The following is a 115,343-nucleotide window of genomic DNA, read 5'->3' as shown; positions in this document are numbered from 1 at the left end:
TTGGCGACAGCCGTCTGTCGTATCAGTTCTTTGTTAATCCACGCGGCATACAGTCTGATGCCATCGAAAACCAAATGACGTTGAGTGAAAGCGATAGTTGGAATGCAATTTGGGACGCACAAGCACAAATAACACAAGACGGCTATACCGTTGAGATTGCGTTGCCTTTTCGCATCATGAACTTTCTCGACAGTGATGGTCCAAAAAGATGGCGAGCTGAGTTTGTACGTTTCTACCCACGAGAAAATAACCTTCGAATTTCTAATAGGCCCGTTGATAGGAATAACGCATGCGGGTTATGCCAAATGGGAGATATGGAGGGCTTCGCCACGGCAAAGCAAGGTCAAAACCTATCCATTACGCCCTATGCGGTAGCGGGTTATGCTCGTAACCGTGAAGCTGTACCTTCGCAAAATGCGACAGACTGGCAGTATCAAGATAACCAAGAAATAGGTGTCGATATAAACTGGGGTATATCATCTGACATGCTACTACAAGCCACAGTTAACCCTGACTTTTCTCAAGTTGAAGCCGACGCTGGACAACTCGGCATCAACAACCCGTTTGCACTATTTTTCCCTGAACAGCGCCCCTTCTTTCTTGAAAACGCTGATTTTTTCAGTACCCAATACGATCTTGTGTATACCCGCAATATCGGCGCACCTGACATTGGCACAAAACTAACTGGGCGAGTGAATAACCATACATTTGGTATTTTGGCTGCTAACGACGAAAGCACCACGTTTTTAGTGCCTGGAAATCTGGGCTCTAGTGTAGCAAGGCTTAACGAAGAAAGTACGAATATAGCCGCCCGATACCGATATGATATTTCAGAGGACCTTTCCGTAGGCGCAATAATTACTGGTCGTCACTCAGAGGATTACCACAACATTGTTACCGGCCTAGATAGCCGTTATCAAATAACGCCAAGCGATACGTTACGTGTGCAAGTACTTCGCTCACAAACGCAATACCCAGAAACATTGTTCTCTGACTTTTGCAGTAATGACTGTAGTGCCGATGATGATATTAACGAGATCACGCTACGAACGCGCAAAAACGATGCTTTCTCGGGCAGTACCTACAAGGTTGACTACCGTCACGAGGTTCGTGACTGGTATGTTTATGCCAATCGCACAAGTACTCAAGCTGATTTTCGTGCTGACTTGGGCTTTGAAAGCACCGTAGATAGACATAAAAGTGTGCTGGGCGGCGGCTATATCTGGTGGAATGAAGATGCATGGTGGAATCGCTTTGAGTTCGGCGGTGATTGGGATATCACCCACAACGATGACGGTGAACTTATTGAACGCGAAATGCAGGCACAAGTGGAGTTAAGTGCTGCTTATCAGTCTTATTTCAATTTTCAGTGGATTAAAAGAGATACTGTTGGTTTACGCCACAATGGCGCTAGTTTAGCCATAGATGGCAATGCCACGCGCTTTACCGAAGAACAATATTCCTTCTATTTTGAAGTCCAGCCAAGCCGTACCCTCTACTTTGAAAATTTTGCCCGTATTGGTGACAGAATCGACTTAAGAAACGACCGGTTGGGCGATCAGGTGTTACTAGAGCCTTCAATTACCCTTAATTTGGGGCAGCATTTGGAAGCGTCGCTGAGTCACGAATACAATCGTATAGATGTAAACGATGAAATGCTCTTTACAGCCAATCTATCGGATTTGCGACTAAGTTATCAGTTTAGTGCAAAACAGTTTATCCGCGTTGCACTGGTTTACGCCGATATCAAGCGCAATACCGATAATTACTTAATGCGCGTAGATGCACGAGATAGAAGTCTAGGCACGCAAGTGGTGTATTCTTACATGATAAACCCACTTTCGCGCCTATTCATTGGCTATGGCGATTCAGCGTTTGCCGATGATGAAAACCCAGGCCTATTGCGCACCGAGCAAGCCGTCTTTATGAAGTTCAGCTATGCGTGGCTTTACTAAAACATCTATTTTTAATCAGTGAACCCTAATTTTGCGAGCGTAGCCTCTACTTTATCTTGATGCTGCGCTTGCCATTCACTGAGTGACATTGCCGCATCTTTATCACCTCTTGCCTTGGCGATCTCAAATGCACGCTGCGCTTGTTCTCGAGGAATAACCGCTATACCCTCTTCATCAGCCACAATAATATCCCCTGCACTAACGGTGACACCGCCACAACGCACTGGCTGATTGAGTGGAGAAATACATTTTTTTGCGCCGGGTTTTGGCACGACACCACGTGCAAACACAGGAAATTGATTTTCTCTAGTTTCTGCAATATCGCGAATAACGCCGTCAATCACGAACCCCTTAATACCGCGTGATTGAGCAATTGCACATACATTGCCTCCAGCAACGGCATACTTATCATCGGCTTCAACCACGATTATGTCGCCAGCATTCGCTCGATAAATAGCTGCATGTAGCATGAGATGGTCGCCTGGGTCGCACTTAACGGTAAAGGCTGGCCCGGCAATCCGCGGAATACCTGGCCACAGAGGCTTTATGGCATAATCAATAAACTGCTCTTTGGGCAACGCATCGGCATACTCGCACGGGGAAACACTATCAAACGGAATTTCATTGGTTTTCATACACCACTCCTTTTAACTGAATAACCTGCATCCAAACTGCTTCCACTATAGCCAATTGTGTATTACAAGTTGTTACAAGCTGTGTATTTTCACTATAAACGCTTTTTCTATCACTGCGCACATGCTAAAAAAGTGACCATGCCTGCTTGATGCACGCGCCCCCTCTTAAAATAATAAACCTTGGTTATATCCAAGGTCGCCGAATATTGAGAAAAAGGAAAACACCATGTTACGAAGCGTTTTAAGTTTGAGTGTTGCGCTGGCCCTTACTGCCTGTAGCCCGCAAAACTCAGCCCCAGAACAACAAACACAAGCCCCAGTAGAGTCAGCACAAACACAAACGCTAAGCTCGGGTATTATGAAAGACAATATGGATTTGTCTGTTTCTCCGGGTGACGACTTTTTCCGTTACGTAAATGGTAAATGGTTCGACAACTTTGAAATTCCGGCTGACAAGTCAAGCTATGGCGCTTTCGTGATTCTGCGAGATGAAGCGCAAGATCACGTGATGGACATTATTAAATCGTCTGCAGAAGGTGATTTTAAAGCCGGTAGTGACGAGCAGAAAGTGGGTGATTTTTACCGCGCTTACATGGACATGGAAACGCGTAATACCTTAGGTGTAGCGCCACTAAAACCTGAGATTGCAAAAATTGATAGTATAGAAAATTACTCAGATCTTGCTGCCTACTTTGCTTATGCAGCGCGCTATGGATACGGTACACCATTCAGTCTTACTCAGTACCCAGATTTAAAATCGCCCAAAGAGTATTTGATGTACACATGGCAAGCTGGCCTTGGTCTTCCAGAGCGCGAGTACTATTTCAAAGACGACGAAGCCTCTCAGACTATTCGCGACGCGTACGTAAAGCATATCCAAACTATGTTTGAACTCGCCAACTTTGAAGCGCCAGCAGAAAGCGCCAAAATGCTATTCGACCTTGAAACTAAAATTGCAGAGCTGCATATGAAGAAAGAGCAGGCTCGTAATTTTGCAGCAAACTACAACAAGCTAACCATTGAAGAGTTAAAAGCATTAATGCCCAACTTCGACTGGGATGCCTACCTAGATAAAGCAGAAATCAGTGATATCGCTGCCCTAGGTATTCTGCAAAAAGACTTTATGCAGAACATTGATGGCGTTATTAGTGAAACATCGCTGGACAACTGGAAGACATTCTTAAAGTGGGGCTTGTTAAACGCCTCTGCTAGCCGCCTGTCTGCACAATTAGACGAAGCAAACTTCAATTTCTACAGCAAGGTATTGCGTGGCGTTGAAGAGCAAGAGCCACAATGGCGTCGTGCGGTTAGTCTATCGAATGCGCACGTTGGCGAACTTATTGGTAAGGTTTATGTAAAACAACATTTCCCACCAGAAGCCAAAGAACGCATGATGGAAATGGTGAATAACCTACTACTTGCCTATAAAGAGAGTATTGAAAACCTTGAGTGGATGACCGATGAAACACGCGCTCAAGCCCTCGACAAGTTATCGAAGTTTACCGTTAAAATTGGTTACCCTGACGAGTGGCGTGACTACACTGCACTCACGGTTGATGCAGGTGATTTGTTTGGTAACTTAAAGCGTTCATCAGACGTTGTTTATGAAGAGATGCTGAAAAAGCAAGGCGGCCCGGTATGGACACATGAGTGGGGTATGACACCACAAACGGTTAATGCCTACTACAATCCACCGCTAAATGAGATTGTATTCCCTGCCGCTATTCTGCAACCGCCATTTTTCGACATGAACGCAGAAGACGCCGTTAACTATGGTGGAATTGGCGCCGTTATCGGGCACGAAATTGGCCACGGTTTCGATGATTCAGGTTCGACATTCGACGGCGACGGTGTGCTGCGCAACTGGTGGACCGATACCGACCGCGGTGAATTTGAAGCACGGACGGCGAATCTGATTGAGCAGTACAACCAGTTTGAAGTATTACCAGACCTTCATGTCAACGGCGAATACACGCTAGGTGAAAATATTGGTGATTTAGGTGGTATTAGCATTGCGCTGAAAGCCTATCATCTATCATTAGACGGTGAAGAAGCACCAGTACTTGATGGCTTTACAGGTGATCAACGTGTATTTATAGGTTACGGACAGGTTTGGGCCAGTAAATACCGTGAAGAAGCGCTTCGTAGCCAAGTACAAACTGATACGCACTCGCCTACTAAGTTCCGTACTAATGGCGCAGTGCGCAACGTACCAGAGTTTTACGAAGCATTTGACGTAACACCTGAAGATGCACTTTATCTTCCTCCAGAAGAGCGCGTAAAAATCTGGTAACTCGCTAGCGCTTTGTGAAAACACGTTAGCGCGAATCTAGCGCTAAATAGAGGGCGGCAAAATGGATGACATTTCGCTGCCCTTTTTTATAAACCTAGTCGCTATTTTTACTGGGAGGGTTAATGCCAAATTACATGTCGTTGATTTATGCAGCATTTGCATTTCTCTATTTAGGCAGTTTGAGCTACACGCCTTACAATGGGCAATTTATTGTAAAAGCCTTGCCCATAGGACTACTGGTGCTTTTCACCTTTCTGCGCCTCAAAGGCAACGCTAGGTTGATTGTTTGCTTTGCCCTTATCGCGAGTTTAGCGGGTGATGTGTTCTTGGCCCTACCTGTTTCGAAAAGCTTTATTTATGGGCTAGCCTGCTTTTTCATAGCGCACTTAGCTTACATTGTGAGCTTTATTCATTTGCGTGCGAGTAAAGTTTCAAACGCGCCGCAGAAAAAACGCGTCACCTCAATACAGCTCTTTCTAAGCTTTGTAGTCATTTGTTTCGCTGTATTAATGGCAGGGCATATCTTACCTGTGGCGCAACAACTTTATTATCCCGTTCTCGCATACTTGTGTGTAATAACCATAATGGGAGTAACCGCTGTGCTACTCACGCGTTCGTGGTGGATAGCGGCAGGCGCGCTTATTTTTGTCATTTCAGACGCCATTTTAGCGCAATCCGTGTTTAGAGAGCCTATCACGCTATCTGGATTTGCCGTTATGCTAACGTACTACGTTGCGCAATACTTGCTTACAAGAGGACTTATTGGGGCGAATCGGCGAGAGACTTCAACACGTTGAGCGCTGCTGACACCTTATCTGACTGAATAAATATATGGTCGTGATAATAGGCTGCCACGACATTCGCACTCATGCCCGCATTGGCAAGCGCTGTAGACATGGCAGCAGTCATGCCAACGGCATCTAGGCTAGAATGCACCTCACAAGTAATACAGCGGTATTCGCCACTAAAGGTCAACCCCATATCTCGCGCTAAGTGCGCTTTTAAAATAAAGGTGACACCTTCTCGCTCTTTGAACATTCCTTTAGCACGCTGTAACAAGGCAGCCGTTACCTTTTCAGGGGCGACAGAAACAAACGCATAGGTATCTTCGCTTGCCACTGGTGACAAGTTACGCAGCAATGTACTCAGTTCTGTTTCGCCAACCATTGTTCTCTTTCAACCTCGTTAGAGTTTTCGTGCTCTTATGCGTTTACCCTTGATTTTGCCCTCGCGAAATTGCGTCATCGCGCGTTTTACACTGCGGGCCTTTACCGCAACAAAACTCATGCTATTTTGTACTGCAATTTTACCTACATCATCTCCAGGTATACCGGCATCTTTCGTTAATGCACCAACAAGATCACCCGGGCGCAACTTCTGCTTCTTGCCAGCACTTAATGAAATACAGGTAAATTCAGGTTGGGTAATTTTGTTTTTATGAAAGCGTAAACTCTGCGCGCCTTTAAGGGGTATATCGCTTTCTTGCAGCACTTCTATCTTGCGTAAGAAGTGCTCTTCCTCATCACTCACTAAGGTAATTGCCATACCCTGAGCACCTGCCCTTGCAGTTCTACCAATGCGGTGAACATGGGTTTCAGGCTCTTCACTAACCGTGTAATTAATAACGCAGGCTACATCATCGATATCGAGTCCTCGCGCTGCCACATCGGTTGCCACTAATACTTGCAGCGCATCACTGGCAAACTGCATGAGTACCGCAGTGCGGGCGTGTTGTTCCATATCTCCTTGAAGGCCAGCGGCGCTAAAGCCTTCTTCCACTAATTCTTCAACCACTTCTGTCACCTGTACCTTGCGATTGCAAAACACGATAGCGTTTTTCGGCTGATAGTGCGTTAACACAGCTTTTAAAGCCTGAGTACGCGTGTGTGCTAACACGTTGTAACCCAATTGCGTAATAGCAGGCTTGCTGTCCTGAGACTCTACTTTACACGTCACTGGATCACTGAGGTATTGCGTGGCAACGCGTTCAATTTGCTCTGTATAAGTTGCTGAGAAAAGTAGCGTTTGTACTTGAGGTGGCACTTGCCCAAAAATCACACGCAAGTCATCTTCAAACCCCATATCTAGCATACGATCGGCTTCATCCAATACTCGAAGCTTCACGTTGCTTAAGTCTACTCTGCGCTTTTCAACGTGGTCCATAACACGCCCTGGCGTGCCGACTATGATATGAGGGCTGTGTTTAAGCGATTGGATTTGTGGCCCCATCGGTTGGCCGCCGCACAAGGTCGTCACTTTTACATTACCAATGTTCTTCGCTGCCATTCTGAACTGATCGGCAACTTGGTCGGCAAGCTCTCGAGTAGGGCAAAGCACTACTACTTGCGTCGTGAACTCATTTACTTCAATGCTTTGTAATGCGGGAATAACAAAACATAAGGTTTTGCCACTACCAGTTTGTGCTTGACCGATTATATCTTTACCTTGCAAAGCATCTGGCAGCGATTGTGCTTGTATAGGGGATAACTGATAAATACCCTGTGCATCTAGCGCTTTCACAATGGCGGGATTAATGTCTAAATGCTTTACTGTTTCAACTGTCATTAATTTTTGTTCCAAAGGTGTATGACACCGTTTTTGGTGTGATGAGCAATGCCGTAATCGCTGGAGACCATATGGCTCCAAGAAGATAACTGCTCATTAAATGTGTTACTTTTTCTTACTCTTGCTGCTGCTAATTTGAGTTTTTCGAGTACCAAAATGCAGATATTTTTTCGAGAAAGGGCAACGTATGCTGTGGTAACTTCGTATTCACTTACCAATTTGATTTTATTACAAATATCTTTTTTTGCGGTGCATCCAAAGTCTACAGCTCCCTGAGAACCAAACACCACATCTATTTCATCATTTAGCAGCGCTTCAACGAGTTCCTGCCAAGAACCAAATCCCCGCACTTCGAATCCGTTATCAATTGCCACATTATACCGATAATCTTCTAGTAATGTCCCAATTCTATACGTTTTTGGCACGTCTTTAAGCGATGCAAAGTAGGGCTTATTTAATCCAAATAACCCGTGAAGATTGCGGGAGACAGGTGTTACCCAATGAAATACATTATCGCGCTCTTGTGTTCTCACTACAGAAAACACCATGACGTTAGACTTACTCATTGCCTCTTTTGCAATGCGCTTCCAAGGCGCAGACAAAATAGCAGGTGGCATTTCCATTTGTTCAAGAATGTCTCTCACAAAATCAGCCACAATGCCTTTCAATTCACCACGCTCGCCCAGTTCTGAGAACAAAGGCACTAAATCAGCGATTACCCACAGGTTCGAAGTATTCGCGTGAAGTTCGCCTGGTAAACTGATTGTGCCATAGGTTAATAGCGCATTGGGATAATGAGTGCTAAGCGATGTAACCAGCGGGTTCGCTAATTCAGCAAAAGCCTCTGATGTTTTAAAGTCACTAATGGTTTCTGAAAGTTTTTCAGCCAGTAATGAATTAGCATGGCGCTTTTCTAATGCAATATAAGTAACGCCCACTTTAATCGCCTGACTGCCCGCATTTGGTGTGCAGACCACACCTGATTCAGAACATTCAAGTGCTATCAGGGGTGAAATCCAGTAGAAGTCCTGCTCATTATCGGGCGTTCTTAATATGCCGAGCCGTATATGGGAAGTGCTAGTAGGGCGTGAATCACTCTCGGTGGCCATCAAAGCAATACCGCTTTCTTTCAAGCTTTCAGCAAGTAGTACTTTTGAGTATCCTTGGATTTTTGCTTTATCGCGCGAATTTAGCGGCAATGAGTGCATCGTATCTATTGAATACGATAACGACTCAGCGCTTGCTTGTAGAGCAAAGCCCCACAAGCAGCTTACTGCGAAAAGCGCGAAAATTATGCGCCTTGAAATGCCTTGTGCAATTTCCATCTTAAGGTTTGCCCCGCATAAAATGGTACCATGTCAGTGCCATCTGCTAGGGTTACTTCTTCAGGCACTGTCCATTCTTCTTTTACTAACGTCATTGTAGTCGTATTTCTTGGTAACCCATAAAAATCAGCGCCATAATGGCTCGCGAAGCCTTCTAACTTTTCAATAACGCCCAATTGCTCAAATACTTCAGCATAGAGCTCGATAGCTGACCATGCACTGTAACAGCCTGCACAGCCACAAGCGTTTTCTTTCTTATGTTTCGCGTGAGGTGCAGAGTCTGTACCCAAGAAAAACTTCTTGTTTCCACTTGCTACCATCTCACGAAGTGCCTGTTGATGGGTATTACGCTTTAGTACAGGTAGGCAATAATTATGAGGGCGTACACCGCCTACGAGAAGGTCGTTGCGGTTTAATAGTAGATGTTGAGGCGTAATAGTAGCGCCAACAAAATCACTCGCCTGTGCGACAAAACTCGCAGCATCGGCGGTAGTGATATGCTCAAAGACCACTTTAAGCTGGGGGAATGCTTCAACGATTGGGCCTAAGTGCGTATCGATAAACACTTTCTCGCGGTCAAAGATATCAATGTGATGCTCAGTGACTTCACCATGAATAAGTAGCAATAAGCCTTGCTCTTGCATGGCCTGAAACACAGGATAAAGCGCTTGAATGCCTTTAACTGCTGCGTCTGAGTTAGTGGTTGCGCCAGCCGGATAAAGCTTACAGGCTGTCACACCTGCATTTTTGGCATCAACGATATCTTGCGCCGTTGTTTGGTTGGTCAAGAATAAGGTCATCAAAGGCTCAAAGCTGCTACCCGCCGGACGCGCCGCTTCAATTCGTGCTTTATAGGCCATTGCCATCTCAGCATTCACCACTGGTGGAACCAAATTTGGCATTACGATAGCTCGTTGGAAACAGCGTGCAGTAGCGGGTACTGTTTCCGCTAGCATTTCGTTATCGCGAAAATGTAGATGCCAATCGTCAGGGGTGGTAATGGTAAGCGTTTGCATGCTTTAACTCTCTCAATACGTGTTTAAACGGCGGGTTCGCGCAATAATAGCACAAGCCATCCGTTAACGTTACTTTGAAGAATGTTCGACCCAGATGAGTTTATCAGTGTTGTAGCCCGCTTGCTGCGCACTATTGAGTAATTGGTCGAGTGTATCTTGTGGCAGTGTCGGCGTTCTTGCCAGTATCCAAAGAAAATCCCTATCAGGCCCAGTAACAAGCGCATATTGATAGTTGTCTTTATCTAATTCCATGATCACGTAACTCGCATAGAAAGGACCAAAAAAAGAAACCTTCAAATGCCCTGTATTCGCACTCCCCACAAAAAAGGCTTTCCCTTGCGCTTCATCCCATTTTCCTTCCTCTTTGGAAAACCCTTTATTGATTACATTAACACCGCCATCTTCTCGCATACTGTAGGTAGCGGTAACCTCACTTAGCCCTTCCTCAAAACTATGATCAAAACGCGCCACTTCATACCACGTCCCTAAGTATCGCGAGAGCTCAAAGTCATCGACCGGCTTCACGTTGTCCGGTACACCCGTGCAGCCTGACACAGCAAATAACAATGCCACAATACTTGATAACCATACAGTGCTTCTGATCATGTAATTAATCCTTATCTTCATACGTATTCAGGACGTAAACTGTCGCCCATTGGGTTAAATTCATCTATACGCGGTTTTCATTGAGTCGCCGTCGCGCTCTAATGTGAGCCGTTCATGTCGCACTTATTCACGAGGGAGAATACACATGCAAGCATACTTTCCACACGCAAGCCGACTGATTTACGGCTGTATGGGCCTTGGAGGAGGCTGGAATGATAGCCCCGCCACCCAAAACGATGTGGACCAAGCCCGCGCCATCGTAGACAAGGTTCTTGAGCTTAACATCAATGTATTTGACCATGCCGATATCTACACGTTTGGCAAAGCAGAATACGTGTTTGGGCAAGTGCTGAAACAAGCGCCCAGCTTAAGAGAAAACATGCTTATTCAATCTAAGTGTGCAATACGTTTTGAGGACTCGTTAGGACCAAAACGCTACGATTTTTCTGCCCAGTATATTCAATCTTCCGTAGAGGGCATTTTATCGCGCCTTAATATCGAGCAATTAGACATTCTTTTGTTACATCGCCCGGACCCACTTATGGAGTTGGAAGAAGTAGCAGGCGTTTTACAGCAATTGCAGACGCAAGGAAAAATAAAGCATGTGGGTGTATCTAACATGCATGGTCACCAGATTGCGTACCTTCAATCTGCCCTCGATACTCCTATAGTGGCGAATCAATTAGAAATGAGCTTGGCATTCAGGGATTGGTTAGAAGACGGCATTACTACTAATAGTGCAGCTAATAGGCAAATGGGTTACGCACCAGGAACGTTGGAATACTGCATGTCACATAAAGTCCAACTCCAAGCATGGGGCAGTTTGGCGCAGGGGCGCTATACTGGAGCTAAGAGTGAAAGTGCACATGATAAAGCAACGGCTAAGCTTGTGGCGTCGCTAGCAGCACAGTATGAAACAACACCTGAAGCTATTGTATTGGCGTGGTTAATGAAACACCCCGCGAAGATACAGCCAGTTTTGGGAAGCACAAATCTATCGCGTATTGAGGCGAGTCAACGCGCAATGGATGTAACGCTAACCCGCGAACATTGGTATCTGCTTTTTGAAACTGCCCGTGGTCAAGAAATGCCATAAAAAAGGAGCGCATATGCTAAAAGGTTTCCATCACGTCGCTATTATTTGTAGCGACTACCCGACGTCGAAAACGTTTTATACCGATGTGTTGGGTTTTAGCGTGATTGATGAGAATTATCGCGAAGCAAGAGACTCGTACAAATGCGACCTTGGGCTACCTGACGGAAGCCAAATAGAGCTATTCTCCTTTCCTGGAGCACCTGAGCGGCCAACCAGACCTGAAGCACAGGGACTTCGCCATCTCGCATTTAAGGTAGATAACCTTGATGAAGTGGTTAGTCACCTGAGTGACAAAGGTGTTGAAAGCGAGCCCGTGCGTGTTGATGAATACACAGGCAAACGCTTCACATTTTTCCAAGACCCAGATGGACTGCCATTAGAGCTGTACGAACTTTAAAGCATTCGCACTTCGCGCTGTGGAAAAGGAATTTCCACATGTGCGTTTTGCAGTGCGCTGAATATAGCCTGATTTAACGCATAGCGTGTTTCAAAATGTCGTGTGGTGGGTGCCCACACACGCACACCGAAATTAATACTACTATCCCCAAAATTGTCGATACCTATTGCAGGTGACTTTTCTTTAGACACACCTTCTACACTAGCTACCGCCTCGGTAATTACTTGGGTCACTTGTTCAACATCACTGGAATAGGCAACGCCAATCTCAAGCTCGATAAGCATTTGTTCTGCGGAATTTTGAAGAATTTCACCCACAATGAGCTTGTTAGGGATTTGAATATGGACATCGTCTTCATCAATAAGGATAGTGTAAGGCAGCATAACCTGGTCGACCACACCCGCAACACCTTGAACCCGAATAGTGTCGCCCACGACAAATGGTCGCGTGATAATAATAGTGAACCCTGCAGCGTAATTAGCAAGCATGCCCTGTATTGCTAGGCCAGCACCCAAACCCACTGCGCCGACTGCAGCAATAAGCGGCGTAACACTGATGCCCACATTGCCCAGTGCTATAATGATAACAATACCTAAAATAACGAGTTTACTTGCCCCGCCAGTAAAGCGACTTAGCGTAATATCAATATCACGCTTTACCATTAGACGCTCTACTGCTCCCCCTATTTTCGAAGCTAGCCACCAGCCCACAAGAAATATGACAATTGCGCCAAAGATTTGGAAGCTATAGGTAACAGCGAATTCAACGAGTGTGTCGTAAAGGACTTGAGCTTGTTTGAGTTCTTCCATAATAAGAAAGGCTTGTTGTAACAAATATGCTTTGAGCATAAACAACAATAGTTGGTAGCACAATCTTTTGCTGTGGCGCAAAACTCGTTGTTTTGCACCACAACAAAATTGATTTAATGGTACTCTGAGGCTTCTATCTCAGCCAGTTTCCTTTGTGTAGGATTATAAAGGTAGTTGAATACCAGACCCACGAACAAGATTGTTGCAAATACGGTGGCCACCATAAATCCGTATTTTGCATCGCCGCCATTCGCATCACTTACTAGCCCCATAACAAATGGGCCAGTCGCCGCCCCAGCCGCCGTAAAGAAGAGTATCACGCCGGCGACAGTGCCATGCTGATGCTTAGGGAAACAACTAATGCCTTTTGAGTTAAATGTGGGATAAATCACCGACATAAATATGCCGGTCAGTGGAAATAGAAACAAAGCTACATTTTTTCCACCCCAAAGCCCTGCACTAAAGCACAACACAATGGCGCCACTGAACAACATTAACACCAACGCCCAATTGAAATGGGACATCATCCAAATACCCACAAAACGCCCAGCGGCACGTAGAATGAAAAATGCAGTAACAGAGTAGATAGCTAACGTTTGCGCAAAGCCTTCTGTATAGCACTCGTAAGTCGCCTTTAGCGATGTTGCATCACACACTAAATAGCTAGGCATCCACACATAAATGGCGCTTTCTGCCGCGACGTATAAAAATGCCCCGATAGAAAAGCCAAGGGCATAGGGGTTTTTCAACAGTGCCAAGCTCTGGGTTACTGATACTTTTTTAACCTGCTCGCTGTTGCCACGCATATAGCTGGGATACTTTACCAACAACGCTCCAACGATAAGGACTGTGCACACGCCACCAGCAATTACGTAAAGCCATTGCCACGCCACACCTTGATGAATTAAATAAGCAACAATAAGCGGGCCGATAATAGCCCCCACCCCAAAAAATGCTTCTGCACCGTTCATGGTCGCGGTATGTTGTTTAGTCGAAGTGGAAATATCACCAATAAGCGCCAGTGCGCCGGTTTTAAAAACACCGACAGCAACACCAGATAAGGTCATCAAACTCACGATGAGTACGAAATCGTTAGCAATAAGAAAGCTGTAACATGCCACACCGAACAGGGCGAGACCTATAATAATTGTAGGCTTACGCCCTAACTTGTCAGCTAGAAAGCCAAGAAACAGACCTGAAAGCGCGATACCTAGCATAGGTAGAGAGTGCATTAAGCTGGCCTGTGCATTGGACACAGAAAACGCCACTTTTACTTCTTTAATTATCTCGCCAACAGAGTCTGATGTCATCGCGAACATCATAAACATCAAGTAGGTCAACCATCGGATAATTTTGCTGTTAGGATCTTGATTGGTCATAGAGCATCTCATAAAAGTTTGTACGAAAGCGGTCCGCTTCATCAGTAACACACTTCGCTTTTCGCCACTTAATTGCAAACAATAAATACTTGCGCAAATTTATTTGCTAAAATCACTTAATCGTTTAAGATAAAAGTTAACAGAATTTAAACAGGCTGTAAACTTGTTAATTAGGCTAAGCCAATTCAACAAGTGGTCGCGCCTAAATGTGTAATGTGTTGGAGTCATTTATGAATTATGCAGCTGACAGTGGTTTATGTTTAGACCGAATCTTGGCATCGACTGATTTGTCAGGCCTGACAAAGAAAGATGCAGCTATGTTCACTCGACGATTAAAGGCGCATTTCCCTACGCTATTTGAAAAATACACGCATGTGTATGGGCACCAGTACGATTGCTATTTTCATTTACAAAAATTAGTCGAAACGTTAAGAGACGGTGTTAAGAACCGAAAAGCAGCGCTAAAAAAACTCGATGAAAATCGCTTAAAAAACCCGTTGTGGTATCGAGACCAAAATCAGGTTGGCATGGCCGCTTATGTTGACTTAATGGGCCCCACACTGAATGACTTACACGACCGCATTCCTTACTACAAAGCGCTTGGTATTACCTACCTTCATCTAATGCCACTTTACGATGCGCCAAAAGGTGACAGCGACGGTGGCTATGCAGTCAGCGATTACCGAAAAGTAAACCCGTCTTTAGGGACAATGGCTGATTTAGAGAAGCTCGCAGCGGCACTGCAAAAAGAAGGCATAAACCTAGTACTAGATTTTGTTTTCAACCATACGTCTGACGAACATCAGTGGGCAAAGGCTGCACTAGCAGGCGATAAGCAATACCAAAACTATTATTACCTTTTTGACGACCGAACAATTCCCAATCAGTTTGAAACCACATTACGAGAAATATTTCCGCAAGTGCGCCGCGGCAGTTTTACGTACAACGAAACGATGGAAAAGTGGGTGTGGACAACGTTCAACAGCTTTCAATGGGACCTAAATTACAGCAACCCAGAAGTATTCAATGCCATAACATCAGAAATGCTGTTTTTGGCCAATATTGGTTGTGCCGCATTACGCTTAGATGCATTGGCATTTATATGGAAGGAAATGGGAACGAACTGTGAGAACCAAGATAAAGCACATGTTCTCATACAGGCGTTCAACAGTTGCTTACAAATAGCAGCACCGGCAGTAGTGTTTAAATCGGAAGCCATAGTGCACCCAGATGAAGTGGTTAAGTATATCGACAAAGATGAATGTCAATTGTCGTACAACCCATTATTGATGGCGTTGTTGTGGAATTCATTAGCAACACGCAAAACACGCTTGCTAACGCGATCTATGCAAAAAAGTTTTCCAATATCAAGCGAATGTACATGGGTGAACTACGTAAGGTGTCACGATGACATTGGGTGGACCTTTGATGACGCGGTCGCACAGGAACTAGGAATTAATCCGTTTGATCATCGCTACTTCTTAAACCAATTTTACACCGGTCGTTTTGATGGCAGTTTTGCCAATGGTGTGCCTTTTGCTGAAAATCCGTCTAATGGTGATTGTCGGGTATGTGGTTCATTGGCATCGTTGTGTGGGCTAGAGGGTGCGTTAGAACACGGCGATCAAAAAGCAATAGATGATGCAGTGAAACGTATGCTTCTGCTTTACGGTATTACCTTTAGTATTGGTGGTATTCCACTACTTTACTCTAGTGATGAAATAGCCAAGCTAAATGACTATAGCTATCGTAATGACGACAGTAAAAAGCATGATGATCGTTGGGTAAATCGCATTGCAGTTACCGAGCAAGATACCGCTTTAGCCCTTTCCCCTTCTAAAGCACTAAGCCCGCAGCAATCTGCGAGTAAAGCCGTTTTTGAAGGGCTTCAAAAAATGCTGCAAATCAGAAAGGCGAATGCGGTATTTGGCGACGCGACAACACACATTCTTGAGTCTGACAATCAGCATTGTTTCGCGTTCTTACGAGAAGGCCATGACAACCAAAAGTTATTAGTCATTTGTAACTTTAGTGAACATGTTCAGCAGGTAAGCGGGGATATTTTGAATACCATTGAACGCAAGCGCTGCAGTGATTTACTGACAGGAAGTACCATTGATGGAAATGAGGCACTTATTACGCTTCGCCCATTTCAGCAAGTATGGCTGAGTGCCGACTAGCGGCTTAGCAAATCCTTAAGATTTTCTCGACCAAGGCAGTCACAACCGCCGTTGTGGCTGCACTACACTTCCCCCAAAAAGTTTAATTCCTATATACGCCAGACACTTAACATTTTTGTGTAAAATCACCCTGTGATTTTGCCGATGTGTTCTATACTTTCCGTTAAGCAAATCGAATTGCTTTCGCTTTACGTATAATGGTTGTGAACGTTGCTCTTGCGGCAATGCATCATCACTTATGTGGTGCCACTATACGGGGTAGACCTTACTTCATACGGATATGTGAAAATGGTGACGGAAAAAGCTATGCAAAGTGATAGTGCTTTGGAATACATGTGCCCGCATTGCGGCACAATTAATGAGTTAAGACGCGAAGCGCTGCGTGATATGTATCACGAACAGCACGAAACCTGTGACTGTTGTAAAAAAATGTTAAGTCTAACCCCAGCCGATGGTATAGGCGGACGTGTTAATCTAGTTATCGATGCTATCGAATCTGATAAGGCAATGAAATAATTTTAATTGACGTTAAGTAAAAAGCCGCTCAATTGAGCGGCTTTTTTTATGTTCGTGGTTAGCGGAAAAATTCCCGTCTAAGTTCGTTATCAGTTAAAAAACGCCCACCGAGGGCCGATGTTTTGGTATAAGAACTGGTGTCTCGAATACCCCTTGCTTTCACGCAATAATGTGTTGCATTAATGCTTACCGCAACATCATCTGTGTTCGCTAGGGTTTGAACCGCAACCAATACTTGTTGCGTTAATCGCTCTTGCACTTGAGGGCGCTGGGCAAAAAAGCCAACCAAGCGGTTCAATTTTGACAAACCAATAACGGTGTCTTTCGGTATATAAGAAACCGTCGCCGTACCATCAATGGTCACAAAGTGATGCTCACATGTACTTGTCAAACTAATGTCTGACACTTGTACAGGTTGATCAATCTTCATTTTGTTTTCAATAGCAGTGATTTTCGGAAACTTGCGGTAATCCAGCCCACTGAACACTTCATTTACGTACATTTTAGCAATGCGATTAGGAGTATCGCACAAGCTATCGTCGGTTAAATCCAAGCCAAGCGTTTCCATTACATCACGCATTGCACTTTCGATGCGTTTACGCTTTTGTTCATCCGATAGGCCATTTTCAACCATAGGGGTTTCTAGCCCTTTGGCTTGTAAGGCTTCTCGCACGCGCTGCGCAGGTTCTGAAATGGAGGGGTCCAGTGCATCACGCACAATTACCGCTTCTTTTGCTAACATTACTTTATCCGTTATTACTTCTTTTTTGATCTTGTACGTTAATCAAATCGTTACAGATCCATTACAAGGAAACATGACTTTTATTTAATGCCAATGCATCCTATTGGGTGTGTGGCACACTTTTGGTAAACCGTTACCCAACTAATAAGGCATTCCCGTTGAGTTCACCCATTTTAATTACAGGGGCCAGCCAAAGACTCGGGCTGGCCATGGCAGAAAGTTTGTTAGAGACAGGTTACTCAGTAGTCATCACCTATCGAACATTTAAACCAACAATAACCACACTCAAAGAGATGGGCGCCACCGTTTTACAGGCGGATTTTAGCACTGAGGCGGCTATTGATCGAGCAATTGATGAGATTAAAGCAATCAGTAAAAGCTATCGAGCCATTATTCACAATGCCTCAGATTGGGCACAAGAAAAAGGCAGTGACGATAAACATGCGCTAATCCAGCACATGATGATGGTGCACGCCGTTGCGCCCTATCGTATTAATTTGGCGCTTGAATCACACCTAACTAGCGATAAGGGACAAACCGACATCATCCATATGACTGATTATGTGCAAGAAACAGGTAGCGAAAAACATATGGCGTATGCCGCTAGCAAAGCCGCCTTGCACAACCTTACGCTGTCTTTTGCTAAAAAGCTCGCACCTCGCGTGAAGGTAAACAGTATTGCGCCAGCACTTTTGATGTTCAATGAAGGAGATGACGACACCTACAAGCAAAAGGCGATAAAAAAATCCTTGCTTGAAATTGTTCCCGGCGCAAAAGAAGCGGTAAAAGCCATGCACTATCTCATGCAAAGCGATTACATCACAGGGCAAACTGTTCACCTAAACGGTGGGCGGCACCTAAAGTAATTCATTTCAATCAACGTATTTACGAATCGTCACCGCCAATTTATTTCATCACCCCTCACCTTGGTCATAGGCCTTGGTGGGGCTATAATCTCGGCTTTATTGTTTAATTGGAATTTACTATGCAAGGCAATCGCACCATGGCGCCCGAATGGCATGATATTGATGCCGTTATGTTGGCGTGGCCACATGCGCAAACCGACTGGGCACCTTGGCTTGAAGAAGCAAGAAGCACTTATCTTAATGTCATTGCTGCGGTAAACCGTTTTAATGCGGGCGTTATCCTGCTCTGTGCTGCTGACGATGTGGATAGTCTCAAGAGTCAGTTGCCTGACGATGCTCGTGTACTTATCGTACCCGCCGTTTTTAATGATACTTGGATGCGCGATTACGGCTTTATTACCTGTAAAGATGCAGAGGGCATTGGTTATCCAGTGGAGTTTCGTTTCAATGGCTGGGGGAATAAATTCAACGCAAGCGAAGACAACCTAGCAAACCAGCGTTATTTAGCGTCTATGTGTAATGCGGCACTGCGCAGCAGCCCAATCGTTGCCGAAGGCGGTGCACTTGAAATTGATGAAGACGGTCATTTACTTAGCACCGCTCAGTGTTTGTTAAACCCTGAGCGCAATGGCGATATGTCGCTAACGGCCTACGAAGACGCCTTTAAAGATATGCTAGGCTGTAGCAAGGTTACCGTTTTGCAACACGGTCATCTTGAGGGGGATGATACTGACGGTCACATAGATACCCTTGTGCGTTTTACTCCGGATAAAGGCTTGGTCATTCAGGCGAGTAACAACCGACCGCAAGACAGTCACTATGAGGGGCTAAAAGCATTGTGTGACGAATGCGCGTTAGAATTGCCAGAACATGAGCAATTCCACCTGCCGCTACCTTATATCGAGAATGAAGAGGGTGACAGGTTACCTGCGTCTTATGCCAACTACCTTATTTGTAACAAGGCTATCTTGTTGCCCGTGTACGGACAGCCAGAAGACGATGAAGCAATAGCCGTGGTACAAAAAGCGTATCCTGGGCACATTGTTGAACCTATTGATTGCAGTGTACTCGTAAAGCAGTACGGTAGTTTGCATTGTATTTCTATGCAAGTACCCACACATACATTAAAAGATTCGATTATTGCCACCTTAAAGAAAGGAGTGTCACTACATGCGCCCAACTAAGCTAAAAGTTGGTCTGGTACAGCAGGCCGTTGCCGATAACAACAAAGCAACGAACTGGAATAAAAGTGCCGAGCAAATAGCCAAGTTAGCCGCTGAAGGCTGTGAATGTATATTGCTTCAGGAACTGCACAGCACCATGTACTTCTGTCAGCAAGAAGATACTGACGCTTTTGATTTGGCAGAGCCAATTCCAGGTCCGGCAACGGAATTTTTCGGCGAGCTTGCGGAAAAACACAACATTGTGTTGGTCACCTCACTATTTGAAAAACGTGGTTCTGGGCTTTATCACAATACCGCCGTTGTGTTCGACAGAAGTAAAGAGATTGCCGGTAAATACCGCAAAATGCATATTCCTGACGACCCTGGCTTTTATGAGAAGTTTTACTTCACCCCGGGCGATATGGGTTTCACACCCATTGAAACCAGCGTTGGAAAACTTGGCGTATTGGTATGCTGGGACCAATGGTATCCAGAAGCTGCACGCCTTATGGCGATGGCAGGAGCTGACTTGCTGTTCTACCCAACGGCAATAGGCTGGGATCTAACTGACACTGATGACGAGCGCGCTCGTCAGCATGGCGCCTGGGAAACCATTCAACGTGCTCACGCGGTAGCAAACTCAGTGCCTGTTATCGTCGCTAACCGCACGGGCTTTGAGGCCTCTCCGGTCGAAGGCGACCCAGGTATTCAGTTCTGGGGGCAAAGTTTTATTGCGGGCCCGCAGGGTGAAATTTTGGCCAAAGCCGACGCTGATGGCGAAACAACATTAGCTGTTGAGCTGGATATGGAGCGCACCGAAAAAGTAAAACGCATTTGGCCTTACTTCCGCGACCGCCGCATCGACGCCTACGACGATTTGACGAAGCGCTGGCGCGATTAATACACACTGGCGAAAGTAACAGCTAAAGAAAAAGCGGCACAAAACTAAAAGGTTTGTACCGCTTTTTTTATGCTTGATTGACTGTTTGAAAGAACACTCAACAACACCTTCTTTTGAGATAGTTTCACCTTAAAGCCCAACATCTTTTAGCGCTACACTTTTAAACGCTACACCTTAAAAAGAATGTCGTCATACATCATAAAAGTGTGCCGCGCTTTCTTAGGTAAAAGCGCCAGCATAACGTCTTCATCAATATCAAGCCCGCCCGTAAACTGCCCAAACGCAGGCATAATAAATAGCTTTTCGTCATGGGTGAAACATTTACCGGTAAAGCGACGCCGCGAAATAGCGGTGCGCGTCTTGGGGTGAAAGTGCCCTATTATTTGTGCTTTAACGTCTGTTTGCTGTGGCTCATGACGAAACACAGCATCACCCAGCAGCACTTCAAAACACGGCGTTCCGGGTATACCATCGGGTAAATCGGGGTCGTGATTTCCTTCCACCCAAAACCATTCTTCTACGCGATGAACCAAATCACACAAGTAAATCCGGTCTTCTTCTATCATGCGCGACATACTGTGCTTGTCATGAAAGCTATCGCCTAAGCTAATGACGCGACGAGGATTATAGTCGCGTATTATCTTGTCTAATCGCAGTAGTGTTGCCCTTGAATCTAGATTAGGTAACGGGTTTGCATAACTACTTAGGTAACTGCCTTTTTCCAAGTGTAAGTCAGACACTATTAGCCAATCACAGGCTGGTAAATAGGCAACGCCACGGGCATCGAGGATCCATAGATAATCAGCAAATTTTGTAATGCTGAGCTGCCGCTGACCTAACTGCTGTGTCAGCCATGTGTCACTGATAGCCAAAATAATCCTTCTACTTCATCAATTAACGTATACACGTCACTTACTTACGCTCGGCAGTGGAAAGCAGCGCACGCACTTCATCAAGCATACTTTCTGCTTCGGCATACAAATTAGCTTGCTCGATAATGGCTTGTGCCCCGGCACCTTTTACTTGTTCACTGCGCACATCAAGCACTATTGGAATAGCCATAGGCGACGGTTTTTCTAAGTTCACTAGCACCGCACTATCCACATAGCGAATAAGTAGGTTTGCCAAGCGCGTTAAATCTAATAGCTCCCGCTCGGCATCTGCCCGCGCAACCTTTAACAGTATATGGTCTGCATCGTGTTCGCGCAGCGTATCGTATATTAAATCGGTAGAAAACGTGACCTGCTTCATGGTCTTTTGACTAGCGTGATAACGCTGCTCGGTCAAACCACTTACCACCGCAACTTGTCGAAACGAGCGCTTGAGCATAGGCGCTTGCAGCATCCAGTCTTCTAACTCATCACCCAAGATATCAGGTTGAAACAGTTGCTGAAGCTGCCCCTTGGAGAGTGTGTTTACTGACGCTATCGACAGCCCGTAATCTGTCACACTGAAACTTAACGGTTTAATGCCCATTTTTTCCATGCGTCGCGTTAGCAGCATGCCAAGTGTTTGATTGGCTTTTCTACCGTCAAATGTGTAGTAAAGGGTGTAGTAAGCTTGCCTAAAAGGGAACTGTTCAACCAATACATTGCCAGGCTGAGGTAGCTCAGAAAAGGCAGCTTGAAGGTTTAGCCACTCTTGCACCTGCCCGGGCAGGGCCTTCCACGTTGTCGGCGTTGCCAAAATGGCGCGTACACCGTCTGCTAAATACGTCGATAGGGGCATTTGTCCACCCGCATAACTGGGGATTTTAGGCTCTTTGGCTTTCGCGGGCTTTGCGTGTAGCTGCATATCGCGAATGGCCTCAAATTTGAGCACCTCGCCAGCAAAATAAAAGGTATCGCCAGGCGTTAGCTGTTGTGCAAAATACTCTTCTACTTCACCAATAATTTTGCCTTGATTACCCCGGCGGATACGCTTCACCTTAAGCCGCCCAGCTTCAACGATGGTACCGATATTTTGTCGATGACGCTGAATAACACGGCGATTGGCCGGTGAATAGGTGCCGTCTTCGTTTTGACTCAGGCGCTGGTAGCGCTCATAGGCATTTAGGGCACTACCGCCGTCTTGGGTAAACTGCCATAGCTTATCGAAATCATCCTTGTCTAACCCCTGATACGGCGTTGCCGAAAGTATCTGCGCATAAAGAGTATCCGGTGTATCAGGGTTACTACACAAACAATTTAGAATAAACTGGGGAACAATATCGAGCGCGCCCGGTTGTGGCGATTCACCATCTAGTTCTCCTTTTTCAATCGCCGCAATGGCCGCCTGACATTCCAACGCTTCAAACCTGTTGGCCGGCACTAGCAATGCTTCACTGGGTTCGTCCAAGCGGTGATTGGCGCGCCCAATACGCTGCAGTAAACGGCTAACACCTTTTGGTGCCCCCACTTGAATGACCTTGTCCACGTCCCCCCAATCGATGCCCAGTTCAAGGGCAGACGTACACACCACAGCGCGCAATAGCCCGCTTGCCATCATAGCTTCCGTTTTACGACGCTGCTCTTTACTCAAACTACCGTGATACAAGGCTATCGGGAGCGCTGCTTTATTTGCCTCCCATAACATTTGAAACAGAAGCTCTGACTGCGCACGGGTGTTCACAAAAACAAGGGTAGTTTGGGCGTTTTCAATGGCGTGATAGATATCATCAATGGCGTAGCGCGCCATAAAGCCACCAAAAGGCATGCGCGCTTTCGAGTGGAGCATCTCCACATTGGGCTTCTCGCCGGCTTTTACTTTAACAATGTGCGACTGGCTGTCAGTTCCAGCCAACCACGCCCCTAAGGTTTCAGGAAAGGCTACCGTGGCTGACAAGCCTATGCGTTTAAGCTGTGGTGACAGCACATTAAGCCGCGCTAACGCTAGCGATAAGAAGTCCCCTCGCTTATTGGCCATTAAGCTGTGGGTTTCATCAATAATTACACGCTGTAATTTGCCAAACAGCTTATCGGCGTCAGCATAGCTTAACATCAGCATGAGCGACTCAGGCGTGGTTAACAGTATATGAGGCGGCTTTTTTCTCTGGCGCTGGCGCTTATGCGATGGGGTATCGCCAGTGCGCGTCTCTGCGGTAATACTTAATCCCATCTCCTCTATAGGTTGCAAAAGGTTGCGATGGATATCTTGGGTCAGGGCCTTAAGCGGGGAAATATAGAGCGTATGCAACCCTTTAAATTCTGCCTGTTTAGTGTGTTCATAAAGCTCCACCAAGCTTGGAAGAAACCCCGACAGGGTTTTGCCTGCGCCCGTTGGCGCAATTAGCAGAGTGCTTTTGTGTTGGTCCTTCTCTACCAACATGCGCTTTTGATAGTCGCGAAGCTGCCAGCCTTTTTGCTTGAACCAGTCAGTGAATACTGAAGGCAGTGATGTCATTTCTTGCTCGTTGTGGTTTTCTTTCATTATACGCAGGCTGCACTGAACGGTTTAGTTATATGAAAAGTGGCAAGAGATTGCGCCTTCTTACTGATTTTACGTATATATCGGTAGGTTTGTGTTCAAAATAGGTATTTAAACAGCGTGCATCCTGAAACATGGTTAAAAACAGACGACATTGGCCTTTATTGCGAACCAGGTGACTTTTATATCGACCCCATGAAAGAGGTCGCCACAGCACTTATCACTCACGGTCATGCAGACCATGCACGTGCAGGGCATCATAGCGTCTACGCCAGCACAGAGACGCTAGCTATCATGCGTAGCCGCTATGGCGAGGACATGGCTAAAGAGCAACATGCCGTGACTCTGGCCGAGCCGCTTTATTTCAACGATGTTTCAGTCACGTACTATCCTGCAGGACATATTTTGGGCTCTTGCCAGTTGCTGATTGAATATGCTGGCTACCGCGTTGTGGTATCAGGCGATTACAAGCGTCGGCCTGACCCCACCTGCCCGCCATTTCAAGTCGTTCCGTGTGATGTACTTATCACCGAGGCAACTTTTGGCTTACCCGTTTTTACGCACCCGCCCATAGAAAATGAAATCGACAAGCTGCTGCATTCATTACGAGTATTTCCACAGCGATGCCATTTGATAGGAGCTTACGCGTTGGGTAAATGCCAGCGTCTCATTATTGCGCTGCGCCGAGCAGGATATCAAAAGCCCATTTACCTGCATGGTGCACAAGTAAAACTCTGCGAACTCTATCGCCAATTCGATATTGACTTAGGCAATTTAATTCCCGTGTCAGACGTTGCAGACAAAGCTACGCTGGCTGGCGAAATAGTGATTGCACCGCCATCGGCACTGGCAGACCGCTGGTCTCGAAGTTTACCCAATGTACGCACGGTGATGGCCTCAGGTTGGATGCAAATTCGCGCTCGCGCTAAACAGCGCAATGCTGAACTTCCACTTATTATTTCCGATCATTGCGATTGGCCCGAACTCCTTCAAACTATTAAAGAGGTAAACCCCAAAGAAGTATGGGTAACCCATGGAAGAGAAGATGCGCTAATGTACCAAGCCCAAAAGATGGGCTACAAAGCGCGTGCATTGTCACTTGTTGGGTATGATGAAGCAGAACAAGGAGGTGACTGATGGAAGCCTTCAGTCATTTACTTGAGCAGCTTTACTACACCGCTGGTACAAAAGCTAAAGCGCTGCTTATTGCTGACTACATTGCCAATACACCAGACCCCGACAGAGGATGGGCTATTGCAGCCATGGCGGGAACTCTGCGATTTGATTTTTTTAAACGCAACACGGTTAAGAAATTGATAACCGAGCGTACCGACCCTGCCTTATTTGCCATGAGTTATGATTACGTTGGTGAGGTGAGTGAGACTGTGGCGCACCTTTGGCCTGAAAACGAGCCAGTTTCCCCGCTGCCTTCGTTAGGAAGCATTGTTGAGACCTTTGCCAGTATTAGCAAGCAACGCGTTTCAGAGACCTTGGCCGACTACCTGACAATGATGACTCCCTCGCAGCGCTGGGCGTTACTAAAGCTTGGTACACGGGGGCTACGCATTGGGGTGTCAGCACGCTCCATTAAGCACATTCTCGCTGACTATGGCAATAAAGACATTAAGGATATTGAAACCCTATGGCATGCGGTCTCACCGCCCTACACCGAACTTTTGCAATGGCTTGAAGGGAAAGCGAGTAAGCCAAACGTTGACGATGTGGTGACCTTTCACCCCGTTATGTTGTCACACCCCATTGAAGAGAAGGATATCGACGCCTTTGCGCCAAATACCTGGCAAATTGAAAACAAATACGACGGTATACGAGTGCAATTAAGCCTAAATACGCAGAAAGCAGAACCAGAAAAAGCGCTCTATTCACGCACGGGCGATGACATTAGTCATTCATTTCCCGATTTACTCAGTGATATATCAGGTCACATGGTGCTAGACGGCGAGTTGCTGGTGATCCACAACCAAGCTACAGACAATGCACTTCCTGATGTAGATACCTTCAACGCACTTCAGCAACGACTGAACAAAAAGAAACCCAGTAAAGCGCTAATGCAATCGTCACCCGTAGGCCTTATTGTGTATGACGCACTTATGCTTGAGGGTAAATCGATAACACAAATACCTTTGAAGGCCCGCAGAGAAAAACTCGCCAACTACCTAAGTGCCAACCCACATCCGCAGTTGTTTTTGTCTGATGTACTAGATGCAGATTCACCACAGAATTTAAGAGCACTTCACAGCAGTGTGTGTGAAAACCGTGCTGTCGAGGGATTAATGATTAAACGCTTAGACAGTGTGTATGTGCCGGGGCGGCCTAAAGGGCAGTGGTTTAAATGGAAACGCGATCCACTGTTGGTAGACGCGGTCATGATGTACGCCCAGCGCGGCCACGGTAAGCGTTCCAGTTTTTACTCCGACTACACCTTTGGCGCATGGGAAGGCGAGCAGCTATTACCTATAGGCAAAGCCTATTCAGGGTTTACTGATGAAGAACTAAAAAAACTAGATAATTGGGTGAGGCGGCATGCTGTTGGCCGTTTTGGCCCGGTAAGGGAAGTGGAAAAAGCCTTGGTGCTAGAAGTCGCCTTTGATGCTGTGCATCCGTCTAACCGACATAAATCGGGCGTGGCCCTTCGCTTTCCGCGTATCCACCGCATTCGCTGGGATAAACCAGCAAACGAGGCAGACACACTGGATACAGTAAAAAGCTTGATTGAACGTTAACGCTTAAAACCTGCGGACTTTAACCTGCGGGCTTTTGCCTTTGCGCCCACATTGTCGTTATAGCTAGGCAATATCATCGTGCGTAGGAAGTGCACTGAAAGCCCCAAACTGGGTAACCGTGTAGGCGCCGCAGCGAATAGCAAACGCAGTGGCCTCATTAACCTGTTCTGCGCGTTCAACCCATTGGTTAAACTCAACCGTGTTGCCAACGCAAGTGGTGATGTAATACAAGAAACCGCCAATAAAGGAATCACCTGCTGCCGTAGTGTCTTTTACATCAGCTTTTGGCGATGCAAGCGTACCTTTGAATATGGCAGTGTAATAGTGAATGGGCTCGCCACCATCGGTAACAAGCACCAGCTTTACGCCGCTTTTTAACCATTGCTGAACTTTGATTTCTGCATTGTCCTCGCCATAAAGCGCAGCAAGCTCTTCTCGGCTTGCTTTGATAATGGTCGCCTTTTTGGCCGCTTCATCAATGCGCGTAGGTGCGTTTGAAGTGTCGTCCCAAAATGCGGGGCGATAGTTAATATCCAAACACACCATCATATTATTCTGTTTGGCTTTATCTAACATGTATTGGGTACTTGGAAGCAGTTCTGGAGTAGAAATAGAACCAGAGCAAAAATGCAGAACGCTGTTTTCATCGCATTGAATTAACGACAGATCATCTTCTGAAATGTGCTTGTGCGCCGCATTATCAACGTAGAAATCAAATGAACGCTCGCCATCGTCGTCTAAATTAACGAATGCTAAGGCCGTTTTGCCCGCGTCAGTGGTCCACACAAAATCGGTATTCACTTGGTAGTGCGCTAGCATTGCTTTGAGAAACTCGCCGAAGGTGTCGTTGCCCACTTTAGAAACCATTGCACTTTGTCCGCCTAGCTTTGCGACCGCCACGGCAACATTGGCAGGTGCACCACCCGCGTAGGGTTGAAAGGGAAGCATTGCAGGTGTGCTACTGTCTTTTGGCGCAGCACCCTGGCTTAACATATCAATTAGCACTTCACCTAAACATAAAATTTTCATACCCACCTCGACATTTTTTACTATTCACTACTAGGTCATTAATCACTAGTCACTTTTAGGGACTGTTCGAACGTTAATGCGCTAATGCCAATTCTCTGCGCAACCTTATGCTGTAGTATTGACCATCATCTCGATTAAATCAACCAGATTGATTTAATTACACTGTGCTTATGATTACACCATTAAGTGATGAGAATTGTGTGATAACCTTAGCGTAACTTTTGTCATAATGCTGATGCACATAGATAGTGAATACACCTTTAGACTTAAACGACAACAATGCACCTGAACTGTTAGATAATCGCTCACAAAACGAACGAGAGGTGCTTGCACTTATACGTCAGCACGGTGCCCTCCCAAAAGCGACTATCTCAAAGATGACAGGCCTGTCTGCTCAATCTGCAACAGTTATTATTAAAAAACTCGAAGCCGATGATTTGGTTAAGCGACTTTCGCCCCTAAAAGGCGCGAAAGGCCAACCCAAGATCCCTTTTGCACTTAACGAACGTGGCGCTTTCAGTGTAGGACTTAAGATCGGCAGGCGCAGTTATGATATGACACTCATCGATTTCGTTGGCAATGTAGTTGCTTCACTACACGAACGTGTTGATTTTCCGAGTGTCGATAGCCTACTCTCTTTTTCACAGCGCGCATTTAATGTTGTAGCGAGCTCGTTAGACCAATGCCTTACCACCCGGATCCGCGGAATCGGTGTGGCCATGCCTTTTGAAATATGGCACTGGGCAGAGGAAGCAGGAGCGCCAATAGAGGTGTTAAAACAGTGGCAGCAATGTGATATCGCAAGCCAGTTAAACGCATTGTTAGCCCTTCCAGTTTTTGTGCGAAATGACGCCGCCGCAGCATGTAGCGCCGAACTATCGTTTGGCAACGCTCACCAATGGCGTAACTTTCTCTATATTTTTGTTGGTACTTTTGTGGGTGGTGGGTTAGTGCTCAATGGTTCTCTTTTAGAGGGCAAAAGCGGCAGGGCGGGAGCAATTGGCTCGCTGTCACTGTTTAATGGAAAGGAAGTACAACAACTCATAAAACAGTCTTCTCTTTATCTACTTGAGCAGCAACTTAATGCGAATGGCGAGAATGGCGGCCTTTTGTATGAGCATCCTTCCCATTGGCAGTGTTCTCCCCATGAAATAACAACGTGGATAAGCAATGCCTCGCAAGGACTCGCATATGCAAGTCACTGCGCAATGAGTTTGCTCGACCTCGATGGCATCATTATAGACGGCGCAATGCCCAACGACGTGAGGCAAGCGCTTGTAGACACAACGCAAAATGCACTATCGCGTTTAGATATGAGAGGACTGTCTCCTGTGACTATAACAGCGGGCAATGTTGGCGCCAAAGCGCAGTCCATAGGCAGCGCCAACTTACCTTTATTGGCTAATTACGCGTGAAGGTACGTTAAGCGTAAAGTTTTTTCATAGTGCGAAATCCGCTGTCTCAAAATACAGCATCAACTCTCAAGAACATAGCTCAATAAAAAAGGGCCATTTAACAACGTATATTTCATAAGTTGTTTGATGGCCCTAACGTGTTTTATTTTACGTTTTTAATGAAGGTTTGCATCTAGGAAATCGAGTAATCCCTGATACAACTCTTGTCTATCTCCTTCATCAAACACGCCGTGGCCTGCTTGTGAATACTGAAGATATTGAGGCGCATTGCCTACTTCTTCTAACTTTTCAGCAAGGGCTTCTGAGTTTATCTCAGGTACACGACGGTCTTTAGAGCCATGGATAAGCATTACTTTGGCCTTAATTTCACTAGCATGACTAATCGGCGAGAACTCAGATAATACTTGTTTGTCGGTGCCCAGTACGCGCTGCAAATAAGCCTGACCGCCCCAGCTATTTGGAATATCACTTTCTGAATATACGTACTCTAGGTCGTAAATGCCTACATAGCCAATGGTACACTTATACAAATCTGGGTCGCGAACCACTGACATCAAGGCAGCGTAACCTCCGTAGCTAGCGCCGTAAGAACATACTTTGTTTCCGTCCACGTAGCCTTTATCAATAACGTACTTAACCGAGTCGTTAATGTCTTTAATCATCGCGCCGCCCCACTCTCGATAACCCAAGCGCTCGAAGCGTTTGCCGTAGCCGTCACTGCCTCTAAAGTTTACGCGTAAAACGGCATAACCACGGTTGGCAATCAACTGAGTTTCGGCATCATACTGCCAAAAATCTCGAGTTCCTTGTTGATGCGGACCACCGTGAATAATCACAACCAATGGTGGCTTGCCTTCGTTAAGCTTTACACTTGGCATGGTAAGGTAACCGTGAATGGTTTCACCATCTTCTGTAGGAATGTCGATAGGCTGCATTGCTGATAGGTAACCAGGGTCTATCCATGAGCTGTTCGCCCAAATAAATTCGGCCCCCATTGATTCACTATCAAATAAGTAGTATTCCCCCGGATTTACATCGCTAGAAACGTGTACTAGAAGCGTTTTCCAATCTTTTGTCGCACTAGCTATATCAACGGTTTGCCCTTCAAATGCATCTGCTAGCATTTTGTGGATCTTGCCAATCTTCGAGTTATTTTTAGCATAAACAAACGCTGACTTGTTTGGATAAGTAATACCTACTGCAGGCATTCCATTGGTATCTAAAATCACATTTTCAATATCGGTTGTATGCTCTGGGAACGCGCGCGCGTATTTACCTGTCTCAAGATTTAACGTGTACAGTGTGTACACTTCTTCTTCCCCTGTGCGGCCAGACAGATAGATTGATTTATTATCTTCGCTAAGGCCTAGTGGGTATAGCCCTTCTTGAATTTCAAAAGCTTCGTTCAACGGCACCCATTCTGCGTCGTTATTTTTGCGATAGGCAGAGTGTCCGTTGCCATTTTCGTCGCGCCACGTCATAAAGTTAACCTGGCCTTTTTTCGTGGCTAGTGCACGGCTGTGCCCATAAGGTAATACGTCTAGTTTGCGCTTTTTACCACTATAAATATTCAGACGGCTAATAATGGGAGGTCTTTCACGAGAGTCGTAATACAATGTCCCCTCTTTTGTCCATGGATATTCGGCAATAAGAATATGGTCTTCATCATCTTCTAGATAACTTAAGATCTCTTGGCTTGCTAACGTGTTTTCTTTACTTGATAAACGCGAACCCGTTCTTTCGTCGCTAGCCCGATAACCATAAAGCATTTCTTTTTGCGAGCCATCGATATTCATGGCAAATAACTCGCCTGTCGGAATAGGACTATCGAGGTAACTTTGTTTTTCCGCGTATTCGAAAACCAGACGCTCATCATTTACCCAGTTAACCGTGTGAATAATGTCTTTATTACCTGGTTTGATACCGCCTACAATCTGCATATCCGCAGCATTTAATATGGCCAGGAATACTCGACCATCCACACGCACGCGTGCGGCAATGTGTTTACCGTTAGGCGACAGTTTTAAATCGAGGTAATCACCGTGTTTAATGAAGTATTCGAGTGGCAGCTGTTGCGAAGCGAAGGACGCAGCGCTCACAACTAATAGCATTAGTGAGAGTAAAATCCCTTTCATGATAAACCTTTAACGTTATTTTTCGTAGTTCTAGCGCGTTTTTGCACGCCCGCAGTGTAATACAAAGCGTGCATTTAAAAAAGTACAGCACGCTTTGTTTAATGTTCTAGCGAGTCACCACGTTCTTTGCGCCTTTAATTAAGGCTTCTTTATCAATCTTATTAGGCACTTCTACACCGCGTCGCGCTGCTGGTCTCGCTTCAATACTATTTTTCCAGCGAATAAGATTGTCCAGCCCCTCTATGCTAACGCCAGACCACTCATAAGTGCGTACCCAGCACCAGTTCGCCATGTCTGCAATAGAGTAGTCGTCAACCAAGTACTCATGTTCAGCTAAACGACCGTCTAAAACAGTGAAAAGTCGTCGCACTTCGTTTTGGTATCTGTCGATAGCAACTGGGATCTTTTCTTCTAGATAGCGATAAAACACGTTGGCTTGTCCCATCATGGGACCAATCCCCCCCATTTGGAACATAAGCCACTGAGTAACCTGACTCTTACCTTTTGCTGATTGGGATAAAAACATACCCGTTTTTTCAGCGAGATAGAGCATTATGGCCCCGGATTCAAACACAACATGCCCCTGCTCATCACGGTCGACAATCACCGGAATACGTCCGTTGGGGTTCATGGCGAGAAACTCAGGTGTTTTTTGTTCGCCTTTCATTAAATTAACGCTATGGGCAGTATACTGAAGCCCCATTTCTTCAAGGGCGACAGAGGCTTTCCATCCATTGGGGGTTGCTGCGGTATATAAATCAATCATCAGGCTTTTGCACTCGCTCTGCTACTCACTGTCTCATACCAGCGAGCCAAGTTGGTTTGCTCTTCTTTCATTCGAATATCGACAACGCGGGCGAAGTCTAAGGCACACAATGCGGTAATATCTGCAATACTAAATGCATCACCGGCTATAAAGGGTTTCACACCAAGCCTACGCTCCAAGATATTTAAGTACTTCGATGCATTAATACCCGCTTCTTTTCCATACTCAGGTACCGGCACCATGCGGTCTTTAAAATAGCCCGTTGTATGTTGAAAGCACATGCCAACCTGAAGCATAAATGCAAACTCAACTTGTCGTTGCCACATAGAAATCGTTGCTTTTTCTACCGGCGTAGTGCCCATTAATGGCGGCTCAGGTTGCAGTGCTTCAAAATATGTACAAATAGCGTCGGTTTCTGCGATGCAGGTTCCATCGTCGAGTTCTAAAATTGGAATTTTCCCAAGTGGGTTTTTCGCACGCATTTCAGCAGTTAGATTCTCACCTTTTTGAATATCGACTTGAACATAGTCTACGTCTATTCCTTTTTCTGCGAGGAACATGCGTACTCGGCGAGGATTGGGTGCTGTTTTCGTTTCATATATTTTCATACTGTCAAACTCTCCATAGGCAACTCGGTAGGGCGAGGTGTGTATTGCTAATGTAGTCAGTGGAGAGTAGGCATTCAAATCACTCTGCTTAACAGTATGACTATTCAGCGCTTTTATGGTTATACCTGTGTATGCGTTGAAGCTTAGTCGGCCGAAGCTGCCGCTTGCAGAGAAGTTATCACTCTTAGCCGTTTTAGTTCGTTGGCACTAAAATGAGCCTTTTCATAGTCGACAATTTGTTGTTTCACGACATCACTTTCTAGGTCTTTATTCCCTATTGATTGTCGGTAGCTCTCATACGCTTTAACGCGCTCATCCCATGAGCTTTGTGCTTGCCAGGTTTTCCTGAATCGCTCGGCCACCTCGTGACCAAACTCGGCAGCCACGGCGTTGTAACGCGCATTTAGCGATGTGTGTGCGCGCTTTATTTGCTGAATCTTGTGCATGTCTACTGTTGGCTTAAATGCGTGTTTTTCAGCGTCGCTCGCATTTTCAATTTGCGCAAAGATCAAGGCTTGGCGCTGTGATTTGTCGAGCATTTTCTCTTGCGCTATCTGTAGCCTATCTAACGCGGCTTGATCAATTTGGGCGTCTTGACTAAACAAGTAGTAATATTCAATGTCGGAAAAATAGTCACGCCTTAATAGTTCTCTCTCATCGAGTTTGTACGCAACATCGCGTAGGTTTGAGAGCGACATATCTACCTCGATGTCTTCGTCAGACAACGCCACTTTGTATGTTACATAACGCTCAAAGAGATCTGTCGCCACACTCTCGGTATCATCGCTAAACGTTTCTCTCGCATACACATTGAAATGCGCTATCACCAACTCAGGTGCGGATTCCTGCCTATCAAAAATAAATTTATCGAAATCGTCCTTAACGGTGAAGCTCAAATAAAAGGCATTCTGGTTCTGAGTTACGCTACCTATATTACTTTCTACTGACGAGGTTTGCGGTAGTGCAACTTGCGAAGAAGGTGGCATTGGAGTGTCGGCAACGAAATGTTGTTCTACTGAAGCAGCAGACTGCTGTTTATTAAGTGCCAACGTGCCGATAAGGAGGGCTGCAAGCCCTCCTAGGAAAATAAGAATAACCTTCATTACAAACCTAAGTTTTTCAGCCTATTGGCTTGATTAACGAATACATCAACTGGGTTTGTTTCAAACCAATGGGTGATACCAAAACTTTGGTTAACTTCATCCAAATGGTTCATCTTGTAATTGTCTTTCAGCACTTTGCCTAAGTGAGAGCTACAAGTAGACACAAGGCCATCGTTAGCTTCATTAAAAGCGGTGCCCGTAATAGCAAGAAACGGGTCAGCAATATCCAGTGCATTGGTGAACGTTCTCGCCCCGCTCCAAGAAAAATAATAAACACCATTTTCTGCAAGCATCTTTCCATCGTTGCGACAGTATGCAGAGGGCATACCTTCTGGATACTTGCGATTAAAAGCAATACTGCCTGTGGTTGAGAGCGAGTCCATTGCTGCAATAGAGTCAGTAGGTTTGTCACGCGGGTCAGAACCTGAAGCAATCTCTATAATATTCGCAAAAGCATCAACCACTACACTTGCAGCGCCTTCTTGAAATGAATCTTCAGCTATCGCATTGCGAAGTTGGTCAGCGACTTTACTGCCCCAATTAACACCCGCAACTGAGGAGACTGATGCCACTTTGTCTGGAGCAACACTAGCGGCGTAACGCGCTGTTGGACCGCCGTGACTGTGCCCAATAAGATTAACTTTTTGCGCTCCTGATAATGCGAGTACTTCATCGATATAAGCTAAAAGCTGTTCACCACGTACTTCCGAGGAATTGGCAGGAGAGACTTGAGCAACATATACCTCGGCACCATTGCGGCTAAGTTTATGCGGTACTTTGTAGAAGTAATCAACAAAGAGCACGTCATCAAAGCCAAATAGGCCGTGCACTAATACTATTGGGTACTTGGTTTTGGCGTACGTACTGGCGTGAGCTTGGCTAACAAGCGCCGCAGCAACAATAGCCACGGTTACAACGAGTTTTTTAACTAGTTTCATTGTGTGTCCCATAATTATATTGTCTATTGACATGAGGTCTGTGGTCAGACCTTTGTTATAATTATGTAAACACAATGTAAAGATCAACATTTGATGCGACACTAATTAGACGCGCGGTGTCGTATTGTTCAAATTTTTAGCCCCCTATTTTTTCAAAGTCATTGTAAATCAGTTTGTTAACTCTATCCGCTGCGTATGCTCAACCATACTATTTTTGTTGTGCATAGACTGCATAAACACAACTAATGTAAACGTATTACTTTCTGTGACGATAGGTTTGAATGTAATTGACGGCGAGGCTCGACGTTGTAGTCCATTCACCTTTAAAAGGATTCAACTTCATGCCTATTTGATGATGAAGCTCGAAAGCCCCCCCTACCCAACTAGACAACTCTGCAGGTTTAACAAACTTGCGCCAAGCATGGGTGCCTATAGGTAGATAGCGCATAACGTACTCGGCACCTACTATGGCGATGATATAACTTTTAACAGTTCTATTTAAGGTAGCTAATATGAGTAACCCACCGGGTTTAACCATACTCGCACATTCCCTGATAAGTTGTTGCTGATCCGGAACGTGCTCTACCACCTCAGCGTTAATCACTACATCGTACTGAGACTGTTCTTTGACAACATCGCTTGACAGCATATGTTTGTAGGTCACCTTTACGCCTTCTTTAGCCGCATGTCGTTTAGCTACTTCTACACTTACCGCACTTGCATCAATTCCGGTGACCTTGGCGCCGAGTTTCGCTAGCGGTTCACTGATGAGTCCACCACCACTGCCAATATCAATAATTGACAGTGCGCTGTAGTCTGAAACATCGCTGTTTATTCCAAAATGACGCTCAATCTGTGTTTTTATGACTTCTAACCGCGCTTGATTAAATGCCAGTGCAGTTTTGTACTGCCCTTTTGGATCCCACCAGCTTTCAGCAAGTGCGTCAAATCGTGCGACTTCCTCACGAGAAAAATTCTCGCTCCCCGTTTTTTGACTCTTATCCAGCATATCAATTATTCCTTGGCACGTTATACAATCGCTACCATGTGGCTCACATGAAGTACTATGTTATTCTAAAGCTAGTAATACGTTGTGAAAGGAGTATTTGATTTGGCAAACGCAAAAAATGTCTACGGTCGACCATTGCAACTGTGTTGCGGAAACACAGGCTTCACACGTGAAGGGTTCTGCTACGTGCCCGATGCTGATGTAGGCAATCACAGTGTATGCGCTGTTGTTACTGATGAATTTTTGCAGTTTTCATTACGCCAAGGCAACGATCTTATAACGCCATGGCCAAGTATGGAGTTTCCAGGGCTGCTGGCCGGTGATCGTTGGTGCTTATGTGCTTCAAGATGGCTACAAGCTTACCAAGCGGGCGTTGCGCCAAAAGTGCGTCTTGAAGCGACGCATGAAAAGGCATTGGATATTATTCCGTTAGCCCTATTAGAAGAGTACGCTGCGCAGTAGGTGATCCATTGAGCACCTACTGCAAGAGAGTTATTGCGGGGTTCGAATTACCATTAGGCGAGTTTCAGTCATGTCTTCTATCGCGTAACGGATGCCCTCTCGGCCCAAGCCCGAGTCTTTGACACCGCCATAGGGCATATTATCTACGCGCCAACTAGGAACATCGCCAATCACTACACCGCCAACATCTAACACGTTCCACGCTTTGTGCGCTTTGTATAAATCTCGCGTAAATACGCCTGCTTGTAGACCATAGCGGCTATTATTCACTTCATCCAATGCCGCATCAAAATCATCAAACGGTACTAAAATCGCGAGTGGACCAAATGCCTCTTCTGCGCTTGCATCACAGTCTTTTGGTACATTCTCCATAACCGTTGCCTCAAGCATCGCACCATCCCGAGTTCCTCCACACAGGATAGTGGCACCTTTATCTTTAGCCTCTTCTATCCAGCCGTGTAAGCGTTTTGCTTCACCTTCTGAAATCATTGGCCCAATGAAGGTGTCTTCGTCGGATGGATCACCGGAAACCAGCGCTTTAACTTGCTCTACGAATTGCTGTTTAAACTCGTCGTAAATACTGCTGTGAACAAGTAAGCGTTGAACGCTAATGCAGCTTTGACCAGACTGGTAAAATGCACCAATGATTACCCGTTCTATGGCGTCTTTAATATCGGCATCTTTATCGACAATACATGCTGCGTTACCACCTAATTCAAGTACAACTGGCTTCTTCCCCGCTTTCGCCTTTAGTGCCCAACCCACATCTGGCGACCCCGTGAAACTCAGCAGTTTGAGGCGTTCATCCGTTGTGAATAAGTCCGCGCCGTCGCGGCTACATGGCAGAATTGAGAATGCACCTTTAGGTAAATCTGTTTCAGCAAGTACTTCACCGATAATCAGCGCGCCGATAGGTGTGCGAGAGGCAGGTTTTAAAACAAAGGTGCAGCCGGCCGCAATTGCAGGAGCAACTTTATGTGCTGCCAAATTTAAAGGAAAGTTAAACGGAGAAATGAACGAGCAGGGACCGATAGGTACTTTCTTGGTCATTCCCTGATAGCCCCTGGCGCGGGCTGAAATTTCCAAATTAACCACTTCACCATTTATGCGGACAGATTCTTCGGCCGCAATTTTAAACGTATCAATAAGACGGCTCACTTCTCCTTTAGCATCCTTAATAGGCTTACCCGCTTCGATACACAAGGCTTGTGCAAGCTCATCAGCTCGCTCTGTAAAACGCTTTACACAGTGCTCTAGTACTGCTTGGCGTTCGTAGGGTGCCATCGCCGTCATTGCAGGTTGTGCTTGCTCTGCTGCCGCAATGGCTTTATCTATTGTGTCGGCGTTAGCCATTGCGACTTTCGTCGCTACTTCACCGGTAAATTTGTTGGTAACGTCTAAGTCGGTGTTCGCGAAATGGGCTTCGCTCGCAAGGTAATACGGGTAACTGTCCTTCAACATGTTTAGGCTCCTTTTCTCTGCCTTTGCATTTGCGTTTCACAGCTTAGCGCTGAGCGCTTTAATGGTGTGGTTCAGGGTTTCATCATTCATGCTGTAGTCAACAGGGCAATCAATAATATGAACACCTGGTGTATTCAAACACTTTTCCACCATTGGAATCAGTACATCAGTATCATCAACACGCCAACCTTGAGCACCATAACTCTGCGCATATTTAACGAAATTCGGGTTTCCATAATCCAAACCAAATTCATCAAACTGCATATTCGCTTGTTTCCACTTTATCATTCCGTACGCATCATCGCGCAAGATGATCACAACAAGGTCGAGCTTAAGCCGCACCGCTGTTTCAATTTCCTGACTGTTCATCATAAACCCACCATCACCGCATACACTTACCACAGGGACATCAGGTTTGACTAATTTCGCCGCAATCGCTGAGGGCAGCCCTGCTCCCATAGTTGCGAGCGCATTATCAAGTAACAGAGTATTAGGGTGATATGCGGGATAATTTCGAGCAAACCAAATTTTATACACACCATTATCAAGTGTCACAATACCGTTGTCGGGCATAACCTTGCGTATATCTCGCACAAAGCGCTCAGGTAAAATAGGAAAGCGACTGTCATCTTCAGCCTCGGCTCTGTGATTGACATAAGCTTCGTGAACATCTTGATAGAAGTCGAGTTTCCAGCCCTCTTGAGGTGTAATGCCTTCTTTAATTTGCCATATGCTATTGGCAATATCACCGACGACTTCTAATTGCGGGAAGTAAACTGGGTCAACTGCAGCAGGCTCAAAATTTATATGAATTACCTGTTTGTCGTTGTGATGCATAAAGAAAGGCGGCTTCTCGACAACATCGTGGCCTACGTTAATAATAAGATCTGCGCGTTCGATAGCGCGGTGAACGAAGTCACCATCCGATAGTGCAGTATTGCCAGCAAAGCGCTTGTCGCTCTCGTTTAATACGCCTTTACCCATCTGCGTGGTGATAAATGGAATACAGGTTTTATCAACGAACTCCCTCAGCATTTTTGCCGTCAGCTTTCTATTTGCACCTGCACCAATAAGTAGCAGTGGCGACTGAGCTTCTTCAATCATAGATATTGCTTGCGCAATAGCTTTATATTCTGCAATTGGCCTGCGGGAAACGCTCGGCTCAAGTAAATGGGCAGACGTCTGCTCTGCCGCTATATCTTCGGGTAATTCAATATGTACTGCACCAGGTCGCTCCTCGTGAGCTAAACGAAATGCTTCTCTCACCGTAGAAGGAATGCGATCGCCACTGACTACTTGCGTCGTAAACTTCGTAATCGGCCTCATCATATCGACGATATCTATGACTTGAAAGCGGCCTTGTTTGCTGGTCTTTATGGGCTTTTGTCCCGTTATCATCAGCATAGGCATTGCACCTAATTGTGCATAAGCTGCGGGAGTAACTAAGTTTGTTGCGCCTGGGCCTAGCGTTGATAAGCATACCCCCACCTTACCGGTAAGCCTACCGTAAGTGGCGGCCATAAACCCTGCGCCCTGCTCATGGCGTGTAAGTACTAATTTTATAGAAGATGAACGGAGTGATTCTAGAAGGTCGAGGTTTTCTTCGCCTGGAATACCAAATACATATTCAACACCTTCTGCTTCTAGGGCTTTTACAAATAGGTCTGACGCTTTCATTTACTGCACGCTCCTTGTAGAGAGGTAGTTCGATAGAAGTGAACACGCTTTTGTTACGCCTACAGTATAGAAAACGATTGATAATTTTATGACATTTATTCAGAGGTTATCTGTTCTCAGACTCCCATTGCGCTAATTTTTCCTGCGTAGCAGCGTCGACATTCGCCTTGTTTTCGCTAATCCACCAGCGTTCCATAATCCGCACGTTTTTCTGATTAGCCTTGTAAAAGATATCAGCAATATCGCCAATAAAAGGTATGAAGCCCAAGCCAAAATCGATAGCTGAGTTCTTAATCATTTGCGCAATGAGCGCTTTAGGCATTCCCATGGACTTGCCAAGCCATACAATTCTCAGTGACACAAACAACATAAGCGCATCACCTGCCCCGGGAATAAGGCCTACGAGAGAGTCTAACCCCACCCGAATGGGTATAATCGGTAGCTTTACTGCCGTATCGAGTAAGTTAGCCATTTTTTGTGCCTTTAGCAGGGCTTTGGGCGCTTTAACGTCCATGTCATTCTTCCTTCATAATGTTCAATGGCTACTTGCTGGCTCCCAGTGCTCTTGCAAGACCTGCGCGTAATCCATTGTCAGTTTCAACTGTCCAACCGTTAAGGTTTTCTTGGATAATTTCAAACAGTGCATCAATGTGTTCTTTGTCGCTGTTGAGCGCCTCAATGTATTCGTAGCGCTCCCCACCTGCTTCCATAAAGTACTCGCGATTCTCTTCACCAATTTCTTCAATGGTTTCAAGGCAATCGGCAGAAAAACCGGGGCACATGACCTGAATGGATTTGACCCCTTTCTCAGGCAGCCCTTTTAGGGTTTCATCGGTATAAGGTTTTAACCACTCTTCCCGCCCAAAGCGCGATTGGAATGTTGTCATGTACTCGTCGTGACTTAGCCCTAACTTTTCCGCTAGCAAGCGAGATGTTTTGTGGCACTCACAGTGATACGGGTCGCCGTTCATCAAGTAGCGTTTTGGTATGCCGTGGTAAGACAAAATAAGCTTATCAGCCCGTCCATGTGCTTCCCAATGTGCTTTCACTTTATTTGCCAGCGCGCTGATAAAGCTTTCTCTGTCATTATAGTGATTAACAAAGCGAAGCTCTGGTAGCCAGCGACGTGACGTAAAGTCTTTGGCGATGGCATCGAACGTTGAGCCTGTCGTTGAAGCGCTGTATTGGGGGTACAGAGGTAATACAACTAACTTACGCACGCCTTGAGATAGCATATTGTCGAGAACATCGGAAATGGCAGGTTTGCCATAGCGCATAGCAAAGTCAACAACCACATCATCACCATAAGTGGCTTTGCAGCGCTCAGCGATTGCACTGGCTTGCGCTTTGGTAATTGCCATCAATGGCGACCCCTCGTCAGTCCAGACGGTCGAATAAGCATGAGCAGAACGCTTGGGACGTATATTGAGAATGATCATATTTAACACAAACCACCAAATTGCTCTTGGTACTTCAACAACCCGAGGATCAGAAAGAAACTCTTTTAAATACGGGCGCAATGCCTGTTTAGTTGGCGCCTCTGGTGTACCCAAATTAGTAACCAATACACCTATTTTGTCTGCCTGACCGTGGGAGAACCCTTTGTTAGATTTATATTTCATTGAAAACTGATTCCGAGAAGTACTACGCTGTGAATTAGCTTTATTACTTTATCTGTTATAAGTAACGCTTTAATAAGTAATAGTATACTGAAATACCACGACTTATGATCTTTTACACGGCGAAAATAAAGCGATTGCAACGTACAAATGAAGCGATTAGCCACTGGGTGCTTTCACAAAAAACGAAAAAAGGCGGTGGTTACTCAACCACCGCCTTTCGCGTGTCACTATAAGTGTTGTGTAATTAAGGCTGGTAATAGGTCGCCGCGCCTGGGCCAACTGGCATGCCTAGCAGGAATACCCAGATGTAGAACAACAATGTCCATCCGACGATAAAGACCATCGAGTACGGCAACATCATTGCGATTAAGGTGCCCATTCCCAAGTCTTTTTTGTAACGGGCGGCCATGGCAAGGATAAGACCGAAGTAACTCATCATAGGAGCAATTACGTTCGTTACTGAGTCACCAATACGATACGCAGCTTGTATTACCTCAGGTGCATAACCAATCAGCATAAGCATAGGCACGAAAATTGGTGCGGTTACTGCCCACTGTGCCGATGCACTACCTAAAGATAAATTGACAACGCCGCACATCAAGATAAACAAGATAAACACAGCTGGACCATCTAGACCGGCAGCTTGTAGTAACGCAGCGCCTTTTACCGCAAGCACGGTACCTAGGTTAGTCCATTTGAAAAACGCCACGAACTGCGCCGCAAAAAATACCAAGGTGATATAAAGACCCATTGCGCCCATGCTTTTCGACATGGCATTAATGATGTCTTTATCGTTCTTCATTGAACCGGTGACTTTACCGTAAACAAAACCGGGAATAGCAAACGTGATGAAAATGAACGCAACAATCCCCTTCAAGAAAGGAGAGCCGGCAACTTCACCCGTTTCTGGATGACGTAAAATACCATTTTCTGGCACCACAGTGAGTGCTAGTACCGCACACACTAGTGCAAAAGAAATACCTGCCCAGCGCAACCCTTTTTTCTCGACATCAGTGGGTGCATCCATTGACTGATTACCCAAATCGACCGATGCTTCTGATGCGTCGAATTTACCGAGGCGCGGTTCCACCACTTTCTCCGTAACCAGCGCTCCCATGGTCGCAATTACGAATGTGCTGATAAACATAAAATACCAGTTCACCTCAGGACCCACTACATAATCGGGGTCTATCATGTGTGCAGCGGCTTCAGTAATACCCGACAGCAATGGGTCTACAGTTCCGAGTAGTAAGTTTGCGCTGTAACCTGCTGATACGCCGGCAAAGGCAGCTGCGAGACCCGCTAACGGATGTCGACCCAGCGAATGAAAGATCATTGCAGCCAGTGGAATGAGTACCACATAACCGAGTTCTGATGCGGTATTAGAGACAATACCTGCAAATACGATGGCAAAAGTTACAGCACGCTGAGAGGCATTCATTACTAATGCCCGCATAGCGGCAGATAACAGACCAGAATGCTCAGCGACTGACACACCTAATAAGGCAACCAATACGGTCCCTAAAGGTGCGAACCCAGTGAAGTTAGTCACAAGACCAGTCACTATCCGTTGCAAGCCCTCAGCACTCATCAAAGAAATAACTTCAATCATGCCATCGGCTTCTCTGCCTTTTGCCCCTACAGGACGAGGATCTGCAACCGCGATATCGAAGTAACCTAAAATACCGCTTAGCACTACAATGAACACGGCTAATAGCGCAAACAATGTCACTGGGTGAGGTAGTAAGTTCCCTAAAAATTCAACCGTAGCGAGAAATCGCGAGAATAAACCACCCTTTCCGCCGTTACTGTCGGCAGAAACTGTATTTGTGTTTTCCGTTGTCAAAATTTTCCCTCTGTCGTTTTTTTAGCACCTACATCATCGACTCACTAGCTGGGAAGGCTGTGTCTTCGTACAAACAGTGGTGCATCTTTTATCGTAAATTCGATGGTATTTTACCCGATTTCATTCAATTTTGGCAGTCAAAGGGTGAAATGAAACAGTATCTCTTGTTACCCCTCCTTATCCTAACCCTCTCTTTTTTTCATAAAAACAGTAACTTAACAAGAAATGATAGATACAAAAAAGCCAGTCATAAAGACTGGCTTTTTGAAATTTACGTGCACAAATGCAATTAATTGCCTTTTGACTGATTCATATACTTAAAGAATTCACTGTCAGGTGCAATAACCATCACGTCTTGCTTACTATTAAAGCTCTTCTTGTAGGCATCCATACTGCGAAGGAAGCTATAAAAATCAGCGTTTTTAGAGTATGCATCTGCGTATATCTGTGCAGCAAGTGCATCACCTTCACCGCGAAGTTGTCGAGCATTACGCTCAGCATCAGCAAGCATAACCGTTACTTTTGCATCGATATTTGCGCGAATAACCTCTGCTTGCTCTTGGCCTTCTGAACGGTGTTCACGTGCCACACCGGCGCGCTCTGCACGCATACGCTGGAATATTGAATTACTCACCTCTGTTGGTAAGTTAATTTGCTTAACGCGAACGTCTACAATTTCAATACCCAATTCATCAGACGAGGTCGCCGCTTGTTCCATCGCTTGGTTCATCAATGCAGAACGCTCACCAGATACAATTTGTGCAATGGTGCGTGTACCGAATTCTGAACGCAACCCATTGTTCACTTTCTGCTTTAACAAGGCCTCGGCCTGAAGTTTGTTGCCGCCGGTAGACAAGTAGTAACGCGCAAAATCATCTATACGCCATTTTACGTAAGAATCGACAATAAGGTCTTTTTTCTCGCTGGTAACAAAGCGATCTGGAGTTCCATCCAACGTCTGAATACGTGCATCTAACACACGTACTGAATCAATAAACGGCAACTTAAAGTGAAGACCAGGTGTGAACACTTTCGTGTCGCCCGTTTCGTTATCACGCTGCACTTTACCAAATTGAATAACAATGGCACGCTCACCTTCTTTCACTGCAAACAAAGAGCCTGAAGCAAGTAAAACAAGAAGAACTGCTGCTGCAATAAGTAAATTCTTCATAGCTAATTATCTCCCCTCTCTGAAGCTATCACCGCGCAGACCCGATGATGGTGACGAATTACGGCTTCGACCAGAAACGTCAGTCACTGGGTCTTGAAGCCCTTCTAGGGTATTGCGAGAGCGGGTAGTCGTATTTGATTGTTGACGTTCCATTATCTTATCTAATGGAAGGTACATCATATTGTTGCCGCCTTTGCTATCCACCAAAATTTTGCTGGTGCTGCCTAATACTTCTTCCATTGTCTCAAGGTAAATACGGTCGCGAGTTACTTGCGGCGCTCTCTCATACTGTGGCAGAAGTTCATCAAAGCGGGCTACTTCACCCTGCGCTTCAAGTGTTACGCGCTCTTTATACGCTTGTGCTTCTTCGTTCATGCGATTGACCTGACCACGTGCACGCGGCTCAATCTCTCTGGCATACGCTTCAGCTTCGCGGATAAATCGCTGCTCATCTTCTTGGGCAGCAATAGCATCATCAAACGCGTCTTTCACCTGCTCAGGTGGGCGTGCGTCACGGAAGTTCATGTCGATGATAGAAACCCCCATGTCGTATGGTTCAATGATGGCTTGAAGCTCTTCCCAAACACGTTGACGGGTCACTTCACGTCCATCAGTAAGTACGTCATCCATTTTTGAATGACCCACTACATAACGTATCGCACTATCTAATGATTGGCTAAGGCTCTGCTCTGGGCTTTCTACAGCAAATGTCCAGCGGTATGGATCAACGACACGGTACTGCATTTCCATTTGCACACTAACGACGTTTTCATCTTCGGTAAGCATTGACCCCGATGAAGACTGATCGCGAATAGACTGCACATCCACAGGAATCACAGTATCTACAAACGTAGGAGCCCAACGAAGGCCTGGTTCAACTTGTTGGTGGTATTCGCCAAATCGCAATACTACGCCACGCTCGGCTTCGCGAATGGTGTAAAAACCACTAACACCCCAAATGACAATAAGCAAGACTACAAGAATACCAGCCCCGATACCGCTTAGGCTTTTACCTGAGCCATTACCGTTACCGCCAGACTTACCAAACTTGCCAAACAAGTTTTTAAATACATCGTCTAAATCAGGGGGACCTTGCTCTTTCCCACCGCGATTTTTCCACGGGTCATTATTATTGCCACCCGGCTCATTCCAAGCCATGCTGATACTCCATAGATTACTGTTATATTTTTTGAATTACGCAACCATAACCTAGATCTAACCTAGATTAATGTCGCACAACATACTCTGATATTCCGTTTTCCAGACGTTTTTCAAGTCTGTTCCAGTCGGCTGTAGGCATTCTGACATCAACTACCCAGTCGCCCTGACTGTCGTATTCTTCACTTGCTATACAGTTTAGCTCGTATAACACACCACGTATTCGACTTTGGGCTGGCGGAATCTTCAACGTGTAATTAACCATGCTTTTACCGAGACATTCGGTCAATGCTTGGCTCAACAACTCAGTGCCTTCTCCTGTTTGCGCAGATAGCCACACACGAACAGGCACGCCCTCGTCATTTCTTTCTATACGTGGATTAACATCGTCCAGTTTATCAATCTTATTACAGATTAGTAATTGTTGTATCTCTGAAGCGTCAATTTCTTCAAGAACATCGTTCACTTCATCCATTGTCTCGCGATATTTTGCATCTGCAATGTCGACAACATGTAGCAAAAGGTCGGCCTCTTGCGTTTCTTGAAGCGTTGCCTTAAAAGCAGCCACAAGATCATGAGGAAGATGTCGAATAAAACCTACCGTGTCAGCCAAAATGGCTGGCCCAACGTCTTTTAATTCGATTTTGCGTAATGTAGGGTCAAGAGTTGCAAACAACTGATCAGCTGCATAAACGTGAGAATCGGTAATGGTGTTAAACAACGTTGATTTACCCGCGTTCGTATAGCCAACTAAGGATACCGTAGGAATTTCAGCACGCTTACGCGAACGACGACCTTGTTCGCGCTGCTTCTGTACCTTCTCCAAACGACGAAGAATGGCTTTGATACGCCCTCGAAGTAATCGACGGTCTGTTTCTAGCTGCGTTTCACCAGGACCACGAAGACCAATACCCCCTTTTTGACGCTCAAGGTGGGTCCATCCTCTGATGAGACGCGTTGAGATATGCCTCAACTGAGCCAGTTCGACTTGAAGCTTACCCTCATGCGTTCTCGCTCGCTGAGCGAAAATGTCTAAGATAAGCCCCGTGCGATCTAACACTCGGCATTTACACACGGCTTCTAGATTACGCTCCTGCGAAGGAGAGAGCGCGTGGTTAAAAATAACAACATTGGCATCGTGTGCCTTTACAGCAGCTGCTATTTCCTCTGCCTTACCTGAACCAACAAAGAACTTGGCATGTGGTGCACTGCGTGACGTAGTAATCACTTCAACCGCATCAACCCCAGCAGAAGACACAAGAAGTTCAAGCTCACTTAAGTCTTCTTTACTGTTCTCGTCGGAAAAATTTACATGAACAAGTACAGCCTGTTCACCGGCTTCATAACGGTCAAACAAGCGCGTTACCTTTTAATTTATTCACCTTTAGTATTTTCAGAATCTCCTGCACTTGGCATGGTAATAGCGCGCGCTGGTACCACTGTAGAAATTGCATGCTTGTACACCATTTGGCTTACCGTGTTCTTCAGTAGAATGACGAATTGGTCGAAAGACTCAACTTGTCCCTGAAGTTTAATACCGTTTACCAGATAAATTGATACTGGAATACGTTCCTTACGCAAAGCGTTTAAGAATGGGTCTTGTAAAGATTGCCCTTTAGCCATTTGATATCCTTAGTTTTTATTATTCGCGGCGGCCCTTACACCACCACTGCACGTCTAATGTATACCACACTCCAACATTTAAAGTGTGACTTTCGCTGTAATTTTAGTCAAATTATCGTTAGCAAATGTGTCTAGCCAAGTAACGTTCTCCCAGCCCCTTAACCACGTGAGCTGACGTTTCGCGAGTTGGCGGGTTGCAATAATGCCGCGTTCACGCATCTCTGCATACGACAACTCTCCGTCTAAGTACTGCCACATTTGTCTATAACCCACAGAACGTATAGAAGGTAAATCTTGGTGAAGATCACTCCGTTCGTAGAGTTTTTGTACTTCTTGCTCAAACCCTTGCTTCAACATAATGTCGAAGCGCTCAGCAATACGCTTATGCAATACGGCTCTGTCTTGCGGTGCAATTGCAAATTGAGCGATATTATACGGGCATCTTTCACCTTGCTGCTGTTGCCAGTCGGTCAAGGTCTTACCCGTAGAGCGGAACACCTCAAGCGCTCGGGTAATACGCTGTGGATCATTAGGGTGAATTCTCTCACCACTAACGGGGTCAACACGACACAATTCGTCATGTAATTTGTCCCATCCCTCGCGTAATGCCTGCTCGTTGATTGCTTCTCGCAATGCCTCATCCGACTTAGGTAGTGGCGAAATTCCATTTATCAAGGCATTAAAGTACATCATTGTGCCACCCGCCAAGATTGGTTGCCTTCCTCTTTCGAAGATTTCACCAATTAACTTATTGGTATCGTTGACAAATTGCGACACAGAGTAACTCTCTGCAGGATCGATTATATCGATCAAATGATGTACAACTCCAGCTTGTTCCTCGACTGTCGGCTTCGCAGTACCGATATCCATACCTTTATAAACAAGGGCCGAATCGACACTAATAATCTCACTGTCTACCTGCTTAGCAATATCTAGTGCCAGACCTGTTTTACCCGATGCGGTAGGGCCCATAATTGCTATCACAGGCGATGCAGAATTTATGCCACTAGACATATTATTCTCCCCATACATCAAGCACTTCACTAATGGGGCGAACTTTAGCAAATTGCGATATATATTCCCATTGTTTCGCTTCGCTTTGCTGCTCCAACCAGTACCACACTTGAATTGCAGTCTCGTCATCAATGTCATGTGCTGGTAAGGAAATCAGCGAAGAAATCTGAGCGTGAGCTGTCTCAACACTATTCACATCTAAAGACAACATATGGCTAAACCACTTAATCCACGGTAAGTGACGTGTGCCAGCGGGCACTTGTTGAAGACGAAGCTTGCCAGCCACCTTATTGATATCAAAATGCAGTGCTTTCAATAGGGCTAAGTTTTCTTCTTTTACACCATCATATTCCAACGCAACTGGCATTAGCAGCGGTTGTCCATGCTGTGCTTTTAAAAATAGTTCGCTCAACCAGATACTTGCAAGTTTTTCCACACCAATTAGGAAAAGTTTGTCTTCTTGTGAGTACAAACGTAATGTCGGCGTGAGGTTGATACACTCAATAGCGTCCAATTTCCCCGTGCTTTGGGACAAAATGTCGCTTTTTGGCGTCATTAATGCTGAATAATTCGTTTGGTAAGCCGCAGTAGGCCCTTTGGCGCTAGAAATAGGACGACTCGAACCTATACGCGCATTTGCCCCTTGAGATGACGTGCCTGACGACTGTGTTTTAAGAGGTCTTATGTAGTCGTGAGCCACATCTCCTGCCAATACACCTTGTGTTGGTCTACTTGTCTGATGTAAATCGTCAGTTAACGGTAAATCATCGGTAAGCGCGTGAAGCGCCTCACTGACCGTTTTGCAAATAAAGTCATGAACAAGCCTGCCCTGCTGGAATCGCACTTCATGCTTTGCGGGATGCACATTCACGTCCACATCTCTTGGACTCAACGACAAATACACAACAAAACTAGGCTGTTCTATAACCCCCCAAACACTCTCATAGGCTTGACGGATGGCGTGCATAATCAGCTTATCGCGCATACCTCGACCGTTAACGAAGCTAAATTGGCAATCGTTACTGCTGCGCAGCATAGTTTCATTACCCAGCCAAGCATCAATACTAATACCTTCATATTGCGTGTTAATATGCACGGCATTCTGTATAAACTTTTGCCCAACAACCGCGCCAATTCGCGTGGCTAGGCTTCCCGCTTTGTCAGCGATGTAGCGCTTAATCACCTTATCGTTGTGCTTTAGAATAAATGAAACACTCGGATAACTCAGTGCAATACGCTTAATAACCTCTTCAATATGCTGAAACTCGGTTTTTTCAGTGCGTAAGAACTTTCTTCTTGCTGGCGTGTTATAGAAGAGATCGGCAACATCAATTGTTGTGCCTACGGGATGCGCCGCTGGTTGCACATTCACTGCCATATCGCGGCCTTCACAATACGCTTGCCAAGCTTCTGTTTGCGCTTGCGTGCGCGACGTTAAGGTAAGACGGCTAACCGAACTAATACTGGCCAACGCTTCGCCGCGAAAACCCAGTGACAATATTTGCTCTAAGTCATCAAGGGTAGTGATCTTGCTTGTTGCATGGCGGCTTAGCGCCAATTGCAACTCGTCTTTGACTATACCAGAGCCGTTATCTTTAATGCGTATTCGTTTGTGCCCTCCTTTTTCGATGTCCACTTCAATTTTTGTTGCACCAGCATCTAAGCTGTTTTCTAAGAGTTCTTTCACAACAGATGCAGGACGCTCTACCACCTCTCCGGCGGCAATTTGGTTGGCAAGTTGCGGAGATAAAAGCTGTATAGGCAATGGCTTACCCTAAAATATGATTTAATTGATACAACGCAATCGCGCCGTCTTGCACGCAATGCACTGAAACGAACACGAACTTTGGTAAAACGAAGATGACTTTGACCGAAATAAAAACGCGTTAGGTTCTAGGAATAGTCAACACCTGACCCACCCTAACCACATCGCTATTTAGGTCGTTCGCCGCTTTGATACTGCTCACTTTAACGTTATAGCGCTGTGCTAGCAGTGAAAGTGACTCACCACTACGTACTTTATGCGTTCTGTTATTCGCTTTCTCTTGCGCCCACAGTGTACCATCTGGAGGCGTTTGCTTAAAATATTGCTTCGTTGCGGTAAACACCGCTTTGGCCAAGCGCTCTCTATACTTTGACCAGTTGAGGTTTTTCTCTTCCTGAGGATTAGAAATAAAGCCTAACTCAACCAAGATAGATGGAATATCCGGCGCAGTCAGCACGGCAAAACTGGCTGCCTGAGGTTTTCTTTTATGAAGACTTGTCACCTTCTTTAGCTCATCAACCACCTTGTTTCCTAAATCATGACTGCTCGCCATGCTGTGATCCATGGACAGTCCTAGAATGGTCTCTGTGAGATAGCGCTCGCTTGATTTATCATTGATAACTTCAGCAGCGCCACCTAATAATTCAGCATGTCGTTCTGACTTTTCTAGCCAGCGACCAAGCTCAGTGTCAGCTCTTCTCATAGATAACACCCAAACGGAGCCACCTCGCGGCTCTGGCTGACTAAAGGCGTCTGCGTGAATTGAAATTAGCAAGTCGGCTTTTTTCTCTCGCGCAATTTCAGGTCGTCTATTGGGTGAAATATACGAATCGTTGCTACGCGTCATAATCGCTTTCATGCCAGGCTCTGCGTTAATCATTGCCTGCAGCTTTTTGGCCACACTTAACGTAATGTGTTTTTCAAACGTACCTGCCGGTCCTATTGAACCTGGGTCTCTACCACCGTGCCCCGCATCAATCGCAACGATGATATCGCTATCCCGAGGACTCGTTTTATCATCAATCACTACTGATGGAGCTGATGCTGTCAATACGGCAGAGCGACCAGGCTCACTGTCGGCCAAATCAATTACAAGACGGTGACCAAAAGCGCCTGCCGGTGTAATAGCGAAAAGAGAAGGCGTCGCTTGGCGATTAAGCTCAATAACCACACGTGCCGCACTTTTATTTTTTGGTGTGGAATAACGAAGACGTTTGATGAGGTCGCCGCCGTTATCAACATTTGACAGTGAAAAGTTATTATTGGTGTTAGGTAAATCGATGACTAATCGTTGAGGATTTTTAAGCGTGAAATACGTGAATTCCGGTGCATACTTCATATCAAACACAACGCGTGTGGTGTCGGATGATGGTGATACTCTTACACTATCAATGGTATTCTGGGCCGCATGTGCCATTTGCACAAAAACCCACAAAAGCATTACCGAAAATATACTACGCACCATATTATGCCTTCACGCTCTTTTGCTTTTCGCTTTTCTTATTATGTGATTTTCAACACTTACCCGCTACACACGCTTGCATTGCTGTAACAATTTTGCGCCATGTGCACTTTTAGCTTCGATAGTGAACTGCCTACCAGACGGTGTAATATTTATACTAATCACTAAGTCAGGGGATGCCAAGTATTCCCCACCTTTTTCTGACCACTCTACTAAAGCTATCGCACCACTTGTGAAGTAGTCACGGATCCCCATGAACTCAAGTTCTTCAGGGTCGGCCAATCGGTATAAATCAAAATGATAAATATTGACGCTTTCTAGCTCATAAGGTTCAACCAGTGTATAGGTTGGACTTTTAACGCTACCTGAATGGCCGAGTGATTGAATAAAATAACGACTGAATGTGGTTTTGCCCGCCCCTAAATCGCCATTCAAAAAAATAACAGCATCGGTTGGAAGTTGACTGGAAACAGCTTGCGCAAGGTCTTTGGCAAGCTGCGCAGTATCATCTACTTCGTTAGCGAAAAAAGAGGTTTGCGGGTATGACATCGACAATATTCCACAGTGTTAAAAATCCGAAAAACACAGTAAATGCCACCCCTTTTGAGGGAATATCACGAAAGTTAGTGATTAATCAGTGCACGTACTGCGTCAAATAAATCGCTCGCTATCATACCACGTTGCCCATAAAGTTGGGCAATATCGTCACCTGCCTTTGCATGTAGCACTACACCATATTTAGCAGCAATATCGGTTTCGACGCCTTGTGCCAGTAAAGCACCTAATATACCACTGAGTACATCGCCACTACCCGCTGTAGCCATGCCCGGATTGCCATGGCGGCATACCCATGTCTTCTTTTCGTTGTCGATTAACGTTCCAGCCCCTTTTAGTACGCAAACCGCGTGGTAGCGCTGAGAGCATTGCCTAGCGTAATTAAAGCGGTCACCTTCTACATCATCGACTGAAACGCCAAGTAGACGGGCCGCCTCGCCTGCATGTGGTGTAAGAATGCTGTCTGCTATGGTGTAAGCCGTTGACTGCTTGCACAATATATTCAAAGCATCGGCATCAATAACCACAGGCTTGTTATGGGTTTGACAATGCTTAAGCGTCATTTCGAATGTAGCGTTAGCCCAGTCGTCTTGACCAAGTCCAGGGCCTATTACAACACAACTTGCCCATTCAAGCGCATCAGTTAGGTGTGAGTCTGTTACCATAAGTTCAGGACGCCCTGCACTCACTTGCACAACCGAAGACTCATGGGTATACACGCGTACCATGCCAGCTCCACTGCGAAGTGCAGCTTCTCCCGCTAAGCGAATAGCTCCCGCCGTACCTCTATTACCACCAATGCACAGAAGCCTGCCGTAAGTGCCTTTATGGCTATTGATTTCGCGAGGCCCCATGCCTTTAAAGTGATCAATGTTAAGCATCGTTGCACTGGCTTTTGCGAGCGATTGGAACGCCTTACCTATTCCCAAATCAGCATAAACAAGCTTGCCACAAGATTGTTTACCTGCTCCGGTTACAAGACCTGGCTTAATACCAACAAAAGTGACTGTGATATCAGCTTGGACACAGCGCCCTAGGCTCTGCCCTGTATTTGCATCTAGTCCTGATGGAACATCGACACTCACCACGGGGGTCGACGAGGCATTCAGGGCATCAATAATATCGGCGAACTCGTTGCGGATATAACTGTTGATACCCGTTCCCAACAGTGCATCGATAACCACATCCGCCTTTTCAAGTATTTGTGATTCAAAAGCGCTAATCTTTCCGCCTGCATCACACCAACGCTGCTGAGCTTTGCCAGCATCACCTTCTAGAATTCGTTGTGGCTCGACTGCGCACAAATGTACCTGCTTACCCGCTAATTTGGCATTCATTGCCGCTATGTAGCCGTCTCCCGCATTATTGCCCTGACCGACCAGTACCAAGTAAACATCAGAATTAGGCATCAGCTCTTGGCATTGTTTAAAAACAACATCGCCAGCGCGCTGCATTAGTGTAAACATATCGCAGTTAGAATCTGCGGCAGCTTGGGCTTCGTTTTCACGAACCTGATCGGCTCTAAATAGTTTGTATGATAAACTTGACGTGAGTTGAGTATCTAGCATGAGCAAATGTCCGCAATTAATTCCATCGACCTCGTTGAATTAACAAACAATATCAAGGCTTGGGGTGTAGCGCTAGGCTTTCAGCAAGTTGGTATCAGTGATATTGATCTGCATCAGCACGAGGCCCATTTACAAGCGTGGTTAGACGCAGGCTATCACGGTGACATGGCATTCATGGAAAGTCATGGAATGAAACGCGCGCGACCTGACGAACTCGTTCCTGGAACCTTACGCGTAATCAGCGTAAGAATGAATTACCTTCCGCCTGATGCCTCTTTCGCCAAGCATTTGAATAGTCCTGACATCGGCTACATCAGCCGCTATGCGCTTGGTCGCGACTACCATAAAGTGCTACGCAAAAGGCTCAAGCAACTGGGCGAAAAAATCACCAACGCATTATCTGATACTCAGTATAGGCCTTTTGTAGACTCAGCCCCCGTCCTTGAGCATGCTATTGCTGAAAAAGCAGGCATCGGCTGGACAGGAAAGCACAGCCTGACACTTAACAAAGATGCAGGCTCTTGGTTCTTTTTAGGGGAGCTTTTCATCAACTTGCCGCTGCCCGTAGATACCCCTGTTGAAGAAAATTGTGGTACGTGCACGGCCTGCTTAACAATCTGCCCTACCAACGCGATTGTTGCGCCTTATAAAGTAGACGCTAGGCGCTGCATTTCCTATTTGACGATAGAGTCAGATAGCGACATTCCCGAAGCACTCAGGCCGAGTATGGGTAATAGGATTTATGGGTGTGACGATTGCCAATTAATTTGTCCGTGGAACCGTTTTAGCGATATTACCACCGAAGAAGATTTCCACCCTCGCCAAGTTCTTCATGGAAAGTCCTTAAATACGCTATTTAGTTGGTCAGAAGAAACGTTTTTGGCTAATACAGAAGGCTCACCTATCAGACGCATAGGCTACGAAAAATGGCAACGAAATATCGCGGTAGCGCTAGGTAATGCCCCTTTTAATGAAATGAGCATACAACTTTTAACACAACGTCGGGGTATGGTAAGTGATTTAGTAGACCGGCATATTGACTGGGCGCTCGCACAGCAACAAGCAAAAGCCAGTAGCGAGACAGATGCGACCCGTCAGCAAAAACGTTTAATAAGAGCGATTGAAAAGGGGTTACCTCGGGACGCTTAAAACCCAGTAGCTAACCTGCTGTCACAGTTGGCTGGGAATGTGCAATCACTTTATCTTCGCTTGCCTGTTTAGCTGAAAACGTCAAATTCACCTTCACGCCACGTTGAGCCAACTGAGTTTTGAGTACAGGAGAAGTAAATTGCCACCAAGGTTCAGCTTGTAAGGCGTTAACGAGTTCAGATAGCTCCTTTTCACTCTTATTGTAGCTGCCAACCACTTCGCACAGACCCGATAAGCATTCGATCTTTTCCAGCACCACATCTTCGCTGTGAGGATGATTGGCGAAGAAGTGCGTTAACGAGGTTTCAATATCTGAATCTAACAATATTTCAATAGCAGACGCTTCAGCATTTGCGCTCAATTGAGGGCCTGACAAATGCAAAGGCTCATCACTCAATCCGGTAGACTTACTGTCTGCTGAGTTTGCAAGTAATTTAGGCGCTGCTTTGATGACCTTGAGATCACTGGTATCGGTGGCGCGAGAGCGTTCTAGCACCGAAGTTAGACGCTCTTTTTCTGCTTTAGACTCACTAAGTTGATGCTGATAGCTAGAAAATTTATATCCCGCTACCCCAATAAAGGCCACCAACAATAGTAAAAACCACCGCTTCATCCAGTTTCCTTGTTGCCTTAGTACTTATTTGTGGTACTGCTGGCTTAATTTGTGAACTGCATTGACAAATACACCGGCGTTTTCTGGCGGAACGTCAAGGTGGATACCGTGTCCTAAGTTGAAGACATGCCCAGTACCTTCTCCATAACCCGCTAAGATAGAGCCTACTTCTTCTTCAATTCGAGCTGCAGGTGCGTAAAGCATTGACGGGTCCATATTGCCCTGCAACGCCACTTTATCGCCAATACGTGCGCGGGCTTCTTTAATATCGATTGTCCAGTCAAGGCCAACCGCGTCACAACCTGTTGCAGCAATAGATTCAAGCCACATTCCACCGTTTTTGGTAAACAAGGTTACTGGCACTTTACGCCCTTCGCTTTCGCGTGTAAGACCATTTACAATGCGTTCCATGTATTGCAAAGAAAATTCTTTGTAGTCACGCGGTGATAGCACACCACCCCACGTGTCAAATACCATTACAGACTGTGCGCCAGCTGCAATTTGCGCGTTAAGGTATTCAGTAACTGAGTCAGCAAGTTTTGCAAGAAGCGCATGAAGGGTTGCTGGCTCCGCAAAAGCCATTTTCTTGATTTTGGTAAACGCTTTGCTTGAACCGCCTTCAACCATATAGGTCGCCAACGTCCACGGACTACCAGAAAAACCGATTAGCGGTACTTCACCTTTTAATTCTCGACGAATAGTGCGAACAGCATTCATTACATATTGCAATTCACCCTCTGGATCGGGCAAACCAATTTTATCTACGTCTGCTTTACACGTAATCGGGTTTTTAAAACGAGGACCTTCGCCAGTTTCAAAATATAACCCTAGCCCCATAGCATCAGGGATTGTAAGAATATCTGAAAACAAAATGGCGGCATCAAGGGGATAACGGCGCAGTGGTTGCAGTGTCACTTCGCAAGCTAATTCAGCATTTTTGCATAAAGACATAAAGTCACCTGCAACTGCGCGTGTCGCTTTATACTCTGGCAAGTAACGTCCAGCCTGTCGCATCATCCATACGGGTGTCATGTCAACCGGCTGTTTAAGTAACGCACGTAAATAACGATCGTTCTTCAACGCGGGTTTATCAACACTGGGAATATTTTGCGACATATAGCTCACCTAAATAACTGTAGATAGAATAGACAAAAGGCAATAGCAGCCTGAACGCGGGAGTATACCAGTATTATTAACGGCGTGTGCTAAAACCTAATGGAAAAATTTGACTTGCGACATACTGTCGACAAATAAAGACGAATAATACTTGAATTTGTAACTTGCACTTAAAGTGAGTGTTTGCTATTACTATACACGTTAACTAAAAAGAAGCCCTACACGGGACCGTGCTAATCTTATTGAAACCCTGCTTCAGCAGGGTTTTTTATTTGTTGCCAATTAGCGACACCGTTTCTGCAATGAGTTGGCCTGCAATCGACACTTTAGGTGGGATATTTGGCAACCTGTCAATATCAAACCACTGTGCGTCGTCTATTTCATTTTCCTGACAGCGGATCTCTCCCCCTGCATATTCAGCAATAAAGCCAACCATGAGTGAATGGGGAAACGGCCAAGGCTGACTGTTAAAGTAACGCAAGTTTTTTACCTTTACGCCAACTTCTTCAAGAATCTCTCGATGGACTGCTTCTTCAAGGCTCTCGCCACTTTCGACAAATCCCGCTAGTGTTGAATACATATTGGCTTCTTTATGGCGTACGCCTTTTGCCAATAAGATTTGTTCGTTATTGTGGATAGATACAATCACACAAGGCGACACGCGTGGGTAGCTGCGGTGCTGACAACGGTGACAGTGCATTGCCATTTCCCAATCTACACGTTCTGCTTTCGCGCCACATTGACCACAAAATTGATGAGTACGTAGGAAATGCGTGTACTGCCAAGCCCTTCCAATGACTGAAAAAGCAATATCCTGTGCACTAACCAGCAACTGCCTTAGGGAAACACGCTCCCACTCTGCAGCCTCTAGATGCTCAGCCCCCATATCGACTACAAAAACAGGTAACTCCTGATGCGCACTCTCGTTCAACGGGGGAAGCTGATGAATATCATCAATGTAAGACGACAAAAATGGTAGTTCCGTCAAGTGGGCTACAGGGAGCATTTGTGACTTTGCATCCACCACTAACTTTCCACGGCTGAAAACCACCCACATTGCTTTTTGCGTTTTTAAACGGCTTTCATCCTGTCGTATCATCATTGTCGTTACCTCACATCTAATTTCATCACGATAACATATAATTAGCGCCCATTAATCTATGTATTGAGCAAAAGAATTGCCATACTCTTACATGTCTCAAAATTGAGACAGTAGTTGGCGTGATAGTGAGGATATTGTGCGCAAAATTTGTGTCGCTATGGCACAGTGTTATACTGACTAAGAATATCGCTAGGCAGGTAGCAAAATTATCATGTTGCAGCAATTGGAAAGCGTTAAATCGAAATGGGGCGGAAAGAGCCACGTTATAGATAAATGGTTGCTTGAAAGGCAGGCGTTGTTAGTGTCGTATTGCAGTTTAGCGGGCATTAATCAACAAACCGAATGCCTACCTGATGCGGATGAAATTTCGGTTTTTTGTAGTGCGCTTTTGGACTATTTGTCTGCTGGACACTTTGAAATATTCGAATTACTTGTCGAAAACGACAAAAAAGGGCAGCAATTAAAAGAAGATCTTTACCCTCAATTGACAAAAACTACTGACGCCGCGCTGTCGTTTAATGATAAATTTGCAGAAGCATTTAGCGCAGAACAAGCATCGGGTTTTGATGTTGCACTTGCAACGCTTGGGGAAACACTCGAAGAGCGGTTCGCCCTTGAAGATGAACTAATTGCTCACGTACACACGCACAAAGCGTGATCCATACATGGCGCTTTATTATAACAATGAAAGTCGAGTTTACGGTTTCAATTCATGAATAAAACCACACTTATCCACAAAGCCCGCGCATATTGCGAACAGCGCGGTGCACGATTCACTCCGCTTCGAGAGAAAGTGTACGAAATTCTCGTTTCAAAGCACGGCCCGATGGGCGCTTATGAGCTTCTCGACTCACTGAAAGAAACAGAATCTAGCGCTAAACCCGCTACCGTATATCGCGCATTAGATTTTTTGCTCGACTTTGGCTTTATTCATCGATTGGAATCTACAAACGCATTCGTTGCATGTTACCACTTTGGGTGTAATCACCCAGTGCAATTTCTGATCTGTGATAGCTGCGGCGATGTGGCAGAAATTCAATCTGAAGGTCTTCAAGAGACCCTGGAAAACCAAGCTCAACAGCATGGTTTTCGAGTATCAAAACAAACAATAGAAGCACACGGCCTATGCGCTGATTGCCAAAAAACGGAAGACTCATCTCTTAAGGAGAATGTACATGAATGCTGATTTTGTGAACCCGTTCATTTCTGGTTTACTGAATGTAATGGAAACCATGGCGCAAACTAAACTGACGCCTGGTAAACCCAAGCGTAAGCAAAGTGACGTTGCCAAAGGTGACGTATCAGGTCTTATCGGTATGGTTGGTCCCAACGTTCGAGGCTCAATGTCTATTACATTTGATGAAGCGCTAGCCTTAACTATCATGGAACGCATGGTAGGGGAACGCCCAGAAAAGTTAGACGCTGAAGTAGGCGATATGGTTGGTGAGGTTACCAACATGATTTGCGGCAACGCAAAGCGCGATCTCGCAGAGCGAGGCTATGAATTCGGTATGGCTACGCCAATCGTAGTATCAGGCAAGCAGCACACCATAAGTCATCAGGTTGACGGAGCAAAAATCATTTTGCCATTTATGTGCGATGAAGGCTTAGCGCATTTGGAAATCTGCTTTGACAAATAATTTCTGGCAGTCTGAAAAAATTACACTGCCCAGTTACCCCCGAGGATTTCACCTTATAACTGACGATGTTATTGCCGCACTTCCATATATTAGAGACGTGGAAGTGGGCTTGCTCCACTTATGGCTTCAACACACAAGTGCGAGCTTAACCATTAATGAAAATGCAGATCCTACTGTTCGCCAAGATATGGAAGCCTTTTTTAATTACAGCGTCAAAGAGGAGCTTTCCCTTTATACCCATACATATGAAGGAAAAGATGATATGCCAGCGCATATAAAATCAAGTATACTAGGGTGCCAAATTACCATACCCGTTCAGCAAGGCAGACTTGCGCTGGGCACATGGCAGGGTATCATGCTCGGTGAACACCGAGATCATGGTGGTAGACGAACAATTGTAGCCACATTACAAGGGATTGCATCATAGCCCATATTATAAATGGCACAATTTGTGCTTGTTAATTTATCCAAGCACAAACTATAAAATTATCAAAATCGATAATCACTCAACGTTAAACAGGATGTGACTATGAAACAACAATTCAAAATGGCAGCGCTATCGTTAGCGGTAATGGCCTCAACTAATGCCTTTGCACAGGACTCATCAGAACCAGCATATCAAAGCTGGGGCGGTATTTCAGGTATGTATTATAATACTGACGAATCACGTCCACTTGAGCTAACACAAGGCGGTACTATTGATAATGGTCAAGGTATCACTTTGGAATACGGCTTCCGCTTTACGCAAAGCTGGGCTGCGCGTGTTGAATTTACTGCACTAGACTTAGACTACTCTGCCGCAGGCGACGAAAGTGGTGAAATGACTGGCGTTGACGCTATGTACTTCCTACCAGACGACATGTGGTACCTATTTGGTGGTGTTAAGCGCCAGGCTGTTCTTGAATCGACCACTCTGGGTAATTTAGGTATTGGTAAACACTGGAACATCCACGAAAATGTAAAACTAATTACAGAAGTAGCGGCGTATCATGATTTCGGTGAAGACTACAACGATTACAGCGTAAAAGTTGGTCTAGCGATCCCTTTCGGTCAGCGAACTCCATCTGCGCCTAAAGACAGCGACAACGATGGCGTAATGGATAATAAAGACCAGTGCCCAATGACACCAGCAGGTGTTCGTGTTGACGCTACAGGTTGCTCGGTAGATAACGACAATGACGGCGTACTAAACAACGTTGATCAGTGTCCTAACACGCCAGCAGGCACACAAGTAGACGCAACAGGTTGCGCACTTAAAGATGCAGACAACGACGGCGTAGTAGACAGCAAAGACATGTGCCCTGACACACCAGCTGGCGTTAAAGTTGATGCGAAAGGTTGTACTTTGTTTGACGAAGAAACCGTAGAAATTACACTACGCGTTCTATTCGACAACGAAAGTGCGGTTGTTAAAATGCCTAAAGATCCAGAAATTTCTGAATTTGCACAATTCATGAAAGAATATCCGTCTACTACTGCGGTAATCGAAGGTCACACTTCTGCACCAGGTGCTGAAGCATACAACATGGACCTTTCAGAGCGTCGCGCGGCTAGCTTCAAAGAAGTAATGGTAGACATGTACGGTATCGATTCATCTCGTCTTGAAACAGTAGGTTACGGTGAGTCACAACTACTAGACACAGCGAACAACGCAGAAGCGCACCGTGTTAACCGTCGTATCTCAGTGACGGTTAAAGGTACAGTTAAAGTTGCTGAAGAAAAATAAGTCAGTAACTAAACAATAAGAAAAGGCGCCGCTCTTTACAGACGGCGCCTTTTTTGTTTGTGATGCTAGTACTCATCGGCAATTGCAGGTCCAGCGTAATTATCGAAACGTGAGAACTGCCCTTGGAAGGTTAAACGACATGTGCCGATTGGGCCGTTACGCTGCTTACCAATAATAATTTCAGCTATACCTTTATACTCACTGTTTTCGTGATACACCTCATCACGATAAATGAACATAATAAGGTCGGCATCCTGCTCGATTGATCCTGATTCACGGAGGTCAGAGTTAACTGGGCGTTTATCTGCTCTTTGCTCTAGCGTACGGTTTAGCTGTGACAATGCGACCACAGGAACTTCTAACTCCTTTGCCAGCGCCTTAAGTGAGCGTGATATTTCCGCGATTTCCAAAGTACGGTTATCGCTAAGTGAAGGCACACGCATTAGCTGAAGGTAATCCACCATAATAAGGCTGATACCACCGCGTTCACGAGCCAACTTTCTCGCTCTAGAGCGCACATCCATTGGTGTTAGACCCGACGAATCATCCACGAATAAACAATCTTTATCTTTAAGCATTGCCATAGTGTTAGAAATTCGCGCCCAGTCTTCATCATCAAGCTGAGCAGTACGGATTTTTGTTTGGTCAACGCGACTTAGTGACGCAAGCATACGCATCATGATTTGCTCTGAAGGCATCTCAAGGCTGAACACTAACACTGGCTTGTCTTCTGCCATCATGGCATTTTCGACCAAGTTCATCGCGAATGTGGTTTTACCCATTGATGGACGTGCCGCCACAATAATCAAATCAGAGGGCTGAAGACCACTGGTCATCTTGTCCAAATCGGTAAACCCAGTGGTAACACCGGTTACCTCTTTGTTGGTTTTGACCAACTCTTCAAGGCGGTCAATAGTTTTACTTAAAATGGACTCTACGCCGCGAGGACCTTCATTTTCGCCGGTTCGACGCTCGGCAATCTCGAACACTTTGCTTTCGGCAAGGTCTAGAATATCTGCACTATCTCTACCTTCAGGGTTATAGCCCACTTCGGCAATTTCATGAGCCACCCCAATAAGTTCACGAGTGATCGCACGCTCACTAATAATTTGTGCATAAGAAACTACGTTAGCTGAGCTCGGCGTATTCTTTGCGAGCTCGCCTAGGTAAGCAAAACCACCTGCATCATCGAGCTCATCGTGCTTTTCTAACTCTTCTGAGACCGTAATAAGGTCGATAGGATTACTGGCATTAAGTAAACGAGTAATCGCGCGGAAAATTATTTGGTGGGAGCGATTATAGAAGTCAGTGTCGGTAACGAGTTCTGCCACTTTGTCCCAACTATCTGGATCGATAAGCATGCTACCTAAAACAGACTGCTCAGCCTCAATACTATGAGGAGGAACCTTCAATTTCTCTACATTCTTATCGCTTTTAGGAGCAGACGCCACAAAACAACCCTTTACCAATCTTCAAAAGTCAGTTGGTTATTATGCGCTTTTAACGCTTAACCCTCAACAAACGAACCACCAGAATTATGCTAAAAGCATAAATTCTGACTTGATATGATTTTGTGGATAACGCTTACAGCGTTTTTTCTAATTTAAAGAAGACACCATCAATGGTGGTATATGCATACGTATTTTCTTGGAACAGCAAGGTCGCACCAAGTGGCTTATCGAGACTTGCACAATCCAGCTGCACTTGAGTAATCGTGTCATCTGAAAAACCAAGCGCCTGTGCAGAAACGTGATACTGACGTTGTAGCTCCTCTACATTCAATTCTTCTGAAGCATAAGTTGGCGTATCACATTGATACTGATCGAGCTTGGCGAAACTGGCCTCATAAGTAATGGAGCGGCCTAAAATACGCTGTGTTTCAAGTCCAGAGCCTGAATCTGCACCTGATTGATAAGATTCAGTCACTACCCATGTGCCTTCATAAAAAGCGGGCTCTTGTACGGCGCAACCTAGTGTCAGTACTGAAATGCTCATTGCGCCTAAAATTAGGCCATGAAAACGCCAAAACCGTTTGAAGTGTCCTGAGATACTCAATGTTTTCTCCTTAAAAACGTGCCTTACCTTCTAACATGATTCAACGACATATGTGGAAAAACATAGAGCAGTAAAAACAGAATTTGTTGCGTAATTGCGCTCAATTACCACGCCTTTACGATGAAAAGAAAAAGCTGCTTAGAAAAGCAGCTTTATGACTCATTGATTAATAAATGTGGACTAAAACACTTTTTTCAACCCACAACAACGATTGCGTTGACTATAGCTTATTCATTTTTCGTCTACTACGATGCGACCGTGAACTGTCGAGATATCTACATTTGCTGCACCGCCATTATTGATAAAACGTAACCAGCTGCTAGGTCCATACTTAGGTTCCTTGGCTTTTTCATCGCTGATTTTGTTGATGATGTCACCACCAGCATGGGCTTCAATATCGAACTGCGCAGACACATCTTTCTGGAACACTAACTCAATCGTGCCGCCAACTGAATTTGCTTTAACACTACCGTTATCATTAACCGACAAACTTGCATAAGTGCGTCCATTTACCGTATTGATGTGAAGAGTATCAACCTCTTGCAAGTTTAGTTCAATACGACCGTTAACCGTTTCTACCTGTACGTCTGGGCTGTTAGATTCAACGCTCACTTTGCCATTTACTGTGGCAACAGACACCTCTTCTTTACCCGTATGCTTCGCGTCGATGTCACCATTCACCGCTTCCGCTTCAAGTCGCCCACGCACATTTGTCATTGAAATATCACCGTTGACCGATTCCACCTCAACTTTTTCGCCTACATCGTTAATTGACACATCGCCGTTAACAACTTCAATATTCACCGAACGCTTGATACCCTCGGCTTTTACGTCTGCATTGACCGCTTCATAGTGCAAATCACTGTCAGCTGGAATGAAGATAGTGAGGTCATCACCGTCTTTACTCTTTTTGTACCAACTCTTGTTACTGCGCTCTACTTCAACGTGGATAACGACAACATCACCGCGCTTTTCAAATACAAACTCTTCTGTATCATCACCCAATTCGCCTGTAACCCTTACCTGAGACTTATCCCACACGCGAATGTCTGCCTTACCATTGACGTGCTCAATATCGACTTTAGGTGACGAAGAAGTATCAAGGGTTTTGTCTACTTTCTCCCCTGCGCTCACACTAAGTGCGATTGTTAGTAACACCGTTGCGCCAAACGCCTTTGTCATCATTTTAGATAGTTCCGTCATTTTCTTACTCATCATTATCTTACCCTTATTAAATTTGCTGCCACTTTGGCGCGTGCACTCGCTCAATTAAGGCAATTTGCTGTTGATATACGTGATGTAACATTTTGATTAGCGCCGAATTATCAGGATCTTCCTTCAACGCGGCTTTAATGGCATCTGCTGCATCATCTAATTCTTTTAATTGCTGTTGCCAGTCTTCAGTTAACGCTGGCGTACTTTGGTAACTTGCTAGCAAGCTACTGACTTGTTGTTGCTGCTGCGTACTCATTGCATCGATTAAGGCGTAATTGTCACTGCGCGGGTCATCAAGCTTAAAAGCAAAAGGCGCCGAAAACCACAATACCGTAACTAGGCACACACTTGCGGCAATGGCCATCCACTGCTTGGGCGTAACGCCTTGATTATTGGTATTTGCCTCGCTATCTTTTTGCGCTTCAATACCCAGTTCAATTCCGCGAAATAAATCACGCTCGGGTTGTTTTTCTTTGTTCAGTTCAGCGATATGTCGCGCGAGTTGTTCATCAAAATTACTCATTGTCATACCCCATAAATTCTTTCAAAAGCTGCTTTGCGCGAAAAAACTGCGCTTTACTTGATCCCACCGCCATGTTCAGCATATTCGCAATATCTTCGTGGCGATAACCTTCCAATGCATGCAGTACAAACACCATTCGAGCACGCTCTGGCAACCGTATAACAAGTGCTTCTAAATCAATGTCAGTGCTATCTGACTCAGCCGTCATCTCATGGATGCTACTCGCTTCAAGATTGAACATGCGTTGGACCCATCCTTTTTGCTTACGAATGTAAGAAATGGTTATGTTTGCCGTTACGCTATGTAGCCACGTTGAAAATTGACTTTGACCATCGAAATTTTCAAGCTTTCGCCACAGCTGAATAAACACCTCCTGAGAAGCATCTTCAGCCATTCCTTTGTCACCTGTAAGTCGATAGCATAAGGCGTAGACTCTACCAATATGTTTGTCGTACAGCTGGCGAAACGCGTGCTTGTTACCCTGCTTTGCCGACGCGATCAAATTCTCTTCGTCTTTGCTACCAAACACCACATTGGCGTGTACAACACGTTGTTGTGTGTGTTCCATGTTGTTCTCTTAATCGTTATATGGATTAGCGCCTTTTTCATCGTGGCACTTGTTAGTGTTATAAGGTTAGTCGTACCCTATAGGAGAAAGGTTTAAATGCACAAAATATTTTTTTGGAGAAACCATGACGTCATCGTTTAAAGTGAATGGACTTTTTGCTGGGAAGCCACAACCGCTAGGGCCTAGAGGTGCACCCAGTAGTATTATAAAAAGTGCAGTAAATACATTAACCGTCAATATAGATAGCACTGATGAAGATGAGCAAGCCAACCTACGTCTTCATGGTGGACCTGAGAAGGTACTTCACCAATTCTGTCCAACTAACTATCTTACCCTTGCAAAACACTTTCCCGATGGCGAATTTTCTGTGGGTAGTATCGGTGAAAACATCAGTGTTGAAGGCATGGATGATGCGACTGTCTGCATTGGCGATATATGGCAATTTGGCGATGTGGAATTGCAAGTGAGCGCGCCTCGCGCGCCATGTAACAAGATATCGCTGCGCTATGGTATCGCTAATCTGGATCGCTTTGTGGGCGAGCGAGGTATAACGGGTTGGTACTATCGCGTCATTAAAACCGGCACTATTAGTGTGGGTGACACAGTCACTCTCCTGCACCGAGAGCCTGACACTGTTGATGTACATACGTTAATGCAATGCGCGCATACAAAAGTCGATGCTGCACTGGCAGCTAGGCTTGCAGCTTTGCCTACGCTGGACGATGAATGGCGTTTAAAGTGTGAGAAAATAGCAAATAAATAGTACTGTCTAACCAGTTTTGCGGTGCCCCCGCTTCTTCTTTGATAAGTGGGGAGAACTGCTTGTTAACTGCCTGCAATAGGGGCGCAAGCTGCGATGGTGCGTTAACGTATATAGACAGCGCACAATAATGCTCTGAACACGTTAAATAATAACCCACCTCTTCTTGGCGATATTTTTCAAATATCGACTTTATCGTACCTTTGAAGACGTATTGTTCTGAGGGGTAGGCAACCGAGTATTCAACTGTTGTTGTACAACTCTGTATACACACGTTAAATGGCGCTGGCTGTGTGGCAGGCGCTTGTTTCAAAAAGTAGCTGCAAGCGCCTATATAACCGAACAGGCTAAAAGCAAAAAATAAGACGACTTCCTTGCGCGTTGTGAACATATTCAATCCTTGAATGTAAAGCTGCATTGAAGAAACTGGAGAAAAATTAGTCCAATCTTACGTACTCTACAAGATTAAAATTTCACCGACTCTCCTTCATTTAACACATACCACGGCACATCAGTATTTAGCTGTTCTTTCATATGTAGCAATCGAAATAAGGCTGAATGTGATGTTTTATCTCCCATTCGCCAGCTAGCATTGCCGTACCCCCAAGGGATCACAACCTTACAGTTGAGCTCTTGAGCGGCAATAATCGCATCTTCTGGCGTAGTATGTACTTTTCGATACCACCTAGGGGACTCTTCACTGAAATACGACGCGATAGGTAAAAGACACACATCAATAGGTCCATAGCGTTCATTGATGTCTTTAAAGTGCGGTGAGTAGCCAGTGTCGCCAGCAAAAAATAATGTGTATCCGTTATTCTCTAGCACCCATCCGCCCCACAGTGTAGCGTTGTTGTCTTCGTGAATAAAGGGAACCCAAATGCGATTACTAAAATGGTGAGCTGGCACGAAGTGCGCCGTTGTGCGGTTTATTTGTTGCGAACTAAACCACGCCATTTCTTTAATGGCATAGCCGTTATCCTCGAAATGCTCGGCAAACCCCAAAGGCACAAGGTAAGTGGGCTGATTACCAAGTTCACTTATATCGGCTTTGTTAAAGTGGTCATAGTGAATATGGGAATATAACACCGCATCCGTATTCGCTAACTCTTCATCAGTTAGCAGTGAAGCTGGCTCGCGATTGAATCCTTCAGACAGCCTAAATGCCCAGTTAACAGGCCAATCGAATTGTCCAAATACGGGGTCGATAAGAAATTGCTCACCACTGTCTGTGGTAATTGCAAAACTTGCATGCCCAAGCCATTTAATCGAGAAACCAGTGTTTAAATCTATCGACGGGCGATCCCCTTGGTACTGACAATGCTGCATAGTATCCTCGCACACAATATCTTTCGTGGCAGGGTAACAATCGCCTTCACACGTTACGGGGTAGTCTTTGAAATCATCATAGATATTGCTGAATCTGTCTTCGTAGCCTTCAACGTCAGTGTATGTGATGACAGAATTTTCACCCTCAACACGCTCTACATTATTTTGCGTTGCACATCCAACTAATATACCCACTGATAATGTGATCGCACTTCCCTTTATTGCTGTACTTGCGTTGCGATATAAACGGGTGCTGACTATTTTTTGCTTCACTAAACATACCTGATAAACACCATTAATAATCAGGCACTTTACCTAATTTGTGGGGCAACTGCCCCACTTAAGCGTAAGAAATTATTAATTTTTGGCGGTTAGCGTACTGTTTGTTTCTTCGAATCTTACTTTCTGACCTTCGCGTAGACGCTCTGCGCCACGCACTACCACATACTGCGATGGATTAATTTCGCCGAACACTTCAATACGTTCGCCTAGGCCCACACCCGTACGAACTTTGACCTGCTGAGCTTCGTTATTTTCGTTGAGCTGATAAATGTAAGTCCCTGATTTTCTAAGTACCAGTGCATCGCGAGGGATCGTAACGCCGTCATGGGTATCGCTACTGGGAATCGCGACCCTCACTGCGCTGCCTATTGGAAAGTCGCCGGGTTTTATTGCTATGCGTAGCTCCATCATTCTGGAGTTAGCGTTACCCACAGGCACAATGGCTCTGATTGCTTCTTCTACCTGGTGCGTTTTACTTTGCACACTGACAGCCATACCACTTTCAATATAAGGCAAAACAGTGAGTGGTGCGCGTACCTGTACTTCTACGTTATCTGGATTCACTACACGTAACAGGGTTTGCCCAACACCTGTATATTCACCGGGTGACTGAAGTCGTTCAACAACCAATGCGGTAAAAGGCGCTTTTACTCTGCTTTGAGCAAGTTGGTATTCGGTAAACGACAAGTCTAGCTTTGCTTGTGCCAACTCTTGCTTTGCATTCTCTAAATCAGCCTCAACAGCATCAAGTTCTCCCTGCGACATGTTATTATTGGCTTTAAGGTTTTCATAGCGCGCTAGACGCTTTTCAAACAACGTAACTTGAGACTGCCATTGCGCTATGTTTGATTTGTTTTGGTTTAATGTGATGTTTAGGCGCGTATCATCTAAAACGACGAGCGGTTCACCGGCGCGGATGATATCCCCTACTTCAGCCATCCACGTAATGCGACCATCAACTTCAGAAGCCAAGTTCGCATCAGTTTGACTTAGAATAGTACCTGGTACCCACGTGAGTTGAGATATAGCTTGTTCACGGGCCTCATCAACTTGCACTAGCACCGGCGGTGGAGCGCTATTTTCCTGTGCCAATGATGCCTGCGAGAAGGAAACTAACGTCAATGCTGACATACCCAAAACAACTGAACGCGTTAATGTTTTCATGAGACTAAATCCTTTATAAATGATCACTGTGTTTGTTTAGTTTCACTGCTCTAGGTGTAATACCTCCCACAGTGTCATGTGAAATTGGGGTGACGGCTTTGCTGCCCGTCATTCTCAACAACGTAGGCAGAAGCAATAAAGTGAACACGGTACTCACGGTCATTCCACCAACGATTACGGCAGCCAAACCGCGGTATATCACACTGCCTGCACCAGGCATAAGTAACAGGGGCAACATGCCAAATATTGATGTCAGCGTGCTCATAAAGATGGGGCGCAGGCGCAGTTCAATGGCTTGCTCAACGGCTGCGTCACGACTTAGCCCCTTCTGTTCACCAAGTCGGGTTTGATGCACGAGCAAGATGGCGTTGTTCACCACCAAGCCTAATAAAATAATGAAGCCAATCATGGTTAATAAATCCATGGGTTGGAACATGAAGGTATTCATTATGCGTATCGCTACCACACCACCCACTGTGGCAAGAGGAATAGACAGTACAACCAACACACTATCTTTCAGTGACTTAAACAGCCCTGCCATTAGCAGTAATAATAGAATCATGGCAAAGAGGAAGTTATCAGCCATTGATGAAATAGCGCCTTTAAGGCTATCTGCGCTACCACCATAGTTGATGGCACCGTCAGATGGCATCATGCTCATGATGACGGGCTCTACCTCTGACTTAATGACATTCATGGCTTGTTCAAGACTCATTCCTTCGGGCGGATTAACGTTTATCGTCAAGGTACGACGACCTTCAATACGCTGAATTCGACTTGGACCTACCGCGCGTTCAATTTCAACCAAATCAGCCAGTTGCACCACTTCACCAACTGGCGTCATGATGGGGGTGCTACCTAAATCTTCAGGTGTTTGCCACGGTTCAGAGCGAAAAATAATGTTCATGCGCTTTATGCCATCGAAGTACTCACCCACATACATACCGTCGCCCATAGCACGCACGAGGTTACCCATGCCGCCGCGATTAAGTCCGACTTCCATCATTCTGCTATCGTTTGGATAAAAACGCAGTTCAGGTTCAGCCTGTTCTAGCGGCGGATTAGAGCGCGCATTGGCATTGGGAAAGACTTCTCGAAGCTTATCTAAACCAGCTTGTGCAGCAATACCCAACATATCTTGGTCAGTACCTTGCAGATGAATAGCAATGGAGCGCCCATTACCAAACCCACCAAACAAGTTACCTTGTTGGGCAAAGGCCTGCGTATCAGGAAGATCTTTAAGGATTTCATCACGCACGATAGTTTCAAGCTCTTTCACTTTAGACTGGTCTTTCGCCCGCACCCCTAATGTACCGCCATTAGGCCAGGTGATAATGTAGTAATTTTTTAGGGCAGGCTGCTTCTCACCATCCATGTAGGGCTTTAATCGTTCAACGACAATCGGGATAACTTCTTCAGAAATGAAATTTTCACTGGCACCTGCTGGCAGACTTAAGAAGGCGTCGACAGCATCGCGTTTCACTGGCGGCAGATAGTCCATCGAAGGCATTAATAGCATGCTTCCCGTAATTGGAATGCCCATTAATGTAGCGACGAGAACAACCCTTCTTAGTGGTGTTGAAGACAGACGCATGATCGTCTGGGTTATTTTTTCCCAAACACGTTTCAAACTATCTTCAGGCATATCGCCTTGTAGATAACGGGCCGCCACTACGGGTAGTACCGTAACCGCCACAATTAACGACATACATACCGCAATGGCAATAGTAAGCGCTAGGTCCGCAAATAGTTGTCCTTCTACATCTTCGAGAAACATAACCGGAATAAATATAGCTACGGTGGTGGCTGTTGACGCCATCAGTGCACCAAACACCTCTTTAGTGCCCTTGTATGCACTTTCTTCGTCGCTACCTACGCTCTTTCGCGTACGTACTATGTTTTCAAGCACGACAATGGCCGCATCGAGTACCATGCCAACGGCAAATGCAAGCCCTGCCAATGAGATAATATTTAATGAGCGCCCCGTCAGTTGAAGCACGACAAAGGTACTTAGAAGCGAGATCGGGATAGCCAATGCCACAATAAGTGTTGCGCGAAGCTGTCTCATAAACAGCCACAGCACACCAATAGCAAGTGCCACACCTATAAACAGGTTACTCGTTACTAGCTGCACCGCGCGATAAATAAATACTGATGCGTCAAAGCTTTGTGCCATCACCAATTGCTGCGCAGCAAGATCATTGCGATTGATTTCATCGACTTTTGCCTTAACCGCCTCAAGCGTAGCCAATACGTTGGCATCATTTTGTCTGTCAACGCGAATAGAAATTGCTGGGTTGCCGTTTTGTACGCTTGCGTTATTGCCATCAGCACGTGTAATTTTTATCTCAGCAATGTCATTTAACGTTATCGGGCTACCGTCACGCCATTCAAGGATCATCTCACCCATTTGAGTGGGTTGATAACGACCTTCAAAGCGCAGTGTGTAACGTCTGCGACCAACATCGACGAACCCGCCAGAAATATCATTGGCGCGACCAAGTTCATTGGCAACTGCACTTAAGTTAATACCCAGTTGCGCAGCTTTAAATGGGTCAAAGACAATTTGGAATTCTTCAACGCCACCAACGCCACTTTCCATCCTTGCTCGTGCTACGCCAGGAATAGATTCCAGCTGGGGCTTAATTACATCTGTAAAATAAGTAACGTAAGTATTAATTTCATTAGGGTTACCGGGCAAGCGTTGTAAGAAGAAATAGGTAAGCGCGGGGGCATCACCACCGCTGCCTGCAAGCATAATGTTGGGGGAAAGGGCATCCCGTGGAAGAGGTGGAACACGGTTCATGCGACTTATCACTTCAATAAGCGTTTTTTGCATGTCCGTACCTAAACCAAACTCAAGGTTTATCCATGCATTACCCTGGTTAGCCCATGCGCTCATCGACTCAAGCCCAGGTATACCCTGCAAAACCTCTTCTTGAGGCTCAATTATCTCTGATTCTATTTCTTGCGGGGACGCAGCCCGCCACGAAGTTTGAATATTGATATAGGGGCGATCAATATCGGGAAATAACTGAACGGGTAAATTAAATAGACTGTAAAGCCCAAGAAATACCAACAATGTAATGCCGATACCTACCCCAGTTGCGTTTTTTATTGCTGCACGAGTGATGTCCATAACGTGGTACTTATGCTTTTTATAGTTCGATTTACTATAGGTCGCAGAAGTGACAGAAAAAGTTTAAAACTGTGATACGAAGATTATTAGCGATAATTAACATTTCTTTTAAATGTGGTTTAAAAACCGCTATTTATCGCAGATAAGTGGACTTGGATTTTAGGTTATTGGTCGAGATTGTAATTAATTTGTTACATTTCACAGAGTCGACAAATATACGAAACTCTGTGAGTAGTGACAAACAGGCACAAAAAAGCCGCTCAAAAGAGCGGCTTTTTCAAATACGTCAGCGATTACGCTTCAGCAATGATGATCACTTTGATTGAAGTGATAACGTCAGAGTGAAGTTGTAAGTCGATGTCATACTCACCAGTCTCACGAAGAGTACCAGTAGGTAGTTTAACTTCTGCTTTTTGTACTTCAACGCCAGCTGCAGTGATTGCATCAGCGATGTCACGAGTACCAACAGAACCAAACAGTTTACCTTCGTCACCAGCTGGTGCTGCGATTGTAACTTCAGCAAGCTCAGCAACTTTTTCAGCGCGTGCGTTAGCAGCAGCTAGTTGCTCAGCAATTTTCGCTTCAAGTTCAGCACGACGTGCTTCGAACTTTTCAACGTTGTCTTTAGTTGCAGGAACCGCTTTACCCTGTGGGAAAAGGAAGTTACGAGCGTAACCAGACTTTACAGTCACTTGGTCGCCCAGGCCGCCAAGGTTGGCGATTTTATCTAGTAGGATGATATTCATCTTAGCTAACCCTTATTTTCGCCAAATTACTTGTGTGAATCAGTGTACGGAAGCAACGCAAGGAAACGTGCGCGCTTGATCGCAGAAGACAGCTGACGCTGATATTTTGCGCTTGTACCAGTAATACGGCTAGGGACAATTTTACCGCTCTCAGTGATGTAGTTCTTAAGAGTAGCGATATCTTTGTAATCGATTTCAGTCACACCTTCTGCAGTGAAACGGCAGAACTTACGACGTCTGAAAAAACGAGCCATGGGTGATCTCCTTAAGCGTTGTCTTCAGTGGTTTCAGTTTTCTTTTCCGCGCGGTCTTGGCGAGGAGCAGAATCGTCACGACGCTCACGACGAGGCTCTTCTTTCATCATTGGAGAAGGCTCAGTCACAGCAGTCTTAGTGCGCATAACCATGTTACGTAGGATCACGTCGTTGAAACGGAAAGCATTTTCCAATTCATCAACAGCTTCTGCAGACGCTTCAGCATTGATTAGTACGTAGTGGGCTTTGTGCAGCTTTTCAATTGGGTAAGCCAGTTGACGACGGCCCCAATCTTCTAAACGATGAATCTGACCACCGTCTTGCTTTAGGATTGTGGTATAACGCTCGATCATACCAGGTACTTGTTCACTCTGATCAGGGTGAACCATAAATACGATTTCGTAATGACGCATTATAGCTCCTTACGGTTGTAGCCTCGACAGTACAGCCGACTGTATGGAGACAAGGAACGAATTGGGATGGCTGTAAGGGCGCGCATTATACGCAGCGGTTACCAATTGCACAAGCATTAATCACCTTTAAAACGGCTTGTTACCCTTCTCTCACTAATAAAACTCAAACATTTAATAAAAATACTGTTTATTTGTACAGTAAAATGCTGTACAGTTTTTGTGTCTTTAATAAACAGGGGACCTACCATGGCCATTACCACACAGTATGTTGTTACGCACAAAGGGGTAGAAAAATTGGTAACTACCGACAAAAAAGAAGCCGATCAGTACGACAAAATGCTCGACGCTGCAGACAATCTTGCCGACTACATTCATGCGAAGGGCATCAAACTAGACGATAGCGTAGTAGAAGAACTGACAATTATGCTGTCAAAAAACAAAGATAAAATTAGCAAAATCTTTAAAGGTGCTACTGCAGAAAGCGTGTTAGAAGACGAAAGCGCAGAAGTTGTGAAGCTACAGGCTAATGGTTAACGTTTTACATTAGAACACACCATAAATACAAAGCTGCACTAGACAACTTAACTCGTTTCTGCGAGCAAAAACTTATCTGATACTGTAGTCGCTATTGTTATTTGATAACATAACGCGACCTACAGCGCTTAGGCTCAAACCTTTATTATTTGTTACACGGCTTATGGTTTATTCTTGTGATTTGGCCTTGTGGTTTAGCTGTGTGGTTTTGCCATATGGTATTGAGAACACGCTGTAATTTGAGCGAGTTGAAAAACATAGTGTTAAGCTAAAGGCGCTTTAGTTCACTGCTATTAGGTTGTCAGAAATTACAGGTTTAAAAGAGTGTGATAAAAAACGAATTGTCGATAGTCCACAACGCGCCAGCCATCGAAGTAAACCAGATGCGGTTTGCTTACAACAAATCAGTGTCACCACTACTGGCCATAGACAAATGGCAAGTTGCAGAGGGCGAACATATTTTTCTCTCGGGCCCCTCAGGCAGTGGTAAAAGTACATTGCTCAACTTACTAAGCGGCACACTCACACCAACAAGTGGCGAAATATCCTTACTCGGCCGCCCTTTTTCAACGTTATCAAATCGTCAGCGAGATAATTTTAGGGCACAGCACATCGGTGTCGTATTTCAACAGTTCAATTTAATTCCCTATCTAACAGTCGAACAAAATATTCGTGCGGCTGCTTACTTTGCCAAAAACACATTAGGTAGTGACGCCCTCAGCCAGAAAATTCAACGCTTAATCGAAAAGCTCCAATTGCCTGATAATGTGTTAAGCGAACAAGCAGATGCTTTGAGCATTGGACAGCAGCAACGCGTCGCTATTGCACGAGCGCTAGTCAACGCGCCACAAATTTTAATTGTAGATGAACCAACGTCTGCGTTAGATGTAGCCGCGCGAGATAGTTTCATGTCTCTACTTAAAGAAGTTGCAAAAGACAGCACCTTGTTGTTTGTCAGTCACGATCCAGCAATGGCCGCCTATTTCAAAACGCATATAGACATTAAGGAACTGCTTGCCAACGGCACTAAAAGGCAGGGTAATGCGGGTGAAGGAGCGGGCCAATGCTAACTACAATTGCACTAGCGAGTTTAAAACGACGCAAGCACACCGCATTGTTGACCTTGTTAAGCATCACCATTAGCGTTTGTCTTTTGCTCACGGTTGATATTGTGCGTACTCAAGTTAAAACCAGCTTCACACGCACGGTCTCGGGTGTTGACTTAATTGTTGGCGCACCAAGCGGGCAGCTTAATTTGTTACTTTCGTCGGTTTTCAACGTTGGAACACCATCTAAAGGGATCCCATGGAATAGCGTTGCATCCCTTGAATCGAACAAGCAAGTGGCATGGATAATTCCATTGTCATTAGGCGACACCCACAAAGGGTTTCGTGTTATAGGCACAAACAATCAATTTTTTACGCACTTTAAGTATGGTGATAAGCAAGCGCTTGCTTTCGCCCATGGAAGCAACTTCACCCAACCTCTGTCTACCGTGGTAGGTGCCGATATTGCGCAAACGCTCGGCTATAAGGTAGGCGACAAAATCGTAATATCCCATGGCTTGGGTAACGTGTCGTTCAATAATCACGATACCCACCCATTTGTCATAGCTGGGGTCCTTGAAAAGACAGGCACGCCTGTCGATAAGGCCGTTTATGTAACCCTTGAAGGGTTAGAAAAAGCGCACAGCCACCAAGCTGGGGGCAAAAATAGTTCAATGCGTTCTATTAGCAAGCCCAAACTCGATGAGCATGAGCATGAACATGAACATGAACATGAACATGATGAGAACAATGTAACTGAACATAACGCAACTGAGATTCGCTACAACAGTAATGAGTTCGCACCACAGCAAGTGTCTGTTGTTATGTTGGGGCTTAAAAACCGTGTTACCGCGCTTCAACTGCAATACCAATTAAATCAGAATAATGACACACCGTTAATGGCAATTTTACCGGGTATGGCGCTTGCTGAGTTATGGCAAATTATGGGGAATATCGAAGCCTTACTGCTAGGCTTATCATCTATCATTGTGATTAGTGCGTTAGTTGGTTTAGCAACAATGCTATTGGCGAGTATGCGCGAGCGCTATCAAGAAATAGCCGTGCTACGCACTATTGGGGCTGGGCCTTTTACTTTATTACTGCTTATTCAATTAGAAGCGCTATTTATTACGCTTGTCAGCCTGATACTCAGTGTAGTTTTGGTAGCGGGGCTAATCACAGCGATAAAACCATGGCTTAGCAGTGAATATGGTTTGTTCATCACTGGGCAACTTTTTGGTCAAAGCAGTGCAATTATCGGCTCACTTGTGCTTGTTAGTACTTATATCGTTTCATTATTCCCAGCAATTGCCGCTTATAGACGTGGCTTACATGCAGGTCTAAATAGCAAATAGGCGGGTTGCCCCGCCTATTCAAGTTATTCGCCTACGCGCTTGTTGGTACTAAAACGTAAAATGAGCTCATGAACTTGATTAACAGTGTTTTTCAAGTCGTTACTTGCTGCCAGTGACGCTTCAGAAGAACGCTGCGTTTCCGCTGCACCATCAGCAACTTCTACGAGCTGTTGGTTTATATGTTCGGCTACCGTACTTTGCTCTTCAACCGCAGATGACATTTCAACGGTGGCGTCGGCTATCCCTTTAACCGCATTGTTGATTTCAAACAGGGCTCCTCGCGTTTCTTCAACAATATTACTGCCGTGCTCAGCAGACGCTAGTCCTTCTGTGGATACGCGAACGGCGCGGTCTGAGCGCTCGGCAAGCTCGCTGATAATATTGTGAATTTTGTCAGTGGACTCACGGGTTTTTGATGCCAGCGTACGTACTTCATCAGCTACCACAGCGAAGCCTCGACCTTGTTCGCCTGCGCGCGCTGCTTCAATGGCTGCATTTAGTGCAAGTAAGTTTGTCTGCTCAGCAATGGTAGAAATTATATTAGCTGCCTCGCCGATGTCACTCGTGGATTGCGCTAGTTCTGTAACGGTTTCTGAGATCGACTCAACCGCTTTTCTCAATGAGACAATAGCCTGCATAGCCTCTTCGGCTTTTTGATTACCAGTACTGACATTTTCAGCGGCAGAGCGCGCACTTTTTGCGTTACTCTCTACTCGCTCAGCGACTTCTTGTATAGCTTGGCTCATTTGCGTTACCGCAGAGGCTATTTGTTGTGTCGCTTGATTTTGCTGAACAACTGCCGCACTTGTGCTTTCAGCTTGCTCATGCGTAGTATTTGAAATGGCTTCCAACCCCGCAGAAGCGTCTTTAATACGCGTTAGCGCCGTTCGCGTTCTTGCAAGCTCGCAACCGAGCGCCAATTTAGCTTGCGCCACGTGTTTCGCATCAGGAAAATAGGTTTGCGCGACTATGTCGTTGCTGTAGCTTTCAGGGCTCAATGAAAGTACCCCATTCCACTCGCTGCGCGATTTTGCATCTTGGGCAAAGGTAGATATGAGAAGTGCGCCCAATGCAATGAGTGCTGGCACTAGCCCACTGGTCGCGCCTAACGATATGACCAGTAACACACCTATCAACAACGTTGGCCACAAACGACCTATCATTTGACTTAGCTGTGTCGTGGCAGGAATAGGTGATTTACCGCTTTGTAAGCGGGCGTACACTTCACTTGCACGTGCAATTTCATCTTCAAGTGCAGGAACGCGAACTGACTCGTAGCCTGAAATACTGTTACCTTCGTAAACGGGTGTTACAAACGCCGACACCCAATAATGGTCGCCGTTTTTACGTCTATTCTTTACTAACCCAAGCCAGCTTTGGCCTGATTCCAGTGTACGCCACATTTCCTTGAAAACAGGGGAGGGCATATCTGGGTGGCGGATCAAATTGTGGTTCTTACCGATAAGTTCGTCTCGGGTGTATCCACTCGCTTCAATAAATTCTTGGTTACAATGCTTAATAACACCGCGTTTATCGGTCGACGAAATCAGCCTGTGATGTTTGGGGAATTTATATTCTTTTTGGGTAACCGGCTGGTTGTTTCTCATAAAATGCTCTCTCCGTTCAGCAATGTCATATCCCATCAGAAAACTGAACATGTACCTTGTTAAGACTAGATCAAAAAATCGACACGTCTAGTAAAAACGAAAAATCGTAGAACGTTACTATTTTTCAGAGAGTTATAGCAAGCATTTAATACTTTAGACTAATGGCAAAATAAGCGTTATTTGCGTGCCCTTACCTTCTTCACTTTGTATATCAATTTCGCCATTGTGTTCTTCAACTATAGTCATGGAAATCGACATGCCTAATCCGGTGCCATCACCGGGTGGTTTAGTGGTAAAAAAAGGCGTAAACACTTTCTGCAAGACATCTTGAGACATACCTATTCCTTCATCTTCGACGATGAGTAGCGCTTTATCATCGCGCTTTTCAACTTTTAGATAGATATGCTTTCCTTCCGGAGTGGCGTAAATAGCGTTAGTTAAAAAATTCACTAACACTTGTTGAATCTGCCCGGCATTTCCCATAAATGCCACATCGCCGTGCTCGGCCACCAATGACACTTGGTTTTTATAGCGATGTAGGTTGTTGGTGAGTTTCATGGCTGAATTCATAGACTCAATGGCACTTAACTTTACGTGTTTTCCAGAACCCGGGTAGGAAAAGCTTCTTAGCGCTTTCACTATTTCAATGATGCGCTCAATTCCCTCTAGCGACTCATCAAACATTTCCTTTATCTCAGCTGCACTCTCATTTAACGAGTAGCCTTTTTCACATTCGTGAAACTTATCCTTTAGCTCGCCCCCGGCCTCGTTACATAGTCTGCCTATGTCCGCTAATGCATGTTGATAGTCGTTAAAAATCTCTTTAGCTACAACAGTGTTACTTCTTACGTAACCGATGGGATTATTAATTTCGTGGGCTATACCTGCGGCAAGTTGACCTAACATTGCCATCTTGTCTGCGCTAACTAATCTCGCTTCCAATGTATCACGATCTTTTTTGATAGAGCTCAGTTCATCTTGCTGATGGTTAAGCAAACTTTTTTTACTTTGATAACGAGAGTTAAAGTTGATGTAGTGCTTTGTGGTGTCCAGCACAAATAACATTTCTTCATCAAGGCTATCATCGTTGGTCAATAAAGCTAACCAAGCAAATTCCCCTTTAGTTACCTCGTGCATAAAATGCAGCACACGAGCTTCTTGTTTTGTGTCAGGCCTCTCTGCCACACTGATACACCAGTGCTCGTAGCTTTCCTCTAAATGTAAAGGCAATGTCTCGAGAAACAACGCGGTAATATCAGTATTGCTTTGCCACTCACCTTTACCCATTAAGATGCTGTCGTCGTCTCCGACAACGATTTTTTTATCCTTAACAATGAGAGCTTTGCCACAATAAGCGCCACTGAATTCAACCGCAGATGACAATGCAGAATGAATAAAGCCCTTAGAGCTCTGCGACTTGGTAAGTTCTGCTGCGGTGCGATTGAGATAAAGAAGTTCACGCTCTCGCTTTTTCGAGTCGCTTAGCGACTTGCGAAGCGCTTGATTTGCCAGATAGGCATCTTGAGAATAACTTTCTAGAAAGGACTCTGCATTTTTTCGTGCAATTTTTTGACGTTTTAGCTGACGCTCTAACGAATTGACCCGAGCTTCAAGCGAAGCAATTCTCTCTTGCTCTGCAGAATAGGAACCACTCACTCAAAGCCCCTTTAGTCAATGGCGCATCAGCCGATGCGCCCCATTGTGTTAGCCTGCCAACCTGTCTAGCAATGCCATTACACGATGACTGGCCTGCTCCATTTCTAAGAGCTTGGCATCAGCCTCGGCAGTATTGCCATTAAGCTTTGCTTGCATAGCAGCGATACCGTGTTTGTGAACTGCTGCATGTGGCGCTTCCAACTCTCTAAATGCAGCGTTCTGTGAAACTGGCTTGCCTGAATTTTCACTATACCAACGGCCAAGACGACAGCTTGTATGATCGCCAAAGTCAGATACCGCTTTTTGGCTGTAGCCACACAACACCGCATATACGTCGGCTTTCCACACAACGTGATCAAGCTTCACAGTTTGAATAAATGTGCTCAACACACCATCGTTGATGGTGTTTTTCATGCTGTCACAATGCTGAACCATGCTTTCATAACTACCGTTCAGTTCATTGATACCGGCCTCAAGCTGCTCATTGTTACCACGTAATTCGTTAACACCTGATACCGCTTTTGACGTTGACTGGATGATGCCGTTAACGAGTTCAGATACTTCTGTTGCCGACTTATTGGTTTCAGTAGCAAGTGCACGTACTTCATCTGCCACAACACTAAACCCACGGCCTGCATCACCAGCTCGCGCCGCTTCAATTGCCGCATTAAGTGCAAGTAGGTTTGTTTGGTCAGAAATACTGGTAATTGTGGTTACAAATTTATTGATGTTGTCAGCCGTTGTCGACAGGCCAGAAATACGTTCGCTCATGCTGCCCATCTGAACGTTAAGACCGCTCATGTCACTCACAATTTTCTTTAACGTGGCTGCTGACGAACTAAAAATGTCGTTAATGTCGGCACTAGATTGATTCTCAGCATCTATGCGTTCGTAAGTCGCCAGCACAGTTTCGCGGATACCTGCTATTTGCGACAGCGCATCTACCGCACATTTCATCACAACAGAATCGTTCTGCGCGCTTTTTTGCGCAGCCGATTCAACAGATGCCAAAAGCTCAGCATTTTCTGCTTCTAACGCTGCAACTTTGTCCATAGCGTCTTGTACGCGCGCTTCTAGCTGACGAACCTGCGCGTCTTTTTCTTCATATTTACTGCGAGAAACAAACATAAGTATTTACCAGTATTGTTGTCGTTATAAGTACTACTAATCAGATTAACAGAATTATGAGTAACTTAACCATTAGTCTGAAGTAGAGTTATTAGAACATTTGAGCTTTGCAATTGTTATTAGTAACAAAAAAATAACAAGGAAAGCCAGTAATAATTAGAGCGTGTTATTGTTTATCGGCAAAGATAAGAAAAAGCTGACAATTTATTTCGGCAAAAGATGAGGGGCTAAGGGTGGACGTCTCGCAGAAACTTTAGGGCCATACCATGTCGACAAATAATCAAGAATATCTTCTTCTGCATCGCCCAGTGGCCACAACTTTTGGGTTTCTTGCATCCAACGTATGGTTTCTAGCCAACGTTCTCGGCTCATAGCGTTTTGCGTGATAAGTGATGGTGAGTGACACGCACTGCAGTGGGCTTGAACCAGACTCATACCCTTAGCTATTACAAGCCCAGATTGAGGGTCGTTGCTTTGGGTAGAATTGACTATCGCCGCGCTCTTGTCGGCGGCCACAGTATGCACTGACGAGGACAGTAAACACAGTGTAAATGTACAAACATAGGAAAGAATACGAAAAGTCATGCCTACACCACTTTAAGTGCTATACGGTGACATGCATTGTTCAGATAGCCTTTAGGGTTCCATCCCGGTAACACCATGGGTTGCGATTTGCCTTGCTTATCTACAGCTTTCGCCCACACCTCGTAGTACCCTTGCTGAGGGAAGCGAAGCTTAGCATCAAAGTGTTGCCATGCGTGTTTATTTACCGGAGCGGTTAAGGTAGTGGCTTGCCACGTTTGCCCAAAGTCGATAGACACGTATACGTTATCTACCGCACTCTCACCACACCATGCATGCCCTCTTAGTTTCAGTGGCTCAGACACGTTGTGGGTACTTCCTGATTGAGGGAAAGTGATGAGCGATTTGACCGGCATCGCTTCAATAATACACATGTCTTCGTCGGCAACAGACGTACCCGGCGCTACAGGCTTGCACGGGACGCGGTAGGCTTTACCGAGCATTTTTGCGCCGTCATGAACTTTATTGCGCACGACTATTTTTTTAAGCCACTTTCCAGAAGTTGAAGCGGGCCAGCCGCCAAACACCAATCGCAGCGGGTAGCCGTTCATCAGCGGTAAGGGCTCACCATTCATTTCCCACGCTATTAGCGACTCATCTTCCATGGCTTTATGGATAGGTACACCTCGCGATATTGCTGCTTTCCCTGGTGTACGACTCAAGTGCTGATCGTCTCCGTAATAGCCAATGTACACTGCATCTTCTTTTACACCGACAGCCTGTAGAACGTCTTTCAAACGAACTCCTGTCCATCGAGGACACCCTACCGCTCCCGTTGTCCACTGATTACCTGTTGCAGCGGGAGAAAATTCTGCACGACCATTGCCTCCACACTCTAATGTAAGTTGATAGGTGTAATGCGTAAATTCGGCTTTTAACTCGTCAAGGGTGAAGGTTCGCGACTGCTTTGCAGATTCCCCTTCGATTGTAAGTGACCATGAATTGGCATTGGGGTTTTGTGGCACTATGCCGTTGTTGCGCACGAAAAAGTGTTTTGCAGGCGTAACCGCATCATCAAGTAAATGCGCGGGCGTTTCTGCATTGACAGGTCGGTCATTGAGTACAACTAATCCTTCCTTACCTTCAATCGTAAATGGCGAGTCACTTTGGGCAAACGCAGCGGGAATAAGACCTGCTGGCATAAAGCGTCCGTATACCACTTCGGCCCCAAGTAAAATAGATAACCCTTTTAGTCCCGAGAGAAATCCTCTACGTGTTAACGTATCACTTGTTCTGCCAAAAACAGCTTTGTCAGCTTCTATAGGATTTTCAGCATAAAGCTCATGAAGACCGCGCTTTTTCACCACTCACACCTCTTAACCAAACACCACAATGACAGTGTGGTAAACACCACGCTTATTGTGGGCGCCAAAACGCCTAAATTAGAAACAAATAACCCAGAATGAGTAACGCTATCCAAAGCGTTTCTGTGATAATCATAACGATGGGTAACACGCCAACTTCGGCCAGCTTTCCTAAATTAGATTTCATGCCAATGGCCGTTATCGATACCACCAAAAAAAAGCGAGAGACCTGTGTACCGGTTTCAACCACCACAGTGGGCAAGGACACAAAACTGTTCAACAGCATCAATAAGATAAAGCCAACAAGAAACATTGGCATTTTGGGAATATCCCCTTCACCCGCTTTGGCATCTGCTCTATAAAAGCGTTTGATCACCAACATCATGATAAGTACCACTGGCATCAGCATCGCGACGCGAACTAACTTTGTCAGAGTCGCCATATTACCAGCACTATCTGACACTGAATAACCCGCGCCGACTACTTGGGCGACATCGTGAATAGTGCCCCCAAGAAATATACCGGCTTCGGTATCGTTCATGCCTAATTGAGCTGATAAAATAGGGTACACAATCATGGCAATTGTGGACATGGCAGTCACACCAATAACCGTCAGTAAGGTATCTCGCTCGTGATTTTTGCCTTTAGGAAGAATAGTGGAAATCGCCAGCGCCGCAGAAGCGCCACAAATGGCAACAGAGCCACCCGTTAATGCCCCGAAGCGTTTTTGTAAGCCTAACGACTTTGCAAGAAAAACACCCAAAACAATCGTTGTAAATATTGCAAAAGCAAGCATTAAGGCAGTTTGCCAGCCGAGTATTGCAAGATCGCCAAGCGCTATCCGCAGCCCCAGTAGAACAACACCTGCTCGCAACAATGTGCTGGCGGTAAAATCAATGCCACACGAACACGGCGTATCATTCTGATAAAGAAACGACACTGCCATACCTAGCAGTAGCGCAAATAACATAGCCGGCGCATTGTAATGCTCACTAAGAAAGAGTGCTGCCATTCCAGTAATGGTTGCAATACCCAACCCCGGCCAAACATTTTTACACTTAACGGCTAAGTCATTCATTTCAATTATCGCTCTGAGGCTACCAATGCCACAAGAACTACGCGCTTTCTTTCGCCCGAATAGGGACGTCGACCATGCATTGCGCGATAGTTATCAACAATGGCTACATCACCGTCTTGCCACTCTAGGTCAAAGGTAAAATCTTCTGCCAATTCAGACACCCGTTCTAAGCCGTCTTTTGGAATAGCACTGCCATCACCAAATGTAATGGCTGACGAGGGATTTTCTCGAACACCTTTCCACCCCATGTAGGCAGCAATTAGCTGATTGTAGAAAACCTCAGCACCATCATCTAACTCGATAACGGCAGGTAAGACCGGTGTTACCGCTCTCAAGCTTCCATCTTCAAGCCACTGCCAGCTGTAGCCTAACTCTTGTAGCTTCGCTTCTGCTTCTTCAAGTGTCTCAACGCTTAGCGTGCTTTTCCAACTTCTACCTTGGCCAGAATTAGCGTCATTCGCAGCCGGCATTGTTGTGGTGTATTTCAACCCTTTTTCTTTGAAATCGCTAGCAAGTGATGGGTTCTCTGCCTTTAGGGCTTCAAACAATTTGTCCGAACGACAAAGAGGCGTAGCACCGCCTTGCTCTGCGGCAGACTGACAAAAGAAGAACAGCTTGCTGGGCGAAATGGGAGTTTGCGCCATTTCGTGATGCAAGAAAATCTCTACATCTTTGGGCGCTTCATTGGCGGTAAAAACACGTTCGGTAAAATTGATGCGCACCGCGTTAGATAAAGACTCTTGATAAGTGAAATTTGGGTAGCCAAACCCTGCAGAAAAAACGTCAAAGGCCTCAGCGGAGTCAATAGGGAAGCCGCGAAACAGAAGTGCCCCAGCCTTGGCAAGCTTGCCTTCTAGCTCAGTTTGATTGGCGTTTACAAATGCCACTGTATCGGCCACTGTTTTGCAATGCCCGTTATTTACCACGATTTGAGGAAACACATCATCATTGTAATGATGCTGAGTGGCGACATTTGCATACTCAACACTTGAGGTCTGGTTGACGTTTTTCATGTTTTACTCCTAGTCGTAAATAGGGTGGAAGCGATTGAAAGCAGCTTCGCAGAAGTGACCTGGGTCATTAAATCTGCGGTTAACGTTCAATCCAGAAATTGCCTGCATTTCATCATCGCTAAGGGTGAAATCGAACAATGCAAGATTCTCTTTCATACGTTCAACTTTCGACGTTTTAGGAATGATGGCATTGCCGCGTTGAATTCCCCAACGCAACACAATCTGCGCTGGTGTTTTACCGTGGGCTTTTGCCGCTGCTTTTACGACACTCTGCTCTAACACAGACTCGGTTTGATCAGCCATTTCTAATTCCAAATACGATAAAGCGCCAAGTGGTGAGAACGCTGTTACAGCAAGGCCATAATCTTTGGCTAAGCGAATTAACCTTTCTTGAGTTAGGTAAGGGTGTGATTCAATTTGTAGCATAGCGGGCTTGATACGCGCGTAGGCCATAAGATCATGGATGAGGCCTGTATTGTAGTTACACACACCAATCTGCTTTACTTTACCTGCATCAGCTAATGATTCCATTGCTCCCCACGTCTGATAAAGCGGGACAGGGGCGAGTTCCATCTTAGGCTCGTCGGCCTCTGGGTCGGCAAACCACTCTGGCGGGTAGCGTGTCTCAATAGGGACAAATTTTTGCGCTATAGGAAAATGGATAAGATACAAATCAAGATAATCCAACTGCAAATCAGCCAGTGTTTTATCTAGCGCCAACTCCACATGCTCTGGCGCATGAAAAGTGTTCCATAGCTTTGACGTTATCCAAAGTTCATCTCGGGTACAAAGACCATCTTCGATGGCGCGCTTAATACCCTCACCCACCTCTTTCTCGTTGCCATAATCAGACGCACAATCTAAATGGCGATAGCCCGCCTTAATCGCTTCATAAGCAGTATCGGCACAAATTGCCTTATCTACTTTCCAAAAGCCAAAGCCTACCTCTGGTATTTTATCCATCGCGTATTCAACCTTAGTAATCTGTTGTTGAGATAAAGTAAGTTTATCACTACACTTTAGTCTTGTATAAGACATAAGTTATTATAGCGACCAAACATTGTCAACAAAGTGTTAACAAACTTATTGAGATACGACAAAAAACCGCAAGTGGAGCCTAGATAGCTACAACTTGTTGGGCGATAGAATGTGACTGAGAGTAGGTAGAAAGGAATAACTCGGCTAATCAATAGGATTTGACCAGCCGTTTATCAAAGACAAACACAGAATCATTTTGAAGAAATGATGAACGCGTTAATCCAACTCAACTTGATAGTGATAATGATCGGTGCGGCATTTACTCTCTCGATACTCGATAAGCTTACCGTCGATAGATTCGGTTACGCGCGTGACTAAAAGTAATGGTGCACCTTTTTCAACAGAAAGGCTTTTTGCATCACTCTTTGTTGCCAGCACAGCTTTGATACTGTCTCGCGTTTTAAATACGGTTTGGTTGTAATCAGTTTGGTAGAAGTGATAAAGCGTATGCGGAATATCTTCGCGCTTATCAATATCGGCGAATAACTTACTTGGTAGATAAATGGTTTCTAACATACAGAATTCATTATCTAAAATACGTCTTCGCTTAAGCTTTATCACTTTGTCTTTTGCTGAAATAGCCAGCGCTTCTTGCACTGCTTCAGTAGGCTCAATTTGTTCTTTACTGAGCAACTCTGCTTTTGGCAGGTCAGCACCTTTGCCATCAGCTTGCAGAGGAAAAAAGCGAAAGAGTGCATCTTGGGCGGTGTGCTCAGACACAAAGGTACCGACGCCTTGTCGACGGGTCACAATTTTTGTATCAGTGAGCAACGTAAGCGCCTTTCTCACCGTTCCCTGACTCACTTTAAATTCGTCGGCAAGTTTAAATTCACTGGGTAACATCTCGCCAGGTTGCCACCTACGCTCTACAATAAGTTGCTTTATATACTCGGCAACCTGTTGGTACAAAGGCTGGAAAGCAAGACTTGGACCGCCAAGCTTGTGGTCAAATTGAGATGTCGACATGAAACCGTAACCTAATGCTTATTATTCTGTTGTTATATCATACACAAGAGTTATAGCGCATTTTTGATTTAAATCACATACATCGTAGGAATTACACTGGATGCTACTGGAAACACTCGTGACCATGTTTGCCCTCTTAGGTCTCGCTACCGTACTACAAACGCTTAGCGGCTTTGGGTTTGGCTTGATGGTAGTATCTAGCTTTACGTTATTTAATATTATGCCGCTGACAGCCACCACGTTTTTAGTCAGTTTCTTGAGCCTATTTAACTCTGTATCGCTTGTGATTAAGAACACACAACAAGTGAACAAGCGTGCCTTCTCGATTATGCTGTTAAGTGGTGTGCCATTTATGGCAGTAGGCTATGCGCTATTGGAGTATCTCTCTAATAGCATGACAACCTGGCTAAACTTATTACTCGGTATTGCCATACTCAGCTGTTGTTTGTTGCTATTGATTAAAAGAACAAAAGCGCCCGCTTCTGGCCGAGATTCTGGTTTTGCGATAGCCGGCACTGTGGGCGGGCTTTTAGGCGGGTTGTTTTCGACATTTGGCCCTCCTGTTGTTTTCCAGTGCTATAGACAGAATTGGCCAATCAACGAAATTCGCTTTACGTTACTAGCGGTATTTAGTGTTACCGCACTTATTCGCCTAAGTATTGTTCTCTTTGGCACACTACCTACTTATGACGTTATTTTCGCCTGCGCTTGTTCCATCCCGGTCATCCTGATTTTTACCCGCGTTGGTCGATTACTTGCCGCTAAAGTAGAACCTAAAACCGTTCGCGCCATCGCCCTTGCCATGCTTGCTATTAGCGGCCTGACTTTGATCGTACAAAATGCCCCTACCTTACACCAATCTATATAGGCGATTATCTTTTCAGCAGCGCTCACTGGCTGCTAGTTTATTGTTATAAAATTCCAAATGCACATTGACACCAAAGTTACATTTCATTAACTTATGTCTTATATAAGACATGTAGAGTAGTGTACTAATGAGCAATGCCTTTAACACAGTAGAGCCAGACTGGAACAGCATAGAACCCGCGGATATTGTCCAGACACCTTATTTAGCAAGTGATGATATGCTTGTTGTACCTACTCAATATGGTCAACTTAAGCTATCAATCAGTCAGTTTGGTCTGCGTATTCAAAACACTGATGACGACCAACACGTCTACGGCATGCTCACTGGCAAGTGTGAAAATGAGACACTGGTATTTTCTGGCGATAAAGATCACTGCACATTACTCGGTGGTGACTATCGTCTCGAGTTGTTCGCTTCTCCGCTTCACTTTAAGCTCTACAAAAACGACGAACTCGTACAGCAAAGTGCGACTGATGGGCATTTTGTGCGACAACACCGCCTTCCCCCGTTTGCTAAAACTGATAATCAATGGATTGTGTGTCTTGAACTTGGCTATGATGAAGCGGTATACGGCCTTGGGGAAAAATGGGCTAAGCTGGACAAACGCGGCCAGCTCGTTCGGTCATACAATCATGATGCGCTCGGTGTGAATGCCGAAAAGTCTTATAAAAACACGCCATACGCGTGGAGTCCGCAAGGCTGGAATTTATTTATTCATACCCCTTCCCCTGTTACTCACGGTGTGGGTTACGCCCTATGGTCGCAGCGCGCTTATGTGTGCATTGTTGAAGATGCACTGTTAGATATGTTCCTTTACCACGAGGCGACACCAGCTAAAAGCATTCATACTTACAGCCAACTTACCGGCTTCGCTCCTACACCACCGACATGGAGTTTAGGCGTTATTCTCTCAAAAGCGTACTACAAAGACGCCGAAGAACTCTTGGCAGTTGCACGAGAAGTGCGCGAGAAAGAAATGCCTTGTGACGTAATCACCTTAGATGGCAGAGCGTGGCAGGATACTGATACGCGCTTCGCTTTTGAGTGGGACCCGAAACGTTACGCAGATCCAAAGCCCGTCATTGACGAGCTAAAAGCGCTAGGCTTCAAGATTTGTGTGTGGGAATACCCGATGATTTCGGTCAAAAACCCACTCTTTAAAAAAGCAGCAGACAACGGTTGGCTGATAAAAGATAAGCGAACGGGTGAAGCCTATCGCTATGAGTGGGATTTAAGCCCGTTTGGCGAAGTGCTTACTCCCCTTCCCGACTCAGGTATTCTGGACTTCACGCACCCAGAGGCCTACGAGTTTTGGCGAGAGTCACATAAGCCTTTGTTTGAGTTGGGTGTCGATATGATTAAAGCCGATTTTGGTGAGCAAATCGAAGATGACAACATGCTGTCATACAGTGGCGACTCAGGTAATCGCCTGCATAATGTTTATAGTAAGTTGTACAACCAATGCGTTTATGAGGCTGCTCAGAAGTATTGTAAAACCGGCCCCTTTCTTTTTAGTCGTTCAGCGTGGACAGGAAGTCAGCGCTATCCTTCACAATGGGGAGGCGATCCGCAAGCTGACTGGCACGGTCTCTCGGCGAGTATCCGAGGTAGTTTGTCTTGGGGCATGTCAGGCGGTCCTTTTTTTGCCACTGATATAGGCGGCTTTTATAAAGATACTCGCGATGCAGAGCTATATGTGCGCTGGACTCAAGCTTCTGTATTCAGTGCTCACATGCGTCTTCACGGCATAGGCCCTCGCGAACCCTGGTCGTATGGCGACGCTGCGTCAGCCGCTGTATTTGAAGCATTGAAACTGCGCTACCGATTAATCCCCTATTTACAAAAAACAGCCGAGCAAGCTTCAGTATCTGGCTTACCAGTGCAAAGAGCTATGGCGTTGGCATTTCCCGATGAACCGTTAGCGCATGCTTTCGAACAGCAATTTATGTGTGGCGATGACCTGTTGGTTGTACCCTGTGTCGTGCCCGGTGGCAAAATAAAATACTACTTACCCAAGGGCGAATGGGTGCGCCTTGGCACGAATGAGGTGTTAATCGGTGGCGATTATAAAGAAGCCGTACTGGCGCTAAATGAAATGGCAGTGTTTATACCCAAAGGTAAGCACATTACTTTTGGACCAGAGGTTCAACACACCGATATGGACATGTCTGACACCACTGTGTGGCCAGCGTAGTAGTTCACAAGGAATAGTTCATGGATATCACCCTCACCCTTTTATCATGCATCGCGTTTATGGCGCTCGTTGCTGTTATCTCTTACATGAAAACAAAAGGCGAGGTAAATACACAAGATGGGTATTTCCTTGCGGGGCGGGGGCTGACTGGTACCTTTATTGCCGGGTCCATGATTTTAACAAACCTTTCAGCCGAACAACTTATTGGTCTTAATGGCTCGGCGTTTGGCTACAACCTAAGCGCAATGGCATGGGAAGTCACCGCGGGCGTTTCAACCATTATTATGGCGCTTATCTTTCTACCTCGCTATTTAGCCGGTGCATTTTCAACGCTGCCAGAATTTTTACGCGATCGCTTTGACGATAGTGTGCGTCGAATGACAGTGGTACTGTTTATGGTTGGCTACTCGCTTGTCACCATTCCTTCTGTGCTTTACTCAGGCTCAATTGCGGTACTTCGCTTATTTGATGTGCCAGGGCTTTTCAACATAAGTTATGAAGCCAGTCTTATTTTCACAATTGTTGTAGTTGGCACTATTGGTGCGCTATACGCCATATTCGGCGGCCTTAAGGCAGTGGCAGTGTCTGACACCATTAACGGCATTGGCCTGCTTATCGTTGGATTACTTGTCCCTGTTTTAGGGCTTATTGCCTTGGGAGAAGGTAATTTCAGCGATGGTCTTGCAACCATTGCCACCACTGAAACGGAAAAGCTAAATGCCATAGGCAGCGCGGAAGACCCTGTGCCTTTTGGCACCATATTTACGGGTATGATTTTGGCTAACCTTTTTTATTGGGGAACAAATCAGTACGTTATCCAACGAACGCTGGGTGCCAAGAACCTTGTTGAGGGTCAAAAAGGCGTTCTATTTTCAGGTTATTTCAAAGTGCTAGTGCCCTTTATGATGATGCTTCCCGGTGTCATTGCCTACCATCTTTATCAAGACGACAACTTACAAACTATCGACTTGGCATACCCGCACTTAGTGAAAGATGTGCTTCCACAATACCTATCTGGTTTCTTTCTAGCGGTTTTATTGGGCGCGGTCTTCAGCTCATTTAATTCTCTGCTTAACAGCGCGGCAACTTTGTTTTGCTTAGATGTCTACAAGCCACTTAAGAAAGATAAGGTAAGTGATGAAAAACTTATCCGCGTAGCCAAGATAACAAGCTTAGTTATCGCCATTCTTTCGTTTATTACTGCGCCGCTATTGATGTTAGCACCCGAGGGCTTGTGGCAAATAATTCGAATATTCACCGGCTTTTATAATATTCCGGTTATCACCATTGTACTTGTTGGACTATTTACGAAACGGGTGCCAGCGCTAGCTGCCAAGGTCGCCATTGTGTTTCATGTAATCGCATATGGTCTATTGAAGTTTGTTTGGGACGTTGAGATAAACTTCATTCATATCTACGCCATTTTATTTGCAATTGAGTTGGCCATTATGCTGGTTATAGGCAACCTCTACCCTATGGCGACACCATGGCAATTTATCCCCAAAGCCGAAGTTAATATGACGCCGTGGCGATACGCTATTCCTTGCGCCATTGTACTTGTGAGCCTAATTGCCACACTCTACCTAATGTTTTCTCCCATCGGCTTTGTGGGAGGCTTAAGTAGTGCTTTCACTCCCATTTTATTAACACTTTGGGCCACTTGCTTTATTGCAGTGGGTGTAAGTCTGAAGTGGTGGAGAGTGAAGTATGAGAACGGCTTAAAGCGACTGACGAGCGCCACGTCGCAATAAGTCAAACGCGAGGCGTCTGCCTCGCTCCCCTTATCAATTTCTGCGCTGTATAGAAAAAACACAAAAAAATTAACATAGCGTTTGCAAATCACTTAACAATTGTTTAACTTAATCACTCTTATATAAGACATTAGATGCAAGATAACTCTTATACATAAGACCGTTTATTTAAAATGAAAATCGCGTAGCGCTGTACCCTACGCCGCGACAATAAAAACCAAGCACTTTTTACCTTCATACGTTCACGCCTTGCTTGATACCGAAGGATGAAAAGCGCGATAAGCGAAACACCCCTGGAGAACAACATGAAAACAAGAAGGTCGATTGTAAGCCGAGCGGTTACGCTCGCAATGACATCTGGATTACTCGTAAGTGCACATGGTTATGCGCAAGACGCAGAACAAACCGAAGCGCAAAACGATGAAAAATCATTTGAACAAATTGTCGTTACATCGCAAAAGCGCGTTCAGAGTATTAGTGATGTACCTGTTGCTGTTTCGGTATTGCGCGGTGATCAAATTGAATCGGCCTTCGCCAATAATGTAGAAAACTTGCAAGCACTTGTACCCTCAGTAAGCTTTAGAAAAGGAACAACTACCCGTAATTCAGCACTTACTGTTCGTGGTATTGGTACTATTTCATTTAGTATTGCCGCCGAGCCCAGTGTTGCTACCGTCGTGGATGGGGTTGTGTTAGGTCGTTCAGGCCAAGCATTTGCCGACCTATATGATGTGGATAGAATTGAAGTGCTACGTGGCCCGCAAGGAACGCTTTTTGGTAAAAACGCCTCTGCGGGCGTGGTTAACATTACCACAAAAGATCCTTCTCAAGAGCTGACTGGCAGCTTATCTACCGAGTTTTATCAAGACAATGAATATCGTTTAAAAGGTACCGTAAGTGGCGGCCTAACCGATGAGCTTTCAGCAAGCTTGACGTTATTCCAAGGTAAGTTCGATGGTTACATCGACAATGTATATAACAACGAAAAGGTTAATGGCTACGATCGCGAAGGTGCTCGCGCAGTCGTGCTATATGAGCCCGCAGACGACTTGACCGTTAAATTTATCGGTGAATTCTATAGTGCAGATGATGATTGCTGTGCTGATTTAGAAGGTCTCCCAAGTGGCAGAAACCCTGACTCTAAAGCTGCACCAAACAGCAATGGCATCGTTGATGGCGTTGCCGATATAGACCTTGACCAGCGTCGAATCGATCATGATTTTGAGTCTCGTACTATTGATGATCATTCAGCGTTCTCTGTACAGGTAGATAAAACGGTAGGTGACTACACGTACACATCAATTACTGCACAGCGTTCGTGGGAAAACACCGAATACCGAGAGGGTGACTTTACGTCTATCGCGGGCGATAGCAACGAACCTGTATTTGGCGTACCTTTTCAATTACACGATGTAGGCCCTCAAGAGTGGAGCCAGTTTTCTCAAGAGTTCCGCGTAGCATCTAATTTAGACGGTCCGTTTAATTTCTTGGCAGGCCTTTTCTACTGGAACATGGACTCTGAGCGTAACTTTACGCGTGATGCGAGCTGTCAAAATAACAACGGGCAACTTGATCAAGCCCTTACATTTTACGCAGAGAATAATTTATCAGGTGACGCACTAAGCACTGCACTTGGTGATTTAGACGCTTATGCCGCTTCACTAGGTGTAAGTTGTAATGCAAATGATATTGTCTCAGCAACGGCGTACATGAGTACAGAGTTTAATAACTGGGCACTTTATGGCGATGGCACCTATGACATTAGCGATGACATGCGTCTTATTTTCGGCTTGCGCTATACCGACGACGAAGTGTCTTACACCCATCGTCGTGTCAATAACGACGAATATGGTCGCCGTGGCGTAGGTGTGCGTCCGGCTACTGAAAATACTGACACTCAGGGCAGCGTAGATGAAACCAATCTATCAGGACGTATTGGTATTCAATATGATGTCGCCCAAGGGCAGATGATTTATGGTATGTACTCTCAGGGTTATAAAGGCCCTGGCTTCAACGTTTACTATAACTTCAACCCCGCAAATGATGGACGTCCTATCGGCGCAGAAGAGTCTGATGCATTTGAAATTGGGTACAAATACGCTAGCCGCAATGTACTATTTAACGTTGCATTATTTACCACTGACATTGAAGGTTTCCAAGCGAATAACTTCGATTGTTCAGACGGTGCCTGTATTACGCGTTTAACCAATGCCGGAAATGTTACTACACAAGGTATTGAAGTTGATTTCATGTGGAATGCTACGGAAAACCTAACCTTAATCGGTGGTGCAGCTTACACGAAGGCAGAAATCGACGAATTTAATTGCCCGGTAGAAGTAGACCCTGACGCATGTACTGACCGTTCAGGTCTGGATGTGCCGTTCTCACCTGATATGAAGTACTCCTTATCAGCAGAGTACTTTATGGAAACCTCACACGGTTTTGACGTGTATTACAACGCATCATACGTGTATACCGATGAGCAATATTCTGACCTGCCAGGTAATACCGGTAACTTCAACCCCGCATCGCTGTTGCCAGATTACAACATGCTTAATGCGAGCATAGGCTTGTCGTTCAAAGATGATGCGTTCCGTGTGTCATTGATAGCAAAGAACTTGTTGGATGACAGCTATGCAACTACGTATAGCGGTGACAATTTCCGTTACCAAATTCCACGTGATGCAGACCGTTATTTCGGTGTGGCGTTTAAAGCACAGTTCTAAATATTTTTGTAAACCGTGTGTGTTCATTAGGGGCGTCTAACGCCCCTTTTTTTATTAGGTGAGTTCGTCGTGCTGATGATCATGCGCATGGGTATGAAGATTGTCCGGCTCATCACGACAAGGCTCGCCAGGCAATTCAAACTCAATCGTTGTGTGAGCAAGATTGAATGGCGCCAACAGTAAATTTACTTGGCGTTTCAGTTCGCGAAGCGTGTTGTTACTAATACTGCAGTCAATAACAACATGCGCAGTTAAAACATGTTGCTCCCCATCTAACGACCAAAAGTGTACGTGGTGAATCTCATCAACGTGTTTTATCGACAGTAGCGCTTCGCTGATCGCTTCCCTCACTTTTATATCTGGCACACCTTGCAGGAATAGTCCCATCGTTTGCACAACGTATCGCACCACATTAATTAGAATGAAGAGTGTAAAAACAATAGAAAGGATAGGATCAAGAATGGGCCACTGGACAAAGTGCAATACAATCGCGACAACCAACACTGCCACCCACCCCATGGTGTCTTCTATTAAATGCCAATTGAGCACCTTCTCATTCATAGAATGACCGCCGTGGAGTTTGTACGCGGCAAAACCATTAACCGCAATACCCAGTATTGCAAGTCCAATCATGCCTTGTGTCATTGGCATTTCAGGTTCCATTAATCGCGGAATCGCCTCAGATAACACCCAAACAGAACCTATCACCAAGATAACACCGTTAATCATAGCGCCCATTAAACTCAGCCGTTTAAAGCCATAGGAATACTTTTGTGTAGCCGCTTTTTTGCCCAGCTTGCTTAAGTACCACGCTAAACCAATGGACAAAGAATCACCTAAGTCATGTACGGCATCAGCCATAATGGCGACACTGTTGGTTAGCCAACCACCTACAAACTCGATAATGGTAAAGATAAAGTTTAGCCAAAATGCCCAACCAATACGCGTTGTGTCGGCATTATCAACGTCATGAGCATGTGCATGGGAATGATGATGGTGATGCATGGTTAATTCTCTGCAAAGGGAATGCTACAGCATACACAAAAAAGCGCATTTGGCCCTAATACACGGTAGATAAAGCCCAAAGCTTCCTCTAGCGCCAAGGGATTGCCCTATGGATTGTTATTAGCAATTAACACTGGACACGATAATTTGTAAACAGTGCGTGAACTGAGCAATACCAAATTTTAAACTTTTGGATAAAATGACGCTGAAGGCCTTTAAAAATAATCAACAGAAGCAAATTTTGTAGAAAAAACGCGTTTTGCAAATGTTAAAATTTTGAGAACAGTATTGATCTTTACGTGTCAGTGGCTTAATGTAATGTAAGCGCTTTCAAAACAGCCGTTTTTATTTAACCCAATTTGTAAGCGCTTACAAAACGCTTTTTACGTGGCCATCGCCGCAACATAACAACCTAATTTCTTTGGATCAGGGCTGAAAATAATGACTAAAAAAGCAACTCAACTTACGCGGATAGCTGCCGCGTTATCAGTCACAACCCTATTTGGCTGCGGTGGTGGATCAACCACTTCCACCGATATCAACGTTGTCGACCCAGTAGAGCCAGTATCAGACTGGCAACTGGTGTGGGCTGATGAATTTGACGGTACCAGTATTGATGATGATAACTGGACACACGAAGTTAACTGCGACGGTGGCGGTAATAACGAAGCGCAATGTTATACCGACAGTGCAGATAACTCATATGTATCAGAAGGTAGCTTAAAAATTGTTGCCTTGCCAGCTGAGGAAGGTGCACAAAAACCTTATACGTCAGCACGCTTAAACACACGCTACAAAGCAGATTTCAAATATGGCCGTATTGAAATGCGCGCTAAAATGCCATCAGGTCAAGGCAGCTGGCCAGCGTTCTGGATGATGCCTACTGATGAAGTATACGGCGGATGGCCTCGTTCTGGTGAAATCGACATTGTTGAGGCAGTTAACCTAAAAGCTGCTGATATCGATGGTAATCCAGAAAACCACATTTACGGTACGCTGCATTATGGTCAGGAATGGCCAAATAACGACAGTTCAGGACAAGCCTATTCATTGCCAAGCGGCGCGAACCCTGCCGACGATTTCCATACTTATGCTATTGAATGGCAAGAAGGCGAAATTCGCTGGTATATGGATGGCTATCTATATGCAACGCAACGTCGCTCAGAAGTTCGTTACAACGCCAATGGTGATGCAACCGGTTTATCGCATCGCGGTTGGTATGCTGAGTACTATGAGCAAGGCACTGGTGAGCTTACAACGCATTGGGACAATGCCCCTTTCGACCAAGAATTCCATTTAATTCTTAACTTAGCGGTTGGCGGTGCATGGCCGGAAGCGGTGAATGAAACAGGTATTGATGCTGCTGCTTTTGCAGACGGTCAGACTTATGAAATTGATTACGTTCGCGTATACGAATGTGCGTCTGATCCAGAAACAGGCAAAGGTTGTGAGACCATTCGTCCTGGATACGATTCATTAGAAGATGCACTTGTAGAAGGCGCTGCTCCTATTCCTACGCCACCATCAACAGGTATTGCCCAAGACCTTACCATATTCGACGGCACACCGAACCCGAACTGGCCGGCATGGGATTGCTGTGGTGGCACAACGCCAGCACTTGTTGAAGACGCAGACGAAGGTCAAGTTTACGAATTCTCTATTGGCGAAGCGCCAACCGTAATGGGCTTTATTAGCCGCGCTCAATTCATTACCGATCCAGAAGGTGAAGCGTCACCGTTTGATGCATCGCCTATGGAAGAAACTGGTAGCGTTAAGTTCGACTTGAAAGTTGTTTCACTACCGAACAATGCAACAACTAACTGGTTGTTCAAAATTGAAAGTAGTGAAGGCTCTACTGCGGCTGAGCTGCCATTGATGGATGGTTATGTTGGTCCAGCAGACGTAGCCGGTGCAACACCAGAACAAGGTGTATGGGAGTCGTACGAGTTCCCACTGAGCACACTAGCGGCAGCGGGCTTGGATACAAGTGCAATTGACGTAATCATGGTATTTCCTGCGTGGGATACAGGTAACGGCGCAACGTATCGCATGACCAATGTTGAAATTTCACAAGAAGGCGGCGCTAGCTACCCAGAGCTTGTTATCTTTGAAGACGGTCAAAACCCAGATTGGCCAATGTGGGATTGCTGTGGTGGTTCTACACCAACAGAAGAAATGGATGACGAAGACCACGGTCTAACTGCTGAGTTTAGAATTGGCGCAGATCCTACAGTAATGGGCTTCATTACTCGTCCAGCAGCAGGTGGTGGCGATACACCGTTTGACGCAACAGCTCTTACTGATGGCGGTCTACTACAATTTGAAATGCGTGTTGTTAATGCACCAAGCAACCCTGATGCTTCATGGTTATTTAAAATTGAATCTAATGACGCCGCGACAGCTGTTGAACTTCCTCTGGCAGACAGTGTTGAAGGTCAAGCACCTGTAGAGGGTGAGTGGCAGACTTACACATTCACGCTGTCAGATCTACAAGCACGTGGACTAGATGTAAGCGCGATTGACGTCATCATGGTTTTCCCAGCGTGGGGTACAGGTGAAGGTGCAGTATATCGCCTAGACAACGTTAAGTTTTTCCACCCTGATAGTGGTGAAACTCCAGCGGGCGGCATCACGTTGTTTGCCGATACTGCCGCTGACCAATGGTCAATTTGGGATTGCTGTGGCGGTTCTACGCCAACTGAAGAGGTTGACGATGCCGATCACGGTACAGTTGCCGAATTCCGTATCGGCGGTACACCAACGGTAATGGGCTTCCTTGCTGATGAAGGTACTTCGTATGATGCATCAGCACTGTTATCAACTGGCGTTGTTCGCTTTGAAATGAAAGTCAGCGCTATGCCAAATGATGCATCAGCACCGTGGTTATTCAAAATTGAGTCGATAGGCGCATCTACTGCGGTTGAGTTGGCGATGTCAGCCAGTGTGGAAGGTGCAGACCCTGTTGAAGGTGAATGGCAGACTTATACGTTCCCACTTCAAACGCTATACGATGCAGGCTTAGACATCAGTGCTATCAACGTGATCATGATGTTCCCAGCTTGGGGACAGGGTGAAGGCGCAGTCTATCGTGTGGACAACCTTGAAATAGCAGCGCAGTAACAAAGCAACTGCCGCTTGTAACAGTGCAGGCGGCAGTCTTGAATTGATAAGAATTAGTAGGGCAATTATGAAACGCACAACTTTTAAAAAGACCCAGCTTGCCACATCAATGGCTTTGTTGATGGGCTCATCCCTTGCATTTCCTACCTTTGCACAAGAAGCAGAAACAGCTGAACCGTCTGAAGGTGAAGTAGAAGTTATCCAGGTTAGCGGTATACGCGGTAGTATGATGCGCTCGATGGATCTTAAGCGCAGTTCTAATGGTGTTGTTGATGCTATCTCTGCAGAAGAACTGGGTAAGTTTCCTGACACCAACCTTGCAGAAGCACTGCAACGTATAACCGGTGTGACAATAAGCCGTAACAATGGTGAAGGTAGCCAAATCACTGTTCGTGGTTTTGGTCCAGAATTCAACCTAGTTACACTTAACGGCCGCCAAATGCCGGGTACAGGTTTCACCCGTTCATTTGATTTGGCCAACTTGTCTTCAGAAGGCGTGAACACGCTTGAGTTACAGAAGACAGCACGTGCAGAAAACCCCAGTGGTGGTCTAGGTGCGACAGTGAATATCATCACTATGAAGCCGCTTTCTCAACCTGGCCAAAACGCAACCATCTCTGTGAAAGGCATTTATGACTCGTCCAACGAAGAAGGCGACGATGTAACACCAGAAATTGCGGGTGTATACAGCAACACCTTTGTCGACGATATGTTTGGTTTTGGTTTGTCTTTCTCACATCAAGAGCGTGACTTCCAACAGCAATCTGCAAATATTCAAGGCTGGCAGCTACAAGAAAATAGTGCGCTTCCAGAACTTGATGCGGCCAACGTTATTGATAATCGTACGAACCTTACCGATGTCGCTTTCTTCCCGAAAGATATGAACTATGGTATCAGCGACGTACAGCGTGAGCGTCAAAATGCGCAAGCGACATTCCAATTCCGTCCTGTAGATAACTTCACTGCAACCGTTGATTACACAGCATCACGTGCCACTACTGGTACTAACTCTGTGGGTTGGGGTATCTGGAACAACTTCGGTGCTAACATTAATGCTTATGAGCTAGATGAAAACGGCACTGCAGTTTATGCTGATATTAGTGGTGATGACGGTTCATTCACTGCAAGCCGCAACACAACACGCGTAGATGCTCGCTCATTAGGTGTAAACCTAGACTGGATGGTAAACGACGACTGGCACTTCAAGCTTGACTACCATGACTCGTACAACAAAACAGACAATGGTTATGACAGAGGTCTAGGCAGTGCTGGACAAGTTATTCTTGGCTCTAATCAGCTAGAATCAAAAGTGTACGACTTCCGTTCAGGCGAAATCCCACAAGTTTTCGTAAACTGGAACAACGGTACCAACGAAATTCTACCTAGCGAGATTGACTCAAATTTCAGTCAATTCATCTACTCGCCTGGTCGCTCTGACATTGAACAACTTCAACTTGATGGTACGTGGTACAACTCTGCGTTCGATATCCCGCTTGTTAAAGTCGACTTTGGTGTTGCACGCACTGAACAAGCACTTAGCGGGTTCTCTGCGTGGAGCGGTTTACGTGGTGGTCCGGGCTTTAACCCATCATTTACACAAATTTTCCCTGATAGCATGTTTATTCGCAACGACACCTCAGGCTTCTTAGATGCCTTTGACGGTGGCGGTGCAGGTATGAATCCAGGGTACTACTATACCTTCAACTTTGATGAAGCCATTGCCCGTCAGTTAGCGTTTATCACTGCTGACGTAGTAGGTGAAGGCAACGCGTACTCTATTGACCCATACTTTATGGGTGCACCGTCAGTAAGTAATGTTGAAGAGATCACAGACTCAATATACGTACAAACTGAGTGGGATTTCGAAGTAGGTGACTACCTTGTGCAAATTAATGCAGGTGTTCGCTACGAAGAAACCGAAGTACCAAGTTCTGCGGAAGTACGTGTACCAGTTCAGGTTAACTGGGTAGCGGCGTCTGAGTGGATCACGCAGTTTGAAGATGACTTGCAGTTGCAAGACTTCACCGGTGAGTACGACGTTGTATTACCAATGTTCGACGTAAAAGTAGATGTAACCGACGACATCGTGGCGCGATTCTCGTGGGGTAAATCAATTACGCGTGCTCCGATTGGTCTACTGCAAGGCGGTCTATCATTTAGCGGAAGCCCGAAAATTGGCGCGCGTACCGCTTCAGCAGGTAACACAAGTCTATTGCCATTCGAGTCGAGCAACATAGACCTATCGTTAGAATGGTACTACGACGATGCAAGCTATGCGGCTGTAGGCTTATTCAGAAAGTCTGTTGAAAACTATATTACAACAACAGGCCAAGACAGACAGTTCGAAGGACTACGTGATATCTATCAAGGTCCTCGCTGGAACGAAGCGGTAAGCGCGCTGGAAGCTGCCGGTGAACAAGCCACTGATAGCGCCATCTACGATTACTTTGTTCAAAATGGCTATGCCGATGAAAATGGTGTTGTGACGCCAAATGCTGATGATCCGCTAATTACATGGCGTACCACTCAGCCTGGTAACTCAAGTGACTCTAAGACAGTTGAGGGTATTGAACTTGCTATTCAACATACGTTTGGCGACACCGGCTTCGGCTTTGGTGCAAACGCAACGCTTGTTGACGGTGATGTGGAGTACGACCCATATAACCTTGGTGAGCAAGATCCGCTAGTAGGTATCAGTGACTCGGCTAACTTCCAAGTTTTCTATGAAAAAGAGGGACTGTCAGTAAAAGTTACCTATGCATGGCGTTCAGACTATGTCGTTGGTATTGGTCAAGCGCAAGGTTCATCTGACAACCCTGCCACTCAATTTGATACTTTTGGCCAAGTTGACGCAAGCATCAACTATGACGTAAATGAAAACCTAACGGTATTCCTTGAAGGTGTGAACATCAACGATGAAACCGAACGTGGTTACGGCCGCTTTGAAGAGCAATTCTTGTTTGCTCGTCAATACGGACCTCGTTACACCTTAGGTGCTAGATATACCTTTTAAAACGTGTGTTCTCGTGTGAGTTCAGGCCGCTTTATAGCGGCCTTTTTTTATTTACGCAGAACAGTCTATGTATTATTCTTGCTGCCTCAGTCAATTTGCGCCTTAGGGCATTTATTGAGTAGAGAAAGTCACGGCAATAATAACAATAATTACGGATGTTCCCTTAGTTCATGGATGGAATAAAATTATTCCTCGCGGTTTCCATACTTCTTATTTCTCATTTGGTCTCAGCGAGTGAAACACGCCTATCTATCGAAGATGCAGCGCAGTCTCATCAATGGCGTGCGTTGCTTCACTATGAACGCACTATATTCACAGATAATCAATCTGCGATTACGTCGTCAGACTTCTTTTTTTCAGATGAAGGTCACGTTGACCCGTTATCTGAACTGCGCGCAAGTTTAACGGCCTTTTCCACTACGCCTGAATTGCAGTGTCAATTTCCTGCTCGCGCAAAATTTATCGAGAATAATGTTACGCAGCTTCCTACAGTTAAGTGCGCTGAGTTTGAAGACTTTGTTGCGACGGTGGGCGCCAAAAGTGTCAGTCTAATTTATGCATCAGGGTATCTAGGCAATCCGGCCAGTATGTATGGCCATGTCTTTTTAAAATTTAACGGTGCACAAAAAAGTGAACTACTGGATAACACTTACAACTATGGCGCGCGCTATCCCAAAGACGAACACCCTATTCGCTATATTATTAATGGTATATTTGGTGGTTACGACGGTTACTTTGCCAACCAAAAGTTTCACCACCAAACGCTGACCTACAATGAATCAGAGTTGCGCGATTTATGGGAATATTCACTTAATTTAGCGCAAGATGACATAACCCTTCTATTGGGGCACCTATGGGAACTAGAACAGGTTCCCATGACCTACTATTTCTTTAAGCAAAATTGTGCGTATCAGATTGCTTATTTGCTTTCTATGATAACCGGCAAGTCTTATATTCCTGAGTCAAAATTATGGGTCATGCCATTTGATATCATTACTCAAATTGAGCGCGTAGACCCTGCGCTAATAAGTAACGTATCTTTCCATCCCTCACGCCAAGAGGTCTTATATAGCCGGTTTGCTCAATTGTCGTCACATGAGCGCGCTGTGTTTACAGAACTGTTGGAAGGCATCATTGAGCCATCTGATTTAGATAGCATAGTTGGCGAGCAGAATGCAAAGAGAATCATTGATACCGCTTTTGATTATTTTGCCTACATAGAACAACGCGGTAGTATGACGCCTACAATGCAGACTCTACGAAAAACACTGGTGGACCTAAGGTTTTCACTGCCAGTGGGACAAAGTCGATTTATAAAGCACACACCCAAAGCGCCACACCAAGCCCAAAATACGAGCTTGTTACAAGTAGCCACCTATTACAATGAAGCGCTTGATAAAGGGCTAGCTTTTCGCTTTCGCGCTAATTACTATGATTTGCTAACGCTGAACGCTGCGCGTATTCCTTTTTCTGAACTCAGTACGTTCGACCTAAATCTTAGAGTGGACGACAATGCCAATATACATCTTGCTGATCTCACGTTACTGCGAATATTCAACCTCAATGCTGCGCAAACCGGCTTACCTTACGACACCGGATACGCATGGAAGCTTGCGACTGGATATCGAGAGATGAACCTAAGCGGCGAGACAGGCGCGTTTTACGTTGATGGTTTAGTGGGGAAAAGTACGCAAATTATACAAGATTTTGCCTTGTACGGCGGCCTTTCAGGCACGCTAACAAGCAAAGACAACCTTGGTGGCTACCTTGGAGTAGGTGCTGAGATTGGTGGCGTGACAACAGTCACACCACAATATGCTATGTCCTTTAGCGTGGGACATCAGAGGTATGTAAACGCTTTTGATAAAAGCCGGACCTATGCAACGTGGGAACAACGGTTTACGAATGAACAAACATTCGATTTCAGAACGTTATTACGCTATGACGATGCGTTTGAATTTTCAATCGCATGGTCACACTACTTTTAAAGTGAAAATAATAAATCTAAAAAAATGGAGTTAAAACAATGAAAAAGATTGCATCTATTGCAGTAGCTGTTGCGGCGTTATCTTCTAACGCATTTGCTCAAGATAGCGTTGAAGCGGTTAACCCGTGGAAACACTGTGGTATTGGCGCGGCTATCTTTGACGACAACGGTACTGCAGCTGCACTTTCTAACATCATTTGGGACTTGGGTACTACAGCTATTACATCAAAAGTGTCTTCTGAAGACTCTTGTTCTGGCAAGCGCACTAAAGTTGCAATGTTCATTCAAGACAACTTTGACGCAGTACTAGAGCAAACTGCTATGGGTGAAGGCGAGCACGTAAATGCAATGCTAGACATCCTTGAAGTAGCGAACGAGAAAAAAGCTGCTGTAGTAGCTGCGGTTCGTGGTTCAGTAAATGCTGAGACGCAACCAGAAGCGTATTACAACGCAGTTATCGCTGCTATCTAATACATAGAGCGCAAACAAAAATGCCGCTTAGTCTTTAAGACTTAGCGGCATTTTTTATAGTTTAGTTTCGCTTACAGGCTAATGGCTACTGACAAGATATTTCAGCCTCATTGGCCATATCAGGCGTAAATTGGATATCAGCCACACTCAAGCTTGCCTTTCCGGCGCTGCCTAACTCGAATGGCACTACAAGCCCTGTAAAATCGATACCTTCTTCAACAAAGCACTGCAAATCGATGCTTAATGTTGACCATGTATCACGTGGTAAAGCCTTTAGTTGCTCACTAATATCGATATTAGTAGAACAACTACCTGCTGCATCACCTTCGCCTTCGCAGTTCATCGTAAGATTCACTGGCGAATTTATCTCAGAGTGACGGTTTACACTGAATGTGAGCGCCGCATTATTGAGTAATTGCGCACTGAGATCTTCACGGAAGAAACTCTTGCTCGCAAAGCGCATTGCACCATACGCACTGCCATCAAAACTCACTTTACGGGCATCCTCTTGAACTTCTTTATCCACTGTGCGATAGCTCACAGCGCCAACGGTATGCGTGCTCGCATTCACTGACAAAGACTCATCACCAGAGTATAGCCATAACACCCAAGGCGCCTGCACCGAGCCATTTAGAATTGCCATAGGCGCTTCATTCTCACTGCTTACTTCAACCTTGGTGTTAAGTGAATCACCCAGCACATCTTCATCACTCAATGTCAGACCAAAGCCATAAGGTAGCAGTGGCGCGTAATCGTCATCACCTACATTCACAATTTGTTGCGGTGTTGCAGGCCATGAAAACGGTAACTTTCCTTTAAAATCTTGCTTGCCAAAAAGAACGTCAGCAACTGCTGCACCTTCAGAACCTGGTAACCACGCAGCAACAAATGCATCTGATGCATTTAACTCAGCGTTAACCCACATAGGACGACCGCTTATAAAAACAGAAACGACAGGAATACCTTGTCCTTTCAATTTATTAAGTAGTGCGAGGTCGCGCTTGTTACCGTACTGATAAATCAGTGTTTCTCTGTCGCCGTGCCCTTCTGCATAAGGCTCTTCACCAAATACAACAATAGCGACATCGGGTTTCGCATCAAATTCACCATCCACCGATAATACCGCTTCACCGCCTGCTTGCTCAGCGTACTGTTTAATACCATCGAAAATAGACGTACCACCAGGGAAGTCATCATTGGTGTTGTTAGTACCTTGCCAGGTAATTGACCAACCACCTGATTGCTTACCAATATTATCAGCGGCGTCACCAGCGACTAAAATACGCTTTGCGCCATCAAGCGGTAACGTCTTTGCTTTGTTTTTAAGCAACACTAAGGATTCTCTTACCGCTTGCTTCGCCACATCTCTATGGCTGTCTTTCCCGATAAGAGAGCGGTCACCTGATAAAGGCCTGTTGGCTGGGCTTGGTTTTTCAAATAACCCAGCACGCACTTTTACGCGTAAGATACGACGAACAGCATCATCAATTCGCGACATCGCGATAGTGCCATCTTTAACTTGAGCGAGGGTATTTTCATACAGTGCTTTCCAATCATTCGGCACCATAAAGATATCCAAGCCGGCATTTATGGCTTGTGCACAGTCTTCGTTATTGCATCCTGCCACTTGGCCATGGCCATTCCAGTCGCCCACAACAAACCCATCAAACCCCATTTGCTCTTTCAATACATTAGTTAGCAAGTACTTATGACCGTGAAGCTTTTCGCCGTGCCAACTGTTAAATGAGGCCATAACAGACTGCGCACCTGCAGTGAGACCACCTACATAACCTTGCGCATGAATATCAAAGAGTTCTTGTTCAGTCGCGATGTTGTCGCCTTGGTCATCGCCAGCAACCGTACCACCGTCACCGACAAAATGTTTAACAGTGCTAATTACGCGTTGGTCGCTTAAGAAGTCTTTATCAGCTGCCCCTTGCAAGCCTTTTACAACAGAGGCAGCATAGGCACGTACAATGGCGGGGTCTTCTGAATAACTTTCATAAGTGCGCCCCCATCTATCATCACGCACAACAGCCACCGTAGGGGCGAATACCCAATCAATACCGGTTGCCATTACCTCTTTCGCTGTAATATGCGCAATCTGTTCCATCAATTCTGGGTTGTTTGCTGCTCCAAGCCCAATGTTGTGGGGAAACAGTGTGGCACCGATCACGTTATTATGACCGTGTACCGCATCTGTTCCCCACATGGTGGGAATCGTTGAACCATCTAAACTATCGTCTACCGAAGCCTGATAAAGCGCTTCTGCTAAAGCTACCCAGTCATCAGGCGTGGCATGTTTGTCATTATTAGGAAATGCGCCACCGCCGTTTAGGTACGACCCGAAGCCATACTTACGCATATCTTCCACGGTGATATTGCGAATTTCTGGCTGAATCATTTGAGCAATTTTTTGCTCTAATGTCATAGACGCCATGATGTCTGACACCTTCGCCTCAACACTTGCATCAGGCTTTACTTCTATATCAAGCTTTGGCCATATGGCAGCAGCATTTTCTGCAGCTTGAGATGGCGATGTATCACTGGCGGCTTCTTGTTGAGGTATTGAGCTACTCTGACTCTCAGGTGATGAACACGCACTAAGCATTGTGCCCGTTATCGCGCCTATTAGCGCCGTCGTAACAATGTTGGCGAGTTTTGTTTTTCGCATTGTTATTCCTTAATCGAGTTAGTTTGTGATACACGGCTGCCCACAAGACCATAGTAAGCAATGTACAAGTAACAAGAAGCCGGTAGTAAGAAAGACAGTGTTACCCCAATACTGTCAGCAAGCATCCCTTGTAAAAGTGGGACAATTGCACCGCCAACAATTGCCAAGCAGAGAATGCCTGAGCCTTGTGGTGTGTCTTTACCTAGCTGCTGAAGCGCCAAGCTAAAGATGGTTGGGAACATAATTGAGTTAAACAGTCCAACAGCAAGCACACTGTAAAGTGCCATATCGCCTGTGGTCGATATTGAAATCAAAATCAGCACAATGGCAAAGAATGCATTAAAGGCTAGCACTAAACCGCCAGACACCTTTTGCATAACAAGGGCACCAATGAAGCGACCTACCATGGCACCGCCCCAGTAATAGGCAAGCAATTTAGACGCTTTCGCTTCTGTTAAATTCGCTACACTCGGGCTGGCCAGATAGTTTACGAGCATGCTGCCGATGGCAACTTCAGCGCCGACGTACATGAAAATACCTACTGCCCCAAGCACTAGGTGTTTATGTTGCCATGCGCCACCCTTAAAAATGCCTGCATTCGCGCTGGTATGGTTGAGTGTTGGCAACTTTAAAAACAAAAAGACAAGAGCAAGTAACAACAGTGCTGCAGCAAGAATAAGGTAAGGGACCTGAACATCAGAAGCTGAGGCGGTTGCCATACTATGTTCACCAGTTGCACCGTACATAAGATATGAGCCAAAGAAAGGCGCAACCGTGGTGCCTAATGAGTTAAACGCTTGTGTCATTGTCAAACGCGATGACGCTGTTTTAGAATCCCCAAGCGCCGTCACGTAAGGATTAGCCGACACTTGCAAAATAGTGATCCCAGATGCGAGTACAAACAGGGCAAGAAGGAAGATACTGTATACTTGACTGGCGGCGGCGGGGAAAAACAATACACACCCCAAACATGCGATGCCGAGTCCAAGCACGATGCCTTTTTGGTAACCTATTCGAGAAACCACCATACCTGCAGGCAAAGACACAATAAAATACGCACTGAAAAAGCAAAACTGAATAAGCATTGCTTGTGTAAATGTAAGGTTAAATGCGCCTTTTAAGTAAGGAATTAGGATGTCGTTCAGACATGTAATAAACCCCCACATAAAGAACAGTGTAGTAAGTGAGATAAGCGCAAAGCGGTATCCCCCCTTCTCTTCGGCTTGATAAGCAGTTGTCGTATTCGGTTGCGCTGGTGTTTCCACGAGTAACCTCTATTGCTATTTTTTTAATTAATGATAAATTTACATTTGAAAGCGCTTACATCATAATGCGAATAACTTTGTAAGCGCTTACATTTATCGAATAATTACACGAAGTGTTGCCGAATTCAATGTAAAAATCATGTTATTTCGATAAACCTAGTTGCTTTGCGAATTTGAAATGTTTGTTAATTGCAGGACAGTAGAACGATGCACAAAATTACCCTCCCCGCTAATTCCTTGATGTTATCCAAGGATTTTGTATACGGAGTAGCGACATCTAGCTTTCAAATTGAAGGCGACCGGAAAGGCCGACTTGACTGCATTTGGGATACATTTTGTTCACAACCGGGTACTATCGAAGACGGAAGTAATGGCGATATAGCCTGTAAACATGTTGAATACTACTTACAAGATGTTGAACTAATTTCATCTCTTGGCGTTGATGCGTACCGCCTATCTATTTCATGGCCACGAGTAATGAACGAAGATGGCAGCGTCAACGAACTGGGCATGCGTTTTTACATCAACCTTGTTGATGTGCTATTGCAACGAAAAATGAAGGTATTTGTTACCCTCTACCATTGGGACTTACCGCAACATCTTGAAGATAAAGGTGGCTGGCTAAATCGAGACACTGCCTACGCATTTCAGCGCTACGCCGCCGCTGTCGCCAATGCACTAGGTGATAAAGTGCATGCCTATGCCACACTTAATGAGCCATTTTGCTCAGCTTATTTAGGCTATGAGACAGGTATACATGCACCTGGGAAAACAGGCGTTGGCAATGGCCGAAAAGCAGCACATCACTTATTGCTAGCCCATGGTTTAGCACTACAAGAACTTCGTCAATTATGCCCTAACAGTCAGCACGGTATCGTACTCAATTTTAGTACCTGTCATGCCAACACAGATACAGAGCAAGACAAGCAGGCGGCTAAGTGGGCTGATGAATATCACAATCAGTGGTACCTAAAACCGTTAATGGACGCGTGTTACCCCAGCGTTATAGAAAAGCTCAGCAATGAAGAGCGTCCCGATATTCTTGAGGGCGACATGGAGATTATTTCCCAGCCTATCGATTATTTGGGCATTAATTTTTATACCCGCACCGTTTATGAAGCCAATGAGAAAAATTGGTTTAACGTCGTTCCGCCTGTTGATACACCGTTGACGGCTATGGGTTGGGAAATTACACCTGACGCTTTCACTGAACTCTTGGTGGATTTGCACAACGAATACACACTACCTCCCATTTACATCACTGAAAATGGGGCGGCAATGAACGATGAGTTAATTGATGGCGAAGTTAAAGACGATGATCGTACAGAATACTTCCATACCCACCTTAACGCGGTTAATGAAGCCATTGAGCAGGGTGTGGATATTAAAGGGTACTTCGCATGGAGCCTGATGGACAATTTCGAGTGGGCGCTGGGATACTCCAAACGTTTTGGCATTGTTCACGTTGACTATGAAACGCAAAAAAGAACGATAAAGCAAAGTGGTAATGCCTACGCAGAACTGGTTAAGAGCAGAATTAATAGGTACATTAGCGGTATAAAATAAGGAACAATACCGAAGAGTATGGCAACAATTTACGAAGTATCTGAAGCGGCTGGCGTATCACTTGCTACCGTTTCTCGCGTTATGAACGGAAACGCTAAAGTTAGTGATCGCACGCGAAAAAAAGTTGAAGACGCTATGATTTCATTGGGATATCAGCCCAATGCGATTGCGCAATCTCTCGCCTCTAACCGCACCAATAGCGTTGGTTTATTGGTGTCTGAGCTGCACGGCTCTTATTTTGGTGACTTAATGAGTACCGTTGAGCAAGTACTTAAGCAAAATGGTAAGCACGTTATCATTACCGCAGGTCATACCGATGAAAAACGTGAGCATGACGCTATAGAGTTTCTTAAAAGCCGCCGATGTGACGCGCTTATTTTACATGCAGAGGCTGTCTCTGATGAATATCTTCAAAAACTCGTTAGTGAAAAGTTACCCGTTGTCATAATTAACCGTAAAGTCGATAAGCTTGATGAGAACTGCTTTGTTGTAGATAACGAACAAGGTGGGTATCTGGCTACGCAAGCTGCTCTCGAACAAGGTCATAAGAATATTGGTTACATCAGTGGCCCCTTATTTAAAAAGGATGCCAACGACCGATTACTCGGTCACAAACGCGCGCTGAAAGAAGCAGGCATAGCGTTTAATGAAAACGCCTTATTTGAAGGCGATTTTCATGAATCATCAGGTCAAGAAGGGATGCATCACATGCTAGCGCAATTCAAGGACATGACAGCCTTGGTGTGTGCAAATGATGAAATGGCTTCTGGCGCGATGACCGCGGCAAGAGAAGCCGGTTTTGATATTCCAACACAACTTTCAATTGTTGGATTCGATAACGTGCTGTTTTCCCGCTATCTTTATCCTAAGTTAACAACCATAAACAACCCCATTCACGCTATGGGCGAAATGGCTGCTCACTGGGTACTACAGCATGTTTACAACATTAAAAGTAGCCTACCTATCGAGCATTTATTTGAGCCTGAAATCGTGATGAGAGACACATTAGGCACACTATAAATGAATAAAGCGCTATCGCCGTCGTTGTATTACACCCTCATAGTCTCGTTGGGAGGCTTCATTTTTGGTTTTGATGCCAGTGTAATTTCAGGTGCGATAGGCTTTATTGACGCACAATTTTCATTAAGTGAATGGGAACAAGGCTTCGTGGTTAGCTCGCCTACACTCGGCGCACTATTTGCGATGCTATTTGCAGGGGCTGTAAGTGATGCCATAGGGCGGCGAAAAGCGCTGATCATTGTTGCAGCACTTTATCTTGTCTCATCGGTGTGCTCAGCCTTGGCACCAAATTACTTAACCTTAGTTTTTGCTCGCTTTATTGGCGGCATTGCGTTTTGCTCACTCATTATTGCCCCGGTTTATATTTCTGAGATTAGTTCTCCTGAAAATCGCGGTAAAATGGTATCAGTTAATCAACTTAATATCGTTTTCGGTTTTGCACTATCTTATTTCAGTAATTATTACTTCTTGCAGCTAAGTAGCAGTAACCTTGATTGGGTTGTCGCGCTGGGTATAGACACACAAACCTGGCGCTATATGTTGGGCCTTGAGGCCATTCCTGCGCTGCTGTGGTTGTGTTTACTGTTTACCGTACCGCGCAGTCCTCGCTGGTTAGTGATGAAAGGGTTTAAAGCCGAAGCGGAAAGTACCATTAAAACACTGTTTAGCCAGCACCAGGCTAGCGCACAACTGAGTGAAATTAAGTCGTCCTTAAAACAAAAAACATGGTCACTTAAAGAAAGACTAGGCTTTGTCACCGCAAAGAGCATGCGCTACCCCTTAATGGTTGGCGTCATACTGGCCATCGCACAACAAATTACCGGTATAAATGTTATTTTTTTCTACGCACCCACTATTTTTGAGCAAAGTGGCGTGGGAACCGATGCGGCTTTCATGCAAGCTGTGTGGATAGGCTTGGTTAACGTTGCCTTCACTATTGTCGCAATGCTTACGATCGACAGGTGGGGTAGAAAACCCCTGCTTATTATTGGATTGACTGGCGTTATTATCAGTATGTCCATTTGTGCCTACGGATTTAAACAAGCTACCTACCAACTAAACAATGAGGCCATCGCCGAAGTCAGTGAATTAGATGAATCATTATCAGTTTCGCTTTCAAGTATGGGCAATGAAGTGTTTCGCTCTGACGTTGCTTTTAAGAATGCGCTTAAAGCAACACTAAGTGAAGCACAGTACCAGGCTCACCAGAAAACACTCTTAAATGCGGCAATTTCGATGAATGCCCCCTTAGTGTTATTTGGCATCATTGCCTTTGTCGCCTCATTTGCCATGTCACTAGGGCCGGTTATGTGGGCCATGCTGGCAGAGATATTTCCCAATCAAGCCCGCGCCCTTGCCATCTCACTGGTTGGCGTAATAAATTCATTAACCAGCTTTTCAGTACAGCTAGTGTTTCCGTGGGAATTAGCAACACTGGGAGCCGCAATGACCTTTGCGATTTATGGTGCTTTTGCGGTGATCGGGTTGATATGTGTCGTTACGCTGTTTCCGGAAACCAAAGGGCGCTCTTTAGAGCAAATAGCACAAGAGCTAACACCACAGTCTAAGTCGTAATAGTTGCGTTTGTGCTGTCGGTCATCGTTAGCGTTTGCGCAATACACAACCTCTTAGGTAGTACATGAGATGCAACAATAACCAATGCATGTTGAGCGAAGGCATTAATTACACTACAAACTGCTTGTTGACTGATAGCATCTAGCCCTTCAAAGGGTTCATCAATAAGTAACACAGAGGGCTTTGCAAGCACGGCACGTCCTAGGGCTAAGCGCTTTCGCTCTCCACCTGATAGCGACCGGCCTGCTTTACCTACCCAAGTATTAAGTGCTAGAGATTCAAGCCCTAGATCGCAGAGGATTTGCTGCATGTCGCGTTTTGCGTATGAGACACCTGCTACATCTAGGTTCATTTGTATGCTTGCGGCAAGCACAATCGGTTCTTGCTCTACATATATCCAATTTGAGGGCACACCGTTTGGCAGACCAACACCGTCCACTTGCCTATGCCCTGTAGAAGGAAGCAAACCTGCAATCCCTTGAAGTAGCGTAGACTTTCCACATCCCGAGGGCCCCTTCAGTACAACTACGCCACTGGCTGGCAGTGTCGCTGAAGTAGGATTTACTTTTCTGCCTTTAACTTGCAGCGCATCAAGTATCAGGCTCTCACTTGGTGATTGGCGAGGCAAAATATGAATAGGCGACGTCGATAAGTGTTTAAGAGCTTTTTCGCTTTGCTTATATTGTGCGAACTTAGAAATCGCTAAAAATGAAGGGCTCACCCAATCTGGTGATGCCAGTAACACCATGGGAATGACTATGGCGATAGGTGCAAATGTCAGCACCGCACCTAGTGTTGTAGTAAGCTCAGAATTATTTGACGAGCTTGTCATTCCAATACCCGCAAACAGTGATACTACAGCAAGGTAAGCCACGCCTTGAAACCACCAACTCGTACGCAGTGCGAGCTTTTTTTGATCTAATGAGCATCTCCACAATGCGCTCGCAGTAGGATAGATTTCTGAGTCAGGTGTATAGCTGACACGTGAATAAAGGTGCCATATTGCACTGGCCTTTAAAAAGCTATTAGCGTTTTGCCTGAAGTGTGAAGATTGCTGTGTATGTTCATTTGCCAAACCGAGTGCTTTAAGTGCCTGAATCACCACTGCTATCAGCCACACAACAAAAACCACACAGAGGTAGAAAGCCCCAGGAACGCCCATAACAATTGCCACACTGCACAATAGTGTGAACACAATAGTGACACTTGAAAGTGGCGCTACCCATGCTATCCATTTACTGGCAAGCGCTTCCGTATGTTGTGCTAATGCTTCTGTCATCCCAACGCTGCTATTAAGGCGTTGATTGTGTAATTGCTTAAATAAGTTCAACCTAGTACTAGCAATGCGCGTGAGCAAGTCATTGTGTCCCACCCACATACTGCCATAGCCTGATGCTATGCGAAGTAAAGCCAGTGCGCGTATAACTACAGCAGGAATGACATAGTTAAAGCCTGGTAGCGCTACCGCGCTAATGGCAATAAACCAACTTGCGATCACTAGTAAAGTCACACCCGTCAACCCATGCAATAACGCCAAAATGAGGGTAATGTATGCTGGGCGACGTGTTTGAACATTAGGCATGACAGTCTTCCTCATTACTGACGGGCATAGCGCGCTCGACTTGGGCTTCCACATGGTCAGCTATTACCCCATTTTCCACTCGCCAACAGCCAGTAAACCAGTTTACCGGTAACACTTTATGCGACGCCCATACCAGTGTTCGCTCTTTCCCTAGTTCGTATATGAGTGATGCTAAGCGATGGTGTTGAGCATCAGGTAAATGCGCAGTTGGTTCATCAAGAAGCCAAACCTGATGGTTACGCAATAGTATTCTGGCTAACGCTAAACGCTGTGCCTCACCTCCAGACATACTGGGATACTCCGTCATTGGCGTGTCTAACCCATTGGGTAAGGTATACAGCCAAGTGGTAAGCTCAACTTGTTCTAGCACATTGCAAAGCTGACTGTCGTCAAAGTGCTCATCAAGACACAAATTTTCTCGTACAGTCCCCGCTAAAATTACGGGGTGTTGCGTTAGCCATGCCACTTGCGTTTTAAGTGTATGGGTTGCGGGCCGCTGTCCACTTAATGCTTCAAGTAGAATTGTTTTTCCGCTGCCAGAACGTCCATTGAGCAAGATTTTGTCACCCGCTTCTAGGACTAGTTTCGGGCAAGTGAGCAGACTTTTACCTTCATCTTTTGATTCGTTGGGCAGCGTTGAGTAACAAGAGTCAAAAATGCGCATATCGTGGGCTTCAAACCCGCTGAACGAGGTACTCTTAACCGCGTTGTTGTCACTCTTTGATTGGACATGAAATAAAGGGCGTAGATCATTGCATGCCGCTTCCGCTTGCGCTTTTTGGTGATAAACCTGTCCCAACTTTTTCATTTCGCTGAGTAAAAGCGGCACGACTAGCAGTATCCATAACCCCTGATGGAGTGATATTGACGGTCCAATCTGTAGCTCACCTAGCAAAGTAAAACCTATAAAAACAGCAACTAGTGCAACCGCAAGCGTGGCGAAAAAATCAAGGACGCTGGTAGAGAGAAACGCTACGCTCACTACTTTCATTGTTCGGCTGTTTAGATTATCGCTAGCGTTCGTTAAGAGCTCGGTTTGCTTATGATTGGCGTTAAAGCTACTTAGCATGGAAAGTGCACTTAACCTATCGGTAAACAGACTGCCCAAACGCTCTAGCGCTAAGAAATGTTTGCGATGTAACGCGGCAGCACCTTTACCGACAATAATCATAAACAAAGGCACCACGGGTAATGTCAGAAGCAGTCCCAGGCCTATTATCGGGTTTACCGCAAAAATAACACCAAGGGCCATTATTGGCACTATTAGCGCTACCCACTGCTGAACGCGATACTCCATTGCCCAGTCGGTAAATGCCTCCAGCTGATTATGCCACAACACTTGCCAAAAATAGGGGGATTGCGTGCGCACTATTGCATGTTGACGTTTCAAAAGAGTAGACAGCAGCAGTTGCTCTAACATACCTAGCAATACGAATTTGCGTTGTAAGAAAACATGATTAAATATGCCCTGCAACATCCACGCACTGCCAAGAGATAGTGCTAATAGTATAAGTACTTGTGACGACGCGGATGTACCTGTCACCACCCAGCTATGGGCTATAGCTGCAAAAAAATAGAAGCCAATAAGCAAAGAAAAAAGAGACAAGCACTTAATAAATACCAGGGTTATTAGCGATGCGCGCAGGCCAAGCTTATGCGCACTATCTAAATCCTTGCACCACGAATTAAGTACTTGCCTGTTGGGAAGCTTTTCTTTGCTCACTGCTATCTCGTTTAAGGGTTCTTTAACATTGAATGTCGACTCAATAACATCGAATTAGTCTTGTAAACCTCAGCGTTTTAGATGCTTTAGTTGAGTATTCATAAAAGGGTTTACGCCACTATTGCGCCATAAACCCCTTTATTGTCTAGTTATCAGTCGGCGTCTTCAGGTCTATCCAAGTTCTCTGTAGACTCCAACCACATTGCGTTGATGATGCCAAAAGAGCACGCTAGCAACACACCTAAAATCCAAGCGAAATACCACATGACTCTCTCCTTAATAAATAGTGTGCGACTGATCTAAATCTTCGTTCTTAATTCGACCACGCATGACATAAAAGCTATATGCGGTATAGCTAAGCACGATAGGCACAAAGATACAGGCCACAATGAACATAACATTTAACGTAAGGTGACTTGATGTGGCGTCCCATACCGTCAAGCTCGCTTGAGGCATAGTGATACTTGGCATCAAGAATGGAAACATCGAGAAACCTGCAGTTAAAATGACGCCTGCAATAAATAGCGCACTTGAGACAAACGCCATTCCAGCATTGCCTTTTTTAGAAAAGAAGGCGCACGCCAAGCCGCTCACAACACCAAGTACAGGAGCAATGATCATCAATGGATATTTAGAATAGTTGTTCATCCATGCACCGGCTTCAACCGCTACATCTTTTTTAAGCGGATTAGAGGTTGCCAGCGTGTCAACGGTTGAGGTAATGA

General features: G+C 45.3%; 98 protein-coding genes (2 of these 98 only partly in view). 35 read left to right on the top strand and 63 right to left on the bottom strand.

Features of this window, described 5'->3' with window-relative positions; genetic code table 11:
• Nucleotides 1–1,955 carry the 3' portion of a carbohydrate binding family 9 domain-containing protein gene (locus tag LHL20_RS01765; RefSeq protein ID WP_226432009.1) on the top strand. It extends 511 nt beyond the left edge of the window, so only the last 1,955 of its 2,466 coding nucleotides appear in the window; its start codon lies beyond the left edge, outside the window; the stop codon is at nucleotides 1,953–1,955.
• An 11-nt stretch (nucleotides 1,956–1,966) separates the two neighbouring features.
• Here the strand turns inward: LHL20_RS01765 and LHL20_RS01760 are convergent, their stop codons facing one another.
• Nucleotides 1,967–2,590 (bottom strand): RraA family protein, encoded by a 624-nt coding sequence (locus LHL20_RS01760; protein WP_226432008.1) that lies wholly within the window; start codon nucleotides 2,588–2,590, stop codon nucleotides 1,967–1,969.
• A 226-nt stretch (nucleotides 2,591–2,816) separates the two neighbouring features.
• Here LHL20_RS01760 and LHL20_RS01755 point away from each other — a divergent pair, with 226 nt between their 5' ends.
• Entirely contained in the window at nucleotides 2,817–4,883 is a 2,067-nt protein-coding gene (locus LHL20_RS01755; protein ID WP_226432007.1) for a M13 family metallopeptidase, read from the top strand.
• Between the two features lie 122 nt (nucleotides 4,884–5,005).
• The gene (locus LHL20_RS01750; protein ID WP_226432006.1) at nucleotides 5,006–5,680 is read left to right on the top strand and encodes a lysoplasmalogenase; all 675 of its coding nucleotides are present in this window, start codon (nucleotides 5,006–5,008) and stop codon (nucleotides 5,678–5,680) included.
• Here LHL20_RS01750 and LHL20_RS01745 read toward each other — a convergent pair.
• The 5 genes from LHL20_RS01745 to LHL20_RS01725 form a co-directional block, all read right to left on the bottom strand.
• A complete protein-coding gene (locus tag LHL20_RS01745) occupies nucleotides 5,643–6,050 on the bottom strand; it encodes an ACT domain-containing protein (protein WP_226432005.1) in 408 nt (135 codons plus the stop codon). The two genes, LHL20_RS01750 and LHL20_RS01745, sit on opposite strands and share 38 nt — an antisense overlap.
• An 18-nt stretch (nucleotides 6,051–6,068) precedes the next feature.
• Nucleotides 6,069–7,448: an ATP-dependent RNA helicase DbpA gene (dbpA, locus tag LHL20_RS01740; RefSeq protein WP_226432004.1), complete on the bottom strand. Its 1,380-nt coding sequence runs from the start codon at nucleotides 7,446–7,448 to the stop codon at nucleotides 6,069–6,071.
• Entirely contained in the window at nucleotides 7,448–8,773 is a 1,326-nt protein-coding gene (locus LHL20_RS01735; RefSeq protein ID WP_226432003.1) for a substrate-binding periplasmic protein, read from the bottom strand. Before LHL20_RS01735 ends, dbpA begins: the two co-directional genes overlap by 1 nt.
• Nucleotides 8,740–9,789, bottom strand: coding sequence for a dihydroorotase (pyrC, locus tag LHL20_RS01730; RefSeq protein ID WP_226432002.1), 1,050 nt, complete (start codon nucleotides 9,787–9,789; stop codon nucleotides 8,740–8,742). The genes LHL20_RS01735 and pyrC overlap by 34 nt, the downstream gene beginning before the upstream one ends.
• 69 nt (nucleotides 9,790–9,858) lie before the next feature.
• Nucleotides 9,859–10,395 carry a lipocalin family protein gene (locus LHL20_RS01725; protein ID WP_226432001.1) on the bottom strand — a complete coding sequence of 179 codons (537 nt, stop codon included), beginning with the start codon at nucleotides 10,393–10,395 and terminating at the stop codon, nucleotides 9,859–9,861.
• Between the two features lie 145 nt (nucleotides 10,396–10,540).
• Here LHL20_RS01725 and LHL20_RS01720 point away from each other — a divergent pair, with 145 nt between their 5' ends.
• Nucleotides 10,541–11,491 carry an aldo/keto reductase gene (locus tag LHL20_RS01720; protein ID WP_226432000.1) on the top strand — a complete coding sequence of 317 codons (951 nt, stop codon included), beginning with the start codon at nucleotides 10,541–10,543 and terminating at the stop codon, nucleotides 11,489–11,491.
• Nucleotides 11,492–11,504: 13 nt separating this feature from the next.
• The gene (gene gloA2 / locus LHL20_RS01715) at nucleotides 11,505–11,888 is read left to right on the top strand and encodes an SMU1112c/YaeR family gloxylase I-like metalloprotein (protein ID WP_202262710.1); all 384 of its coding nucleotides are present in this window, start codon (nucleotides 11,505–11,507) and stop codon (nucleotides 11,886–11,888) included.
• On the opposite strand, the gene LHL20_RS01710 is transcribed toward gloA2, so the two are convergent.
• Nucleotides 11,885–12,697: a mechanosensitive ion channel family protein gene (locus tag LHL20_RS01710; protein ID WP_226431999.1), complete on the bottom strand. Its 813-nt coding sequence runs from the start codon at nucleotides 12,695–12,697 to the stop codon at nucleotides 11,885–11,887. The two genes, gloA2 and LHL20_RS01710, sit on opposite strands and share 4 nt — an antisense overlap.
• A 113-nt stretch (nucleotides 12,698–12,810) precedes the next feature.
• Nucleotides 12,811–14,025: an MFS transporter gene (locus tag LHL20_RS01705; protein WP_226432025.1), complete on the bottom strand. Its 1,215-nt coding sequence runs from the start codon at nucleotides 14,023–14,025 to the stop codon at nucleotides 12,811–12,813.
• A 281-nt stretch (nucleotides 14,026–14,306) separates the two neighbouring features.
• Between LHL20_RS01705 and LHL20_RS01700 the strand changes: the two genes are divergently transcribed.
• Nucleotides 14,307–16,256, top strand: a complete 1,950-nt coding sequence (locus tag LHL20_RS01700) for an alpha-amylase family glycosyl hydrolase (RefSeq protein ID WP_226431998.1) — start codon at nucleotides 14,307–14,309, stop codon at nucleotides 16,254–16,256.
• A 306-nt stretch (nucleotides 16,257–16,562) separates the two neighbouring features.
• Nucleotides 16,563–16,772: a hypothetical protein gene (locus LHL20_RS01695; RefSeq protein ID WP_226431997.1), complete on the top strand. Its 210-nt coding sequence runs from the start codon at nucleotides 16,563–16,565 to the stop codon at nucleotides 16,770–16,772.
• A 58-nt stretch (nucleotides 16,773–16,830) separates the two neighbouring features.
• Here the strand turns inward: LHL20_RS01695 and folE are convergent, their stop codons facing one another.
• Nucleotides 16,831–17,514 carry a GTP cyclohydrolase I FolE gene (folE, locus tag LHL20_RS01690; RefSeq protein WP_226431996.1) on the bottom strand — a complete coding sequence of 228 codons (684 nt, stop codon included), beginning with the start codon at nucleotides 17,512–17,514 and terminating at the stop codon, nucleotides 16,831–16,833.
• 158 nt (nucleotides 17,515–17,672) lie between these two features.
• Here folE and folM point away from each other — a divergent pair, with 158 nt between their 5' ends.
• The 3 genes from folM to LHL20_RS01675 all read left to right on the top strand — a co-directional run bounded on the left by folM (nucleotide 17,673) and on the right by LHL20_RS01675 (nucleotide 20,444).
• The gene (gene folM / locus LHL20_RS01685; RefSeq protein WP_226431995.1) at nucleotides 17,673–18,380 is read left to right on the top strand and encodes a dihydromonapterin reductase; all 708 of its coding nucleotides are present in this window, start codon (nucleotides 17,673–17,675) and stop codon (nucleotides 18,378–18,380) included.
• A gap of 119 nt (nucleotides 18,381–18,499) precedes the next feature.
• Nucleotides 18,500–19,564: an agmatine deiminase family protein gene (locus tag LHL20_RS01680; RefSeq protein ID WP_226431994.1), complete on the top strand. Its 1,065-nt coding sequence runs from the start codon at nucleotides 18,500–18,502 to the stop codon at nucleotides 19,562–19,564.
• Nucleotides 19,551–20,444, top strand: coding sequence for a carbon-nitrogen hydrolase (locus tag LHL20_RS01675; RefSeq protein ID WP_226431993.1), 894 nt, complete (start codon nucleotides 19,551–19,553; stop codon nucleotides 20,442–20,444). The genes LHL20_RS01680 and LHL20_RS01675 overlap by 14 nt, the downstream gene beginning before the upstream one ends.
• A gap of 167 nt (nucleotides 20,445–20,611) precedes the next feature.
• On the opposite strand, the gene pdeM is transcribed toward LHL20_RS01675, so the two are convergent.
• Both pdeM and LHL20_RS01665 read right to left on the bottom strand, forming a co-directional pair.
• Nucleotides 20,612–21,316 (bottom strand): ligase-associated DNA damage response endonuclease PdeM, encoded by a 705-nt coding sequence (gene pdeM, locus LHL20_RS01670; RefSeq protein ID WP_226431992.1) that lies wholly within the window; start codon nucleotides 21,314–21,316, stop codon nucleotides 20,612–20,614.
• Between the two features lie 40 nt (nucleotides 21,317–21,356).
• Nucleotides 21,357–23,825, bottom strand: a complete 2,469-nt coding sequence (locus LHL20_RS01665; protein WP_226431991.1) for a ligase-associated DNA damage response DEXH box helicase — start codon at nucleotides 23,823–23,825, stop codon at nucleotides 21,357–21,359.
• Nucleotides 23,826–23,969: 144 nt separating this feature from the next.
• Here LHL20_RS01665 and LHL20_RS01660 point away from each other — a divergent pair, with 144 nt between their 5' ends.
• Together LHL20_RS01660 and LHL20_RS01655 are read left to right on the top strand one after the other, a co-directional pair.
• A complete protein-coding gene (locus LHL20_RS01660) occupies nucleotides 23,970–24,986 on the top strand; it encodes a ligase-associated DNA damage response exonuclease (protein ID WP_226431990.1) in 1,017 nt (338 codons plus the stop codon).
• The gene (locus tag LHL20_RS01655) at nucleotides 24,986–26,590 is read left to right on the top strand and encodes a cisplatin damage response ATP-dependent DNA ligase (protein WP_226431989.1); all 1,605 of its coding nucleotides are present in this window, start codon (nucleotides 24,986–24,988) and stop codon (nucleotides 26,588–26,590) included. The genes LHL20_RS01660 and LHL20_RS01655 overlap by 1 nt, the downstream gene beginning before the upstream one ends.
• Nucleotides 26,591–26,653: 63 nt before the next feature.
• Here the strand turns inward: LHL20_RS01655 and LHL20_RS01650 are convergent, their stop codons facing one another.
• Complete coding sequence (locus tag LHL20_RS01650) at nucleotides 26,654–27,619, bottom strand: carbohydrate kinase family protein (RefSeq protein WP_226431988.1); 966 nt, start codon at nucleotides 27,617–27,619, stop codon at nucleotides 26,654–26,656.
• A 248-nt stretch (nucleotides 27,620–27,867) separates the two neighbouring features.
• On the opposite strand from LHL20_RS01650, the gene LHL20_RS01645 reads away from it, so the two are divergent.
• A complete protein-coding gene (locus tag LHL20_RS01645; protein WP_226431987.1) occupies nucleotides 27,868–29,034 on the top strand; it encodes an ROK family transcriptional regulator in 1,167 nt (388 codons plus the stop codon).
• 155 nt (nucleotides 29,035–29,189) lie between these two features.
• Here the strand turns inward: LHL20_RS01645 and LHL20_RS01640 are convergent, their stop codons facing one another.
• The 6 genes from LHL20_RS01640 to ubiG form a co-directional block, all read right to left on the bottom strand.
• Nucleotides 29,190–31,169, bottom strand: coding sequence for an alpha/beta hydrolase family protein (locus LHL20_RS01640; RefSeq protein WP_226431986.1), 1,980 nt, complete (start codon nucleotides 31,167–31,169; stop codon nucleotides 29,190–29,192).
• Nucleotides 31,170–31,275: 106 nt separating this feature from the next.
• A complete protein-coding gene (locus LHL20_RS01635; protein WP_226431985.1) occupies nucleotides 31,276–31,935 on the bottom strand; it encodes a glutathione S-transferase family protein in 660 nt (219 codons plus the stop codon).
• Nucleotides 31,935–32,543 carry a glutathione S-transferase family protein gene (locus tag LHL20_RS01630; RefSeq protein ID WP_202262727.1) on the bottom strand — a complete coding sequence of 203 codons (609 nt, stop codon included), beginning with the start codon at nucleotides 32,541–32,543 and terminating at the stop codon, nucleotides 31,935–31,937. Before LHL20_RS01630 ends, LHL20_RS01635 begins: the two co-directional genes overlap by 1 nt.
• Before the next feature lie 143 nt (nucleotides 32,544–32,686).
• Entirely contained in the window at nucleotides 32,687–33,646 is a 960-nt protein-coding gene (locus tag LHL20_RS01625) for a lipase chaperone (protein WP_226431984.1), read from the bottom strand.
• Nucleotides 33,646–34,584 (bottom strand): lipase family alpha/beta hydrolase, encoded by a 939-nt coding sequence (locus tag LHL20_RS01620; protein WP_202262729.1) that lies wholly within the window; start codon nucleotides 34,582–34,584, stop codon nucleotides 33,646–33,648. Before LHL20_RS01620 ends, LHL20_RS01625 begins: the two co-directional genes overlap by 1 nt.
• Nucleotides 34,585–34,840: 256 nt before the next feature.
• The gene (gene ubiG / locus LHL20_RS01615) at nucleotides 34,841–35,593 is read right to left on the bottom strand and encodes a bifunctional 2-polyprenyl-6-hydroxyphenol methylase/3-demethylubiquinol 3-O-methyltransferase UbiG (RefSeq protein ID WP_226431983.1); all 753 of its coding nucleotides are present in this window, start codon (nucleotides 35,591–35,593) and stop codon (nucleotides 34,841–34,843) included.
• Nucleotides 35,594–35,695: 102 nt separating this feature from the next.
• Between ubiG and LHL20_RS01610 the strand changes: the two genes are divergently transcribed.
• Nucleotides 35,696–36,055 carry a DUF2237 family protein gene (locus tag LHL20_RS01610; protein ID WP_202262731.1) on the top strand — a complete coding sequence of 120 codons (360 nt, stop codon included), beginning with the start codon at nucleotides 35,696–35,698 and terminating at the stop codon, nucleotides 36,053–36,055.
• Nucleotides 36,056–36,085: 30 nt separating this feature from the next.
• Here LHL20_RS01610 and LHL20_RS01605 read toward each other — a convergent pair whose 3' ends face one another.
• The 14 genes from LHL20_RS01605 to LHL20_RS01540 form a co-directional block, all read right to left on the bottom strand.
• On the bottom strand, nucleotides 36,086–37,516 hold the full coding sequence (locus LHL20_RS01605; protein ID WP_226431982.1) for an aldehyde dehydrogenase family protein: 1,431 nt from the start codon (nucleotides 37,514–37,516) through the stop codon (nucleotides 36,086–36,088).
• Nucleotides 37,517–37,552: 36 nt separating this feature from the next.
• Complete coding sequence (locus LHL20_RS01600) at nucleotides 37,553–39,193, bottom strand: acetolactate synthase large subunit (protein WP_226431981.1); 1,641 nt, start codon at nucleotides 39,191–39,193, stop codon at nucleotides 37,553–37,555.
• 106 nt (nucleotides 39,194–39,299) lie between these two features.
• Entirely contained in the window at nucleotides 39,300–39,707 is a 408-nt protein-coding gene (locus tag LHL20_RS01595) for a DUF4112 domain-containing protein (RefSeq protein ID WP_226431980.1), read from the bottom strand.
• Between the two features lie 28 nt (nucleotides 39,708–39,735).
• Entirely contained in the window at nucleotides 39,736–40,815 is a 1,080-nt protein-coding gene (hemH, locus tag LHL20_RS01590; RefSeq protein WP_202262735.1) for a ferrochelatase, read from the bottom strand.
• Between the two features lie 244 nt (nucleotides 40,816–41,059).
• Nucleotides 41,060–42,661 carry an AbgT family transporter gene (locus LHL20_RS01585; protein WP_202262736.1) on the bottom strand — a complete coding sequence of 534 codons (1,602 nt, stop codon included), beginning with the start codon at nucleotides 42,659–42,661 and terminating at the stop codon, nucleotides 41,060–41,062.
• Nucleotides 42,662–42,950: 289 nt separating this feature from the next.
• Nucleotides 42,951–43,832: a protease modulator HflC gene (gene hflC, locus LHL20_RS01580; protein ID WP_202262737.1), complete on the bottom strand. Its 882-nt coding sequence runs from the start codon at nucleotides 43,830–43,832 to the stop codon at nucleotides 42,951–42,953.
• Between the two features lie 6 nt (nucleotides 43,833–43,838).
• Nucleotides 43,839–44,990: an FtsH protease activity modulator HflK gene (gene hflK, locus LHL20_RS01575; RefSeq protein ID WP_202262738.1), complete on the bottom strand. Its 1,152-nt coding sequence runs from the start codon at nucleotides 44,988–44,990 to the stop codon at nucleotides 43,839–43,841.
• A 67-nt stretch (nucleotides 44,991–45,057) separates the two neighbouring features.
• Complete coding sequence (gene hflX / locus LHL20_RS01570; protein ID WP_226431979.1) at nucleotides 45,058–46,347, bottom strand: ribosome rescue GTPase HflX; 1,290 nt, start codon at nucleotides 46,345–46,347, stop codon at nucleotides 45,058–45,060.
• A 17-nt stretch (nucleotides 46,348–46,364) separates the two neighbouring features.
• A complete protein-coding gene (gene hfq / locus LHL20_RS01565) occupies nucleotides 46,365–46,613 on the bottom strand; it encodes an RNA chaperone Hfq (RefSeq protein ID WP_014951092.1) in 249 nt (82 codons plus the stop codon).
• Between the two features lie 78 nt (nucleotides 46,614–46,691).
• Nucleotides 46,692–47,627 (bottom strand): tRNA (adenosine(37)-N6)-dimethylallyltransferase MiaA, encoded by a 936-nt coding sequence (gene miaA, locus LHL20_RS01560; RefSeq protein WP_226431978.1) that lies wholly within the window; start codon nucleotides 47,625–47,627, stop codon nucleotides 46,692–46,694.
• A gap of 1 nt (nucleotide 47,628) precedes the next feature.
• A complete protein-coding gene (gene mutL, locus LHL20_RS01555; RefSeq protein WP_226431977.1) occupies nucleotides 47,629–49,392 on the bottom strand; it encodes a DNA mismatch repair endonuclease MutL in 1,764 nt (587 codons plus the stop codon).
• A gap of 121 nt (nucleotides 49,393–49,513) precedes the next feature.
• On the bottom strand, nucleotides 49,514–50,857 hold the full coding sequence (locus LHL20_RS01550) for an N-acetylmuramoyl-L-alanine amidase (RefSeq protein WP_226431976.1): 1,344 nt from the start codon (nucleotides 50,855–50,857) through the stop codon (nucleotides 49,514–49,516).
• Between the two features lie 63 nt (nucleotides 50,858–50,920).
• The gene (gene tsaE, locus LHL20_RS01545; protein ID WP_202262743.1) at nucleotides 50,921–51,403 is read right to left on the bottom strand and encodes a tRNA (adenosine(37)-N6)-threonylcarbamoyltransferase complex ATPase subunit type 1 TsaE; all 483 of its coding nucleotides are present in this window, start codon (nucleotides 51,401–51,403) and stop codon (nucleotides 50,921–50,923) included.
• A gap of 74 nt (nucleotides 51,404–51,477) precedes the next feature.
• Complete coding sequence (locus LHL20_RS01540; protein ID WP_226431975.1) at nucleotides 51,478–52,977, bottom strand: NAD(P)H-hydrate dehydratase; 1,500 nt, start codon at nucleotides 52,975–52,977, stop codon at nucleotides 51,478–51,480.
• Nucleotides 52,978–52,983: 6 nt separating this feature from the next.
• Between LHL20_RS01540 and queG the strand changes: the two genes are divergently transcribed.
• On the top strand, nucleotides 52,984–54,126 hold the full coding sequence (queG, locus tag LHL20_RS01535; RefSeq protein WP_226431974.1) for a tRNA epoxyqueuosine(34) reductase QueG: 1,143 nt from the start codon (nucleotides 52,984–52,986) through the stop codon (nucleotides 54,124–54,126).
• A 10-nt stretch (nucleotides 54,127–54,136) separates the two neighbouring features.
• On the opposite strand, the gene LHL20_RS01530 is transcribed toward queG, so the two are convergent.
• The 3 genes from LHL20_RS01530 to nudC all read right to left on the bottom strand — a co-directional run bounded on the left by LHL20_RS01530 (nucleotide 54,137) and on the right by nudC (nucleotide 56,957).
• The gene (locus LHL20_RS01530) at nucleotides 54,137–54,739 is read right to left on the bottom strand and encodes a hypothetical protein (protein ID WP_226431973.1); all 603 of its coding nucleotides are present in this window, start codon (nucleotides 54,737–54,739) and stop codon (nucleotides 54,137–54,139) included.
• Between the two features lie 24 nt (nucleotides 54,740–54,763).
• Nucleotides 54,764–55,855 (bottom strand): uroporphyrinogen decarboxylase, encoded by a 1,092-nt coding sequence (hemE, locus tag LHL20_RS01525; protein ID WP_202262747.1) that lies wholly within the window; start codon nucleotides 55,853–55,855, stop codon nucleotides 54,764–54,766.
• A gap of 268 nt (nucleotides 55,856–56,123) precedes the next feature.
• Nucleotides 56,124–56,957 carry an NAD(+) diphosphatase gene (gene nudC / locus LHL20_RS01520; protein WP_226431972.1) on the bottom strand — a complete coding sequence of 278 codons (834 nt, stop codon included), beginning with the start codon at nucleotides 56,955–56,957 and terminating at the stop codon, nucleotides 56,124–56,126.
• 211 nt (nucleotides 56,958–57,168) lie between these two features.
• Between nudC and rsd the strand changes: the two genes are divergently transcribed.
• The 5 genes from rsd (at nucleotide 57,169) to LHL20_RS01495 (ending at nucleotide 60,323) form a co-directional block, all read left to right on the top strand.
• Nucleotides 57,169–57,615, top strand: coding sequence for a sigma D regulator (gene rsd / locus LHL20_RS01515; protein WP_226431971.1), 447 nt, complete (start codon nucleotides 57,169–57,171; stop codon nucleotides 57,613–57,615).
• A 54-nt stretch (nucleotides 57,616–57,669) separates the two neighbouring features.
• Complete coding sequence (locus tag LHL20_RS01510; RefSeq protein WP_202262750.1) at nucleotides 57,670–58,143, top strand: transcriptional repressor; 474 nt, start codon at nucleotides 57,670–57,672, stop codon at nucleotides 58,141–58,143.
• Entirely contained in the window at nucleotides 58,133–58,597 is a 465-nt protein-coding gene (locus tag LHL20_RS01505) for a chemotaxis protein CheX (RefSeq protein WP_202262751.1), read from the top strand. Before LHL20_RS01510 ends, LHL20_RS01505 begins: the two co-directional genes overlap by 11 nt.
• A complete protein-coding gene (locus LHL20_RS01500; protein WP_226431970.1) occupies nucleotides 58,587–59,024 on the top strand; it encodes a secondary thiamine-phosphate synthase enzyme YjbQ in 438 nt (145 codons plus the stop codon). Before LHL20_RS01505 ends, LHL20_RS01500 begins: the two co-directional genes overlap by 11 nt.
• A 102-nt stretch (nucleotides 59,025–59,126) precedes the next feature.
• Entirely contained in the window at nucleotides 59,127–60,323 is a 1,197-nt protein-coding gene (locus LHL20_RS01495) for an OmpA family protein (protein WP_226431969.1), read from the top strand.
• Between the two features lie 65 nt (nucleotides 60,324–60,388).
• Here LHL20_RS01495 and dnaB read toward each other — a convergent pair whose 3' ends face one another.
• The 5 genes from dnaB to LHL20_RS01470 form a co-directional block, all read right to left on the bottom strand.
• On the bottom strand, nucleotides 60,389–61,774 hold the full coding sequence (gene dnaB / locus LHL20_RS01490; protein WP_202262754.1) for a replicative DNA helicase: 1,386 nt from the start codon (nucleotides 61,772–61,774) through the stop codon (nucleotides 60,389–60,391).
• A gap of 133 nt (nucleotides 61,775–61,907) precedes the next feature.
• Nucleotides 61,908–62,378, bottom strand: a complete 471-nt coding sequence (locus tag LHL20_RS01485; RefSeq protein WP_226431968.1) for a hypothetical protein — start codon at nucleotides 62,376–62,378, stop codon at nucleotides 61,908–61,910.
• Between the two features lie 231 nt (nucleotides 62,379–62,609).
• On the bottom strand, nucleotides 62,610–63,596 hold the full coding sequence (locus tag LHL20_RS01480; RefSeq protein WP_226431967.1) for a DUF4097 family beta strand repeat-containing protein: 987 nt from the start codon (nucleotides 63,594–63,596) through the stop codon (nucleotides 62,610–62,612).
• A 13-nt stretch (nucleotides 63,597–63,609) separates the two neighbouring features.
• Entirely contained in the window at nucleotides 63,610–64,116 is a 507-nt protein-coding gene (locus LHL20_RS01475; RefSeq protein ID WP_226431966.1) for a hypothetical protein, read from the bottom strand.
• Nucleotides 64,109–64,684 (bottom strand): RNA polymerase sigma factor, encoded by a 576-nt coding sequence (locus LHL20_RS01470; protein ID WP_226431965.1) that lies wholly within the window; start codon nucleotides 64,682–64,684, stop codon nucleotides 64,109–64,111. The genes LHL20_RS01475 and LHL20_RS01470 overlap by 8 nt, the downstream gene beginning before the upstream one ends.
• A gap of 124 nt (nucleotides 64,685–64,808) precedes the next feature.
• Between LHL20_RS01470 and LHL20_RS01465 the strand changes: the two genes are divergently transcribed.
• Nucleotides 64,809–65,447 carry an MOSC domain-containing protein gene (locus tag LHL20_RS01465; protein WP_226431964.1) on the top strand — a complete coding sequence of 213 codons (639 nt, stop codon included), beginning with the start codon at nucleotides 64,809–64,811 and terminating at the stop codon, nucleotides 65,445–65,447.
• Here LHL20_RS01465 and LHL20_RS01460 read toward each other — a convergent pair.
• From LHL20_RS01460 to rpsF, 7 genes are all read right to left on the bottom strand, one after another.
• Nucleotides 65,395–65,835 carry a hypothetical protein gene (locus LHL20_RS01460; RefSeq protein WP_226431963.1) on the bottom strand — a complete coding sequence of 147 codons (441 nt, stop codon included), beginning with the start codon at nucleotides 65,833–65,835 and terminating at the stop codon, nucleotides 65,395–65,397. The genes LHL20_RS01465 and LHL20_RS01460 overlap by 53 nt on opposite strands.
• A gap of 74 nt (nucleotides 65,836–65,909) precedes the next feature.
• On the bottom strand, nucleotides 65,910–66,995 hold the full coding sequence (locus LHL20_RS01455; RefSeq protein ID WP_226432024.1) for an MBL fold metallo-hydrolase: 1,086 nt from the start codon (nucleotides 66,993–66,995) through the stop codon (nucleotides 65,910–65,912).
• A gap of 135 nt (nucleotides 66,996–67,130) precedes the next feature.
• Nucleotides 67,131–68,219 (bottom strand): efflux RND transporter periplasmic adaptor subunit, encoded by a 1,089-nt coding sequence (locus LHL20_RS01450; RefSeq protein WP_226431962.1) that lies wholly within the window; start codon nucleotides 68,217–68,219, stop codon nucleotides 67,131–67,133.
• Between the two features lie 13 nt (nucleotides 68,220–68,232).
• Entirely contained in the window at nucleotides 68,233–71,358 is a 3,126-nt protein-coding gene (locus tag LHL20_RS01445) for an efflux RND transporter permease subunit (protein ID WP_226431961.1), read from the bottom strand.
• A gap of 293 nt (nucleotides 71,359–71,651) precedes the next feature.
• A complete protein-coding gene (rplI, locus tag LHL20_RS01440; protein ID WP_012519953.1) occupies nucleotides 71,652–72,104 on the bottom strand; it encodes a 50S ribosomal protein L9 in 453 nt (150 codons plus the stop codon).
• Nucleotides 72,105–72,130: 26 nt separating this feature from the next.
• Nucleotides 72,131–72,358, bottom strand: a complete 228-nt coding sequence (gene rpsR, locus LHL20_RS01435) for a 30S ribosomal protein S18 (protein ID WP_012519954.1) — start codon at nucleotides 72,356–72,358, stop codon at nucleotides 72,131–72,133.
• Nucleotides 72,359–72,369: 11 nt separating this feature from the next.
• Entirely contained in the window at nucleotides 72,370–72,771 is a 402-nt protein-coding gene (gene rpsF, locus LHL20_RS01430; protein WP_014951120.1) for a 30S ribosomal protein S6, read from the bottom strand.
• Between the two features lie 246 nt (nucleotides 72,772–73,017).
• Between rpsF and LHL20_RS01425 the strand changes: the two genes are divergently transcribed.
• From LHL20_RS01425 to LHL20_RS01415, 3 genes are all read left to right on the top strand, one after another.
• The gene (locus tag LHL20_RS01425; RefSeq protein ID WP_014951121.1) at nucleotides 73,018–73,305 is read left to right on the top strand and encodes a YebG family protein; all 288 of its coding nucleotides are present in this window, start codon (nucleotides 73,018–73,020) and stop codon (nucleotides 73,303–73,305) included.
• Nucleotides 73,306–73,688: 383 nt separating this feature from the next.
• Entirely contained in the window at nucleotides 73,689–74,375 is a 687-nt protein-coding gene (locus tag LHL20_RS01420) for an ABC transporter ATP-binding protein (RefSeq protein ID WP_226432023.1), read from the top strand.
• Nucleotides 74,369–75,706 (top strand): ABC transporter permease, encoded by a 1,338-nt coding sequence (locus tag LHL20_RS01415; RefSeq protein WP_226431960.1) that lies wholly within the window; start codon nucleotides 74,369–74,371, stop codon nucleotides 75,704–75,706. Before LHL20_RS01420 ends, LHL20_RS01415 begins: the two co-directional genes overlap by 7 nt.
• A 23-nt stretch (nucleotides 75,707–75,729) precedes the next feature.
• Here the strand turns inward: LHL20_RS01415 and LHL20_RS01410 are convergent, their stop codons facing one another.
• The 9 genes from LHL20_RS01410 to LHL20_RS01370 all read right to left on the bottom strand — a co-directional run bounded on the left by LHL20_RS01410 (nucleotide 75,730) and on the right by LHL20_RS01370 (nucleotide 86,078).
• Nucleotides 75,730–77,313 (bottom strand): methyl-accepting chemotaxis protein, encoded by a 1,584-nt coding sequence (locus tag LHL20_RS01410; RefSeq protein ID WP_226431959.1) that lies wholly within the window; start codon nucleotides 77,311–77,313, stop codon nucleotides 75,730–75,732.
• Nucleotides 77,314–77,466: 153 nt separating this feature from the next.
• The gene (locus LHL20_RS21155) at nucleotides 77,467–78,969 is read right to left on the bottom strand and encodes a sensor histidine kinase (RefSeq protein WP_226431958.1); all 1,503 of its coding nucleotides are present in this window, start codon (nucleotides 78,967–78,969) and stop codon (nucleotides 77,467–77,469) included.
• Nucleotides 78,970–79,017: 48 nt separating this feature from the next.
• Complete coding sequence (locus LHL20_RS01400) at nucleotides 79,018–80,097, bottom strand: methyl-accepting chemotaxis protein (protein WP_226431957.1); 1,080 nt, start codon at nucleotides 80,095–80,097, stop codon at nucleotides 79,018–79,020.
• 204 nt (nucleotides 80,098–80,301) lie between these two features.
• Nucleotides 80,302–80,682: a hypothetical protein gene (locus LHL20_RS01395; protein ID WP_226431956.1), complete on the bottom strand. Its 381-nt coding sequence runs from the start codon at nucleotides 80,680–80,682 to the stop codon at nucleotides 80,302–80,304.
• 2 nt (nucleotides 80,683–80,684) lie between these two features.
• Nucleotides 80,685–81,941 carry a sulfite oxidase gene (locus tag LHL20_RS01390; protein ID WP_413228872.1) on the bottom strand — a complete coding sequence of 419 codons (1,257 nt, stop codon included), beginning with the start codon at nucleotides 81,939–81,941 and terminating at the stop codon, nucleotides 80,685–80,687.
• 115 nt (nucleotides 81,942–82,056) lie between these two features.
• Nucleotides 82,057–83,061: a YeiH family protein gene (locus LHL20_RS01385; protein ID WP_226431954.1), complete on the bottom strand. Its 1,005-nt coding sequence runs from the start codon at nucleotides 83,059–83,061 to the stop codon at nucleotides 82,057–82,059.
• Between the two features lie 5 nt (nucleotides 83,062–83,066).
• Complete coding sequence (locus LHL20_RS01380) at nucleotides 83,067–84,074, bottom strand: TauD/TfdA family dioxygenase (RefSeq protein WP_226431953.1); 1,008 nt, start codon at nucleotides 84,072–84,074, stop codon at nucleotides 83,067–83,069.
• Nucleotides 84,075–84,083: 9 nt separating this feature from the next.
• Nucleotides 84,084–85,037 carry an aldo/keto reductase gene (locus tag LHL20_RS01375; protein WP_226431952.1) on the bottom strand — a complete coding sequence of 318 codons (954 nt, stop codon included), beginning with the start codon at nucleotides 85,035–85,037 and terminating at the stop codon, nucleotides 84,084–84,086.
• 291 nt (nucleotides 85,038–85,328) lie between these two features.
• Nucleotides 85,329–86,078 (bottom strand): GntR family transcriptional regulator, encoded by a 750-nt coding sequence (locus LHL20_RS01370; protein ID WP_202262772.1) that lies wholly within the window; start codon nucleotides 86,076–86,078, stop codon nucleotides 85,329–85,331.
• Between the two features lie 100 nt (nucleotides 86,079–86,178).
• On the opposite strand from LHL20_RS01370, the gene LHL20_RS01365 reads away from it, so the two are divergent.
• The 4 genes from LHL20_RS01365 (at nucleotide 86,179) to LHL20_RS01350 (ending at nucleotide 93,617) form a co-directional block, all read left to right on the top strand.
• Nucleotides 86,179–86,946 carry a sulfite exporter TauE/SafE family protein gene (locus LHL20_RS01365; RefSeq protein WP_226431951.1) on the top strand — a complete coding sequence of 256 codons (768 nt, stop codon included), beginning with the start codon at nucleotides 86,179–86,181 and terminating at the stop codon, nucleotides 86,944–86,946.
• A 127-nt stretch (nucleotides 86,947–87,073) separates the two neighbouring features.
• Nucleotides 87,074–89,140 (top strand): glycoside hydrolase family 31 protein, encoded by a 2,067-nt coding sequence (locus LHL20_RS01360; RefSeq protein ID WP_226431950.1) that lies wholly within the window; start codon nucleotides 87,074–87,076, stop codon nucleotides 89,138–89,140.
• Nucleotides 89,141–89,160: 20 nt separating this feature from the next.
• Nucleotides 89,161–90,891 carry a solute:sodium symporter family transporter gene (locus LHL20_RS01355; protein ID WP_226431949.1) on the top strand — a complete coding sequence of 577 codons (1,731 nt, stop codon included), beginning with the start codon at nucleotides 89,161–89,163 and terminating at the stop codon, nucleotides 90,889–90,891.
• Nucleotides 90,892–91,196: 305 nt separating this feature from the next.
• On the top strand, nucleotides 91,197–93,617 hold the full coding sequence (locus LHL20_RS01350) for a TonB-dependent receptor (protein ID WP_226431948.1): 2,421 nt from the start codon (nucleotides 91,197–91,199) through the stop codon (nucleotides 93,615–93,617).
• A 54-nt stretch (nucleotides 93,618–93,671) separates the two neighbouring features.
• Here the strand turns inward: LHL20_RS01350 and LHL20_RS01345 are convergent, their stop codons facing one another.
• Entirely contained in the window at nucleotides 93,672–94,622 is a 951-nt protein-coding gene (locus tag LHL20_RS01345) for a cation diffusion facilitator family transporter (RefSeq protein WP_226431947.1), read from the bottom strand.
• Between the two features lie 441 nt (nucleotides 94,623–95,063).
• On the opposite strand from LHL20_RS01345, the gene LHL20_RS01340 reads away from it, so the two are divergent.
• From LHL20_RS01340 to LHL20_RS01325, 4 genes are all read left to right on the top strand, one after another.
• Nucleotides 95,064–97,742 carry a glycoside hydrolase family 16 protein gene (locus tag LHL20_RS01340; RefSeq protein WP_226431946.1) on the top strand — a complete coding sequence of 893 codons (2,679 nt, stop codon included), beginning with the start codon at nucleotides 95,064–95,066 and terminating at the stop codon, nucleotides 97,740–97,742.
• A gap of 67 nt (nucleotides 97,743–97,809) precedes the next feature.
• Complete coding sequence (locus LHL20_RS01335) at nucleotides 97,810–100,755, top strand: TonB-dependent receptor (RefSeq protein ID WP_226431945.1); 2,946 nt, start codon at nucleotides 97,810–97,812, stop codon at nucleotides 100,753–100,755.
• Between the two features lie 170 nt (nucleotides 100,756–100,925).
• Nucleotides 100,926–102,743, top strand: a complete 1,818-nt coding sequence (locus tag LHL20_RS01330; RefSeq protein ID WP_226431944.1) for an Lnb N-terminal periplasmic domain-containing protein — start codon at nucleotides 100,926–100,928, stop codon at nucleotides 102,741–102,743.
• Nucleotides 102,744–102,781: 38 nt separating this feature from the next.
• Complete coding sequence (locus LHL20_RS01325; protein ID WP_226431943.1) at nucleotides 102,782–103,213, top strand: DUF3015 family protein; 432 nt, start codon at nucleotides 102,782–102,784, stop codon at nucleotides 103,211–103,213.
• Between the two features lie 85 nt (nucleotides 103,214–103,298).
• Here LHL20_RS01325 and LHL20_RS01320 read toward each other — a convergent pair whose 3' ends face one another.
• Together LHL20_RS01320 and LHL20_RS01315 are read right to left on the bottom strand one after the other, a co-directional pair.
• Nucleotides 103,299–105,887: a glycoside hydrolase family 3 protein gene (locus LHL20_RS01320; RefSeq protein WP_226431942.1), complete on the bottom strand. Its 2,589-nt coding sequence runs from the start codon at nucleotides 105,885–105,887 to the stop codon at nucleotides 103,299–103,301.
• 2 nt (nucleotides 105,888–105,889) lie between these two features.
• Nucleotides 105,890–107,152 (bottom strand): sugar MFS transporter, encoded by a 1,263-nt coding sequence (locus LHL20_RS01315; RefSeq protein ID WP_226431941.1) that lies wholly within the window; start codon nucleotides 107,150–107,152, stop codon nucleotides 105,890–105,892.
• Between the two features lie 207 nt (nucleotides 107,153–107,359).
• Here LHL20_RS01315 and LHL20_RS01310 point away from each other — a divergent pair, with 207 nt between their 5' ends.
• The 3 genes from LHL20_RS01310 to LHL20_RS01300 are packed head-to-tail and all read left to right on the top strand — an operon-like array spanning nucleotide 107,360 to nucleotide 111,313.
• Complete coding sequence (locus LHL20_RS01310) at nucleotides 107,360–108,718, top strand: GH1 family beta-glucosidase (RefSeq protein WP_226431940.1); 1,359 nt, start codon at nucleotides 107,360–107,362, stop codon at nucleotides 108,716–108,718.
• Nucleotides 108,719–108,736: 18 nt separating this feature from the next.
• A complete protein-coding gene (locus LHL20_RS01305; RefSeq protein ID WP_202262785.1) occupies nucleotides 108,737–109,738 on the top strand; it encodes a LacI family DNA-binding transcriptional regulator in 1,002 nt (333 codons plus the stop codon).
• A complete protein-coding gene (locus LHL20_RS01300; protein ID WP_226431939.1) occupies nucleotides 109,739–111,313 on the top strand; it encodes a sugar porter family MFS transporter in 1,575 nt (524 codons plus the stop codon).
• Here the strand turns inward: LHL20_RS01300 and LHL20_RS01295 are convergent.
• The 4 genes from LHL20_RS01295 to cydB form a co-directional block, all read right to left on the bottom strand.
• Nucleotides 111,303–112,895, bottom strand: a complete 1,593-nt coding sequence (locus LHL20_RS01295) for an ATP-binding cassette domain-containing protein (protein ID WP_226431938.1) — start codon at nucleotides 112,893–112,895, stop codon at nucleotides 111,303–111,305. The genes LHL20_RS01300 and LHL20_RS01295 overlap by 11 nt on opposite strands.
• On the bottom strand, nucleotides 112,888–114,618 hold the full coding sequence (locus LHL20_RS01290) for an ATP-binding cassette domain-containing protein (RefSeq protein ID WP_226431937.1): 1,731 nt from the start codon (nucleotides 114,616–114,618) through the stop codon (nucleotides 112,888–112,890). Before LHL20_RS01290 ends, LHL20_RS01295 begins: the two co-directional genes overlap by 8 nt.
• Before the next feature lie 152 nt (nucleotides 114,619–114,770).
• A complete protein-coding gene (cydX, locus tag LHL20_RS01285) occupies nucleotides 114,771–114,884 on the bottom strand; it encodes a cytochrome bd-I oxidase subunit CydX (RefSeq protein ID WP_202262789.1) in 114 nt (37 codons plus the stop codon).
• A 10-nt stretch (nucleotides 114,885–114,894) separates the two neighbouring features.
• Nucleotides 114,895–115,343, bottom strand: the 3' portion of a protein-coding gene (gene cydB, locus LHL20_RS01280) for a cytochrome d ubiquinol oxidase subunit II (RefSeq protein WP_226431936.1). The gene runs 688 nt beyond the window's last position; only the last 449 of its 1,137 coding nucleotides appear in the window; its start codon lies off the right edge, out of view; the stop codon is at nucleotides 114,895–114,897.

It is taken from the genome of Alteromonas sp. McT4-15, from assembly GCF_020515205.1.
Lineage (GTDB): Bacteria > Pseudomonadota > Gammaproteobacteria > Enterobacterales > Alteromonadaceae > Alteromonas.
This window is presented reverse-complemented; position numbering and strand designations above follow the sequence as displayed.

Coding starts and splice junctions, on each gene's coding strand:
- LHL20_RS01760 (WP_226432008.1), bottom strand. CDS start 2,590: ATGAAAACCAATGAAATTCCGTTTGATAGTGTTTCCCCGTGCGAGTAT.
- LHL20_RS01755 (WP_226432007.1), top strand. CDS start 2,817: ATGTTACGAAGCGTTTTAAGTTTGAGTGTTGCGCTGGCCCTTACTGCC.
- LHL20_RS01750 (WP_226432006.1), top strand. CDS start 5,006: ATGCCAAATTACATGTCGTTGATTTATGCAGCATTTGCATTTCTCTAT.
- LHL20_RS01745 (WP_226432005.1), bottom strand. CDS start 6,050: ATGGTTGGCGAAACAGAACTGAGTACATTGCTGCGTAACTTGTCACCA.
- dbpA (WP_226432004.1), bottom strand. CDS start 7,448: ATGACAGTTGAAACAGTAAAGCATTTAGACATTAATCCCGCCATTGTG.
- LHL20_RS01735 (WP_226432003.1), bottom strand. CDS start 8,773: ATGGAAATTGCACAAGGCATTTCAAGGCGCATAATTTTCGCGCTTTTC.
- pyrC (WP_226432002.1), bottom strand. CDS start 9,789: ATGCAAACGCTTACCATTACCACCCCTGACGATTGGCATCTACATTTT.
- LHL20_RS01725 (WP_226432001.1), bottom strand. CDS start 10,395: ATGATCAGAAGCACTGTATGGTTATCAAGTATTGTGGCATTGTTATTT.
- LHL20_RS01720 (WP_226432000.1), top strand. CDS start 10,541: ATGCAAGCATACTTTCCACACGCAAGCCGACTGATTTACGGCTGTATG.
- gloA2 (WP_202262710.1), top strand. CDS start 11,505: ATGCTAAAAGGTTTCCATCACGTCGCTATTATTTGTAGCGACTACCCG.
- LHL20_RS01710 (WP_226431999.1), bottom strand. CDS start 12,697: ATGGAAGAACTCAAACAAGCTCAAGTCCTTTACGACACACTCGTTGAA.
- LHL20_RS01705 (WP_226432025.1), bottom strand. CDS start 14,025: ATGTTTATGATGTTCGCGATGACATCAGACTCTGTTGGCGAGATAATT.
- LHL20_RS01700 (WP_226431998.1), top strand. CDS start 14,307: ATGAATTATGCAGCTGACAGTGGTTTATGTTTAGACCGAATCTTGGCA.
- LHL20_RS01695 (WP_226431997.1), top strand. CDS start 16,563: ATGCAAAGTGATAGTGCTTTGGAATACATGTGCCCGCATTGCGGCACA.
- folE (WP_226431996.1), bottom strand. CDS start 17,514: ATGTTAGCAAAAGAAGCGGTAATTGTGCGTGATGCACTGGACCCCTCC.
- LHL20_RS01680 (WP_226431994.1), top strand. CDS start 18,500: ATGCAAGGCAATCGCACCATGGCGCCCGAATGGCATGATATTGATGCC.
- LHL20_RS01675 (WP_226431993.1), top strand. CDS start 19,551: ATGCGCCCAACTAAGCTAAAAGTTGGTCTGGTACAGCAGGCCGTTGCC.
- LHL20_RS01665 (WP_226431991.1), bottom strand. CDS start 23,825: ATGACATCACTGCCTTCAGTATTCACTGACTGGTTCAAGCAAAAAGGC.
- LHL20_RS01655 (WP_226431989.1), top strand. CDS start 24,986: ATGGAAGCCTTCAGTCATTTACTTGAGCAGCTTTACTACACCGCTGGT.
- LHL20_RS01650 (WP_226431988.1), bottom strand. CDS start 27,619: ATGAAAATTTTATGTTTAGGTGAAGTGCTAATTGATATGTTAAGCCAG.
- LHL20_RS01640 (WP_226431986.1), bottom strand. CDS start 31,169: ATGAAAGGGATTTTACTCTCACTAATGCTATTAGTTGTGAGCGCTGCG.
- LHL20_RS01635 (WP_226431985.1), bottom strand. CDS start 31,935: ATGATTGATTTATATACCGCAGCAACCCCCAATGGATGGAAAGCCTCT.
- LHL20_RS01630 (WP_202262727.1), bottom strand. CDS start 32,543: ATGAAAATATATGAAACGAAAACAGCACCCAATCCTCGCCGAGTACGC.
- LHL20_RS01625 (WP_226431984.1), bottom strand. CDS start 33,646: ATGAAGGTTATTCTTATTTTCCTAGGAGGGCTTGCAGCCCTCCTTATC.
- LHL20_RS01620 (WP_202262729.1), bottom strand. CDS start 34,584: ATGAAACTAGTTAAAAAACTCGTTGTAACCGTGGCTATTGTTGCTGCG.
- ubiG (WP_226431983.1), bottom strand. CDS start 35,593: ATGCTGGATAAGAGTCAAAAAACGGGGAGCGAGAATTTTTCTCGTGAG.
- LHL20_RS01605 (WP_226431982.1), bottom strand. CDS start 37,516: ATGTTGAAGGACAGTTACCCGTATTACCTTGCGAGCGAAGCCCATTTC.
- LHL20_RS01600 (WP_226431981.1), bottom strand. CDS start 39,193: ATGAAAGCGTCAGACCTATTTGTAAAAGCCCTAGAAGCAGAAGGTGTT.
- LHL20_RS01595 (WP_226431980.1), bottom strand. CDS start 39,707: ATGGACGTTAAAGCGCCCAAAGCCCTGCTAAAGGCACAAAAAATGGCT.
- hemH (WP_202262735.1), bottom strand. CDS start 40,815: ATGAAATATAAATCTAACAAAGGGTTCTCCCACGGTCAGGCAGACAAA.
- hflC (WP_202262737.1), bottom strand. CDS start 43,832: ATGAAGAATTTACTTATTGCAGCAGCAGTTCTTCTTGTTTTACTTGCT.
- hflK (WP_202262738.1), bottom strand. CDS start 44,990: ATGGCTTGGAATGAGCCGGGTGGCAATAATAATGACCCGTGGAAAAAT.
- hfq (WP_014951092.1), bottom strand. CDS start 46,613: ATGGCTAAAGGGCAATCTTTACAAGACCCATTCTTAAACGCTTTGCGT.
- miaA (WP_226431978.1), bottom strand. CDS start 47,627: ATGTCTAGTGGCATAAATTCTGCATCGCCTGTGATAGCAATTATGGGC.
- LHL20_RS01550 (WP_226431976.1), bottom strand. CDS start 50,857: ATGGTGCGTAGTATATTTTCGGTAATGCTTTTGTGGGTTTTTGTGCAA.
- tsaE (WP_202262743.1), bottom strand. CDS start 51,403: ATGTCATACCCGCAAACCTCTTTTTTCGCTAACGAAGTAGATGATACT.
- LHL20_RS01540 (WP_226431975.1), bottom strand. CDS start 52,977: ATGCTAGATACTCAACTCACGTCAAGTTTATCATACAAACTATTTAGA.
- queG (WP_226431974.1), top strand. CDS start 52,984: ATGTCCGCAATTAATTCCATCGACCTCGTTGAATTAACAAACAATATC.
- LHL20_RS01530 (WP_226431973.1), bottom strand. CDS start 54,739: ATGAAGCGGTGGTTTTTACTATTGTTGGTGGCCTTTATTGGGGTAGCG.
- hemE (WP_202262747.1), bottom strand. CDS start 55,855: ATGTCGCAAAATATTCCCAGTGTTGATAAACCCGCGTTGAAGAACGAT.
- nudC (WP_226431972.1), bottom strand. CDS start 56,957: ATGATGATACGACAGGATGAAAGCCGTTTAAAAACGCAAAAAGCAATG.
- rsd (WP_226431971.1), top strand. CDS start 57,169: ATGTTGCAGCAATTGGAAAGCGTTAAATCGAAATGGGGCGGAAAGAGC.
- LHL20_RS01510 (WP_202262750.1), top strand. CDS start 57,670: ATGAATAAAACCACACTTATCCACAAAGCCCGCGCATATTGCGAACAG.
- LHL20_RS01505 (WP_202262751.1), top strand. CDS start 58,133: ATGAATGCTGATTTTGTGAACCCGTTCATTTCTGGTTTACTGAATGTA.
- LHL20_RS01495 (WP_226431969.1), top strand. CDS start 59,127: ATGAAACAACAATTCAAAATGGCAGCGCTATCGTTAGCGGTAATGGCC.
- LHL20_RS01480 (WP_226431967.1), bottom strand. CDS start 63,596: ATGATGAGTAAGAAAATGACGGAACTATCTAAAATGATGACAAAGGCG.
- LHL20_RS01475 (WP_226431966.1), bottom strand. CDS start 64,116: ATGAGTAATTTTGATGAACAACTCGCGCGACATATCGCTGAACTGAAC.
- LHL20_RS01470 (WP_226431965.1), bottom strand. CDS start 64,684: ATGGAACACACACAACAACGTGTTGTACACGCCAATGTGGTGTTTGGT.
- LHL20_RS01465 (WP_226431964.1), top strand. CDS start 64,809: ATGACGTCATCGTTTAAAGTGAATGGACTTTTTGCTGGGAAGCCACAA.
- LHL20_RS01460 (WP_226431963.1), bottom strand. CDS start 65,835: ATGTTCACAACGCGCAAGGAAGTCGTCTTATTTTTTGCTTTTAGCCTG.
- LHL20_RS01450 (WP_226431962.1), bottom strand. CDS start 68,219: ATGAAAACATTAACGCGTTCAGTTGTTTTGGGTATGTCAGCATTGACG.
- LHL20_RS01445 (WP_226431961.1), bottom strand. CDS start 71,358: ATGGACATCACTCGTGCAGCAATAAAAAACGCAACTGGGGTAGGTATC.
- rplI (WP_012519953.1), bottom strand. CDS start 72,104: ATGAATATCATCCTACTAGATAAAATCGCCAACCTTGGCGGCCTGGGC.
- rpsR (WP_012519954.1), bottom strand. CDS start 72,358: ATGGCTCGTTTTTTCAGACGTCGTAAGTTCTGCCGTTTCACTGCAGAA.
- rpsF (WP_014951120.1), bottom strand. CDS start 72,771: ATGCGTCATTACGAAATCGTATTTATGGTTCACCCTGATCAGAGTGAA.
- LHL20_RS01425 (WP_014951121.1), top strand. CDS start 73,018: ATGGCCATTACCACACAGTATGTTGTTACGCACAAAGGGGTAGAAAAA.
- LHL20_RS01420 (WP_226432023.1), top strand. CDS start 73,689: ATGCGGTTTGCTTACAACAAATCAGTGTCACCACTACTGGCCATAGAC.
- LHL20_RS01415 (WP_226431960.1), top strand. CDS start 74,369: ATGCTAACTACAATTGCACTAGCGAGTTTAAAACGACGCAAGCACACC.
- LHL20_RS01410 (WP_226431959.1), bottom strand. CDS start 77,313: ATGAGAAACAACCAGCCGGTTACCCAAAAAGAATATAAATTCCCCAAA.
- LHL20_RS01400 (WP_226431957.1), bottom strand. CDS start 80,097: ATGTTTGTTTCTCGCAGTAAATATGAAGAAAAAGACGCGCAGGTTCGT.
- LHL20_RS01395 (WP_226431956.1), bottom strand. CDS start 80,682: ATGACTTTTCGTATTCTTTCCTATGTTTGTACATTTACACTGTGTTTA.
- LHL20_RS01385 (WP_226431954.1), bottom strand. CDS start 83,061: ATGAATGACTTAGCCGTTAAGTGTAAAAATGTTTGGCCGGGGTTGGGT.
- LHL20_RS01380 (WP_226431953.1), bottom strand. CDS start 84,074: ATGAAAAACGTCAACCAGACCTCAAGTGTTGAGTATGCAAATGTCGCC.
- LHL20_RS01375 (WP_226431952.1), bottom strand. CDS start 85,037: ATGGATAAAATACCAGAGGTAGGCTTTGGCTTTTGGAAAGTAGATAAG.
- LHL20_RS01370 (WP_202262772.1), bottom strand. CDS start 86,078: ATGTCGACATCTCAATTTGACCACAAGCTTGGCGGTCCAAGTCTTGCT.
- LHL20_RS01365 (WP_226431951.1), top strand. CDS start 86,179: ATGCTACTGGAAACACTCGTGACCATGTTTGCCCTCTTAGGTCTCGCT.
- LHL20_RS01360 (WP_226431950.1), top strand. CDS start 87,074: ATGAGCAATGCCTTTAACACAGTAGAGCCAGACTGGAACAGCATAGAA.
- LHL20_RS01355 (WP_226431949.1), top strand. CDS start 89,161: ATGGATATCACCCTCACCCTTTTATCATGCATCGCGTTTATGGCGCTC.
- LHL20_RS01350 (WP_226431948.1), top strand. CDS start 91,197: ATGAAAACAAGAAGGTCGATTGTAAGCCGAGCGGTTACGCTCGCAATG.
- LHL20_RS01345 (WP_226431947.1), bottom strand. CDS start 94,622: ATGCATCACCATCATCATTCCCATGCACATGCTCATGACGTTGATAAT.
- LHL20_RS01340 (WP_226431946.1), top strand. CDS start 95,064: ATGACTAAAAAAGCAACTCAACTTACGCGGATAGCTGCCGCGTTATCA.
- LHL20_RS01335 (WP_226431945.1), top strand. CDS start 97,810: ATGAAACGCACAACTTTTAAAAAGACCCAGCTTGCCACATCAATGGCT.
- LHL20_RS01330 (WP_226431944.1), top strand. CDS start 100,926: ATGGATGGAATAAAATTATTCCTCGCGGTTTCCATACTTCTTATTTCT.
- LHL20_RS01325 (WP_226431943.1), top strand. CDS start 102,782: ATGAAAAAGATTGCATCTATTGCAGTAGCTGTTGCGGCGTTATCTTCT.
- LHL20_RS01320 (WP_226431942.1), bottom strand. CDS start 105,887: ATGCGAAAAACAAAACTCGCCAACATTGTTACGACGGCGCTAATAGGC.
- LHL20_RS01310 (WP_226431940.1), top strand. CDS start 107,360: ATGCACAAAATTACCCTCCCCGCTAATTCCTTGATGTTATCCAAGGAT.
- LHL20_RS01305 (WP_202262785.1), top strand. CDS start 108,737: ATGGCAACAATTTACGAAGTATCTGAAGCGGCTGGCGTATCACTTGCT.
- LHL20_RS01300 (WP_226431939.1), top strand. CDS start 109,739: ATGAATAAAGCGCTATCGCCGTCGTTGTATTACACCCTCATAGTCTCG.
- LHL20_RS01295 (WP_226431938.1), bottom strand. CDS start 112,895: ATGCCTAATGTTCAAACACGTCGCCCAGCATACATTACCCTCATTTTG.
- cydX (WP_202262789.1), bottom strand. CDS start 114,884: ATGTGGTATTTCGCTTGGATTTTAGGTGTGTTGCTAGCGTGCTCTTTT.